Here is a 115,343-nt window from a genome sequence, read left to right as displayed (position 1 = left end):
TGGTAGGAGAAACCGGTACCGGTAAAACCCTCCTCGCCAAATCCATCGCCAAACTGCTCAACGTTCCTTTCACCATCGTAGATGCAACTGTTTTCACAGAAGCAGGTTACGTAGGCGAAGACGTGGAAAGTATCCTCAGCCGCCTGCTCCAGGTTTGTAACTACGACGTAGAAGCAGCTGAACGCGGTATCGTATACATCGACGAAATCGATAAAATTGCTCGTAAAAATGATAACCCTTCCATCACTCGTGATGTAAGCGGCGAAGGCGTACAACAAGGCCTCCTCAAACTGCTGGAAGGTACGGAAGTACTGGTTCCCCCTCAGGGCGGCCGTAAACACCCGGAGCAAAAATTAATCAAACTCAATACCCAAAATATTCTCTTTATCTGCGGCGGCGCTTTCGATGGCGTGGAAAGAATTATCAGCAAAAGAGTACAAACACACTCTATCGGCTTTAACGTTAACAAAGAAAGAGAAGAAGAAAGCAGAAAACAGATCCTTCGCTACATCAACTCCCAGGACCTCAAATCATTCGGGCTTATCCCTGAATTACTGGGCCGTCTGCCTGTAGTGACATATCTGAATTCACTGGATCGCGATACACTCAAAGCTATCCTTACCACTCCTAAAAATGCCCTCGTTAAACAGTACAAAAAACTGTTTAAAGTGGAAAACATTGACCTCGTAGTGGAAGAAGAAGCAATCGACTATATCGTAGATAAGGCAATGGAATACAAACTCGGCGCACGTGGCCTTCGCTCTATCTGCGAAGTAGTCCTCAGCGATGCCATGTTTGAACTGCCTTCTACCAGCGAAACCACTTTCACCTTAACCAAAGAATACGCAGAAAACAAACTGGAAAAGTCTACCCTGGTAAAACTAAAGGTAGCCTAATCATTCTACGAACCTTAAAACCCATCAATTATGCAGGAACTTATTCAGCAATTACAGGAAAAAGCAGGTCTCACTGCTGAACAGGCAGCTCAGTCGATCGATGTAATCAAAGAATATGTGAAAGGTAAACTGCCTCCGTTTATTGCCGGTACTGTAGACAACTGGTTTGCAGGCATGTCTGGTAAAACGGAAGAAAAAGGCGAAAGTTTAATGGATAAAGCAGGCGACTTCCTGGATAATGCAAAAGATACCGCTGAAGATTGGGCCGAAGCCGCAAAACATAAGGTAACGGACTTCTTCAACAAAGAAAAAGGTAAAGAATAAAACATACAACGTCCCGCAATTGCGGGACGTTTCTTTTTAATATCGTTTCTTCCTCCATATATGCCCGTATTTCTCCCTCAATAAGCCTTCATGACGCTCAGGCATACACGCTTCCCCAAACGCCTTAAATGAGCTTATTTTCCGTTTACAATACACGCGTCTCTCCCATACCCTACCTATAGGCACAAAAAAAAAGAAACACTTGGTGATGCAAATGTTTCTTTTCTTAATAATGCTACTTAATCCAGATAATTCGGTAACGTGGAAATTACAGGTCTTAATGTCTTATTCAATACTTTCTAGCTTTGAATTAGCTTCCAAAAAAAGCACCCTGTTAAAGGGTGCTTTTGATAGAGTAAAAGTGTTTCAAATCTAAGTTTGATTTTGTGTTAAGGTTGATAAACGGTAAAGAGTGATGAATTAACCCAAATTTAACGTTCCTTTTGCAATAAACTATAACACAAAAGGGTTAATATTTCATTTAATTGTCAAAAAAGATGAACGGTTTGCAGTTAAGATTTTTTTACATTAAAAAATTTTCGCACTCTTAAATCCAATCAAAACCAGCATCGTCCTCTCATATACTTATCGTAATGCTTCTCTGGCAATGACGATTTTTTGTATCTCAGAAGTACCCTCTCCGATGGTGCATAATTTTGCATCACGATAAAATTTTTCCACCGGGAAGTCTTTCGTATAGCCATAACCGCCAAAAATCTGGACTGCGTCATTGGCTACTTTCACCGCCACTTCGGAGGCATAATACTTAGCCATGGCCGCCTGTTGCGTCATTTTCACCTTTCTGTTCTTCATATCTGCTGCCTGAAGCGTTAATAACTCTGCAGCTTCTATTTCAGTAGCCATATCTGCCAGTTTGAAGGATACTCCCTGGAAACTGGATATAGGCTGATCGAATTGATATCTTTCCTTAGAATATTTAATGGCCGCATCACGGGCTCCTTTAGCAATTCCCAGGGATAATGCGGCAATAGAGATACGACCGCCATCCAGTACTTTCATCGACTGAATAAAGCCATCTCCTACTTCTCCCAGTACGTTTGCAGCCGGTATCCGACAATTGGTGAATATCATTTCTGCCGTTTCAGAGGCACGCATACCCAGTTTGTTCTCTTTCTTACCACCGCTGAAGCCTGGCGTTCCTTTTTCCACAACGAATGCCGTCATACCATGACTGTCTCTCACATCTCCGGTGCGGGCTATCACCACGGCTACATCGCAGCTCTTACCATGTGTAATCCAGCATTTGGCGCCATCAATGATCCAGTCGTCTCCATCTTTTCTGGCAACGCATTTCATATTCATGGCATCGGAACCGGTGTTGGGTTCTGTAAGTCCCCATGCGCCGATCCATTCTGCGGAGGCCAACTTTGGCAGCCAGCGTTGTTTCTGTTCTTCATTTCCGAATTGGAGGATATGACCGGTGCACAAGGAATTATGGGCAGCTACGCTCAATCCGATAGCGCCGCAAAAACGTGCAATTTCACTGACAACAGTAACATATTCCAGGTATCCAAGTCCGCTGCCGCCATATTGTTCTGGTACTAATACTCCCATCAGGCCCAGTTTTCCCAGCTCTTTGAATAATGATACGGGAAATTCCTGGCTTTCATCCCATTCCATAACATGGGGAAGAATCGCCTTTTTACCAAAATCCCGGATAGTTTGTGCGATCTGTTGTTGTTCTTCAGTGGGCTCAAAATTCATAACGGGTGTGTGTTTAAGGATATATCTTAATGAATGTGATTCACAATTTGATGTAATGTTCAATTTTACGATAAATAATCTCATCCACCAACGGCAGGTTATGTAATTCGCCCACCTCTTTAAAACCCGCATGGGCACTGCGATACGCCACAATCATACGTGCCAGTTTATAACGTATATATGGATGGGATGCCAAAGTTTTTTCATCTGTGAGATTTAGGTCAATAATTTTTAGAGAACTATCACCGATCTTCAGAAATGCTTTGATTTTATTGAATACTGTGTCTGGAAGTCCATATGTTTCGGCCACTTGTTCTACACTGTAAAAACCGCCCAACTTCTCCCGAAAGCCACAAATCCGCCTGGCATAACCCGGACCTATACCCGGAAGCCCCTGCCATTGCAATGTATCAGCGGTATTTATGTCCAATTCATGTAGTTGCTTTGTGGCATGACGTATATTCGTATGCGTTAGTTTAATTTTATCCGGAATCCTCACAAAAGGAACCAACTTCTCCAGTAATGCCGGCGGTACGGCATATATCTTCCTGATATCCTCCGGAGAACGGAACTTCCCTCCTTTCTCTACATATTTCATCACGCCAGCTGCTGCCTTCACCGATAGACCCAACTGCTGCCATTTTTCCGCAGTCATCCGGTTGGGATCAAAGTAAAAGCATTCCGACGGTAGTACTGTTGCAGCCGTTGCTGGCCGCCCACTGCTTATTTCCTCCCGGAAAGAGGCCTCAAACGCCAGCACCGCCCGCCGAAAGGCCGCAGTATCTACCATATCGCCGTGGTAGAACTGCAAAGCCAAACGGGGACTTAGTGAATATAGCAATGATAAACCTAGGAGAACTGTAATACCAATACGCTCTTTTCTCGAGAACTCGGCAAACTGCCGGATCAGGAACTTCCACATGGGTCAACAAATTTTTGGAAGACCGAAATTAGTCACCCAAACTCAGGCATTCCTTTAGCGGATGTTAACAAACAAAAAAACCGGCAATAGCCGGTTTCTAAATTTCAAGAGTGAGTCCATCGTAGGCAAGGGCCATACCATCTGGTAATTCCCGCGAGACCTCCGCATGTAACCCAAGCTGATGGCTAATATGCGTAAAGTAAACCTGTGGAATATTCAGCTCATGTCCCAAGGCAATGGCCTCTTCCAGGGTGAAATGAGAGATATGTTTTTCCTTGCGAAGCGCATTCACCACTAATATTTTTGACCCCCTGATTTTATCCTTTTCTTCAGGAGCAATGAAATTCGCGTCTGTGATATAAGTAAAATCATGTATCCGGAAACCTGTTACCGGCATTTTATAGTGCATCACCTGTATAGGCGTAATCGTTAGTCCATTAACTGTAAAAGGCGTATCATCAATGGTTTTCAGATTAATTTCCGGAATGCCGGGATATTTATAATCGGCAAAAGCATAGGCGAATTCACGCATAATCACATTCTGACTGAAATCGGTCGCATAAATATCGATCGGACTTTGCTGGAAGTAATTAAAGGCGCGTATATCGTCCATTCCGGCGATATGATCTTTATGAGAATGCGTAATCAGCACAGCTTCCAGGTGTTTCACCTTTTCCCTTAACATCTGGTAGCGGAAATCCGGGGTGGTATCCACCACAATATTACCTGCCGGAGATGAAATCAGGATGCTGCTGCGCAGACGCGTGTCTTTCGGATCTGCAGAAGTACACACTTCGCAACCGCAGGCAATTACAGGCACTCCTTGAGATGTTCCGGTTCCGAGAAAAGTTACTTTCATGCCTTTATTAATTTATCTGTTGCTATTCTGCTTCTTCCGTTCCTGTTGAAATCTCACCTTCTTCGGCATTCGGTACGGGTTTGCTGTTGATGATCTGTTTATAAAGTTTGTGGGATTCTGCTGTGAGCAGGTCTTCATCCAAAGGAAGGGTGGTCAGGATATCCACCAGGGTATTGATTCTACCTTCCAGGTTCAGAAACTTGTTGATAACCACCACCTTTTTATGTTCCAGTATACAGTAACCAGAGGTAAAGCTTCCTTTTTCGAAGCGCAAGACATATTTAGCGTCATCGAAAATTTTTTCCAGCTTGTTCAGGTTGTTAGGCGTGACTTTAATATTCATGCTGCAAAAATAATTAAAACCTGTTAGCAACCCGCCTATTTCGTGACCATACGCACGATAGGCACAATCATTTCCTCCAGGGAAATACCGCCGTGCTGGAAGGTATTCCGGTAATAGTTCACAAAGTAGTTGTAATTATTCGGGTAGCAGAGATAGCCGTCTTCCTTAGCAAAAATATACGAGGAATTTACATTCGGCCGGGGCAGTCCAGCCTCCTTAGGATCTCGGAATGCCAGTACTTCCTTGGGATCATAATTCAGATTACGGCCGTGTTTATAGCGCAGATTTGTGGTAGTTTGTTTATCCCCGATTACTTTCACAGGATTTTTCACCCTTACGCTTCCGTGGTCAGTAGCAATAATCAGGTTGATTTTCTTATCGCTCAGGCGTTTCAGGGCCTGATGCAATGGCGAATGCTCAAACCAGCTGGCCGTGATAGAACGATAAGAGGTTTCATCTCCAGCCAGTTCTTTCAGCACTTCCATTTCGGTGCGGGCATGACTAAGCATATCCACAAAGTTGTACACAATAATACTCAGCGGATAATCCAGGATATTGTGAATATTGCTCAGCATTTGCTGGGCATCTGCATGGTTGACAACTTTCGTATAGGAAAAGCGGGGCTCCATGCGCAGGCGCTGCAATTGAGCGGCAAAGAATTTTTCTTCAAAGAGATTTTTTCCCCCTTCCTCATCATCGTTTTTCCACTCTTCCGGAAACTTATGCTCAATATCGATAGGCAGCATACCCGCAAAGATGGCGTTTCGGCTGTATTGCGTGCTGGTAGGCAGAATACTGAAGAAAGTATCTTCTTCAAGAAGGCGGAATGATTCCTGGAAAGTGGGCAAAATAGCCTTCCATTGGTCATATCGCAGATTATCTATCAGGAGGAAGACGTTAGGGAGACTCGGGTCCAACATTGGAACAATCTTATCTTTGAAAAGCGTGTGGGACATGATGGGGGCATCGGAGGCCTTCGGATGCAGCCAGCTACTGTAATTCCGGCTGATGTACTTGGAGAATTCCGTATTGGCTTCCGCTTTCTGGGTATTAAAAACTTCCAGCATTTCAGGGCTGTCGGTTTTCGACATTTCCATTTCCCAGTAAACAAGTTTTTTATAGATCTCCATCCATTCATTATGATCCGGATTGGAGTTCAGCGCCATAAACAGGCTACGAAACTCCTGCTGATAGGCACTTGTCGTCTTTTCTGCAACAAGACGCTTATTATCAATTATTTTTTTGAGAGATAACAATACCTGGTTCGGGTTGACCGGCTTGATAAGATAGTCTGTGATCTGTGAACCAATAGCATCATCCATCACATTTTCCGCTTCATTCTTGGTAATCATGACCACCGGAATCTGCTGGTCGATTTCCTTGATCTTTCCCAGGGTTTCCAGACCAGTAATACCGGGCATGGATTCATCGAGTAATACCACGTCTACCACCTGTTCTTTGAGGAATTCCAGGGCATCGTAGCCGTTGGTTAGTGCGGAAACCTTATAACCTTTGCTTTCAAGAAAGATTATCTGGGATTTCAGCGAATCAATTTCATCATCTACCCAAAGTATATTTATCTGGTTCATAGTTAGTATTAAAGCGTCATAAAAACAGAAAATTAACCCATTTTTTCCTCAAAAATCATTCCCTCTAAGGCCTTCTTTTGAAATTATATGTTAAAAACTTAACGGAAAGTTTAAATGAATTGGCTAAAAATAGGGGCGGTGCATAAAGTTATTTACCTTCGCGGATACAATTTTAATAGGGGTATTTCCCCATAAAAGCGTCATAATAAGTAAAAAAATTACATATAATTAATTCCTGGTGTAGTTTTGTAATGACCAAGGATATATGGGTGTGGCAACATCGTTTGGATTGAATATGAATAAATAACTGCAATGACCGAAAGCAAGCGAAAAATTGTTAATGATCCGGTGTATGGCTTTATTACCATAGATCACCCGTTGATTTTCAGCCTCATCTCCCATCCATACTATCAGCGACTGCGCAGGATTCATCAGATGGCGCTGGCGCATTTGGTTTATCCCGGAGCTGTGCATACGCGATTTCATCATTCCCTGGGAGCCTATCATTTGATGAGTGGCGCCTTACAGGAACTGAAAAGCAAAGGGATTGAAATTACCCCGGAAGAGGAAGTGGCCTCAAAAATGGCTATCCTGCTGCACGATATTGGACATGGTCCTTATTCCCATGCCCTTGAAAACGGCATCATTGAAGGCGTATCCCATGAAGCAATTTCCCAATGGCTGATGGAAGCCCTTAATAAGGAAATGAACGGTCAGCTCTCTCTAACCCTGGATATTTTCAATGGCAGATATCATAAAAAGTTTCTTCACCAGCTGGTTTCCAGCCAGTTGGATGTAGATAGAATGGATTACCTGAACAGGGACAGCTTCTTTACGGGCGTTTCTGAAGGCGTAATTGGTTATGATCGGATTATCAAGATGTTAACCGTTCATAAAGGGGAGTTGATGGTGGAGGAAAAGGGAATCTATTCAATAGAGAAGTTCATTATAGCACGCCGACTGATGTACTGGCAGGTGTACCTGCATAAAACAGTGCTCAGTGCGGAAAATATGCTGGTAAAGATATTGACACGCGCAAAACGCCTGGCACAGGCCGGAGAACAGTTGTTCTGCAGCCCAGCCCTGGAGTATTTCCTGTATAATTCCATTACCAAAGACAATTTTGAACAAGATCCGGAGTGCCTCAAACGTTTTTGCATGCTGGATGATTATGATATCCTGGGCGCTATAAAAGTTTGGAGTACGCATAAAGACCCGATACTGTCATTATTATGTGGATGGTTGACTAACCGTCAGCTATTCAAGGTGGTACTCAGTCATGAACCATTCGATGAAAGTGCGCTGGATCTGCTCCGCAAGCAGGTAACTGCCAAATGGAATATTTCTGGCCCTGATCTTGATTACTTTGTATTCTCAGACGCTGCCACGCTGCGGGCATATAATATTAACGACGAAAATATCAATATCCTGTTTAAAGACGGAACTGTAAAAGACATTTCCTCGATCGACAATGCACTGATTAGCCATACACTGGCTACTCCGGTAAAAAAATTCTACATTTGTCATCCAAAAATTCAGGCTAACGGGGTCATATAAGGCACTAAAAACATACAACAAACTGTTTATATAAGCTAGTGTGGCCTGAAAAACTTTACAATTTTAAACTATGCAGTTTAGCGCATTACAATTAGCTACCATGTTGGATGGGAAGCTGGAGGGGAATCCGGATGTGAAAGTGAGCAACATCGCCAAAATAGAAGAAGCTGGCGATGGCATGCTTAGCTTCATAGCGAACCCTAAGTATGAAGAATTCCTCTATACTACCCAAGCCTCTATTATACTGGTAAATGAAAACCTGGTGATAGAGCGCCCGGTGAAACCGACCCTGATCCGGGTAAAGGATGCTTACAGTAGCATGGCGCTGCTGCTGGAAAAATACCGCTATATGACCGGTAATAAAACCGGCATTCAGCAACCGTCCCATATACCAACCTCCGTTAAGCTTGGTCAAAATGTGTATGTAGGCGCTTTTGCCTACCTGGGTGAGAACGTGGTACTGGGTAATAATGTGAAAATCTACCCTGGCGTTTACCTGGGCGATAATGTTATTGTGAATGATGATTCTGTCCTCTATCCGGGCGTAAAAGTATATGACAACTGTGTCGTGGGTAGCAGAGTAATGCTTCACGCCGGTTGCGTTATCGGTGGAGACGGCTTTGGCTTCGCTCCTCAACCGGACGGCGCTTATAAAAAAGTACCTCAGATCGGTAACGTAGTCATCCATGACGATGTGGAAATTGGTGCAAATACCACCATCGACCGCGCTACCATGGGTTCTACCGTTATTCAGAAAGGTGTTAAACTGGACAACCTGATCCAGATTGCACACAACGTGGATATCGGAAGAAATACCGTAATCGCTGCACAAACAGGCGTTTCCGGAAGTACTAAAATCGGACAAAACTGCATTATCGGCGGACAAGTAGGTATCGTTGGGCATATTCATCTCGCCGATGGCACCAAAATCAACGCCCAGAGCGGATTATCCAAATCTATCACCACCCCTAACAGTTCTCTGACCGGTTCTCCAGCTTATGACTATAAAAGTTCGCTGAAAAGTCAGGCAATTTTTAGAAATTTGCCGGACCTTGAAAAAAGAGTGAAAGAATTGGAGGAAATGGTAAAACAATTGCTGCAAGAAAAAGCAAGCGTTTAGTTTAATTCTGAATTGACGGAGAAACAGTTATACATTAGATAATTATGATGGAAAATCAACAGTTGGAGAACCAGCACACACTGAAAGGCGAGATCAGCATTTCTGGTGTTGGTTTGCACACTGGAGCCAGTGTGAATATCACCCTTAAGCCAGCATCCCCAGGCTTTGGGATCAAATTTCAACGTGTAGACCTGCCCAACCAGCCAGTTGTGAAAGCAGATGTGGACTATGTTGTCGACACTGCAAGAGGCACAACCCTGGAACATAACGGCGCACGCGTTAGTACGGTAGAACACCTCCTGGCTGCCCTTGTTGGTACCGGTGTGGACAACGTACTGATTGAACTGGATGGACCAGAAATTCCTATTATGGATGGAAGTTCCATGCCATTTATTGAAGCCATCGAAAAAACTGGTATTCAGGACCAGGATGCTAAGAAAATCTACTATTCTATCGACACCAACATCACTTATTATGATGAGCAGAAGAAAGTAGAAATGGTAGCCCTCCCAGCTATCAACTACAGCATTACTTGTCTGATCGATTTCAATAGTCCGGTACTGGGTACCCAGCACGCTAAAATGAAAGGTCTGGATCAGTTCCGGGACGATATCGCATCTTCCCGTACTTTCTGCTTCCTGCATGAGCTGGAATACCTCCTCAACAACAACCTGATTAAAGGTGGCGATATCAATAACGCGATCGTAGTGGTAGACCGTGCGGTAAATGAAGACGACATGGCCCGTCTGGCTAAAGCCTTCAACCGTGAAACCATGTCTGTTCAGCGTGAAGGTATCCTCAATAATATTGAGCTGCGTTTCCCGAACGAACCAGCCCGTCACAAACTCCTCGACGTAGTCGGCGACCTGGCCCTGATTGGTTATCCTATTAAGGCGCATATCATCGCTAACCGTCCAGGACACGCTTCCAACGTGGAATTTGCACGTAAGATCAAAGCGTATATCAAAAAGAACAAGCATAATCAGGGCGTTCCTGTTTATGACCCAATGCAGCCGCCTATCTTTGATACGCTTCGCATCGAAAGAACACTGCCACACAGATATCCTTTCCTGCTGGTAGATAAAATCATTGAACTGGCTGAAGAACAAGTAGTAGGTATTAAGAACGTTACCTTCAACGAACACTTCTTCCAGGGCCACTTCCCAGGCAACCCTGTAATGCCAGGCGTTCTCCAGCTGGAAGCCCTTGCACAAGTTGGTGGTATCCTTGCACTCAACCGCGTTCCGGACCCAGAAAACTACGATACTTACTTCCTGAAAATTGATAACTGTAAGTTCAAACAGAAAGTAGTTCCCGGAGATACCATGATCCTGAAAATGGAATTGCTGAGTCCCATCAGAAGAGGTTTAGTCGAAATGCGCGGAACAGTATTCATCGGCAATAAGGTTGCTACCGAAGCTGATATGATAGCACAAATTATTAAAACAAGAGAGAGCAAATAACAGCAATGATCCACCCGCTTACATACATACATCCGGATGCTAAAGTAGCTCCTAATGTAAAAATTGATCCGTTTACTGTAATTCACAAAAACGTTGAGATAGGTGAAGGTACCTGGATAGGCTCCAACGTTACTATCATGGAAGGGGCACGTATCGGCAACAACTGCCGCATATTCCCTGGCGCCGTTATTTCTGCCATCCCACAGGATTTAAAATATGCGGGTGAAGAAACTACCGTGGAAATCGGTAACAACACCACCATTCGCGAATTCGTTACTATCAACCGCGGTACCAGAGATAAATGGAAAACCGTTATCGGTAACAACTGCCTGATCATGGCCTACAGCCATATCGCGCACGATTGCGAAGTAGGTAACTATTGCGTCTTCTCCAACAACACCACCCTTGCAGGTCACATCACCGTGGGCGACCACGTGGTACTCGCCGGTATGGTGGCTGTTCAACAGTTCTGTAAAATCGGTGACCACGCATTCGTTACAGGCGGCTCCCTCGTACGTAAGGATGTTCCTCCTTTCGTTAAAGCAGCCCGCGAACCACTGTCATACGTTGGCGTAAACTCCGTAGGACTGAAAAGAAGAGGCTTCTCTCTTGATAAAATCAATCACATCCTGGATATCTACAGGGTTATCTTCGTTAAGGGCTTCAAATTATCTAAAGCCATCAGCATCATTGAAGCAGAATTCCCTGCTACTGATGAAAGAGATGAAATTCTCTCCTTCATCCGTGAGTCTGGCCGTGGTATTATGAGAGGTTATACTTCCCGCTCCAATGACGATATCTCTTAATCAAACCGGAAAGCGCTTTAACTACGACTGGATTTTCCGTCGGGTTGATCTCACCTTTCTGGATGGAGAAAGATATGCCATTCTAGGTCCTAACGGATCTGGTAAATCCACTCTCTTACAGGTTATCAGCGGCGCCATTCAACAAAATGAAGGCACTGTATCATACAGCACACCGGAAGGGTCCATCGCCAGCGATGAATTCTTCCGGTACTGTGCTATCGCAGCCCCATACCTGGAACTGATCGAAGAACTCACCCTCGCAGAAACGATGGAGTTTCATCTTCAGTTCAAAAACTTCCTTCCAGGTATTACCCCCCAAAAAGCCATGGAACTGGTAGGATTGGAAAAGTCGGCCAACAAACAAATACGCCACTTCTCCTCCGGTATGAAACAACGTACCAAACTAGCCCTGGCCATCTTCTCTGATGTTCCTGTGCTCTTCCTCGATGAGCCCTGCACCAACCTGGATGCAGCCGGAACGGCCCTTTATCAGCAAATGATCAGCGATTTCGGCGGAAGTCGCCTCATCATCGTTAGCTCCAATGATGAAAGGGAATACTTCATGTGTCGCCATCATATCCGTATCAGCGATTACAAATAACACTTTCGGGCACTGCACGCTTTCAGCATTTATTATATCTTCGTTTCTTACAAAAGCTGAACACTAGCATGCAAACTGCCAATAAGAAAGTGATCAACGGCTGGGCAATGTACGACTGGGCCAACTCTGTGTACAACCTTGTTATCACTACTACCTTCTTCCCTATTTACTTTCTACAGGTGACAAAAGAAAAGGTTTCCTTCCTGGGAATGCATTTTGTCAATTCTGCACTCTACAACTATACTATGGCGGTAGCTTTCCTGCTGGTAGCCATCGCGTCTCCCATCTTATCTTCTATAGCAGATACCAGAGGGAACAAAAAGAATTTCCTGGTATTCTTTACACTGCTGGGCTCCATCTCCTGCAGCGCTTTGTATTTCTTCAACGATACCAATCTCGCCTGGGGCGTCTTCTTCTTTATGCTAGCCACTATGGGCTATTGCGGGGGACTCGTATTCTATAACTCTTATCTGCCGGAAATTGCAGCGCCAGAAGACCAGGACAGCGTTAGTGCCAAAGGCTATGCCATGGGTTATATCGGTAGCGTTATCCTCCAATTGCTGGGATTTGCCCTGGTAATGATAAAACCATTCGGTATTAACAGCGGCCAGGCAGTACAGATTACCTTCCTCCTGGTAGGTATCTGGTGGCTTGGATTCGCACAGATCACCTTCCGTTCACTGCCAACTTCAAAAGGTGCTGCCAAACGTACGGGCAACGCCTTAACAGAAGGTTTTACTGAATTGAAAAAGGTATATGCCCAGGTAAAGCTCATGCCGGTCCTGAAACGCTTCCTGAGAGGATTTTTCTTCTATAGCATGGGTGTACAAACCGTGATGCTGGCGGCGACGATCTTCGGCAGCAAAATATTGAAGTTGCCCGATGAAAACCTGATTGCTACTGTAGTGATCATCCAGGTGGTAGCTATCGTCGGTGCTTGGGGTATGGCCAAACTATCAGGCATATACGGAAATCTTCGTGTAATCATTTCCGTTATAGTACTGTGGATTCTGATCTGTGTGGCGGGATACAAGATGCAAACAGCGATGCACTTCTATTTACTGGCCACCGGCGTAGGTCTGGTAATGGGTGGTATACAATCGCTCAGCCGATCCACTTATGCCAAACTCATGCCTGAAACGAAAGATACAGCCTCGTTTTTCAGCTATTACGACGTAACAGAAAAAATCTCTATCGTAATCGGGATGTTTTCGTTTGCTTATATAGACGACGTTACCAATAACATCCGTAATTCCGTACTGGCACTGGTGGTATTCTTTGTGATCGGACTGGTTTGGGTGGTGTCTGCTTTACTGAAACAGAAGCAATTAGAACAGGAAACAGTAACTTCGGTAAAAGCTTAGCGATGAAATTATACACCATTGAAACAGGTTTTTTTAAACTGGATGGCGGCGCCATGTTTGGCGTAGTACCGAAAACTATTTGGAATAAACTCAACCCGGCAGATGAAAATAATCTCTGCTCCTGGGCCATGAGATGCCTGCTGATAGAAGATGGTAAACGCCTTATCCTGGTAGATAACGGTATCGGCGATAAACAAGATCCTAAATTCTTCAGTCACTATTACCTGCACGGTACAGATACACTCGATAAATCCCTTGCTGCTCACGGCTTTCACCGAGACGATATCACCGATGTATTCCTCACTCATCTTCATTTCGATCACTGCGGCGGTAGTATTATAAGGGAGGGCGACAAACTGGTACCTGCCTTTAAAAATGCTACTTACTGGAGCAATGAAGACCACTGGAAATGGGCTACAGTTCCTAATGACAGAGAGAAAGCCTCTTTCCTGAAAGAGAATATCCTCCCTATCCAGGAAAGCGGCCAGCTGAAGTTTGTATCACATCAGGAAGGAGTTGACTTTACAGACTATATGAAAATACGCTTTGTAAATGGCCATACCGATGCGATGATGTTACCACAGCTGCAATATAAAGGCCATACCCTGGTGTATATGGCTGATTTGCTGCCCTCTCTGGGCCATATCCCACTACCTTATGTAATGGCCTATGATATGTTCCCATTGACCACATTAAACGAGAAAAAGAGCTTTTTACAGGAGGCAATCGACCATCAGTACATCCTCTTCTTCGAGCATGATCCGGTCACCGAATGCTGTACTCTACAACAAACAGACAAGGGAATCCGTCCGGGAGAAACCTTCCGGCTTAGCGGTATTTGATAGCTTTGGGCAGGCCTTCGGCCTGCTTTTTTTTTGCTCGCAGAGCAGCGTAAGCAGCAAAGCAGCAAAAGATTGTGTTTTGCTGGTTTCACGCAAAGGCGCAAAGGGATAAAAGATTATGTGTTGTTGTTTGTTTAAGACCGCAAAGGTCATTTAGGGTACTTTTACTTAATACAAATGATGATTAGAAATATAGTGAGATAGAAGTTAAATTCTTTGCGAACTACTACATCAAAACATAATCAAACAACAATACAAAATCCTTTGCTGCTTCGCCTCATTGCGCCTTTGCGTGAAACCGACAAAACACAATCAAACAACAATACAAAACCCTTTGCTGCTTTGCTGCTCTGCTGCTCTGCGAGCAAAAACTACCCCATTTGAAAGCCCGTTTTTTTGTTATCTTTAAGAAAATCCAACACCATGTCCAATAAAGATGCATTTCTCGATAGCATTCAGAAAGGATATACCTTCAAAGGTGAGCATTTCAAACTAGGCTGTGCAATGCTGGATGGTGAAGTAGTTACTGGAGCTGATGTATTCCTTCCTTTAAAAACCATGAACCGCCATGGGTTGATTGCCGGCGCCACGGGTACCGGTAAAACCAAAACCTTGCAGGTCATAGCCGAAGGGCTCAGCGATGCCAGCGTACCAGTACTGCTGATGGATATAAAAGGCGATCTCAGTGGAATAGCCGCTGCCGGAACAGATAATCCGAAAATACAGGAGAGATACCAGAAAATAGGTGGAACCTGGAGCCCTGCCGCTTACCCCGCAGAACTGCTCTCTCTCAGCCAGGAAAAAGGGGTGCGTCTCCGCGCCACTACCAGTGAGTTTGGCCCAATCCTGCTGTCTAAAATACTGGAACTGAACGATACGCAAGCAGGCGTTGTAGCCATGCTGTTCAAATATTGTGATGATAATAAACTGCCATTACTGGATCTGAAAGACTTCAAGAAAGTGCTGCAATACGCCAGCGATGAAGGAAAAGCAGACCTGGAAAAAGAATATGGGAAGATATCCACCACTTCCACCGGCACCATTCTCCGCAAAGTCATTGAACTGGAACAACAAGGAGCAGATCTCTTTTTCGGAGAGAAATCCTTTGAAGTGGATGACCTCATGCGCATCAGCGATGATGGTCGCGGTATGATATCCATCCTGCGGGTCAGCGATATCCAGGACAGACCTAAACTCTTCTCCACCTTCATGCTCAGCCTGCTGGCAGAATTGTATGCCACCATGCCGGAAGAAGGCGATATGGACAAACCCAAACTGGTAATGTTCATTGATGAAGCGCATCTCATCTTCAATGAGGCCAGTGACGCACTCCTGAAGCAGATCGATACAATTATTAAACTGATACGTTCAAAAGGAATAGGTATTTTCTTTTGTACCCAAAACCCAATGGATGTTCCTGCTTCTGTGCTGGGCCAACTGGGACTGAAAGTACAACACGCACTGCGCGCATTCACTGCGAATGATCGCAAAACCATCAAACAAACCGCGGAAAACTACCCTATCTCCCAGTTCTATAAAACGGATGAACTGCTGACCCAAATCGGAATCGGAGAAGCGCTGATCACCTGCCTCGATGAGAAAGGTATTCCTACTCCCCTTGCAGCCACCATGCTGGTAACGCCACGTTCCCGCATGGATGTACTTACAACAGCCGAAATTGATGCACTGGTCAGCAATTCCAAACTGGTGAAGAAGTATGCCGAAACAATTGACAATGAAAGTGCATACGAAATCCTGACAGCTAAACTGCAGGAAGCCGCCGATAAAACCGCAGCATCACAATCCTCCTCTGCTGACGCCAACAAACCTAAAGAGGAGAAATCAGTACTGGACCAGGTATTAGGAAGCCCCGTTGCCAAACAGGCCGTTCGCACGGCTACCAACACTGCCACTAACATCATCACCAGAAGCATTCTGGGAATCCTTGGTCTCGGTGGCAAAAGCAATAAGAAAAGCTGGTTCTGATAATCAGAAAGCTATTGACATAAACAGTTATATCGAACTATGAGCAAAGTTATTAAGACAGGTATTTGTTCCTTTGGGATGTCCGGACAGATTTTTCACGCACCGTTCATTCATGTAAATCCAAACTTCGAATTCACTGCGGTGGTGGAAAGAAGCAAACACCTCGCAGCAGAGAAATACCCTGGAGTAAAAGTATACGCCAGTGTAGACGATATGGTACTCGATCCATCCCTGGATCTGATTGTTGTAAATACGCCCAATTATACCCACTACGATTACGCTAAAACGGCACTGGAGGCAGGCAAACATGTGATTGTGGAAAAACCATTCACGGTGCATAACCAGGAAGCCCAGGAACTGATTGAACTGGCAGCCTCCAAAGGTTTACTGTTGAGCGTTTACCATAACCGTCGTTTTGATAGCGATTATAAAGTGGTGAAAAAGGTCGTAGAATCTGGCGTATTAGGAGATGTACTCGAATTTGAAGTGCATTACGACCGCTTTAAAGAAGAACTCAGCTATAAAAAACATAAAGAATCCAGCCTGCCAGGAACCGGCGCACTGTACGACCTGGGCTCCCATCTGATTGATCAGGCCCTGACTATTTTTGGTATGCCAAGAAAGCTATGGGCAGACATACGTATTATCCGCAAGGACTCTCTTGTAGATGATTATTTTGAACTGGTGCTATATTACGATTTCCTGCGGGTACGGTTGAAGTCCAGCTACCTGGTAAGAGAAGCCCTGCCTGCCTATCAGGCGCATGGCAGAATAGGCTCCTTTATCAAATCGAAATCCGATATCCAGGAAGCTCAGTTGCAACGGGGCCTGATGCCCGACAGTCCAGACTGGGGCGCAGAAGCGCCGCATGAATGGGGCCTGCTCCACACTACCATCGATGGTAAAACAGTGAAGGAATTTGTGCCTGGTGGCAGTGGTAATTATATGGATTACTACAACGGTATCTATGAAGCGATCGCGAATGGCGCCCCTAACCCGGTTACGCCACAGGACGGCGCTAACGTTGTAAAAATTATTGAGGCAGCATTTGAAAGTAGTAACTCCGGTAAAGTAGTTCCGGTAATATAACTAACTAAAAACGTCGGCGTTTATGCCGACGTTTTTCTTTTATGATTTTATAAGTCGCCCCGACTCATCCCGCTTTATCAATCCTTCGCTTTCGAGGAACTTCAGCACTTCCATGATATGTTGTCTGTTTACATCTCCTAACTGTGTTTCCACAGTAGCTACTGTTACAGGTTGCGACAACAACGATATAACGTGATCGGATATACGTTTGAAAGCCGCATTATCCAAAGCAGCTGATTTCTTCTTCAGGCAGGTATCGCAAACGCCGCATGGGGGCGTATCTGACTCACCAAAGTAGGCTGTCAGTTGTTGTGTGCGACAGGTATCACTGTTATGCACATATGAAAATACGGCCTCGAGGCGGTCAGTATACACTTTACGTCTTACTTCTACACGAGCCATGTTGATGCGTAGATTTCCAGCAGATACGCGCTCTTGCAAAAAGCAGAGCTGTGGCTCATCTCTGCGGGGAACGTATTTGATAATACCGAATTGATGCAACTGCTGCAACATCGCCTGGATCTCGTCTTCCTCAATCAACATCATCCTACTCATCTGCCTTTCATATACCGGCACAGGCGTATCAAAAATTCCTTCGTATGTCCGTAGCATGGTTTGAATCAGCTCTGCCAGTGCGGGATACGCATCTTCAAACTCATACAGCGTTTCTTTATTCGTCACAAACTCAGCCCTGGATGGCAATAACACACTCTCGCTCACCTGCAAAATACCTTCCTGCTCCATCAGTCGGATAGCGCTATAGGCAATGGTGAGGTTCAGTTGGAATACACGGGCGAAGTCGTTGATATCAAAATCGAAGTACAAGCCTTCCGCAGCGCCTACAGGCACTTGCAGGTAATTAACAATGCACTGGTATACTTCTCTGATTTGTTCCAGCGTAGGGAATTGCAGCGCAATACGCGCCCTCATATCCACCAGTTCATCCTCATTATACAGGAGCACAGCGTAGGCTTTTTCCTCATCCCGGCCTGCTCTTCCCGCCTCCTGGTAGTAGGCTTCCAGACTATCCGGCAGATCATAATGCACCACGATGCGTACATCCGGTTTATCGATCCCCATACCGAAAGCATTGGTACAGACCATGACCCGTGTTTCATTGTTGATCCACGCTTCCTGGCGGAGTCCGCGTTCGGCCTGAGGCAGTCCGGCATGATAGTAACTGGCTGGTATTCCCTGGGCTTGCAGCAGGGTAGCTATTTCCCTGGTACGTTTACGGTTGCGGCAATAGACAATACCACAGCCAGGAACCCGTTCCAGGATATGTTTTACTTTATCAATTTTAGTGGTTTCTTCCAATACGCTATAGGAAAGATTTGCACGGGCAAAGCTTTTGCGGAATATACGGGGCTCCTTCATCAGGAGTTTATCGCAGATGTCCGTTTGTACTTTGGGCGTAGCAGAAGCGGTGAGTGCGAGCACGGGCGCATCCGGGAAATAGCTGCGTATATCAGCAATTTGCAGGTATGCAGGTCGGAAATCGTATCCCCATTGAGAGATACAATGGGCTTCATCTACTGCAATCAGATTGACATGCAGGCCATCGCAATAAGTTTGAAATAGTTTGCTTTGGAGTCTTTCTGGGGATACGTACAGGAACTTGCATCCTCCGCGACGAGCCGCTTCCATGGCTCGTTCTACATCTTTGTAATGCATGCCGGAGTAGATGCAGTAGGCACTGATTCCCCGACGTGTCAGATTGGCCACCTGGTCTTTCATCAGCGCAATCAGCGGCGTGATCACGAGGCAGATTCCGGGCATCAGCATCGCCGGAACCTGGAAACAGATAGATTTACCGCCGCCAGTAGGCAGCAATGCCAACGTATCACTCTTTGACAGCACCGCCTTTACAATATCTTCTTGTAATGGTCGGAACTGATCATATCCCCAATATTGCTTAAGTATCTCTACAGGCTCCAAAATAATCCGATGTTAACCACCGCAATTTACCATTAATTGGTGACTCTTTTGTAGCGCAACCTTACGGAATTGACAGCTAGTACTACATCTGAAAGGCCCATTATACCTGCGCCTACAATAGGATTCAGGAATCCCAGGGCTGCCACAGGTATAGCTACAACGTTGTAAATAAAGGCCCAGAAAAGGTTTTGTTTGATCGTCAGATAAGTATGTTTCCCCAGGCCCAACGCCATTGGCAGCGCGCCCAGGTGATTATTCAGCAGTACTACATTGGCACTTTGCATCGCCACCTGTGTTGCATCACTAAGAGAAATACCGATAGTAGCCTTAGACAAAGCCGGTGCATCATTGATACCATCTCCAACCATTGCTGTAGGAGCGGTAGACATGAGGTCTGCTATCTTCCGTAACTTCTGTTCAGGACTTTGCTCTGCATATATCTCCGTAATACCCACCTGGGCGGCCAGTTCCTCACATTTCCGTTGCGTATCGCCGCTGAGAAGGATAGGTTTGATACCCATTTTCACCAGTGCCTCCATTACAGCAGGAGCTTCCGGACGAAGTTCATCTACCAAATCGATCCATCCAACCAGTTGCCCGTTTTTCAGGAGATAAAGATGATGGCTATCATCTGTTGCCGCTTCGCCCGCCATGCGGAAAGAACCCAGCTGCCATTCGTTGCCGGCTTTATCGGCGGCGCGCATGCCTAAGCCTTTATGCTCGCGCACCTGCGTCAGGGTGATTTCTCCGGCTGATTTCCAGGCCGTGGCGATAGATCGTGCAATAGGATGAGAAGAATATTTTTCCAGGCTGTATACAATCTGCTGGAATTCCTGTTCCGTCATCGTTTCGAAATGAAACTTGCCAATGCTGAGTTTACCTGTAGTAAGCGTGCCCGTTTTATCGAAAACAATCTGGCGGATATTTTTGAACAGTTCCAGGGTATGACCACCTTTAATGAGAATACCATTCTTGGCGGCACGGCCTAGTCCTACCATTACTGCAGCTGGAGTAGCCAGTCCCATAGCACAAGGACAGGAAATCACCATTACTGCGATACTGCGCATCATAGCAGTAGCGAGTGTAGTATGACCAATAAAATACCATCCAAGGAATGTAAGTATGGCAATAGCTAAAACTGTTGGAACGAAGATGGCGCTGATACGATCTGCCAGTCGCTGCATAGGCGGCTTGTCGTTCTGCGCCTGCTTTACAAGGTCGATTATGTAAGACAGCACTGTATCTTTCCCAGTGGCGGTAATAAATATTTTGATACTGCCTTCTTCCAGGATGGTGCCTCCAATTACTTTATCCTTGCCGTTTTTGGCTACTGGCGCGCTTTCGCCGGTGATCATAGATTCATTTACGTGACCGGAGCCCCAGTAAACAGTACCATCCATGGGGATTTTATCGCCTGTATTAACGAGGACGAGGTCGCCCGTTTTTAAGGTACGGTTATCCACTTCATGGACGTGTTCATGGCCATTTTCAAGGTGTATGAGTCGCGCCGTAGTGATCTGCATCTTAGCCAGGTCTGCAATGGCAGAAGTGGTTTGCTTCACTGATTTTTCTTCCATGAGATTTCCCAGGAAGACGAGGGTCAAAATGGCTGCTGTGGTTTCATAAAACAAGTAGTTATGATCGCCATAGATGATAGTACCCACAAAGCTGTAAACAAAAGCGGCAGTGGAACCGAGTACTACCAACACGTCCATATTCGCCACTCCGTTGAGCAGAGAGCGGAAAGCACTTCTTCCGAAATGCCACATCCCTACCAGGTATACGGGCAATGTAAGGCCAAACTGCACCCATGGATGCTGCAGCCATGGCCAACTTACCCACATATGTAATAACAGTGGGAGGGTAAATATGAGGCAGAAAAAGAATTTGAAAGTAAGGGTATTGTATAGGGATACCGGGGCGGGTGCTTCATCGGGTAATACTACCCGAAAGCCCATCTGGTTAATACCTTCCAGTACGTCAGCAGAATTTGCGCCGGCAGGCAGGTGAAAGCTCACTTCTTCTGTGGCAAAGCTGACATTTACTTCCTGCATTCCTTTTTTCTCGAGGTATTTGGAAACGCTCAATGCACAATTGGTGCAGTGCATTCCTTCTACCTTGCAACTGATTGGTGTCATCGTATTTCGAATTAATACAAAGGTACCTTCCGAACTTTTACAAGTGAGAATTATTAATGCAACTCCGCGTCAAAACAAATTCATCTACATAAATATCAAATATTTAAATATTCATATTTTATATATTCAATACACTTGAGAGAATCGTATCAAATCCCTGAAAATGCGATAAATTTGTTGATGCAATGGACATTTTCACTGGAAGAATTACCGGAAATAGCGAAGGATTTCTGGAAGCAGTATGGCAACAGAAAGGTATTTACCCTGGAAGGCCCTATGGGAGCAGGAAAAACGACACTTGTAAAAGCGTTGTGCGCTGCTGCCGGCGTAGAAGACACGACAGCAAGTCCTACATTTTCCATTATTAATGAATATAATTACCGGGATCAGGAAGGGAAAATACGCCGGATATATCATCTGGACCTATACCGGTTACGTGATGAGGATGAGGCGATTACAGCAGGTGTGGAAGATACCATATACCAGGATGCAGTTAGTTTTGTGGAATGGCCACAGGTAATAGCTGCCATACTCCCTGCCGATACTATCCACCTGGAATTATCCGTTTTGCCTGACCAAAAAAGGAAATTGGCCGAGGCGGGCACACGAAACAAATAATGTATCTTTGATAGTTACCTTTAAACACAGAATAATACTGACCGTATGGAGCAAAGGCAAAAACCTGTAGTGAGTGCTGGCTTTACCTATTCACCACTGGAAGAAACGCTGGATATACCTACAAAAAATTCCCGTTTATACATCGGTATCCCAAAAGAATCTTCTTTCCAGGAGAACCGTATTGCCCTCACTCCTGACGCAGTAAGCATTCTCGCGGCCCACGGACATCATATAGTAGTAGAACACAAAGCAGGAGACGCTTCTCATTACTACGATACCGATTACTCCGAGGCTGGCGCCGAAATCGTATACGACCGTAAGGAAGTATTCAAGGCAGAAATTATTTTGAAATCAGCTCCCCTTACCGATGAGGAAATAGAGCTGCTGCACCCTCACCAGATCATCATCTCCCCTATTCATCTGGCCGCCCTCAAAGCATACCAGGTGCAAAAGATGATGGACAAACGTATCACCCTGCTCTCTTTTGAAAATCTCAAAGACGACGCAGGTACTTATCCGATTGTTCGTGCGATGAGTGAAATTGCCGGTGGCGCTGTAATGCTGATTGCCGCACAATACCTCAGCAACGACAACAAAGGAAAAGGCATCCTGTTGGGTGGTATTACCGGTATCCCTCCTACCAAAGTTGTGATAATTGGCGCTGGTATTGTGGGAGAATTTGCTGCCAGAACTGCACTGGCACTGGGTGCATCCGTAAAAGTATTTGATAACAATATCTATAAACTGAAACGCCTCCAGAATAACATTGGTGTGCGTGTATTCACTTCCGTTATCCAGCCTAAAGTACTGGCAGAACAATTGCGCAACGCGGATGTAGCCGTGGGCGCACTTTCCAGTCAAAGTGGCCGTACGCCTATTGTGGTGACAGAATCCATGGTAAGTAATATGAAAGCCGGTTCTGTTATCGTAGACGTTAGCATTGACCGCGGTGGATGCTTTGAAACTTCAGAGATCACTACGCACGAAAACCCGGTATTCAAAAAGTACGATGTGGTGCACTACTGTGTGCCTAATATTCCTTCCGGGTTTGCACGTACAGCCTCAGAAGCTATTTCTAATGTACTGATGCCCCTCCTTGTGGAAGCGGCCGATGATGGCGGTTTTGAAAACCTGGTATGGATAAAGCGCGGCGTGCGAAATGGTATTTACCTCTATAAAGGCGCATTAACCAACTACCATCTGAGCGAGAAATTCAAGCTGAAATATACAGACCTGGAACTGCTGCTGGCAGTAAAAGGTTAAGGATATACCATAAAAAAGGAAGCGTCTCCACTGAGTAGAGACGCTTCCTTTTTTTATAACGTTATACTATAACTCTAATTTATATCCCATCAGCAAGGCAATAATGATCGCCAATCCCACTACTATTCTGTAATAGCCCCAGATCTTAAAGCCGTGTTTCTTCAGGGAATCGATGAAGAACTTAATGGCCAGCATAGCTACCACAAATGCCACAATATTGCCCACCAGCAGAAGTTTCAGGTTTTCCGGATGCGCCATCAGCAGTTCTCTTCCTTTCAACAGTTTATAACCAGTAGCTGCCGCCATAGTAGGCACTGCCAGGAAGAAAGAGAATTCAGCCGCCACATTTCTGGTCAGCTTTTGTTGCATACCTCCGATAATAGAAGCGGCACTGCGACTCACACCAGGAATCAGCGCAATACATTGGAAGAAGCCAATACGCAGCGCGGCGAATATGTTTATTTTCTCGTCTGTATCAATGGTAGGTTGCTGGAACCAGTTATCCACAAACAAAAGGATTATCCCACCCACAAAGAGGGAAACACCTACTGTCATAGGACTTTCCAGCAGCGTATCAATTTTATCCCCAAACAGGTAACCAAGAATCAATGCCGGTATTACTGCCACAATAAGTTTCAGGTAAAAATTCATTCGGTTCTTATCGAATACAAAGAATTTTTTCCAATACAGCACTACTACTGCGAGGATGGCGCCCAACTGGATCACTACCTCAAAGAGTTTGGTAAATTCATCCTTGCTGATACCCAACAGAGAACTTACGATAATCATATGACCGGTGGAAGAAACAGGCAGAAATTCCGTCAAGCCTTCAACAATCGCGATAATGATCGCTTGAAAAAAAGTCATGTAGAAATTATATGGTTAAAAGTGAAAAAAATAGCGATGAGTATTGGTCATCGCTATAGAGAATAAAATAATGTATGGGAATCTTACGCCTGTTGTTTAGGACGGCGCATGATGGCATATACTTCAATCAGCAGACCACCCACGATCACAATAGGAGCAAGGGTGATACGGCGCCAGCTGTATACATCGTTTGCATTGAAGGTATTAGGATCAGTGCTTTTACCACCCAGCATCAGGAGGAAACCAACAATTATCACGATAATACCTATCAGCATGATGCGATAGTTCTCTTTAGGGAATATGTCCAACATTTTCACCTGTTCTTCAGGTTGAGCCGTTTTGGACGCTGTAGGTTTTACGATTGGTTTAGCCATTGTATGAATGAATTAATATCTGAATTTAAGATTAATAAAGATCATCCAGTTTGAGACGCAGGTACTTCATTACTGAACGGTGCGTACTAAACAGGGAAATAGCGATACCTATAACAATCATTCCCAGGAACAGGAGCCCGATCATCAGGTTATCTCTCATGCCATTCAGCTCTGGCAGTACTTTATCTGCAAAAGACATCATGGCAAACAGACCAGCAATGGCTATCAACGCACTGAGGGCGCCATTGATGATACTGCGAAAGTCGAATGGCTTGGCAATAAACCACCGGGTGGCTCCCACCATCTGCATGGTTTTAATGAGGAACCTGTTACTGAACATCGCCAGACGAATGGTATTATCGATCAGGAAAACAACTGCCAGACAGAGCACACCACTGATAATCAGCACAATCATACCGATACGCTGTACGTTCTCATTCAGTTTGTTTACCAGAATACGCTGATAGGAAATCTCCCTGACAATACTTTGCTGGGTGAGATTATTCTCAATTACCTTCAAACTGTCTGCATTCACATAGTTAGCGTTGGCTTTAATGTTAATGCTGGCGTATAACGGATTATATTCAAGCAGGTTGATGAAATCCTCCCCAAACTCTTTTTTGAATCTTTCAGCAGCCATCTCCTTTGAAACGTATTCAATGGACTTAACATATGGCTTTACTGCAATGGAATCGCGCAGGGCAATAGCCTGGTTCTCCTTCACATTATCTCTCAAAATAACCTGAACCTCAATACTTTCTTTGAAGTATTTACTCAGTTTATTCGCATGTATCACCACCAATCCGAGGGTTCCCAGCAGGAATAGTACCAGGGCCACTCCGACAATGGAGTACAGGTAAGATGGTTTCGACTTCTTTGCTGATGATCTTCCTGGTTGCGCCATTAATCTGTAGTTTATCGGCGAAAATAATAAAAATTAGTAGTTATGTGTTTAATTTTGCCAGCCAAAACATTCCGGCATTTTCGAACGGCAATATAAAAAGTTGTATGGGTTCATCATTGTTGTATTAATGAATTTAACATTATTTTGCTAAACCGGCTCTTCTGCTGGCATAACATATTATATTATTTTGATAACGTGGTTAGGGCAGGATGTATTGTATATCCGCTTGCTAACCACTCAGCTGCAACCATATATGGAGTACAATTTCAGGGCGATTGAAAAAAAATGGCAGGAACAATGGGTGAACTCCCATGCCTACCGCGTAAAAAACGACAGCACTAAGCCCAAATGTTATGTGCTGGACATGTTCCCCTATCCTTCCGGTGCGGGCCTACACGTAGGTCACCCGCTGGGATACATCTCTACGGATATATATGCACGTTATAAAAGACTAAAAGGCTATAACGTTCTTCATACCATGGGATACGATGCTTTTGGCCTGCCAGCAGAACAATATGCCCTGGAAACAGGTCAGCACCCTGCTGTGACCACCGCCCATAACATCAAAACATTCCGTGAGCAACTGGATAATATCGGCTTCTGCTACGACTGGTCCAGGGAAATCAACACCAGCGACCCATCCTATTACAAATGGACGCAGTGGATTTTCCTCCAGTTATTTGAAAGCTGGTATAACCGCAGCACCGAAAAAGCGGAGCCTGTCAGCGAACTGGTGAAAATCTTCCAGAAAGAAGGTAATATCCACCATACCTGCCCAGGCGACCGACAGATCCAGTTCACTGCAGCACAATGGAACAGCTATTCTGAAACAGAACAGCGCGATATCCTCATGCAATACCGCCTGGCTTTCCTGGCCTATGCAGAGGTAAACTGGTGTGCAGCCCTCGGTACCGTTCTCGCTAACGATGAAGTCATCAACGGCGTTAGCGAACGCGGCGGATACCCCGTTGTGAAAAAGAAAATGCGCCAATGGTTCCTCCGTATCACTGAATACGCCAACCGCCTCCTGGAAGGACTGGAAACGGTGGAATTCAGCGATGCTATGAAGGAAATGCAACGTAACTGGATCGGGAAGAGCCAGGGCGCTGAGATCAAATTCAATGTTAAGAACTCCGACGATAAAATCGAGGTATACACCACCCGCCCGGATACCATTTTCGGCGTGGACTTCATGGTAATCGCCCCTGAACATGAGCTGGTAAAGAAAATCACCACTCCTGAGCAGCAGGCTGCCATTGACGCCTACCTGGAATATGTTCAGAGCCGCTCTGAAAGAGAGCGTATGTCGGACGTAAAACAAATCACCGGCTGCTTTACCGGCGCTTATGCGGTTAATCCACTGGATGGTCGCGAAGTACCTGTATGGATTGCGGAATATGTACTGGCTGGCTATGGCACCGGCGCTATCATGGCGGTTCCTTGCGGCGATCAGCGCGATTTCAACTTCGCCCGCCACTTTAACCTGGCTATCACCAACATCATCGGCGACGCTTTCACCGGAGAAGAAGCAAATCCTACCAAAGATGCGATCCTCCAGAACAGCAACTTCCTGGATGGCGTAGATATGCGCAAAGGAGCCGACATGGTGATCAGCAAACTGGAAGAAATGGGCATCGGCCGCCGTCAGATCAACTATAAAATGCGCGATGCAGGGTTTAGCCGTCAACGTTACTGGGGCGAACCATTCCCCATCATCTATAAAGATGGCGTTCCTTATGCAGTAGAAGAAAAAGACCTGCCGGTGGAACTCCCGCATATTGAAAACTATAAACCAGGCCCAGAAGGGGAAGGTCCACTGGCCAATATTACCGACTGGGTAAATATTGCTCCGGGCGTAAAACGTGAAACCAATACAATGCCTGGCTATGCAGGTAGTAGCTGGTACTTCCTCCGCTATATGGACCCTCACAATACCCATACCTTCGCGGATCGTCCAATCACGGATTACTGGAACCAGGTGGATGTATATGTAGGCGGTACCGAACATGCGGTAGGACACCTGTTGTACTCCCGTATGTGGACAAAAGTCCTCTACGATCTGGGATATATCGGTTTTCATGAGCCTTTCAGAAAACTGATTAACCAAGGTATGATACAGGGTTCTTCCCGTTTTGTATACCGTGTACGTGGCACCAATGAATTTGTTTCCTATGGCCTGAAAGACCAATATGATACAGATGCGCTGCACGTGGATGTTAACATCGTGGATGGCGTAGTATTAGATGTGGAGAAATTCAAAGCATGGCGGAATGAGTATGCTGATGCTACCTTCATCCTGGAAAATGACCAGTATATCTGTGGCCAGGAAGTAGAAAAAATGAGTAAGCGACTGTTCAATACAGTAAATCCGAACGATCTCGTTAACAGATACGGCGCTGATACCTTCCGCATGTATGAAATGTTCCTCGGTCCTGTAGAACAATCTAAACCATGGGATACCAAGGGCATTGAAGGCGTACACCGCTTCTTGAAGAAACTCTGGCGTCTGTTTGTAGACGAGCAAAAAGGACTGATCGTCACCAACGATAATCCTACTCCGGAGGAACTGAAAGTATTGCATACTGCTATCAACAAGATTGACAACGCTACCAACAGCTTCTCTTTCAACACGGCCGTAAGTGCTTTCATGATCTGTGTGAACGACTTGACTACCCTGAATTGCCATAAACGCAATATCCTGGAATCGGTGCTGATCCTGCTGACGCCTTATGCGCCACATATTGCAGAGGAACTGTGGCAGTTGGTTGGTTTCAATGAAAGCATCCTGAATGCGCCTTATCCGGTGTACAAGGAAGAATATACCAAAGAAAGCGACTTTACTTACCCAATCGCCATCAATGGTAAAACTAAAACCGAGATGAGTCTCCCATTGGATATGGACGAAGCTGGCCTCCAGGCTGCCGTTCTGGCCAATGAACAGGTACAGAAATACATCGATGGTAAACCACTGCGTAAAATCATTATCGTTAAAGGAAGAATGATTAACCTGGTCGTTTAACCACCAGATAATAAAATATATAGGGAAGGGATGGTGAGACGCCATCCCTTTTTCTTTTGCATACAATAAAAGCAGTATATTTAATAACCCATTTCCGGGGCCCCTCAACTATGCTGCAGGATATCTTACGCAAACACCAGGACTCCTTTCAACCCGTGATCCAGCTCCTGGACCCCGCAGAATCGCTGTTGTCCATGGATTTCACCAGAAACAATGCGACCCTCACTCCTGCCATTCTCCAGGATATAGACCAGTTTTGCCGATATATAGATCATACCCTGGCGGATAATGGGTACCGACTGGGAATAGGCGGTTATGGGGAACACCGTACCATCTATGCGGTTAGTCCGCATTTTGATGCCGGTGAGGAGCCTCGGCGCCTCCATCTTGGCATTGATGTATGGGGACTCTCAGGCACCCCTGTTTTTGCGCCCCTGAATGGTCATATCCATAGCTTCCGTTTCAACGACCACTTTGGCGATTACGGCGCTACCATCATCCTGCAACACCAACTGGATGGATACACTTTCCACACCTTGTACGGTCATCTCAGCATCTCTAACCTAAAGGGACTGTACGAAAATATGCCCGTCACCGCTGGCCAGCAATTAGCCTGGTTCGGATTGCCGCCCGAAAATGGCGGATGGCCGCCACACCTGCACTTCCAGATTATTGAAGATATGCAGGCCTTTAGGGGCGACTACCCCGGCGTATGCCGCTTCAGTGAACGGGAAAAATACCTTCGCAATTGTCCGGACCCCGATCTGATCATGCAGCTAAATAGGCATATACGTTAAGTAGTTGTGAAGTCTTACACCAACGGTTCTTCCTTACCATTACTATTTATTATTTTGGGGCAGCTAAATCGATTAAGTAATGAAAAAAGCTGTTTCCCTCGTGCTGTTGTTACTGGCAGGCGTGATGGTATTTGCGCAGGCGCCTTTACATGTAATGACCTTTAACATCAGGATGAATACGCCTAATGACAGTCTGAATGCATGGCCACACAGAAAAGACAAACTGGCCTCCACTGTTCAATTCTACAATATCAGCACCCTTGGCGTGCAGGAAGCCCTGGACGATCAGATGCAAGATCTGCATCGATTATTACCGGGATATAAATCCATTGGCGTAGGCCGTGATGATGGAAAAACAAAAGGAGAATATTCTGCAATTTTCTATGATGTAAACAGACTACAGCTACTGGATCAGCAAACGTTCTGGTTGTCTGAAAGTCCAACTGTGCCTGGCAGCAAAGGCTGGGATGCAGCGATTACCCGCATTGTGACCTGGGGAAAATTCAAGGATAAACAAACGGGTAAAGTGTTTTATCATTTCAATACCCATTTCGATCATATGGGTAAAATTGCAAGAAGAGAAAGCGCCAAGTTACTGTTACAGAAGGTGCATGATATTGCAGGTAAAACGCCTGTTATCATTACCGGAGATTTCAATGCGACTCCAGACGACGAACCTATTCGTGTAGTCACTGACGTTAATAATGCCTTACATTTTACAGACAGCAAGGCTGTCAGCAAAACGCCGCACTATGGTCCTGTAGGCACTTTCAATGGCTGGCAAGCAGGAGAAATGGAGCCCGCTCCTATTGACTACATCTTCCTGAAAGGTAATTTTGAAGTACTGAAACACGCTACCATTTCAGAAACATGGGGAGGCAGATATGCATCAGATCATTTTTCTGTATTCACTGTAATTAACATCAAATAAAATACAGGAGGTTGTTTCATCGTGCATTCATCTTTCAGTGAAATGCGCCACAGGCGCACCAATGAAACAACCTCCTTATATTTTGAGAATTAGTCGTGCGTATGTTCTACAGACATACTATTTTCAACAGCTCCGGCAAGCTTGTCGTGCAGGTTGGAATTCATATCTATATTGATCACAAGTTTTCCGGAATCGAAAGATCCGGTAAAATCTCCGATCTGCAGTTTGCTTAAAGCCAGGTCCATATTCACCTGTAGCTTTCCTTTCCATACAACGCTGCTATCAGATACTACTACATCTTTACCCTGGGCTTTCAATTCAATGGTACCAGATAACTGGATATCCATTGGAATAGTTTTACCATCCCATGTAAGGCGGCCTTTTAAAATAACCGCAGGCTCTTTTTTATCTCCTTTCACCTGCGCATATACTTTTACTTGTTGGTAAGTACCTACTGGCACTTTGATAGCGCCTAGTGCGCCAGGCACTTTCAGCAGATCGATGTATCTGTCTGTAGTCAGTTTAAAGGAAACTTCATCTTTTCCTCTTTTCGCTTCAAAACGAATTTCTTTCAGTCTTGCTGCAGCGGTATCCCAGGTAATATCGAACCGGCCTGAGCTGGCTTTAGCCATGGAAGCGTCGCCGGTAACAGCGGCCAGTCGGCCAGTTGCGTCGGCAGAAAGAGAGGCAGTACTAGTAACATTTTCAAATTCGTAATTAACACTCGCCGCATTTTTTTCATCCAGTTTTGGTTGATCAGGCTGTGTCATGTCTGAGCTGCAGGCGGCAAACATCGTTGCGAATAGCCCTGCTACAGCGAGCATGTAGAGGTTTTTGGTTTTCATTTGATATGGTTTTGATAAAATCTTAAAAGGTTAACTGCGGTAAAAATAAAGAAGAAATTCGGAAAAAAAATAGCAACACAATTAATTTAAAAAGAAATATCCGATAACGTTATACGCTATCGGATATTCATATGAAACATAGACTACTCTTGAGTTTGCTTAATTCGTGTAGGCGTATCCGTGCCATTTACAATACTTACTGAACTGGTCGCGATCGCTTGAATAATAGCAGTGATATTTGACATATCCAATGTACTTACTTCATCTCCTACGGTGTGATAATACTGATCTTTATCAATCTGCGTAGTAGAAATAGTATGAGCAGGAACACCGAAACGAGCCAGGGTAGCGTTATCTGAGCGATAGAATAAATTCTGTTCCGGATATGGATCAGGATAAAATTTAAACGTAGATCCGTTCAGGTTATTCTGCAAAATTTTTCCGAAATCAGATTTTTCATATCCTGTAATGAATGCGCTGTTCTTTCCGAATTTGGATTCCTTACCAATCATTTCAATGTTAAACATCGCTACAACCTTGTTGGGATCTAGCTTGCGAGAGAAATATTGAGAACCGTGTCCGCCGGTTTCTTCACCAGTGAATGCAACAAAGATGATGGAACGAACCGGTTTCTTACCGCTGAAATAATTAGCTAATTCAATGACTGCAGTTGTTCCGGAAGCATCATCATCAGCGCCGTTTGCGATAGAGTCTTTACCAGCGTTAGGTATAATACCCAGGTGGTCATAGTGGGCGCTGAATACTACATATTCCTCTGGCTTAGTAGTACCGCGAATCATACCCACAATGTTTGTAAAGGGAGTTTCCACGATATTACGTTGGGCTTTTATCTCCCAGTTATCATTCTCTCCTGCTGTTGTTCCGTTTTCCAGTACTACTACCAGATTGTATGGCGTTTCATTTGGTTCAATATTATCAATATCCGCAGGGTCGTTGTAGTATTTTTCAGATACGCCCATTTTTATGTATGACTGGTACTTCGCCAGAGAGGAATCTACCCACAGTACGGTATTCTCTTTCAGTTTACCTGCTTTCCGCATCATACCGAATAACAGAGATGGAGAATTAACATGTACCTCCTTAATCTTGGCTGTATCTTTTTTCCAGTCAATACTTCTGGCTTTACCCACTACTACTATATCCAGATTTTTAGCATTACCGTTAATGGTAATGGAAGAACTGTTCTGGATAAGTTGATATTTCTTGAATTCCTGTCGGTACCTCGTATTACCTTCCAGTGGCAGGAGTTTGGCCTTGGCAAACTCGTCTTCAATAAACTTTGCGGCTTTAAATGCGCCTGGGGTCCCGGGTTGACGACCCATCATATCATCATCGGCAAGGGTGGAAACAATGCGTTTCACTTCTTTTTCTTTGATAACCTGCGCATAGGTACTATAACCGGAAATAGCACAGGTAAGCAGGAGTAAGATTGATTTTTTCATGCGTAGAGCGTGTTTTCTTTGTTGGCTGAGCTTTTGCAGCAAAGTGAAATTACCACTTTCCAGTTGATTCCAGCAACGCATATTTTTCCAAGCGCTTTTCAGTACTTTTGGGTTCATTGAAGATATGTCAGATCAATATTTAAGACCAGATGAGAACAGGCTCAGCGCAGCTGAGAAAGAGTTCGAAAATAGTATTCGTCCGCGGGAGATCATTGATTTCTCGGGGCAGGATCAGATTATTGAGAACCTGAAGGTCTTCATCAAAGCTGCAAAAATGCGTGGTGAAGCGCTGGACCATGTACTGTTTCATGGTCCTCCCGGCCTTGGTAAAACGACCCTTTCCCGCATCGTTGCGAATGAAATGGGCGTAAACATCAAGGAAACTTCAGGTCCTGTGATAGAAAAACCAGGCGACCTAGCAGGATTGCTCACCAACCTGGAAGAGCGCGACGTGCTTTTTATTGATGAGATTCACCGACTCAGTACCGTCGTGGAAGAATACCTGTATTCTGCCATGGAGGACTATCGTATTGATATCATGATCGATTCGGGCCCAAGTGCCAGGTCTATACAGCTGAACCTGATGCCGTTTACACTGATCGGCGCCACTACCCGTTCTGGTCTGTTAACTGCTCCTTTATTATCCCGTTTTGGTATTAAATCCAGGCTGGAATACTATACAGCAGGCACTTTGCAGAAAATCATCTGGAGAGCTGCAGGATTGCTGAATACAAAGATAACTTCTGATGCTGCCGGGGAGATCGCCAGGCGCTCCAGAGGAACGCCTCGTATTGCAAATGGGTTGTTGCGCAGGGTAAGGGATTTTGCACAAGTAATGGGCAATGGTACCATCGATCTGGAAATTGCACAGTTCAGTCTGAAAGCGCTGAATGTGGATGAATATGGACTGGATGAAATGGATAACCGCATTTTGCAGGTGATCATTGAGAACTTCAAAGGAGGTCCGGTAGGTATTACTACTATTGCTACTGCTGTCGGAGAAGAAGCGGGAACCCTTGAAGAGGTATATGAGCCATTCCTGATACAGGAGGGCTTTATCAAACGTACGCCAAGAGGTCGTGAGGTAACGGAGAAAGCCTATACGCACTTAGGGAAGACGCCATTCCGCACGGGTGGCAATTTACTTTTCTAAGGATAACATAACATCTTGACGCTATCAATAAAAGACTGGATAAAACAAAAGAAGTGACGTCTGCGACGTCACTTCTTTTGTTTTATTATTTTAGGCAGGAGTATTTGTCCTGCTGAATCATATACAGCGTAGTACTACTCTTTCACTACCAGGCGGAAGCCGTTGCCGTGAATATTGACAATTTCAATATTAGAATCGTCTTTCAGGTATTTACGCAGTTTGGCGATATATACGTCCATACTACGACCGTTGAAGTAGGTATCGCTGCCCCAGATTTTTTTCAGTGCCAGCTCTCTTGGGAGTAGGTCGTTCTTATGTTCACAGAGCATGTGTAACAGTTCATTCTCTTTCGGCGACAAGGTATGTGAATCTCCGTTGCGGGTCAAAGTACGCAGGCGGGAGTTGAATTCATAAGAACCGATTTTGAATTCGTGTTGTTCTTCTTCCTTGCTATGCAGTTCCTGGTTGCGTTTGAGGATGGCTTTGATCTTCAGCAGCAACAATTCGCTATCGAAAGGTTTGGAGATATAGTCGTCAGCACCCAGTTTATAACCCTGGATGATATCTTCCTTCATGGTTTTAGCGGAGAGGAAGAACAGGGGGATATCCGGATCTACATCACGGATTTCTTCGGCCAGTTTGAAACCGTCCATGTTGGGCATCATGATGTCCAGCAGGCAGATATCAAATTTTTCACGACGGAAGGCCGCCAGCGCCAGGATGCCGTCCCTGCAGAGCTCCACATCGTAGTCGTTCAGCTCCAGGTAGTTTTTCAATACCATACCGAGGTTGGTATCATCCTCTGCCAGTAATATTTTCGGTTTACGTTCTTCCATAATCATAAAGGGTTGATTATAACAAATATAAAGTTTTTTCTGCGGCCTGAAAGGTCGTAAAATTCCGGACGCGGAGTCCGAAAAAAATTGTTAAAACTGCGCTCAGCGCGCTGTTATAACGCAGATATATACACGAAGGTTCTGTATTAGCGCTCTTTAATGAGGGAAGTCAGCGGATGACGGAGATTACCGTAGTTTATCATGTCTACCACTACGCTACCAACGGAGATAGGGCTTTCTATACGTAAGGGAATCTTATTACCATCATCGCTTACCCATACGGTCATTTTCTCTCCGCCTTCAAACACGGTGCCTTTGATCAGCAGGGGTTTGAATTTAATGGCCCGGAAAGTGCCGAATTTGGTTTTTACGTTTTCTTTGCCAAGGTATCTTACATAGATATTATACACCTGATCATCGAGGAACATGGCAAAGGGAATTTTGTCGCCTTCGTTGTACTTGGAGAAATCGATGTTTCTGGCATAATAGATGGAGCTGATAACATCCTGTACGCATGGAGGAACCGTATAGGTACCGGTAGTACTGATCGCCTGATGTGCGGCCTGATTGAAAACTACGTTATTGTAGATTTTGTATCCGCCTTCATTTACATTGCGAACGAACTTCAGTGGTTGCAGTGTAGCCGTGTCTAAATAAGTTTCATAACGATCCCGCACTTTAAAGAACCAGTCATAGGCCTTATAGGTTTTACCATCTCCTACGATGTGGAATACATCGCGACCGGCAAACTTCTCCAGGCTGCAATTAAAGGTAGCTTCGCCGGCGCCAATGAACATTTTTCCGAGGGCATAGAATACTTTCAGGGTGATGGTTTCACCGGCATTGAAACTGCTGTTGCGGATAGAGCAGAAGTCGGTCTGCGCTTGAGCGGGGCGTATACAGGTTAAGCTGATGATGATGAGTAACAAATACCGCATTGCTAGAGTCTATTTTTCCTTTATTATTTTAACTCCCAGCAGGAGCACTGTTCCAGCGATAGCAGGGAGGAAGAGGTTAATCAACCAGATTCCACCTGTGGCTGCAAGGATAGCTACTTCGTTGGAACTGAGCAAACCGAGGAAGAAGATACTTACTTTTCCGCGAACTCCAAGTTCAGCAATGGCAATAGTGGGAACAACAGCCATTACAAGGTAAATTACACTGTTGAGCAGGAAGGCCTGCCACCACAAAAACTCCACTCCCAATGCGTCCAGCAAAATCAAATACTGTGCCGAGAAGACCAGGTAACGGAGGGCTGAAAGCAGCAACAGATAACGCAATTGAGCGGGAGAATATCTCACAATTATCTGAACAAAAACGCTGAGTTTGCGCAGCCATCTTACTTTCTCAAATACAGCCAGAATTAACCTTAACCGAAAATATAACAATATCGTCAGGGCACAAATAATTACCAGCACTCCCAGGACCAAATTTCCCCAGAAGTCGGGGTTCAAATACCTGGAACCATCTCTGGGCGCGAGGTTATGTATATAATAGATCAAACCAATTAACCCAAAAATAACAGTTACGATCAGCTGGCTGAAACTCCCTACAATGGTGGCAGCAATGGCTTTTAACTTGTTATGGTTCTGGAGATAAAGTACGCGACCACCGTACTCGCCTATACGATTAGGGGTATTAATAGAAATGGAAACCCCTGAAAGGATAGCGCTGAAGGCCTTGATAAAAGAGATTTTCTCCAGGGGGCGTACCAGCATCTGCCACTTACGGGCTTCAAATCCCCAGTTAAAAAACATCAGTACTACTACCAGGAAAATACCTGTCCATCCTTTCTGATGCAGGGATTCGCGCATCTGACGGAACGACTCATCCAGGTTATCCCTGTGGGTCACCTGCGTATAAATAGAATAACCTAACCAGACGAAAAGGATAATGCCTAATGCGTAATTGAGAATTATTTTGGTACTTTTGTTCAGATTAATAAGTTTTGGCAAAAATAACCTGTGGTTGGCAAACAAATCGAAAATAATTCTGGGCATTGACCCTGGAACCCTTGTAATGGGCTATGGCCTTATTTTGGCTGAAGGGAAAAAAGTCAGTCTTATTGAGATGGACGTGCTAAAATTGTCAAAGCAAAAAGATCACTATGAGCGCCTGCAATTGATACATAGTAGTGTTGGAGATCTTATCAAAACCCATAAACCAGATTGTTTTGCGATTGAAGCTCCGTTTTTCGGGAAGAATGTTCAGAGTATGCTAAAACTGGGTCGGGCCCAGGGAGTAGCCATTGCTACTGCTATGCATGCAGGATTACCCGTTACAGAGTATTCCCCAAAAAAAGTTAAACAGTCTGTCACCGGTAATGGTAATGCAGATAAAGAACAGGTATGGCTGATGTTACAACGTATCCTGAAACTCACCAGCCGTCCTGATTACTTTGATGCTACAGATGCTTTGGCGGTAGCAGTATGTCACTTCTACCAGGAAAGCAATCCGCTGGCAGGCCTCACAAAGTCAAAAGGTTGGGAACAATTTCTACAGCAACACCCCGAAAGAATCGTTCGATAGGAAAAGCATATTTCATAAATTCCAAAATTGTAGTTACTTTGTTGCAAATCGGTCATTGCTAAATCCATCGCCACTTAGCATTGATCCCAGCCTTATCAGGTTGACTATGAAAAAAAACTATCAGCTGTTACGCCTCGGCAGCGCAGCGTCAATTGTTATTACAATCAGCATCAAGGAGATATGAAAGCGAGAATCTTATTAGTGGAAGACGATCAGTACATCGGCGCAGCAACTAAGAAAAGATTGGAGGAATCGGGTTATGATGTTGTGCACAGTATTGACGGCCAAGCCGCCTGGGAACAATTCCAGACACGCACATTTGATATCTGTTTGCTGGATGTTGTAATGCCTAAAAAAGATGGGCTAGCACTTGCTGAACAAATTAGAAGAGTAAACGACCATGTTCCTATTTTGTTTCTGACCTCCAAAAACGAGAAAGAAGACAGAATTAAAGGTCTCCGTACAGGTGCAGATGATTATATCAGCAAGCCATTCAGCATGCAGGAACTCATCCTGCGTATCGAAGTATTCCTGAAAAGAACCAGGAATCAGACTGTAGAGAAATCAAATACTTTCCACATCGGCAAACTGACGTTTGATTACGAAGACCTCAGATTGTACACCGCGGAAGGTGACATTTCTATTGCCCTTACACAAAAAGAAGCGGAACTACTCCTCTATCTCTGTAATAATCCCAATAAGACTTTAAAGAGAGAGGATATTCTCGCCAATGTATGGGGTAAGGACGACTATTTCCTGGGTCGTAGCATGGACGTATTCATCACAAAACTCAGGAAACATTTTAAGTCCGATCCGCACATCAGGCTCGAAACCCTGCATGGTGTAGGCTTCCGCTTCAATGTACCCACGTCTAAATAAATCCTAAAGACGTGCAGCAATCGCCTGCTGTATCTCTTCAAATTCCGCCGGAGAAAGCTTCAGTTTACTCCTGGAAAAATTCATATCATCCGCAGAATTGATAGGGATCAAGTGCATATGCGCATGCGGCACTTCCAATCCTACCACACTCACCCCAATACGGTTACAAGGAATCACCGCCTCAATGGCATGCGCAATCGGTTTGGCAAATAACAGCCACTCCTTCAGCAAGTCATCCGATACATCAAAAAATTTGTCCGTCTCCACTTTCGGAATCACCAACGTATGCCCCTTTACCAACGGAAAAATATCCAGAAAAGCATAAAAATGGTCGTTCTCTGCAATCTTATAACTAGGTATCTCACCACGAATGATTTTGGAAAAAATGGTCATATGGTTTCGTTATTATTATGCCAATAAAAAAGGGCCTCGCTACCGCAAGGCCCCGTAAATATCGTTAAAAACCGCCATGGTTACGCGGAGATATCTTCAATTTTGAATTTAATTTGCCCATTAGGCGCTATCACCTCTGCAATATCACCCACCTGTTTGCCCAGCAGACCTTTCCCTATCGGGGAAGTAACGGAAATTTTTCCGGCCTTCAGGTCTGCTTCAGTCTCTGAAACCAGTTGATATGTTACGGTTTTTTTGTTAGCTACATTTGTGATAGTCACCTTACACAAAATTGAGACTCTGGAAGTGTCAATCGAATCAGCCTCTACAATGCGCGCTGTCGCAATCGCATTCTCCAGCGTAGCAATCTTGGCTTCATGCAACCCTTGTGCTTCTTTGGCGGCATCATATTCGGCATTCTCCTTCAAGTCACCCTTCTCCCTTGCTTCCGCAATGGCCTTCGCGATCTCTGAACGTCCTTTGGTTTTAAGTACGTTCAGTTCACTTCTCATCTGTTCAAGAGTTTCTTTAGTAACGTAGTTTACGCCAGACATAACCTGCTGTATTTTATTGGTTATAAGAAAAAAAAATCAACGCCCCCACTTGCATGGAAGCGTTGTTTTTCTGGTTTACAGCAAATATACTGAAAATTCTTAAAGAAAAGAAATTTACCTTTTCGATATAAATATATTGAAAATCAACTATTTATATCGAATTACCACAACCGTTGCAGTTGCTTACAAAATATTCAGCTTCTCCAATACAACCCTCGGCATACGAATACTCGCTTCATGCGAATAACCCGCAATATGAGGTGTCACCACCACATTCGGTGCAGCCAGAAAAAATGCCAGCTGTGCCTTCTCCTCCTCCGTATATGTATTCAGCTTTTCATTCTCCAAAACATCCAGACAAGCGCCCTGTACCCGACCATCCTCTAAAGCTGCAATCAGATCAGGATTGTTCACCAGTTTCCCACGCGCCGTATTCATAAACCAAATCGGACGGGCAAAAGACCGGAAAAACGCACTGTTGGCAATATGTCGGGTTTCATCCGTCAACGGCAAATGCAAACTCACGATATCCGCATCACGGAAAACCTCTTCTAAACTCACCTCTTTCACGGTTGCATTCCCAAAACCCTTACGGTATTTGTCATATGCAATAATATTCACACCAAAGCCACTCAACTTATGCGCAAAAGTACTCCCGGTATGACCATAACCAATAATAGCTACAGTCTTACCTCCCAGCTCCCAGGCACGGTTGCCGTCCCGCTCCCAGATACCTTTACGCAATTCCAGGTTACTTTTCAATATGTTATGCATCAACGCCAGTAACATACCTACCGCCTGCTCTCCTACCGGGTCCTGGTTGCCCTCCGGACTACTCACACAATGAATCCCCTTACTTTCTGCATAGGCCACATCAATCAGTTCCATACCGGAACCTAATCTACCTATCCATTGCAAATTGCGGGCATGATCAATGATTTGTTTGTCGACACGGATACGCGTGGTTACAATCAGTCCTACACATTCAGGAATCTCTGTATAGACTTCTTCATACGTAATAGCCGGCAGATAAACAGGTTCGAATCCTTTTGTCTCCAGCTGATCTATCAGGTAGGGATGAACTTTTGCGGTAATTAGTACTTTCCTGCTCATATCATCTTATGCGATAAGGCTGCAAAATCCGCTACAGTAAGCTCTTCTGCGCGCTTACTAAATATAGGGTCCTGCAGTGTTTCTTTGGTAAATAACGGTTTAAGCGGATTTCTCAACTGTTTCCGACGCTGTCCAAATGCAGTTTTCACCAACACTTTGAACTTGCGTTCTGAAGCTACATCCGCCGGTTGTTCCAGACGGGTCAGACGGATAACAGCCGATTTCACCTTAGGCGGCGGATTGAAACAGTTTTCATGCACTTCAAACAGGTATTCAATCTTATAGTACGCCTGCAGCAGTACACTCAGAATGCCATAATCCTTGTTCCCATGAGGAGCTGCCAGACGCTGGGCCACCTCTTTCTGGAACATACCCACAATAACATCCACCTGCTGGCGCCAGTCCAGCACTTTGAACATAATCTGAGTAGAAATATTATATGGGAAATTGCCTATCAGGCGGAAAGAACCTTCAAATGGCAGTTCTGCATCCAGGATGCTCACATTAATCAACTTTCCCTGGATGGCAGGGTAAGTCTTCTCCAAATACTGCACCTTCTCGGTATCCAGCTCAATGGCCTTAAAATGTATGTCGGGAATCTGGAGCAGATATTTGGTAATGGCTCCCCCACCGGGGCCCACTTCCAGCACCTGCTGGCCTTCTGTTACAGGTAAGGATTCAACTATTTTCCTGCAGATGTTCTCGTCAGTCAGGAAATGCTGACCCAATGATTTCTTTAGTGTATACATGACTGAGCCGCAAAGATACTAAAAGCTGGCCATCTGCTGCGAGAAAACCTGATGCGTGAAAGCTTACGGGTTTCTCTTATCTTTGCCCATTATTGACGCTTAACAGCATGAGTACTCCCAATATGAACAAACCGGTAATTGGCATCACCGTAGGTGATATTAACAGTATAGGCGCAGAGATCATTATCAAAACCTTTCTGGACAACAGAATGATGGAATTCTGTACGCCAGTTATCTTCGCGTCCAATAAAACCATCAACTTCTACAGAAAGCTGATGAATGAAAACAACTTCAATTACCAGTCCATTAAAGACTTTACCCGCCTGAATCATAAACAGGTAAACGTCTATAACTGCTGGGAAGAAGAAGTGCAGATTACTCCGGGCGTACTGAATGAAGCTGGCGGCAAATACGCTGCCCGTGCGCTGGAAGTAGCCATCCAATGCCTGAAAGATGGTTATATCTCCGGTCTGGTAACGGCTCCTATCCATAAAAACAATATCCAGAGCGAGAAATTCAACTATACCGGCCATACGCCTTACCTCCGCGATGCCTTCGGCGCAAAGGACGTACTGATGCTAATGACCGCCGATAATATGCGGGTAGGCCTGCTATCTGAACATGTACCCCTCGCAGAGGTATCCAAATATGTGACGAAAGAAAACATCATGGCTAAGCTTCATATGATGAAAGACAGCCTGATTAAGGATTTCGGTATCGATAAACCAAGAATCGCCGTACTGGGACTGAACCCGCATGCCGGCGATGATGGTCTGATCGGCACAGAAGAAATCGATGTGATCACCCCTACTATCAAACAAGCTAATAATAGCGGCATCCTGGCTTTCGGCCCTTACAGTGCCGACGCCTTCTTTGCCCGTCAAATGTATAACCAGTTTGATGGCGTTCTGGCCATGTACCACGATCAAGGCCTGATCCCATTCAAATCCCTCGGCAACGGCGAAGGAACCAACTTTACGGCTGGTCTTTCCATCGTTAGAACCTCTCCGGATCATGGCACCGCCTTCGATATCGCCGGAAAGAACATCGCAGACCCAGGCTCTTTCAGACAGGCCATCTTTACCTGCCTGGACATCCTCGAACAACGCGAACGCTACGCCGATAATACGAGAAACCCACTGAAGAAAACAGAACTCGCGTCTGAATAAATTATTTCTCTACAACAACAAATCCCGTCCAACATACGCTGGACGGGATTTTTTTTATTATCAACCTTAAACCAATTTACTATTTTCCTTCTGTCGCCGACTTCAACAATCCACGGGTATAACCTTCTCCCCAGGTAGGATCCAGCTTGTATGCCGGTTTAAATGCTGCAAACTTCTGCAATGCCAGTTCAAATAAGGTCTTAGCTTTCTCTTTGCTACCGCCAAACTGCTCTGGCGTAAAGTACAGCGATTGTCCTATCAGCATATAAACACGTGGGTTCTCCGGATTCTGCGTCTTTGCGTCTTCCAATGCCGATGCAGCTATAGGTCCATATTGCTGGCCACGGTTCATTGGATCTATTTTCAATCTTGCAGTCGCAATCAATGATTTAATACAAGAGATTTCAGAGTTCTTTGGACTCATCTGTTCTGCTTTGGTAATATCTGCTTCTGCCTGATCTGCCAGACCATCTACTTTGTTTCTGTCTGTAGTAACCAGCGCATTCATCACATTGCAATAAGCGGCATAATAATATGGTTGCCATTGTGTTTTCTCTGCATCTCCAATGCGCTCGAACAGGGCGGCTTTCTCTGTCAGACCGGCAGGCGTAAAGGTGGAAGGGCTTTCCAGTTCTGTGATATTTTTGCTCATTACTTGCTCATACTGTGCACTTTGAGCCATAGTAGCGGAGTATACTCCGGCAATCATCAAAAAAGATAAAAAGAAGCGTTTCATATTAAATTGATTTAAAGGAGAGAATTAAAGGTTATTGATTACATCCTGACGTCTGTCTGTACCGAAGTTCATAAACATACCCAGGTAAATAAAGCGCGGCGTATTAGGCGTTATTTCTGACCTGCGCGTACCATCGCTGCTATAACGATATCCGAATACCTGTTTACTATTCAACACATTAGTCACCTGGAATACAATTACTGTAAATGCTTTACGGATAGAGGTCAGATAACTGATGCTGGCGCCTACTGAGTTATAGGTAATTGTTCTGTCAGTCATGAACTTATCCAACGGTTGATTAGGATTGTAATAAGGTCTTCCGCTGGCAAAGCTGTAAGTCAATCCCACATTAGTACTCAGCTTGGTGATCATGTATTTTGTAACTAAGCTCGCCGTATGATTGGCTGCAAAGTCCGGCTGCACCTGGTAAGGGTAATTCAGATAGTTACGTTTGGTATCAAGGTAAGAATAAGATACCCAGTAGTCAAGGCCCTTAATGGATCTGCGATCCCTCCAGAATAACTCAAAACCCTGCGCATATCCGTCCCCGTTATTGCTGTAATCTGGTACCGTTTTTACCAGATTTTTATATTTCTTGTAATACAACTCTGTACGGAAAGTGTAATCATTACTCATTACCTGGTACGTAGCAATGTAGTGGGTGGCCTTCATATAATCCATGGATCTGTCGTAGCGGATATACTGTGGTTCTGGCTTCTGATAGTAATCGCCATAAGCAACAGACACCTGGCTATGAACGCCTGTTCTGTATCCCAGATAAGCCCTCGGCGCAAAGTTCATTTTACCCAATACAGAAGAATATTCTGCACGACCGCCAAACCGACCTACCAGACTATGGGTAAAGAAGACATCTGTTTCTGCAAAAGCAGCAGTGTAATTGTCGGCATAATTCAGGTTGTACTGGTTGAAGGAAGACCTCTCTGCCGCATACTGATACTCGCCACCAAAGCGCAGTGCAGAGAACAGTCCCAATCCTTTTGTCAACATCACTTTCATTTGAGTCAGATCTGAACCTATGCCGATATTGGATTCCAGCGGAAACTTAGGTAGCGTGTCTGTCTTTATCCTGTCTTTATTAGTACTGAAAGATGCGCCTGCAAAGAGTTTCCAGTCGTTACCCAGACTTTCCTTATAAGTAAGGTTTGTATAGATATTGTTGTTGCGTACCTGGTAAGATTCTGTATTTCCAGGATATTCCAGGCTGTTATAAGAGAAGCCCATATTACTCCAGTTGGCATATCCATAGAATTTCAGCATACCTGTTTTGGAGGTTTTATGACGGAAATTCGCAGAGGTACCAATGATTTCAGGGCCGAGGTTAACTGTCTGTTTAGGTTTAAAAACATTGAAGTAAGGAGCCAGATTGGTATAATCGGCTTCCACGCCATAAGAAGTCTTTTTATCCTTTGCCAGCGTTTCCAGACCGCCACTGACGCCTATTACAGAAACGCCTACAGAAGAGGAAGAACGGGTAGGTAAATCATTGGACTCCAGGATCAGTGCAGAGGAAAGGCCCTGGCCATATTGAGCGGAATAGCCACCACTGCTGAAAGTAGTTCCTTTAAAAAGGAAGGGAGAGAATCGTCCGCGACCAGGCATATCCGGTAAACCGCTGTAGAATGGGTTTCTCACCAGCATTCCATCGATAACAGTTTGTGTTTCGTAGCCAGTACCACCTCTTACAAAGAGGCCTTCGCGGTCGTTGGTTTGTTGCGTTCCTGGTAATGTTTTAATGGCATTTACGATATCTGCGCCTGCACCAGCAGTTGTCACTATATCTAATGGCTTCAATACTGTATTTTTCTTATCATCACTGGCTTCAAAGCTACCGGCAGCAATAGTAACCACTTTCAGTGAGTTAGCAGCGCTTTTCATTACAATATTCAGCGGTTCATTTGTAGCAGTATTGATTTTCATTTCCAGCGACTGATAACCATTCAGTATAGCGAAGAGTGTCAGTTCGCCAGTAGTTGAGGGAGAGAAGGAGAATGATCCATCCGCTTGCGTAACAGCTCCGTCATAGGAATCTTTGATCGCAATGTTTACGCCTGCCAGCGGACGCTTTTTTGTATCGGTGACTTTACCGGTAATTCGCACCTGTGCGGACAGCCATGCCGGGAAGAATATAGTTAAGATTAGAAGTCGGTTGAATAATAACATATCTATAGGGGATGATTTATGACCAAAATTAGAGCGGTTTTCCACTACTGCAAAAGAACGCCTGGTATATTCGGTCAATTTGACCGAGTATACCAGGCGTTTTACCGATAACCCTTGTACCACCAAGCATTTACGAGCGAATGTCATCTCCCGGTAACATGATAATACCGGCAAAAAAGCAATACCGATACCGGCGAAAATTCCATTTATCGGAGTAATACTATCCAGCCTTTATAAGTTCGCTACTGCACATTTAACGGTAACCCTTAGTAATGTGGGCCACTCAGATATAAAAAATAGGCTGGTAACATAAATCATTGAGGCTGGCAATGTGAGAATAGGTACGGAATGGAATGGGTTGATAAACAAAAAGGCCCTCCGCTAAGCGGAGGGCCTTTTAAAATATTACTGAGTAAGATTATACAAATCTAGCTTTCAGTTCATTTGCCAGAGCAACCATTTTCTTCAGACCGTCTTCAGGCAGATTACCTTTTTTGAATTCGGCGAGAACATCTGGCAGGCGAACTTCCATTTCGTTATGGAAAGCTTCTTCGAATGCTTTCACTTGTTTAACAGGAACTTCACGCAGCAGACCGTTGGTACCCAGGTAGATGATAGCTACTTGTTTTTCCACTGACAGTGGAGAGAACTGAGGCTGTTTCAGGATTTCCACGTTACGCTGACCTTTGTCGATAACGGCTTTGGTAGCAGCATCGAGGTCACCACCGAATTTGGAGAAGGCTTCCATCTCACGATATTGTGCCTGGTCCAGTTTCAGGGTACCGGATACTTTCTTCATGGATTTGATCTGAGCGTTACCACCCACACGGCTTACAGAGATACCTACGTTGATCGCAGGACGGATACCGGCGTTGAACAGGTTACCTTCCAGGAAGATCTGACCATCGGTGATGGAGATTACGTTGGTAGGGATGTAAGCAGATACGTCAGAAGCTTGTGTTTCGATGATAGGCAATGCTGTCAGGGAACCGCCACCTTTAACCAGGTGTTTGATAGATTCTGGCAGATCGTTCATCTGGCGAGCGATCTCATCTTTGTTGATGATTTTCGCAGCACGCTCGAGCAAACGGCTATGCAGGTAGAATACGTCACCTGGGTAAGCTTCACGACCTGGAGGGCGTTTCAGCAGCAGGGACACCTCACGGTAAGCAACAGCCTGTTTAGACAGATCATCATAAACGATCAGTGCAGGACGACCGCTATCACGGAAGAACTCACCAATAGCAGCACCAGCAAATGGAGCGTAGAACTGCAGTGGAGCAGGATCAGAAGCGTTTGCAGCTACGATAATGGTGTAAGCCATTGCGCCTGCTTCTTGTAAAGTTTTCATTACGCCAGCAACGGTAGAAGCTTTCTGACCGATAGCTACGTAAATGCAATATACTGGCTTACCAGCTTCGTAGAATTCTTTCTGATTGATGATGGTATCGATACAGATAGCAGTTTTACCTGTCTGACGGTCACCGATAACCAACTCACGTTGACCACGACCTACAGGGATCATAGCGTCGATCGCTTTAACACCTGTTTGCAGTGGTTCTTTTACTGGCTCACGGAACAGAACGCCCGGTGCTTTACGCTCCAGTGGCATTTCGTACAGTTCACCAGTGATTGGGCCTTTACCATCGATTGGTTCACCCAGTGTATTTACAACACGACCAACCATACCTTCACCTACGTTGATAGATGCGATTTGTTTAGTACGGCGTACTTTATCACCTTCTTTAATGCCTGCTGATTCACCCATCAATACCACACCTACGTTATCTTCTTCCAGGTTCAGTGCAATTGCTCTAACGCCATTGCTGAACTCAACCAGTTCACCGTAACCAACGTTACCCAAACCGTAAATGCGGGCGATACCATCACCCACCTGCAATACTGTACCTACCTCTTCCAGGCTGGCGTCAGCATTGAAGTTGCTTAACTGCTGGCGTAATATCGCCGAAATTTCATCAGGTTTAATACCAACCATAATTATGATTTTTAAAAAGAGTCGTTAGAGTAAATTAAAGTAACGACAACAGCTTTGCGTGTACGCAGCGGCTGCTGTATTTTTAACGTATCTCAGATACGTAGATATTCTTATTGAATTGTTGTTTCAGATTTTTCAGTTCATTCTGAACGGAAGCATCGTACAACTGATCCCCAGTTTCCAGTACAAATCCACCGATCAGCTCAGGATTTACCTTTGCTTCCAGTTTCACTTGCTGGTTACCTACCGCCACTTTCTGTTGGATCATGTCCAGAGTAGCTTGTTCCATAGGAACTGCGGTAGTAAGGTTAACAGTTCTAATGTTTTTGATCACATTATACTGTTTGCCAAATTCCACGGCAATCTCAGGCAGGAAACTTTCACGGCCTTTGCTTACCAGTAATTTGATGAACAGCTGTGTAGTGGAATTAACACGGCCATTCAGAACGGCGTCGAGGATCTTCTGCTTAGCATCAGCCTTGATGATCGGGCTTTTGAGCAGCAGTACCACGTCGCGGTTTGATTTCATCACCTGTTGTAAAAACAGCATATCGGTATGCACTTCTTCCAGTTGGTTCTTTTCGAGAACCAGGTCTATCAATGATTTTGCATATCGGGATGCTAAACGGGGATTCTGCATATTGCTTATCGCTTTAGCTTTTCACCAACTTGTTACAGCCGGTGTAGAGTCAGATTAATTCAGTTTGATTTCCTGTGCCAGTTGTTTTACATAACCTTCCTGTGCTGATTTATCAGACAGTTCTTTTCTCAGTACCTTCTCAGCTACTTCGATAACGAGGTTACCTACCTGGTTTTTTACATCCGTTAACGCAGCCATTTTCTGGTTTTCGATAGCGGTGTAAGCTTCAGAGATGATCTTTTTAGCTTCTGCCTGCGCTTGCGCTTTAGCTTCGCCGATGATCTGATCTTTTGCGTCTTTAGCTTCTTTCAGGATTTTGCTTCTTTCAGCTTTTGCTTCAGCCAGCACATGTTCGTGCTCTGCTTTCATCTGCGCCATTTCATCTTTTACTCTTTCAGCAGAAGCGATAGAGTCAGCGATGGAAGTTTCTCTTTCCTTCAGAACAGACAGGATCGGAGTCCATGCAAATTTCTTCAGGATAACGAATACAATCAGGAAGATGACTAAAGAGATAATAAATAAGCCAGCTGCTGGTATCAACAGATCCATATTACGAGGATTTAATTAGTTTTTGATTGGAAAGATTACTGCATCCTTTGCCCTGTGCTCCAGATGCAGTAAAGAGTTTGGCTTACATAACTACCGCCAGCAGACCAGCGATTACACCGAAGAGGGCAACACCCTCTACCAGCGCAGCTGCCAGGATCATGTTTGCACGGATGTCGTTTGCAGCTTCTGGCTGACGAGCGATAGATTCCAGAGCGCTCTTACCGATGTTACCAACACCAATACCAGCTGCGATAGCAGCGATACCAGCACCGATTGCACCACCAGCTTTAGCTAAACCAGAAACGTTGTTTGCAGCTTCAGCAGCAGCTTGCATTAAAACAGTTGAAAGTGCCATAATGAATATGTATTTGAATTTAAAATGAACAAGTTAATTAGTGATGTGCAGCGTGTGCATCATCGTGATCATGAGCACCTTCCATCGCCTGACCAATAAATACTGCAGTCAGCGTAGCGAAGATGAACGCCTGGATAAAGGCCACCAGTACTTCCAGCATCATCATTACGATGTTGAAAACGATGGTGATTGGCAGGAAGCCATAACCAGCTGCCTTGTTCAGACCGCCGAATATAAATACCAGGGAAATGATACTCAGAATGATAATGTGACCTGCCAGAATGTTGGCGAACAGTCGGATAGCCAGTGACACAGGCTTAGTGAACACACCAATCAGCTCTACCGGCGCCAGGATGATTTTAACGCCACCCGGTACTGGAGGATTGAAGATGTGACCCCAGAAATGCTTGTTGGTGCTGATCAGGATCGCAATGAAGCTAATAATAGCCAATGCGCCAGTTACAGCAATGTTACCAGTTACGTTGGCAGAACCTGGCAACAGTCCCATCAAGTTATTGATGAGGATAAAGAAGAAAATAGTAAGAATAAACGGAGTGTATTTGTCAGCAGCTTTACCAGGAATGTTTGGTTTCACTACTTCGTCTCTCATAAAGATAATCACCGGCTCCATCAAACTCTGGAAACCTTTAGGCGCTTGCTTGCTACCACGCGTTTTGTAAGCTTTCGCTACACTCAGCATCATGATAACCAACAGCACAGACGCAATGAACATGTAAGTGATGTTCTTCGTGATAGAAAGATCGTAAATCTTCTCGCCTGTAGGATTCTGCTGGCCATCTACCGCAATGATAGTTCCAGTAGGATATTTAGCCTGAGCCAGACCTTTCTCTTCACGGTAATGCTCCGTTACGATCATATAGCCATCCTTTACAGCATGACCATGCTCGAAAGCAGAAGACATAAACGCAGATGTTCCACGCGCAGGATTATAAATAATCACAGGCAGTGGAATACTTATCGGATGCTCACCCCAATCCATAATGTGCCAGTCATGGGCATCCTTTACGTGTCCAAGAATTACTTCTTTTGCATCGAAGCCCTTTTTAGCCTCTTTATGCGCTTCGGTAGCATGAGCCGCAGCCTCGCCGCCCTCGTTGTTTACCGCTGCATAAGCAGAATTACCAAAACTGTGAAGGACTAAGGCCATCACAAGTGCTACCATACTATGTTTGAACCGACTGAATGAAATCACCGTTTTCTGAAATTTTGCGCAAAGATAAACGTTTTTATCTCAAAAATTCAGCGATAATGAAAAAAAAGGAGGGTATATTATAATGTAGTTGACGCTCAGAGGATTATAACTTAAATCCTATTGCATTTTTTAGAGCGATTACCACCGTTTTTGGAGCATCTTATTCGTAAAAAGTTATATTTATTTTTTCACCATGTATTAACCCGCCGCCGAGGCGTTAAATTGCATACTATGCAGCTTGTAATAAAAGCCTTCCAACTTCAACAATTCTTCATGACTACCCATCTCCTTAATCTCTCCCTTATCCAACACAATAATCTTATCCGCCTTGCTAATCGTAGACAACCTGTGGGCAATAATGATAGACGTTCTGTCCGCTATCAACTTATCAATAGCATGCTGAATCAGCATCTCCGACTCCGTATCCACAGAAGAGGTCGCTTCATCCAAAATCAGAATGGCCGGATTATACAACAACGCCCGCACAAATGAAATCAACTGACGCTGCCCTAACGACAAAGTACTTCCCCTTTCCATTACCTGGTAATCATAATTCCCAGGCAACTGCATAATAAAATCATGAATACCAATGAGTTTTGAGGCAGATATCACCTCCTCCCTACTAATCGCGCTGTTATGCAAGGTGATATTATCGTAAATCGATCCGGCAAACAGGAACACATCCTGCAGCACCACCCCTATCCTACTCCTCAACGCATGCAATGAGTAATCCGGTAATGCCACTCCATCTATCTTGATACTGCCCTGCTGAATCTCATATAATCGATTTAAAATGCTGATAATCGTAGTTTTACCAGAGCCCGTATGCCCCACAATTGCTACTGTATCGCCGGGTTTTGCATCGAAAGTGATATCCTTCAGCACATAGCGATCATCCACATAGGCAAACGAAACATGATCAAATGAGATAGCCCCCTTCATATCTTTCCCGGTTTCCTTACCATGGTCAGGGATATAATCCTCATTATCAAGGATTTTGAACACACGTTCACTGGCTACCATCCCCATTTGCAGGGTATTGAACTTATCCGCCAGCATACGCAACGGACGGAATAACATGTTGAGGTACATGATAAAAGCAATCATCACCCCCTGGGTTACTTCATAATTCAATACTTTGTTGGCGCCCCACCACACCATCAATCCCAACGATATCGCCAGGATAATTTCCACCACAGGAAAAAACACTGAATAAGCGAAAATGGCATCAATATTCGCATCCCGGTGATCTTTATTGATCTGGCGGAAACGCGCCTGCTCTCTCTTTTCGGCAGTAAATGCCTGCACCACCACCATACCGGTAATATGCTCCTGCACAAACGCATTCAGCGCAGATACGGCATTACGCACCCGGTAAAAAGACTTATTCACACTCTCTTTAAAAATGTAAGTAGCTATAATCAGGATAGGGAAAGGAGATAAACTGACTAACGTAAGACGCCAGTCTTCCATAAACATCACCACCAAAATGGCAATGATCATCAGTAAGTCTGCCACTATACTGATAATCCCTTCAGAGAACACATCATTAATCGCCTCAATATCATTGATGGTACGGGTAGTAAGGGTACCAATCGGGGTTTTATCGAAGAAGGCGAGGTTCAGATGTACGATTTTCTTATAAACCGTTACTCTCAGATCCTTTACTACTGACTGTCCCAGCCAGTTGGTCAGGTAGGAAAAGAAAAACCTTACTACCGTTTCCAACAGTAGTAAGGCTATCTGTATAATTGTTACCGTTACCAGCATGCGTGTTAGCTGGTTAGCGATGTATTTGTCAACTGTTACCTGGATCAGGTAAGGGCGCAGCGGCGAGATGACCGCCAACACCACTGTCAGAAACATAGAAACATAGAAGGACCGCTTATACGGTGCAGCAAATGAGAAGATACGTCTCAATAAACTAAAATCGAATACTTTCTTTACTGCCAGATTTTCCACGATCGTTCTGATGTTTTTGCTATTATTTCTTTTCGTCTTTCATGATCTGCCTGTAAGCTTTAATGAAGATCGCTCCCAGGTTTTTATGAGGAGGTACGTAATCGCTAAATAATTCTTTGTTACGGGCATCTCCTGCAAATTTCTTGGCTAACTGCGCCCACATAATCACCCAGTCTACATTTTTGCCGCTTCTGATCACATCTTCCAGGCTACGGATAATTGGTTCATTCACAAAACGGGTACCTACCTGTTTGGATGAAATGATATGCGCTTCCGGCGCTTTTTCCAACACCACTGCCAGGTTATGATAACCGCCGCAGGAACCCAGGATCACAATTTTTGCAGAACTCTGCAGGTTCTCCAGGGTAGTGTTCACATGGTAACTGTGTCCACGGTGTATAAAGATACTAGGATGTATGTCATTTTCATCCAGATAATCGGACAATTTTGCGATGGCTTCTTTATCAGCCGGTTCATCCACCGGCAGATTTGCAAATATAGTGGTCGGTTTACCTTTCAGTGAACTGATTTGTGCCCAATATTTATTTTTCTGCACTTTCCATTCTCCTGCAGGGAAGTTGGTCATGAAGCTGGCGAAAGATTCCTGTCCGTCTTTGTCGCCATAGAAGAATACCTGTTGGTAGACACGGCCGCTATCGCTTTCGAGGCTATTATAAGCTACGTAGTTAATCGGAGGTAACGAGAATTTGGCAGCCATATCAGTGGCTTTGGAAGAATCGTTCTCGTTGACAGATTCTGTTTCAAACAGACTGCTTAACAGCTGGTAGATAACAGTTCCTCTGCGGTCGTCATGTTTTTTAACATAAGCCAGATTCTTACGCACCTCTGCACGGAGGAAGTCCAGCAGTTTAGGATCGCGGATACTACCAAAAGAGTTGGCCACATCTACTGCGTCTTCCAGGTCTTCGGTTTTCTCCAGGTTCTGTACATATTTCTGCATCAGATAGTTGGAGTTCTCTGGCGCCATAGACTTGAGGAAGTTGTCCAGCGTATTGAAACCTGCTGCCATTGCGATGAACTTCTTGAAACGGTCGAAATTCACCATCATGAGTAAACTATCCCCACGCGGAGGCTTCATACGGGCCATCATCTGGTCGTATAAACCGGCGTTGTTATGGTTGGTATAACTGGAAGTATAGAGTTCTTCCTGACCATTTACGATCAGATAGTACAGTTCTTCCGGCGTAAAGTCATTTACAATCTTGAAGCGTACCGGTGCCGGTTCTTCATGCAGATCATTCACTTCGCGGATATATAGCAGCGATTTGGCCTGCATATTCTCCATCATGGCTTTCAGACCTATAGGCGTTTTACCTTCCGCTCTCATTTTCTGCATCGCAATCATGGATTTCACCATCTGGCGATAATAGGAACGATCGGTTTCTGTTACTTTCTCCAGTTTCTCTAAAGTAGTAGTGCCATTCAGAATTTCATCAATGAAAGGTAAAATACGGGTGCTCTGGTTCGAACGGCCAATCTGTACAATGGTTTGTACAATTGGGTCCGGATTCCTGCGAATAGCGCTGGCCATCGGCGTATAAGAAGTGGCATAAGTCAATACCTGGTTAGGGTATTTACGAGCCACTGCTGCCACAATAGAATCGGTACCAGGATAATCCAGGTACTGACTTAGTTTAGGCATAATATCTTCGAGGTGATTGAAAGCATATTTACCAAATACGATCCCTCTTGCATCATCATAACCAGGATTGTCTTTGAAGACTTCAATGAGCTTTAAAGTGCCTTCATATGACAGACCCTGAATATAAGGAGCAACGCTCTTGCCTTTAATATCAGCCCGCATCATGTTGTGATATGCATGAATAATGGATGGGGCTTCTTCTGGTTCCAGGAGATGATGACTTCTTTTAAAATTATAGTCCTTCAACACCACATACAGGCCAGTCAGGTACTTTACCTTCAGGCGATGATCCAGGGAACTGTCTCTTTCAATTTCTACCTGCATATCATCCACCTCTTTAATCAAGGCATTCGTTACCTGGAGGTTAATTGTCTGGTCATCGGAGACATGTACCAGTCCGTCGGCTTTACCGTCGAACTTGGCCGCCATAGCCTGTTCCTTATCGATATTATCATGAAATCCCTGTCTGGAGATAGGGATCTGCAAATGACTGCTCTGTGCGTGCACCCAGCTGCTTGAACAAACAGCCAGCAAGAACATGATTAAAACTTTCCTCATTATTTTTTCCTTTTCAGCCTTCCTATCAGCAAATTTACAACCAATTTAAATCTTAGCGTGATTGTTGCTGTTAACGATTAGCTTTTAACCACAAATAAATATGATTTTCCTATATCTTTATAATCTAACCCAGGAAAATCATACTTTAACCATAACAACGGAATGCCATTAAGTGTTAAATAACAATTGATTATGGAGACATTCAAAAGTGACGTTTCTGGAAATCTTTTCCCCGCAAACGAAAAAGTAAGCGCTAAACTCGTTCGACCATCCATTATGAAGATGATTAAGAGCGAGCATCCTGAATTTAACCACAGATGTCATCTCTCTATGTCGGAGCTTTCTAAGTACCGGCATCTGTTCTACGACCGACTGTTCTCAGAGGAGATGGGCGAATTGAGCATCGTAGAAAGACAGGTATTGGAAACCCTGAAAAACGACCAGACTTTATCCGATAAACTGGAAGATGATGCAGAACAGGTTCCTCTGACACTGGGACAACGATTGGCGGATAAAATAGCAGATTTTGGCGGCAGCTGGACCTTCATCATCATTTTCATTGCATTCATCCTGGTATGGATGGCTATGAACGCGTGGTTCCTCTTCAACAAAGGCTTTGACCCCTATCCATTCATTTTGCTCAACCTGATACTCTCCTGCCTGGCAGCCCTCCAGGCTCCGGTGATTATGATGAGTCAGAACCGACAGGAAGATAAGGATCGCCAACGAGCCAAGAATGACTATATGATCAACCTGAAGTCAGAGCTGGAAGTACGCATCCTTCATGAAAAAATTGACCATCTGATTATCACTCAGCAACAGGATATGCTGGAATTACAACAAGCCCAACTGGATATGATGGAGAAAATCATGGGAACCTTACGTAAAAATGGCACTAATCATAAGAATGGAGAAGCCCAATAGGTATGACAACTTCGTGTCTCCATAATTACTAATTATAATTATATTAATTAATTATACTTTACATATTATATTCATTTATTCATAATAAAGGCTGCCTCCGTTTTTTTACAGTAAATTTGCAGGATAAGATGAAAATGGCCACCCATGCTGAATTAACAATTTCATAATGTTATTTTTCCATTAATCACAGGGCGCAGTTTATAATTTTGTGCCGTCTTTATTAAAGCTAAATTTATGATAGACCAAGCCGTAGCTGGAAAAATCCTGGTAGTAGATGATGAACTGGATATTCTTGAGATCATCAGTTATAATCTGAAGTCTGCCGGTTATGATACTGTAACTGCAAAAGACGGCAATGAGGCTATCCAGAAAGCGAAGATATTCCGTCCTGATCTGATTATGTTGGACATCATGATGCCCAATAAGAATGGCATCGACACTTGCCGTGAAATCCGCAAATTCCCAGAATTTAAAGATACAATGGTACTGTTTTTAACTGCCCTCAACGATGAGAAGTCTGAAATCGATGGACTGAACATGGGTGCAGATGATTACATTGCCAAACCCATCAAACCTAAATTGCTGGTAAGCCGTATTAATGCGTTGTTCCGTCGTTTGCACAAACCGGAAGAGCAACAGCTGCAACTCGGCGATCTGATCATCGACAGGGAGAAGTTTACTGTGACTTATAAGGGTCAGGAAATCATTCTTGCCAAAAAAGAATTCGAACTGTTGCAGTTACTGGCTTCTAAACCAGGCCGCGTATTCCTTCGCAATGAAATCCTGAACCAGGTATGGGGTACTGAAGTGATTGTGGGCGACCGTACCATCGATGTACACATTCGAAAAATCCGCCAGAAAATAGGTATCGATCTGATTACTACCGTAAAAGGCGTAGGTTACAAGTTCGAAATGTAATCTTTCCTGAGCATCAAAACATTCTAACAAAACCATGCGGGCTGTAGCTGAAAAGCTCACAGCCACTGCTTTTTTATGGCAAGAAGAAAATTTAATGTAATTTCCCATTATTACAATAATTACTCACTTTGGAGTATGTTCAAGACTAAAAACCTTTCCCCGCAAAAACTCGCGGGTTTCACTGCACTGGTTGTTTCGATAGTAATAGCTTTAGGCAGCCTACTTGTAGATGGCGACTGGAAAGTAGTTGCAGGCGCATTCGTGCTCACTTTCCTCGTGTCTTATTACCTGTATCTTTATACCCTGCAGAACTTCATCTACAGGAAAATAAAACTCATTTACAAATTCATTTACCAAACCAAGGCCTCTAAAAGAGAAGAGTTCTTCAACAAGAATATTCTTCCTTTAAAGACCATTGAAGAAGTAAGTGAAGATGTGGAAAAATGGGCTAGTCAGAAGAAAGAAGAACTGGAAAATCTCCGCAGAAATGAGGAGTTCCGTAAAGAGTTTCTGTTGAATCTTTCCCATGAGTTGAAAACGCCCATCTTCGCGGTTCAAGGTTATATTCACACCTTGCTGGATGGGGCTTTGGAAGATCCGAGTGTGAATAAATTATTCCTGAAAAACGCTACCAAAAATATTGATCGTCTTTGTCGTTTGCTGGATGATCTGGACGAAATATCGAAGTTGGAAAGTGGGGAGATGACAGTCAATGTAGAGGATTTTGTTATTCAGGATCTACTGAAGGACGTATTTGACACGCTGTCTCTCAAAGCCAACACCAAAGGCATCAAATTCAGTATCAAGAAAGGCTGCGAAACGCCGATTCACGTACTGGCTGATAAAGAGAAAATCCGTCAGGTGTTGATTAACCTTGTGGATAACTCTATCAAGTATGGTAAACCAGATGGTCATACCATTGCCAGCATTTACAATATGGACGGCAAACGCGTACTGATCGAAATCTCCGACGATGGTATCGGTATGGCGGAAGAACATCTGCCACGCGTGTTCGAACGTTTTTACCGTACTGACCGCGCCAGAAGCAGAGATATTGGCGGTACCGGACTTGGTCTTGCTATCGTAAAACATATCGTGGAAGCCCATGACCAATCTATTACGGTTAGAAGTAAACCGGAGATTGGCAGTACTTTCGGCTTCACGCTGGAATCCGGAAGAGGCGAATTCTAAAAACGGTACTGGACCCGGCAGGTCAGCACGTTATCATTGATATCAGATGTATAACCTGGCAGCTGGGTCGATTCGTTTTTTACCATGTCGTAATAGACGGTGAACTTCAGATGTTCATTTGCATAATACAGGTACCCGAATCCAAGGGTATTAAAACGTATATCCGCAGGGGTAGTTCCTGAACCAGGCGCCCCTATTTGTTTTCCTTTGACATCCGTATTGGGATCGTACCAATCATACTTCACTACCACCTGGTGCTTTACACTGCCTAAGTTCTGGATAAAATACAGGTAAGCCCCATCAAAATTCCTGATATATAACGGCGCATATTTCCCGGCAGGGTCCAGCGGAATAATCCCCGGCGTTTCAGTCGTGTTGGCGGTAGCTGTTTGTTTTCCTCTGATATATTCTGCTCTGAACTGTGTCCAGCCTTTACCCGGACCATTCGGAATTTTCAACTGCATATCTGCGCCGTAATAATGTCTGGGCGCTATTTTACCCGCATTTTCCACAGAAGAATCTACTTTAAAAGATCCCTTATCCATCGTGTAGATATGATCGGTGAATTGCTGCATGCCGCCATAGAGGATAGATACGCCTCCGGAAAGCAGCCATTTATCTTTATTAATTATCTGTGGTTTTACAGCAATACGGCCTATAAAATCTTTATGGCTATCGAAGTCGCTTGGGCCGGTAAGTCCTTGCCCATTGAATAAACCGGCATCTATTTTCAGGAATCGCAGGGGATGATCTTTGCGGCGGGGTTCGAAGGAGATCATACCGCCCAGATCACGTTCTGTTTTCATCAATGTTTGAGACATGCGTCCGCGTTCCGGCGTTTCCCTGTCTGCGGAAGAGAGATTGACCTCATAACCGAAAGGGCGCGCAAACATACCGGCGGCCATGGAAAAGAGGTTGAATTTTGTTTCAAAGAAACGGCCGTAGAAGTCTCTGATGGCGACGCCTCTCTCCGTACCGTCGAACTGGAAGGCAAATTGCACGATGGGCATATCATTATCATTATACCGTTCGTAGTCGACGCGAATACGGCCCCTGCGAAGCATCCAGCGGTTATCTGACTGGGGATTGAAGTCGCCGCCTGCAAAAGAAGGGGCTCCTCGTTTGGAGGCCATCTGGAATTGGGGTTGGATGTAGCCGCTGAAGCGCAGTGCATCGTATTTATGGTACATGGAGATCATTCCTTTTCCCAGCTCTGTGGTGGTATCAATCATATCCATGAGGAACTGGGCTTTGACAGTCAGGGAGGTGCCTGTCAGCAAAAGTGCTACCAGTAGAATCTTAGCAAAACGCATCCGCGGGTGAAATTTGCCCGCAAAATTAATATTTCGTTATTGATTTTTTATGTGATTGTTAACCAATCAATTTCATGTTAATCGTTCGTTAATCACTCAACTTAACAGTATTGGTAAACAAAAAAACAGCTGCATTACCCGAACTTCTTCCTATAAATATTTCGCCATGCGAAACAATACCAGGGCCCACTGGCAACAGCTGGTAGACAGGGCCATCGCCATTACCGACAATAATTTATCCCTGGATTTGTCCATTACAGCGGTAGCAGATCAGTTATGTGTAGATGCCCAAACGCTTAGCAGGAGGTTCGAGGATTTAAAAGAGGAATCGTTCAAACAGTTTACGAAAAGGAGAAAGCTGGAAAATGCAGGCGGGTTGCTGCGGCATTCGCCCTTTAGCATCAGCCAGATAGCGGAACGTTGCGGTTATAATAATATCCATTCCTTTAGCAAGGCCTTCGCAGAGGAACATGAGTTATCGCCAACCGCCTACCGAGACAGGCTCTATCTCCCTAACGAACTAGCCACACTCAATAAAACACAAAGCATTACGGCTTCACCAGAAACCCAGGACGACATCTTTTGCATGGATCATCTGGAGGAAATCCAGGAAAATGCGTCCACCCTGTACTATACGATATTACCCAGTCAACATGATCCTATCCGAAATATGGTGGCGCATATGCTGCATTATATACAGCAATTCCATATCATCCGTTCCACATTGATGATTCCGGATGCCCGGATCATCACGGGAACACTGGATGCCGTTCCGGTAGTGGCCTATGAGAAAATGATGATGTATGTGGGATTACAAGTGCCTAACAACAAGGCTTATGAGGTGATTCACAGACAGATAAAATTCGGGTTTCATACTTGCCATCTGCTGCAAAAAGAGATGGCTGCTTGTAATTACAAGTTCCTAAAAGTAAACATGGGCTTCGCCGATGCCGGCTTGCCCATGTATAATTTTATCAATACGAGTTGTCGTCAGGGATTCTTTAAAATGAACAGCAACCTGTTCTATATGTCGCTCACAGGGTTGTCGGAGTGTGAAATCTTTATCCCCTGGGAAAGACGCTACAGCGCTTAGAACTGGAAGTAGATAGGTATCATTGGCTGGGTACTTTTTACCTGTACCAGCAACCATACAAATGCTACCATTACTGCTACGCTGCCTACCACCGGAATTTTTGCATAAGCGCCTTCCATAGACAGTTCGGCTTTCTTCGGCATAAAATGCAAAACAAAGCCCATCAGCATTACCCAGAACACTGCGGTATAACCAGTATATAATTCTTTCCAGATTTCTGGCTGGAAGTCATATGCAATCTGATGTATCAAGGACCATGCATCATGGAAGGTGGCTGCCTTAAAGAAGATCCAGCAGAAGCACACGAAATGGAAGGTAAACAGGATGCCCAGTACTTTCAGGACTTTACCTTTCCAGCCTTCGAAGGTGATATTTCTTTTCTTCAGATAGTCGATACGTACTTTATCAACCGCCAACATACTTCCGTGCATACCGCCCCAGAAGATGAAGTTCCAGCTTGCCCCGTGCCAGAAGCCACCTATCAACATGGTCAGTCCCAGATTGATATACTGTCTTACTTTTCCTTTACGGTTACCGCCTAATGGGATATACAGGTAATCTCGCAGCCAACTGGACAGCGAAATATGCCAGCGACGCCAGAATTCTGTGATAGAACTACTTTGATAAGGCGAGTCGAAGTTGGGAGGAATTTTGAAACCTGTCCAGCGGGCAATACCAAGCGCCATATCGGAATATCCGGAGAAGTCGCAGTAAATCACCATTGCATAGCCATATACACCGAGCAGACATTCCAATCCTGTATGTTTACTTGGATCATCGAAGATGTACTGTACGAAGTTCTGATATATAAAATCTGATATGACTATCTTCTTAAACAACCCACTGATAATCAAATACATTCCCTTACCAATATCATCAGAATCGATGAAGTAAGGCTTAGAAATTTGCGGGATGAAATCATGCGCACGCACGATAGGTCCCATCATCAGTTTAGGGAAGAACGACAGGAAGAACAGGTAGTCCATGAAGTTATCCACGGGTTCCAGTTCATCCCGGTATACGTCGATGGTATAGCTGAGATTTTCGAAAGTATAGAAGGAAATACCAATAGGTAAAGTCAGTTTCAGCAGCGGAATATTTCCGGCGGCAAAGTCGTTGATGATGCCGATGAAGAAATTGGTATACTTGAAATAGAACAGTAATCCAATGTTCAGGATTATACTTATGACGAGCAGCGTTGTTTTGGTGGATCGTTTCGGGGCTCGGTGAATCCACCTGGAGAGGTTGAAATCCACTATGGCCGAGAGGATCACCAGTCCTACATAGTATCCGCAGGCTTTATAGAAGAAAAACAGGGAGAAGAGGGTATATACCCATACGCGGCCTGCTTTACTGCGATGCACTGCCAGATAGCACATCAGGAATACGGCAAAATAATAAAGAAAGAAAGCGCTGTTAAACAGAACCGGATCATTCGGGTCGTATCGAAGCAGGTTTAACAACTTGTTGATGTCAATCATTGGATGCTAGTAAGTTTTCTTGGTTGCTGCCATGTATTTTCTGTAGGCTCCTTGCAATGCTTCGTTCAGCAGCTGTCCCTGGAGCTGATATCCTTTCACGCTGAAATGTACGTGATCAGGCGCCCAGAGGCCATTGAATCTGGCACGTTGCAGTTTGTTGACTGCATTGAAGTTCCAGCAGGCGACACCGTGTTCACGGGCATAGCCTTCAATTTGCTGGGTAGCCATTGCGATATATGGATTAGGAGTGATGGAGGTTTTGGTAATTTTTCTCCATTTACCCCGGATCTTTTTGCGGGAATGTGTGTAGATCACGCGCATACAATCAGGCGGAGTTGTCAGCAGAATACAAACTGCCGGGTTTAGTTGCCTGATCAGCGATACGGTTTTATCTATTTCATTTCTGAAGGCGAAGGCGTCGAACTTCCCGTAAGCCTCATTGGTACCGAGGGAAATGATGACCAGTTGTGGCTTCATCACAGCCATGTCTGCCAGCAAAATATTACTATTATCATTATAATGCTGGTACATGGCGCCATTGATACCAACGCTGCTGTATATCACGCCAGGATTGCCATTGCGGAGGAAAGCCCCGTAAAAGCGGAAAGGTGTTCTGGCAGTATTTTCAAACCTTGCAGAGAAGATCTGTTGTTGATCTCTGAAGCTCAGCGTGGCCTTTGTCATGGTAGGTGAACCCGTGAAAGGCATTGGTGTGATAATTACATCCGCAGTTCCGGCTACTACTGTTGTAGAATCATTACCCGGATCATAGAAGAGTTCCGCCTCATTGAATGAATTCTCCTGGAAGCTGTCTTGTTTACCAAGGAAGCTGAGTGCCGGCGGCATGTTATTGGTGCTGATTACAATAGCGCCAGGGCCGAGTACGGGAGATTTGTACCGGTCTATCACTCTTTCCATACTCCATTTCACCGGACTAGACCAACGATAATCTTCCGGGCCATTGGTTCCGGCCAGGTTATAGGGGAACACGAAGCCTCTGCCGGCATTACCGAATTGTCCTTGTAATAATGCGCCATTTGTTTGCGGGAAATATCCGGCCTGCACATGGGAATCGCCCAGGTGGAATACAGATACCACGCTGGTATCCGCATGCGTTAGCGCATTGAAAAAACGGTACAACGCAGTGTCTTGGGCAATAGCATTATCTCCGCTAAAACCTTGTGCCATGGCGGAGTTACCGGCCATTAGCATCAGGACGGCGATACTACTGGATATTATTTTTCTGCCTATATTCATCCATAATAGCTTTATAGAGCATGGAAGCAACCTTCGATGCGCCTAATCTGTTAAAGTGTGTATAGTCTTTGTTTGCACTTGGGGTATCACTTTCCACCCATTTCACCATAGATCCTTCCCCACCCATTGCCGCATAGAGGTTCCAGTAGGCAGTTCCATGTTCAGCAGCCAGATCATGTTGTACAGATAACAGCGCTTCCACACCAGGTGCGGTTACGTAGTGATCTCCTTTTTTATAGGATTTATCTGCAGTTCCGATAATCAGGAAAGAGGTAGCAGGAAAATCATTACGGAGAGAATCCATTACCTTTTTCATTGGGCGCTGATACCAGCTATAGTCGGTCAGTTCCGGACGCCATAAAACGTTGGCGCCATAATGCAATACAACCAGGTCGTAGTGGCGTTCCTGCTGCATCCGGCGTACCATATCCGCAGAGAGGTGTCCTAATTCCACTCCGCTGATACCTCTGAAAGAGTAGTTATCCACATATACGCCGTTGTCTGTTTCGAAGCATACGCCATAGAAAGGACTGGCAGTACCATTGGCATATTTGATGGTTACTGTTTGCTGGCCGGTATCCTGACGGAGGTCCATACGGTTTACCTCTTCATTGCCGGAAAGCGTATAGCCTTTATCGTTAACGGTAACTCCTGTACCAACGGTAGGTCCGAAGAGAATGGAGATTTCGTCAAACTTATCCAGTCTGGGTTTTTTCACTGGTGCAAATCTTGCCCAGCTGGCAGATCCCGGGATAAAAGTATGTCCGGAAAGGCCGAGACCTATGCTGGATGGAGGCGAGTTCTTATAGTTATAGTCTTTCCAGTCTTTGGAGAAGGTATGCGTAATAGTAGTTCTGAAGGAGGCTACTACAGAGGTAATGGGAACAAATCCCACCCCCTGGCCACCGAAGAATTGTTGTAGACTATCGCGCAGATCGCCGGTGATCAGGTCTCCTTCAATCATGGAGTCTCCGAAATAGGCGATGCGTACTTTCTTCCTTTTGCCCGCTTTCAATTCAGCGAGGGCGTGGAAGAAGGCATTCATACCTGCGGCGTCTTCTCCATATTGGGCGCTGGCATACTGCATAATACCGGTATACGACATGAAATCATGGTGCGCATCGGGATTAGGCAATACGGTTACTGCGCCGGTACTGTCCTTCACGGTTACAGTGGAGTCGGCAGCAGAAGGCCTGCCATCACCGGTTTTACCGGCAAGGGCAGGCCTGTTAGTATGATCTTCGGGAGATGAGGTCCGCAAATCGGACAACATATCCAGTTTTCTGAATTGAAAATCTTTAAAAGAGAAGCTGATATTCAGCTGTGATAAAGCCACTAGGCAAGCCAGAGATCCTGCTATAATCAGGAATGGGTAGGCTGCCTTATTCTTGCCAGGCATCTTATTCATGGACGGTTATATCGAATTACCGACTGCATCCTGGCAGCAAGTGGCATAGTTTCTTATAAAGATCCGCTTGCGATGTTGCCCACGGCTGCATCCAGCTTGTAAAGTTTGTAACGGTTAATAATATTTGTCACCCTTCTAATCCATTCCTGGCCTGCGGAAGAATAGCCGCTATGGTTCATTTTATGTAACCATACACTAAACTCCATGTTACCTTGCATGGAAGCAAACCATTTTTTTCTGGAAAGCACCTGCGCAAAGTGTTCGTAGGAAGCCACATCTGACAAATACTGCTTGTATCGGGATTTATGCCCGGGGTTAGTCTGTGACAGATTGTTCTTGCCGACAATACCAAAATGATTGTGCAGCAATTTAGCATTTTTACTGGTTCCAGTACCAGATTCCAACATAGCAATTCCTAAAATCACACTTGCCGGAATCCCTGTTTCCTGCATCAACTCCACCGAAACAGGTTTAAATTTCTTCAAATAATCGCTTGTTGATTGTTGCGCAAACCCAACATTGCTGAGCATTAGCAATAAAAACACCGCACAGATCCAAGTTGCTACTTTGCTCGTGGTAGATGTAAAAGTACCCATAAGCTTAGTTTTTGTGGTTGTTACAGGTGAAGATTTCTTGTTTGTTTTCAGCATCATTTCTTACCTCACATATCAACGATGTCAAACATCGCAATATTACTTTAAAAAATTAAATAATACGTCTTTCCTCTTCTCGCTACTCTTCAGTTAAATTCTTGTTAAAAAATATTGTTCCCTATAATTATGCCAATCCCCTTTGATGCAGCCTTAGCCATATCAAAGGGGACGTGTCTATTTTGAAAGTCCGGATAGGTGCAAATACTATGCCGGTTCCTGTTTAACCAAGCTGATGTATAACTCATCTAATTGGTAATCATCAATAGCAGAAGGCGCATCCAGCATCACATCGCGACCAGAATTATTTTTCGGGAAGGCGATGAAATCGCGGATACTTTCGCTGCCACCGAGAAGCGAACACAGGCGGTCGAAGCCGAAGGCGATACCTCCATGAGGCGGTGCACCATACTCAAACGCACCCAGCAGGAAGCCGAATTTATGAGCGGCCTCTTCCTCCGACATACCCAGTGCTGCAAACATTTTCTCCTGCAGATCACGCTGGAAGATACGGATGGAGCCACCGCCAACTTCCGTACCGTTCAGTACGATATCGTAAGCGTTCGCTTTGATATTGCCGTACTGCGACAGATCATCCATCAGGTGAATCTGCTCTGGTTTAGGAGAGGTGAACGGATGGTGACGGGCAACCCAGCGGTTTTCTGCTTCTGCATACTCAAACAGCGGGAAATCGATCACCCAGAGTGGCGCATATACGTTCTTATCGCGCAGACCGAGACGTTCGCCCATTTCCAGGCGGAGTTCGCTCATTGCTTTACGGGTACGCTCTTCTCTACCGGCCAGCACCAGGATCAGATCGCCTGGCTGAGAACCAGTTTTGGCAGCCCACTCTTTCAGTTGCTCTTCATTGAAGAACTTATCTACTGAAGATTTCAGGGAACCATCGGTGTTGTGCTTCACATAGATGAGTCCGGTCATGCCAATTTGAGGGCGTTTTACCCAATCTGTCAGCTCATCGAGCTGCTTACGGGTATATTCCGAACAACCTTTGGCATTGATGGCCACTACCAGTTCAGCGTCATCAAATACTTTAAATCCTTTATTCTTAACGGTTTCGTTCATGGTTACCAGTTTCATTTCGAAACGGATATCCGGTTTATCGTTACCGTAGTATTCCATAGCATCGTCGAAAGTCATACGCGGGAATGGATCTTTCATATCTATTCCTTTGATTTCCCTGAAGATATGCTTCATCATACTTTCGAAGGTATTCAGGATATCTTCCTGCTCCACGAAGCTCATCTCACAGTCGATCTGTGTGAACTCCGGCTGACGGTCTGCACGAAGGTCCTCATCGCGGAAACATTTCACGATCTGATAGTAACGGTCGTATCCGCTAACCATCAGCAGTTGTTTGAATGTTTGAGGCGATTGTGGCAGAGCGTAGAACTCGTTAGGGTTCATACGACTAGGTACCACGAAGTCGCGCGCACCTTCCGGAGTAGATTTAATCAGGAAAGGTGTTTCGATATCCATAAAGCCCTGGGTATGAAGGTAGTTACGCGCTTCACGGCCTACGCGGTAGCGCAGTTCCAGGTTCTGTTTGATTGCATTTCTACGCAGGTCGAGGTAGCGGTATTTCATACGCAGCTCGTCACTGTCGTTGGAATTATCCATAATGGAAATAGGAGGCACTTTAGAGCCATTCAGGATGGTATAATCATCCAGAACGATCTCAATGTCTCCGGTAGCCATTTCCGGGTTCTTATTGGAGCGTTCTCTGACAACTCCTTTTACTTGTATAACGAATTCACGTCCCAGCGGTTGTTCGCTGAATTTTGTCAGGAGCTGATCTCCGATAACGAGCTGAGTGAGGCCGTAACGATCGCGCAGATCCACGAAGCTGAGATTAGCGCTGATTTTTCTGATTACTTGTACCCAGCCGGCCAGCGTAACCTGCTGACCAACATGTTCCATTCTGAGTTCTCCGCAAGTGTGCGTCCTGTACATGCGTAAATAATTGATTTAATGAGTTATATGGTTGAACCCGCGGAAGCAGTTCACTGTTGTCAGGTGCTTCATCCAACGCTTCCGCCATGCCCGCGAGGGGGAGCAAAGATACGTTTTGATCGCTGCATTTTAGCGCCGGGGCTTGTTAAAATATCTGTTTACAGCGATCTCCGCCATTAATGGCTCTTTCTTTTTGATGACCCTGGCAAAATGTGCTGCCATCAATGGCGCCAGCGAACACCCTTTTGTGCCGAGTCCATTAAATATACCGATAGCCGGATATTCGGGATGAAAGCCTGCTATAGGCCGGCGATCATCGCCGGAAGGGCGCACTGCCGCCAAATGGTCCGTCACTTCATAAGGCACCTTCAACAACTGCTGGATTTTCTCTTCCAGATGAACCCGCTGTTCAGACGTAGGCAACTCATCCGGATATTTCCAGGCAAAAGAAGACCCCGCCCAGAAGAGTCCCTCCGGTTGAGGTACTAACGTAATGCTTTTTTTAATAATATCCGAAGTTTCCAGACCAGGTATCCGAATCATCAACACCTCCCCTTTATTCGGCAGGAATTTAATCGCCTGGAAATAAGGGTTAGCAGCCCCAGCCACACCGTCACAGAAAATGATCTGATTGGCAGTATAATCGCCATACTTCACCTCGTCATCACTAATGACCTCTAAAGCAGACAATTCGAAATGCACTGGCAGTAAGGCCTCCTTATTTGTAAGATATTGGCGGTAAGCGGGTAAGAATTCTTTTAAATTAACTGTCGCGCCTTTAATGATAGCAGCCCCTAGTGTTTGTTGCAGATATTCCCCATATTGTAGGTCCTGGGGAATTGTGGTGTATTTTTCGTTACTTCCCTTGCCAGCCTTAGCATTGAAAGCATCCCTCAATTGTTCAGAGGGAAATACCGTCCACAAATTTCGTTCGGTTAATATATTAACATTCAGTAAAGCAGACAATTCGGCATATGTCGATTTGGCAAACGGGTAGATCTCGTCATACATCCATGCGGGCTCAAACCTTCTTCCAGATACAGGATTAATGATACCCGCCGCTACTCTCGATGCACTATTCTTTTTCCCATCATCGATTACCAACACACGGAATCCTTCCTGCATCAGGAACCAGCTCAACATAGTACCGGCAATGCCTTGCCCAACAATTATGCAATCTACTTTTTTCATGTCTGTGCGAAGGTATTGTTTCTCGCAAAGGACGCAAAGAGGCAAAGGACGCAGAGGAAAAGTTTTGCAGATTTATTTGATATAGCTCGCAAAGGACGCAAAGAAGCAAAGGACGCAGAGGAAAAGTTTTGCAGATTTATTTGATATAGTATGCTGAAAAGCAAAAGGGGCAAAGGAATATACTTCCTTTGCCCCTTTGCGTTCTTTGCTTCTTTGCGTTCTTTGCGAGAAAAAATACTATTCCGCGACTTTCACAGTAATACCTTCGCTATGTGCGCTGAACTCAGGCGCATACATACATTGCGCAGTAGCTACGCCATTAGAGAAGGTACCTTCATGCGTTACGAATAACGGATATTCAAATACCCACGTTCCTTTAGGAAGACTACTAAAGAAGAAATCAGTGCTGGCATCTTTTGTACTTTCATAATAGCTAAGACCACCTTGCCATTTCGCAGTACTGAGAGCATTCACTGGCTCGAAAGCCGCGGCACGCATATCTTTCAGATGGATATATTCCATATCTCTGTCGGAACGCAGCACAATACGTACTTTCAACTTATCTCCTACTTTCAGTTGATTACCATCACTCAGTTGTGTTAATACGGGACCCTTATCTGAGTTCTCTTCTTTAAATAACTGTTTCTCTATGGACAATGGCGTTTGTGCAGCGGTAATTTTATCCAACTGCTCAAAGTACTGCCAGTACACAGCTCCCCAGGAAGGTTGCCCTTTACTACCTTTAACCTCCACTGCAATTTTACCCATTTCAGGTTTCACTGTTTTGGCATCGTATTGCTTGCGGAGATAGCCAGTACCTGCTTCTGTTTTCTCTTCTGTAGAGCGAATTTCCGTTGCCCCCAGATCAATCATCACATCCGGATTTGCAGCCAACCAGTTATCACCACCAATCAACATGGCATAACAGCCGTCGGCAGTAGCTTTAGTAGTACTCCAGTTATTTGTTTGCTTGTTCTTCAGCAGCCAGGTTTTCATCTGCCCAACAGCTTTCTTATCATTACCAACAGTGGAAAATACTTCAATCAAAAGCGCTTGCGTTTCCACTACCGCCTGATTCCAGTAATAGCCACCAGTATTGTTTTTCCAATACATGCCCATTTCAGGAGACACGATCGCATTTTCCTTCAGCGATTTCAGTATAGCCGTAGCCGTTACCTTATCATTTAAACGATTAAACAGTAATGCTGTCATCGCCTTTTCATATAAGCTAAAGGTAGTCCAGTTTTTCTTCGCCAGGCCCAGGTAGTAATTCCAAACGCCATTCAATGCGGCAGACTTAGGCTTATCAAAGAAGCTTCTTGCATACATGTATTGTATATCCAGCCCGTTGATACCTAATTTCATGTTTTTCTTCTGACTGCGTTGATATTCATCCAACACGCGACCATCCAAATAATCAATGGCTTTATCAGCAATGGTATTCGCCTGGTTATTCTTGCTATGTACCAATTGATTCAAACGACCAATACCTGCAACAATGTATTGTGTGATGTATCTGTCATCCCACATACCTGTGAACCATGGGAATGCGCCATTTTCATTTTGCTTTCCGGCCAGTTGCTGCATGGCCTTATCTGCGCCAGTAGCCACGGCAGCGGCATCAAACAAAGTAGCTATGCGATGACGCTGTTCGTTTTCATTTTTAGCGTCGAGCACCCATGGCGTTTGCTGTAACAGCACTGATTTGAGATCTTCATTTTTTTCAAGATTACTCATCAGGGCACTGGTATCAGTTGTCTTCCATTTAGCAAAAATCTGTGCAATCGCCGGTTGTTGTTTTACAATCCATGCTGCCAGCGTATTTGCATAGTATCTGTTAAACACTTGCTCTGAACAGTCGTGCGGGAATTCCATCAGGTAAGGCAGCGCCTGCACTGCATACCAAGCCGGATTTGAAGTGTATTCCACTGTCAGTGCATGTTGCTGCAGTGTTTGGGAAGACGCGCTTTCCTCCAGCTTTTTGAAGTCCATTGATTTACGACCATCGCCTTGCATGGCTATGGTCATAGACTCTGTTACGAGCATACGGTTAGTGAGTACAGGTAATGCACTTTCTTCTCCATCACTAAACTTACCTGCCCGTGCTGTAATACGATAAATTAACGTACTGCCATAACCGTTAGGAATCTGGATAGGGAAAGATACTTGTGTACTCTGACCAGCTTTTGCGGTAAAGTGTTGTACCGGGAAAATATTCTGGAACCAACCATCCACTGGCTGCATGGTATTGGCATCGAGGAGTTCGAGTCTCGCCTGGCCTATCAATTGTGAATCAGCCAGGTTACTGATTTTAGCAGTGAAGTTCATCTTATCCCCTTCCCGCATAAACCTTGGAGCAAATGGCTGCACCATTAAGGTTTTCTGTGTAACGATTTCTTCTGTCTTCAAGCCAAATGCCGCCTGCTGTGTATGCGCCAGGCCTTGGAATTTCCATTTGGTCAGCGCTTCCGGCATAGTAAATTCGAAAGACACATTACCATCTTTATCTGTTCTTAAATCAGGATAGAAGAAAGCAGTTTCATTGAAGTTAGTACGCGCCTTTACGGGTACGATTTCTCCAGCTTGTCCTGCTGCTCCTGCGGCCTGATCCGCCCATTGTACATTATTCTTATTGGCTTCAACTCTGATATCATTTGACACATCTCCTTTTGTATAACCCTCTCCATGGGCCTCCTTTCTCATAGCTGCCACCGGAGCTGCACCAGGAACGCCTGCTGGAGCAGGAGCTGCCTGCGACGCCATACCTCTGATTAATATTCTCCTGTTTCTGCCTTCCAATGCCAGATCCCAGCCATACCAGTTGATAGATGGATAAACCTGTTGCACATATTTAGAATCGTGGCTATAGTCGCCATACAATACGCCTTCATCTATACCACTATTGTCTCTCATGGCAAGGCTCTCTTTCACAAAATCACCAATAGCATAACTCGGCAGGCCCCAGCTAAATGGCTGGATAGCATCCAGGGAAGCATCGTACATAGCCGCCAGTAAAGAGGCAGATACTTTATCCGCTTTTTTACCCGAGATATGTACAGACCATTTCTCTTTCTCGCCAGGCAACAATTTATTGCGATGTGCTGCCAGTTCTATTTTCAGTTCTTTATCATCAGCAGGTACACGGAATACCACTTCTTCACTCCAGAATCGATTATCTCTAACCCAGGAATACTTGTAATGTACATTGCTGGCGTCTTTCTGGGTGATCTTATATTGTCTGTTGGTTTCGCCTTTCAGACGGAATGGAGTTACTTCATTGGCTACTTCAGGCCACATTGCCTCTTCCAACACATAGGCATCTTTTGCGGTCTGTAATTTCACAGTGGCTGTCTGGCCAATTTCATATTCTTTATCCGGTGTGTAACTCCAGGAATACTGTGGGTAATCCATAGAGGGATTATTTTCATCTACCACCAGGAAGGTAGCTTTCTGCAGAACGGTCTGGCTATCTCCTGGGGTAGCAGTTACTTCCAGACGGTAATAACCAGGTTTCAGCTTAGGGAATCCAGGCTGTAATACGCCATCCTGTGTGCTCTGCATCTTTTGATCATATATTGCAGGCAGCGTAGGCCAGGCATCCAGCTCGTCTTCATTCTTGTAGACATCCAGCGGGAATAATTTTACAAATTCTTCTTTCGTATAGACAAACTGATCTGGCACATTCCAATAGCGGTTTCGCATCAATCGCTTCTCTGGCTGTATAGGCAGGAGTTTCAGCTGGAGAGACGCGGGTTCGAAATGGCCGTTCAGGTTATTGGTAGCCACTTTAATTTTATTCAATGCAGCAGTTGTAGTAGATTTTGGAATATCTACGGTGGCTACAATGCTTTTATATCCTGCATTGATGGACTGTACGCCGCTACGGGTTTCTCCATTAATATCTGTAATGTCTACAGATACTTCATAGGTGAAATAAGGCATTACAGCGGTATCCACTGATCTGTCTGGAATGGCAGGGAACTGAATGGTGAACTTTCCGTTAGCATCGGTGGTAGTCTTACCATTACTGATTTCCCGTGAAGAGATGTTAAATGGCTTCCAGCTTCTGATCCATGGATAAGGGAAATGTGTTCTGCGCACTACGCGGTAAGAGACTGTAGCATTATCAATGTTATTGCCTGCAAAAGCAATTGCTTTACCATTTGCAGTAACGGTATCGCCTACACGATAAACTTGTTTTACATCTTCGAAGGTCACTTCAAATTTCGGCCGTTTGTACTCTTCTACCTGGAAATAGGACTGTCCTTCATTATTCGTAGTTTTCAAAGAATAGGTACCTGTCAGGCGTCCCATTGGTATAGTGAACTTACCGGAAAACGCACCGAAATCATTTGCGCCCACTTCCAAAGAATCCACTAACTCTCCGTTTGCATCATGTAATTCTACCGCTGTTTTGAAGTTCGGTAGAATATGGCCACTGGCAACATCTTTATCTTTCTGCATGGCAATTCCCTTGAAATAAAGGGTTTGGCCTGGGCGATATAATCCTCGGTCTGTAAAGAAAAAGACATCCGGCGAAGGCGCTTTAACCGATCTTCCATTATCATAAGAATAATCGCTTATCTGGAATGCATAGTTATAATAGTTTGGCATCAACAGTACATCCTGCTTGTAGGTCCACTTCAGCCATTTATCCGCATTATCTTTCACCTTATAGCGGATATTGATCATCCCGTTGTTATCTGTCTTTCCTGTGAAAGCCAGTTTAGACGGCACTTTCGTCTGGGCACTTGGAATAGTCCACAATTCAACTGTTGCACCCGGCAGCGGCTCTCCTGTTGTACGATTCAGTGCATATACCAGGGAGTCCCTGCTCATGAAAGCAATGTTAGATACCGTAAAAAGATGACCGGCAGTAACAGCATCTTCCATGCTAAATTGTTCATTATCGCTAATGAGCAATACGTAGAGACCAGACTGTAGCGCGTCTACCTTTAATTCTACCATGTGCGACATATGGTCATCGCCTGCAGGTAATTCCTGGCTCCAGGTACGAACGGTATTGGAGGTCATCAACTGACGGATCACCTGTTTGGTATTATTCTGATATGGCTGAAATGCGCCATCATTCTTAGTCAGGTTTTCTGGTACTGACAGAATTCTCAGGTATACTTTGCTGAGGTTACGGTATTTAGACAGGATACGCAGTGCTTGTCCTGGCACATTCACTTTCTCTATCGTCAGTCCCAGTTGTTTCTGAAGAATAGATTGTTTCAAATTATAGGCATCAGCAGCGCCGGTGCTTTTAGGAAATACTTTGATGACCTGATCGCAGAGTGTCAGCGCAGCTTGCAGTCTTGCTTTATTTCCGGGAATTGCGGACTGCGTATAGTCGTACATGTTAATATCTGAAATACGGGACTGTACCAGCATTACCGCGGCTTCTCCGGATATTTCATTGCTTTTGTATGTCTCATACATTTGCTGGAGTACCTGCTCATATAGTTGCTTTTTATTGGAGGCAACACTTATCTGGTTTACATATTGCAGGCGGGCCACATCCGCAGCAGCGAGGGCGCTTTTATCGGCATCGTTCAGATGAAAGCGAATCAGCTGCTGATATAATTGAATGGCTTTGAATTGCAGGCTGGCATCATCTGTTGATGTGAAGGTATGTTCAACAAAGGTTGCAGCGGGCGCAAAAGCGGCAGGGTCTTCCAGTTCAAATTGGTTAGCCGGCTTATTGAAGTCATTTGCACCAGATTTGTAGTAATAGATCACGCGATTAGCCAGCAGATCATAGAGTGTGGGTACAAGTTTGGTGGTATTGGTACCCTGATCAACTACGGCTGGCCAGGCGGATATTGGCTGTTGCTGGATAATTTCCGGTTGAGAGAGGGAGGCGGCATATTCCTCCGCAATAGCTGCATTCAGCTTCTCAGGAGACCAGGTGCGGATATCCTGGTTTTTATCCTCCTTTACATCCGTGCGGCCAATCAGAATATATCTGTTCTGGCGTAGGTAAGTCCAGAGGACTTCCGCTTTCATGCTTTGGAGAATGGCTTTGGCTGGGCCGCTGGCAGACGCGATTTCGCTATTCAGTCGGCTCATACCGTAGTCCAGGCTACTATCCTTGAGGCTACTGGCAAAGCGAAGCTGAAACATCAGGGCTTTGATGACCTGTTGTTCATTCTTAGCAGTTTTTGCCTGCTGATAGATCTCATCAGTTTTTTTCAGAGCGGAGGAAGTAAGTCCCTTTGCTACCAGTTGGTCTACTTCTTTCCAGGAATTACTAAAATCGGATTGGGCCATAAGAGTTTGTACACTAAAGGTTAATACAATGCATAAGGCTGCAAGGACTCGCATATTGGGTTACATTTATGTTAACAAAAGGGAAAAGGTGGAAAGCACAGGGAAACATCCCGTTACTCTCCACCTTTCCAAGTATAATTGACAGCGAATGGATTAAGCCATTGCTGCTTTTTTGCTCAGTACTTCTGCCATTGTTTTACCAATGTTAGCAGGGCTTTCTACTACGTGAATACCACATTCTTCCATGATTTTCATTTTAGCAGCAGCAGTATCTTCAGCACCACCGATGATAGCGCCAGCGTGACCCATACGACGGCCTGGAGGAGCAGTCTGGCCAGCGATGAAACCTACAACTGGTTTGGTACCGAATTCTTTGATCCAACGAGCAGCGTCAGCTTCCATGCTACCGCCGATTTCACCGATCATGATGATACCTTCAGTTTCCGGATCGTTCATCAGGAGTTCAACAGCTTCTTTGGTTGGAGTACCGATGATTGGATCTCCACCGATACCGATAGCGGTAGAAACACCCAGACCAGCTTTAACAACCTGGTCAGCAGCTTCGTATGTCAAAGTACCGGATTTAGAAACGATACCGATTTTACCTTTTTTGAAGATGAAGCCAGGCATGATACCTACTTTCGCTTCTTCCGCAGTGATAACGCCAGGGCAGTTAGGTCCGATGAGGCGAGTATTAGTACCTACCAGGAAGTTTTTAGCTTTCACCATATCCTGAACAGGAATACCTTCTGTGATACATACCACCAGGGCAACACCTGCTTCAGCAGCTTCCATGATCGCATCAGCAGCAAATGCTGGCGGCACAAAAATGATAGATACGTTGGCGCCGGTTGCTTTTACAGCATCCGCTACGGTATTGAATACCGGGCGCTCCAGGTGAGAAGTACCACCTTTACCTGGCGTAACACCACCTACTACATTGGTTCCGTAATCGATCATCTGTGTGGCGTGGAAAGTACCTTCAGTACCGGTAAATCCCTGCACAATCACCTTACTATCCTTATTAACTAAAACACTCATCGCGCTTGTTTTATTGGTTTATTATTTTAATATGTTTACTTCTGCGGTCCGGCAAAAATAAGCTGATTTGAACAATTCTGCAATTTAGCACCTTTCAGGATAAAAGCCGGATACTAAACATTGTTTATCTGCTTATTTTTTCTGTTCCCCTCCATTGCCAGGAGCCTCTCTTTTAGTCTCCTCCTTCCATTTTCCGCTACTATACAGCTCTGTTTGTCTCATTTCTTTGGCTTCACGGAGGAATTCAGATGCGAAGATAAAGTCATTCAGCAGTTGGTCATTGCTGAAAACGATATCCTTATTGGTGCCTTCCCACTGTTTCTGACCTTGATACATATAAACGATATGGTCCCCGCTTTCCATTACGGTGTTCATATCGTGGGTATTGATCACAGTGGTAATATTGTATTCCAGCGTCAACTCCTTGATCAGCTGATCTATCAGCAGGGAAGTCTGCGGGTCAAGACCGGAGTTCGGCTCGTCACAGAACAGGTATTTGGGGTTTAGTACGATCGCACGGGCAATCCCTACCCTTTTTTTCATCCCTCCGGAGATCTCTGCAGGGAATTTCTTGGCGGCGTCTTTCAAGTTCACACGTTCCAGACATTCTGCCACCCGCTTTTTCTTGTCGCGGTAGCTGCCTGTACCAAACATATCCAGGGGAAACATCACATTTTGCTCAACAGTCATACTGTCGAACAGGGCAGATCCCTGGAAAAGCATACCGATTTTCTGACGGATTTCTTTACGCTGTTGGTTATCCATCCCCGAAAAGTTCTGTCCGTCATATTTTATGATGCCTGCATCCACTTCAATCAAGCCTACCATGCATTTCATCATCACCGTTTTTCCGCTACCACTGGAACCGATGATAAGATTTACCTTACCGGATTCCATTACAGCAGATACGCCTTTTAATATCTCCTTATCGCCAAAGCCTTTTTTTATGTCTTGCAGTTCGATCATGATACATTGTAATTACTTACAGCAAAATGGCTGTCAGGGCATAGTCCATAAATAGAATAAGTACGCAGCTCACCACTACTGCGGTGGTACTGGCCTTACCAATTTCCAGCGCGCCTCCTCTTACGTTATAGCCGTAATAGGCAGATACGCTGGTAATAATCAAGCCGAAGAAGAATGATTTGGACAAAGCAAAGAATACATTATAAGCACGGAATTCCTGTCTCAAACCCATCAGGAACTGATCTGCGGAAATAATGCCAGACAATACGCCTGCTTCCTTACCGCCCCATACGCCCAGAAACCCGGAAATACATACCAGTACTGGAACCATTAATATGCCAGCCAGGATTTTAGGCAGGATCAGATAACCTTTGGTATTAATACCCATGATTTCCAGGGCATCAATTTGTTCGGAGACTCTCATATTACCCAGCTCAGAGGCTATTTTAGACCCAACGACACCCGCCAATACAATACTGGTAAGGGTTGGGGCGAATTCCAGGATAATGGTATCCCGTACTACCTGGGCAATTGTACTCTTGGGTATAACCGGGCTTACTAACTGGTAGGCCGTTTGCAGGGTGGTAACGCCTCCCATGAACAACGAAATAATAAACACTATCCCAAACGACCCTACGCCAATATCCACACATTGCTGCATGAACTGTTTCCAGTACATCTTCATGTTCTCCGGACGGGAAAACATGCCTTTCAGCATCAGTAAATAGTTTCCGAAATGATAGAAGAATTTAAACTCCATAACCGGCCAAAGATATGACAGATTTTTTCAATCGTACCCGAATTTCAGATTAAATCAACAACCTATTTCAAACTACTCACCAGCAAGCGTTTGAGGCTACGCTCGACAATTTCGCCCATGGATTTACATCTGGCAAATACCGGATCATGGTAATACTGCGCCAGCTCTTCACCCAACTGGTGAATCTTCTCGGGGAAGGATACACGATCTGTCATGATTACATCCCGCAAGTCCTTGATCCTATGGCGCTGAACTTTCAGCCTCCGTGCCATGAGGGCGCGTTCCTCCTGCTGGTATTGTTTTACCACTTCCGCATTCAGATGCTTGATAGCCAGATCCACAAATACCCGGTTCTCCTTAAAGTATTGTGGCATATACAGCGTACGCTTACCTTCATAGAATTGCTGATCGAAATCGATAGCGCGTATGCGAAACTGCACATCGTCGAAGTCGGGCGTAATATCGAATACAAAGTTATAGCTACGCATATCCCCCAGCAGCCGCACAAAGCAGCGTTCATTGAATTTCACAAACTCCTTGGCAATACGCTTAGGGTTAAACTCAGGACGGTCCAGGTAATGCAGGATAAACTGATCTCCTGGAACCCCGGCAATATGCTCCTCCACAAGGGTATTCCGATCTATGAGGAAATTCATCCAGTAAGGAGACAGGATATGCTCCAGTTCAAGGCCGTAGATGCGAGATGCATCAGCTATCTTGATATAGAAATAATCGTATACTTCGTTGTAATTATTGACAATCTTAATGCGAAAAGGATGGCTGTTGCCGAATGTGCAGTAATCAATCCGTTCAATATGCAGGTGTTCTTCCGCCGTCTGATCCCCACCGGCTTTAAGAATGGAATATATCCGCTTCAATCCTGCATGAATGGGAGCCATCATGCTTTGCGGATAGAAAACCGTTTCCCAGAGGGTATCTTTCCCTTCCTTATCATACACCGGAATGGAAGATTCGTAATACCGAAGCTCCTGGTAATCCACAGGCAGTTTCATCTCCCGTTCATACAGTTTGAGGTAATTACGGAAAGCCTGGTTTATCGGAAAGAAAATCTTCTTTTTGGAAATCTGCTGCATGTGATAAATATACCAAAAATGCAGACAGGATGAAGCAAAAAAGCCATCAGCGCGAAGATGACGGGGAGACCCGTATCCTCACGCTGATAGCTTTATTAATAATCCGGCTGGACTTATTTCTTCTTTTTACCTTTGGATTTCTCCTCTGCTTTTTTGTCTCTGCAACATTTTTCCTGTGCATCCACCACCGCGATGTTTACCATGTTCACGATCTGGCGTACAGTACTGCCCAATTGCAGGATGTGTACAGGTTTCTTCATACCCAGCAGTACAGGACCGATTGCATCGAATCCAGCAACTTCCTGCAGGAGGTTATAAGCAACGTTACCGGCAGTGAGGTTAGGGAAGATGAGGGTATTCACTTCGCCTTCCAGCAATTCGGTAAACGGATAGTTATCCTGCAGAATTTCCTTGTTAAAGGCCATTGCCGCCTGGATTTCCCCGTCAACAATCAGAGAAGGATTGCGTTGTTTAACGATTTCACGCGCTTTGGCTACCAGTTGTGCCTCAGGGGTTGGACTGGAACCGAAGTTGGAATAAGATAACATCGCAATGCGAGGAGTGATATTGAAGTGTTGTACTTCTTTTGCCACCATCAGTGTAATATCAGCCAGTTCTTCCGCAGTAGGATTGAAGTTAACAGTGGTATCTGCCAGGAACAAAGGACCACGTTTGGTTTGGATGATATACATACCAGCCACTTTGTTCACGCCTTCTTCCATACCGATTACCTGCAATGCCGGACGGATGGTATCAGGATATTTACGGGTCAGACCGGAGATCAGTGCATCTGCTTCGCCGGTTTCCACCATCATACAACCGAAGTAGTTACGCTCACGCATTACTTTCTTCGCTTCGTACATGTTAAATCCTTTACGCTTGCGTTTTTCGAAGAACAGCTCACCAAACTGATGACGTTTGTCCTGCATTTCATCGCTCTTAGGATCGATGATAACAGCATCTTCAATTTCGATAGAATGTTCGTGCATGAGGCCACGGATACGGGCTTCATTACCCAGGAGGATTGGGTATGCAATACCTTCATCGTTTACTACCTGAGCAGCTTTCAGGATCTTGATATTATCCGCTTCCGCGAATACAACTTTCCTTGGATCACGGCGCGCTTTGGTACCGATTACGCGGAACAGTTGATTATCCAGACCCAGACGGCCATTCAATTCCTGTCTGTAAGCATCCCAGTCGGTGATTGGATGATGCGCTACACCGCTGTCCATAGCCGCTTTAGCTACTGCAGGAGCTACAGTGCTAAGCAAACGCGGGTCCAGTGGTTTTGGAATGATATATTTAGGACCGAAAGTGATATTCTTCTCATTGTAAGCGAGGTTCACGATATCCGGAACCGGAGATTTCGCCAGTTCAGCGAGGGCTCTTACAGCAGCGAGTTTCATTTCCTCGTTGATTTCAGTAGCTCTTACGTCGAGGGCGCCACGGAAGATGTAAGGGAAGCCCAATACGTTGTTCACCTGGTTAGGATAATCAGAGCGACCTGTCGCCATGATTACATCCGGACGTGCCGCCACAGCTGTATCGTAAGCGATTTCCGGATCAGGGTTAGCCATTGCCATTACGATAGGGTTTTTACCCATGCTCTTAATCATCTCAGGCGTAACCACATTACCCACAGAAAGACCCAGGAATACATCTGCATCCTTCATGGCTTCTGCCAGGGTTTTCACTTTAGATTTGGTAGCAAACTGCATGTGCATCGGACCCAGATCTTTACGTTCTGTGTTCAGCACACCGTCTTTATCAAATAAGATGAAGTTTTCCAGCTTCGCGCCCAATGCTAAATAGAGGCGAACGCAGGCCATAGCAGCGGCGCCAGCACCGTTTACTACGATCTTAACCTTTTCAATTTTCTTTTTTACGAGTTCCAGCCCATTGAGCAATGCAGCACTTGAAATGATCGCCGTACCATGCTGGTCGTCGTGCATTATTGGTATCTTCAGCTCTTTACGCAGCCTTTCTTCGATCTCAAAGCATTCAGGACTCTTAATATCCTCCAGATTAATACCTCCGAAGGTAGGTTCCAGCGCTTTTACGGCAGCCACAAAGCTATCCGGATCTTTCGCATTTAATTCAATATCAAAAACATCAATGTCAGCAAAGATTTTGAATAACACACCTTTACCTTCCATCACCGGCTTACTGGCTTCCGGACCAATATCACCCAATCCGAGTACAGCGGTACCATTACTGATAACGCCCACCAGATTACCTTTTGCGGTGTATTTATAGACATTTTCTACATCGTTGAAAATCTCTTTACATGGTTCAGCTACTCCTGGAGAGTATGCGAGGGAGAGATCCCATTGAGATTTTGTATTTTTCGTAGGTACTACTTCAATTTTACCCGGCCTGCCTTTTGCATGATAGTCTAATGCATCCTGCTTGTTCAGTTTCTTTGCCATATCAAGTTTAGATTGTTGTAATTGGGCGTGCAATATACGAACTATTGCAGTAAGACCGCCAGTAAATACTGGCAGGCTATCTCACACTACTCACAAATAACAGTTAAATTTCCTTACTTTTACGGCGTTAAACATTCGCAAATATCATGATACAACGCATCCAGAGTCTTTACCTGCTGTTAGCTGCCGGAGCAGGCGTAGGGGTACTATGCAGCAACCTGTGGAAAGCCACACTGTCCGCAGCAGAACAACCTATTTTCGTCAGTGCTACCAACAACTATCTGATGTATGTGCTTTATATCATCATCATTCTGATCGCCTTTGCGTCCATCTTCCTTTATAAGAAACGCCAATTACAATTCAGACTGACAGTCATCGATATCCTGCTCACCCTGGGTGGTATTGCCTACCAATATTACCTGGTATCAAAAGAAGCTAATGCATTGGTTTCCAGTGGGAAAACTATTCAGAGCGCTTCGTATCTCCCTGCATCCTTCCTCCCCATTGTGATGGTGGTACTGCTTTTCCTCGCAGCCAAAGGAATACGCAAAGATGAAAAACTCATCAAATCCCTGGATCGCCTGAGATAAACATATTTCATAAAAAACAAGAGGCCGACTCATCCTATTGAGTCGGCCTCTTGTTTTAAGTAAGGTTGATATCTGCTATTCCTTCACTTTTTTAAATATAACCCTGGCTTCAGCAGTAGAATCATTTCCATCGTTCAACTCCATCCGCAGCTTCATTTCTTTCCTGGTAATATTATCAATCCGGTATTGCACACCGTCGTTATCTGTCGTACTTCTTAATACCAATACCAGCACTTCCACTTCATTCACAATGCGTCTGCCATTTTCATAATGCGCTTCCCTGATTTTTTTCTTTACCACTTTCCAGGTATACGTCTCTATTTCAGATTGACAACCCGGAACTGTTGAACCAGCCATTGTTTTGGCATCCTTATTTGCGCCGAAATAAAAACGCTGATCCTTTCTGCAGCTATCGTATTCCTTGATGGCATCATCCGACTTCAAGCCATCCTTATTGATATCTACGGGCCCTCCAAATTTTACAGAAGACAATACCCAAACGCCAGGAATTTTATCATCAAAAACATCCGTCACCTGTGCGGATACCATTTTGCCGGAGAAGATCAAGAGGCAGACTAATAACGAAAACAATTTCATAGGATATAGGTTTTTTTATACAGAATCAATATGTAAGATATAATAAAATATTCACCTTTAATTGGATAGTATTCGCAATCAGTCGCTGGTCACTTCCACATAGATACTTGATGGCAGATAACCAAATACATATTCCGTCACCTCGCAAAGCCACATTTCCTGATTCACCGATTCTCCTCTGAAGGTGGCCATCAGATAATTACCTCCTCCAATGGAACCTTGCAGATTCTCAATCAGCCGGGCTTCCTCTGCACCTTCAAATGGGGCATCACTCAGTTTCAGAAAACATTCATTGGTATTGCCACTGGCTACATCCAGCATTGTATCTGCACCCAGTACCATTTGCAGCTCTTCTATATCCTTGGTCCATTCGGGAATATCAATAAACCATTTCTGTTCGGGGGTTTTGTAAAAACGATATTTACCTGTCATACATAGGTTGTTTAAGGGTTAGTGAGATATAAATGCCTTCATTAGCAGACATTTACTTACAAAGTAAAGGCTGGTCCACAGTGGACCAGCCTTGATATTTATTTTTAGAAAGATGATTTACAGATACTGTCCTGTATAACTTTCTTTTACTTTCTTCAAGCCATCCGGCACACCCGCATACAGCAGATTACCGCCACCAGCGCCACCTTCAGGGCCGAGATCAATTACCCAGTCAGCACTCTTGATCACATCCAGGTTATGCTCAATGACCAATACGCTATGCCCCTGTTCTATCAGGGCGTTAAAGGAATTCAACAGCTTCTGGATATCATGGAAGTGCAGGCCCGTGGTAGGTTCGTCAAAAATAAAGAGGATATGTCCCTGTGCTTTACCCTTACCCAGGAAAGACGCCAGCTTTACACGTTGCGCCTCGCCGCCAGACAAGGTATCACTACTCTGCCCCAGTTTCACATAACCCAAACCTACATCGCTCAATGGACGGATTTTATTACATACATCCTTTTCATCTTTGAAGAATTCTAAAGCTTCATCCACGCCCATTTCCAGCACATCGTAGATGTTTTTGCCTTTATAGGTGACTTCCAGCACTTCATCTTTAAAGCGCTTGCCGTTACAGCTTTCGCAGGTCAGATGCACATCTGCCAGGAACTGCATCTCCACTACCACTTCTCCTTCTCCTTTACAAGCGTCACAACGACCTCCATCTACGTTGAAAGAGAAATGTTTAGGCTGAAATCCTCTCATCTTACTCAATGGCTGTTTGGAATACAGATCACGGATTTCATCGTATGCTTTGATATAAGTAACCGGGTTGGAACGGGAAGATTTACCGATTGGATTCTGATCCACCATTTCAATCTGTGTAATATCATCCATGGCGCCTTTCAGTCCGCGGAAATTACCTACCCTTTCTGCAAATTCTCCTTTCAGCTTCATCAGTGCAGGGTACAGAATTTGCTTCACCAGCGTGGTTTTACCAGAACCGCTCACACCACTCACCACGGTGAGGATATTCAGCGGAAAATCAACCGTAATATTTTTCAGATTGTGTTGGCGGGCTCCTTCTACAGTAATGGCTTTCTTCCATTTCCTGACTTTCGCCGGAGGGTCAATACTTAAGGTACCGTTGAGATAGCGGCCAGTTAGACTCTTAGGATCTTCCAGTATCTCCGGATAGGTGCCTGCGAAAATCACTTCCCCTCCCAGATGACTTGCCAGCGGCCCCATATCAATGATATAGTCGGCTTCTTCCATCATCTGTTCATCGTGTTCTACCACGATCACTGTATTTCCCAGATCACGTAACTCCTTCAACACCTGAATGAGTCGGTGCGTATCCCTGGCATGCAGCCCTATGCTTGGTTCATCCAGGATATACATGGAGTTGGTCAGGTTACTGCCCAGGGAACGAGTCAGTTGAATACGCTGACTTTCCCCACCAGAGAGGGTATTCGCTACGCGATTGAGGGTGAGATACCCCAAACCTACGTCCAGTAATGTTTTTAACCGATGATGAATTTCTACGAGGATACGTTTCCCTACTTGCTGATCAAACTCACTCAGATTCAACTCATTAAACCATACCCCGAGATCAGCGACTGGCATATCCACCAGTTGTGCAATATTTTTGCCGCCTACTTTAATGTAGAGCGCTTCTTTTCTTAATCTGCCTCCTCCGCAATCAGGACAGATGGTACGTCCGCGGTAGCGTGCCTGTAATACACGGTATTGTACCTTATACAGGTTTTGTTCCACCATTTTGAAGAACTCATTGATACCGTAGAAATGTTCATTTCCGGTCCACAATAACTGGTATTGTTCATCGGTGAGGTCTGCGATTGGTTTATGAACAGGGAAACCTGATTTACGGGAAGCCTTGATGAGCGCTTCTTTATACTCGCCCATCTTCTCTCCTCTCCATGGAGCAACGGCGCCTTCAAATACGCTTAAGCGCTTGTCCGGGATTACCAGATCGGCATCGATCCCCAGCACTTGTCCGAAACCTTCACAGGTAGGACATGCGCCATATGGATTATTAAAAGAAAACAGGTTGGGAACCGGTTCTTCAAACTGCATTTCATCCAGCTCAAAGCGGTTGGAGAAATGTTTCATCTCCTTACTATCTGTTTCCAGGTAGCAATCGCCTTCGCTTTCATAGAAAGCCGTTTGCACGCTATCAGCTATACGATGTTTGTCGTCCTCATCAAAATCTTTAGCCACAATACGATCAATCAACACCCATGCATCTTTAGGCACTGCCGGTTTCTTAGCTTCCAGCAGCTCTTCGATGCGGAGTAAACCATTTCCTTCTGCACCTGGCACGTACAAACGAGAGAAGCCTTTCTGCAAGAGGATATTCAGCTCTTCTGCCACATCTCTTTTTGCATGCCGGCGGAAAGGCACTAACAACAATACTTTCGTACCTGCTTTCAGTTTAGTGATATAATCCACCACGTCACTGACTTCATTCTTTTTCACCTCCTGCCCGGAGATAGGAGAATAAGTTTTCCCTACTCTACCGAATAGAAGACGCAGATAGTCATAGATTTCTGTCATGGAACCCACTGTGGAGCGGGGCGTGCGGGTGATTACTTTCTGTTCAATCGCGATGGCCGGACAAATCCCTTTGATATAGTCAACATCCGGCTTATTCATACGCATGAGAAACTGCCTGGCGTAAGCGCTTAAGCTTTCCGCGTAGCGACGTTGCCCTTCCGCATAGAGCGTATCCATTGTCAGGGAGGATTTCCCTGAACCAGAGACCCCAGTTACAACCACCAGTTTACTGCGGGGAATCGACACACTCACATTCTTGAGATTGTGTACCCTGGCGCCTTTTATAAAAATGCTGTCCTGAGGGGCAACTACCTGAGGAGCAACAATTGTTTCCTGTTTTTTTACTTTTGTACCCATGACAGAACAAATTTAAGGGAAAAGATGTTACTAAAGTAATTAGCATTTTGCTAATCCCCTGTGAGCAAAACCAACGGCTGATTCTGTAGCTCGGAAACGGCTGAAGACTGCTATTTTACTGGAATTGAGCGGTTTTTTTTATTATTTGTTTTATTGAAGTATTCTTTTATATTTGCATAGGACTTGATATATTCTGTGGGTCTGGCTACCAAAATTCTAATTTTCACCTAAACTTCACACTATCGCATAAACTCTACTTAACATTTTAAACAACCAAGAGGCTGTAAAGTCCGTATAATCATTTTACTAACCCGTCTAGTTGTAGAAGTTTATGCAAATAATGTACAAGTTGTGCGACGAGCAATTGATTACCCTTTTTAAGAAAGGCCACTCTTCTGCATTGGAAGAACTGGTTTCCCGTCATAAGGATAAAGTATATACTTCTATCCTCTTGCTGGTCAAAGATCCCTACCTGGCTGAAGACATCTTCCAGGATACCTTTATCAAGATTATTGATACTATCCGCGCCGAACGTTATACCGAGAAAGGAAAATTCCTTCCCTGGGCCATGCGTATTGCACACAATCTCTGCGTAGACCACTTCCGAAAAGTTAAGCGTACGCCGATGATTAAAACGGGCGATGATAAAGACATTTTCGATGTATTAGGATTCAGTGATGCTTGCGCTGAAGAAAAAATCATCGTAAGACAAAGCCATGATCGCGTAAGACGCATGCTGGACATGCTTCCTGAAGAACAAAGGGAAGTGATTATCCTGCGTCATTATGCAGAACTGAGCTTCAAAGAAATTGCAGACCTTACACAGGTCAGTATCAATACCGCTTTAGGTCGTATGCGGTATGGACTCATCAATCTCCGCAAAATGATGACGGAGAAACAAATTTGTCTTTAACGACCCTTTTTTTGCTTGCCATCAGCGGGCGGCCGGATGTAATGTCCGACCGCTCGTTTTTATTTACAGACGTTCAAAAATAATAGCTGCTCCCTGTCCCACGCCAATACACATCGTCGCTAGTCCGTACTTCACCTGAGCCCTGCGCTGCATTTCGTATAATAAAGTCGTACTGATTCTAGCTCCGCTACCTCCCAATGGATGCCCAATGGCAATAGCGCCGCCATTCACGTTCACCAGTTCATCACTCAGGCCAAGATCATGCATACATGCCAGTGTTTGTGAAGCGAAAGCCTCATTTAATTCTGCCAGTCCCAGATCTGCCACCGTGAGACCTGCGCGCTGTAAGGCCTTTCGTGTAGCAGGTACAGGCCCAACGCCCATGATGGAAGGGTCTACGCCCGCCACTCCCATAGACACCACACGAGCAATAGGTTTCAGCCCAAAATCACGTATAGCCTTTTCTGATACCACCAATAGTGCAGCTGCACCATCGTTGATACCGGAAGAGTTACCTGCCGTTACCGTACCATCCTTAGCGAAAGCAGGTTTTAATGCGAAAAGCTTTTCCAACGTGGTTTCCCGGGGATGCTCATCCTTAGACACCAAGGTACTGCCCTCTTTTCCTGCTATCTCTACCGGGATAATTTCCTCTGTCCATTTCCCGGCATCTAATGCGGCTTTGTATCTGCGCTGACTACCTAAGGCAAAAACATCCTGGTCTTCACGACTAATCTTCCACTGACGAGCTACATTTTCTGCTGTTTCACCCATGGAAAATGGATAATACATATCTGCCAGGGTTTTATTGGTAAAACGCCATCCCAGCGTAGTATCAAATATTTCAGGCTTACGGCCCCAGGCACTGTCGGATTTAGGCATCACAAACGGCGCACGGGTCATACTTTCCACGCCACCGGCAATGTAAATATCCCCGTCGCCACACATGATGCCTCGCGCAGCATCCATGATGGCTTGTAAACTGCTGGCACAGAGTCTGTTAACAGTATTTCCGGCCACCGTTACCGGCAATCCGGCCAGGAGGGCAGACATACGCGCCACGTTCCGGTTATCTTCCCCGGCCTGGTTGGCCGCACCGGCAATTACATCTTCAATAGCAGCCGGATCAATGGAAGCATTTCTTTTCATTAACGCTTTGATCAGGTGGGCAAACATATCATCCGGACGGACAGTGGCCAATGCGCCGCCATAACGCCCTATGGGAGTTCTGACCGCATCAACGATATAGGCAGATTGCATGTTGAGTAAACTGTTTGTTTTGGTGAGTAAAACGGTAAATGCAATTAAAGTATTTCATCTAAAATCGCCAATAAAATCCTTAAAAACCAGCTCAACCTGAACGAATTTCATCTCCCAATAATAATTTTACATGTATAAATTATTGTTAGTGAGACACGTATCTCTCTGTCATTTCTGGCCCATTTGCAGTTGGTTAACGATAACTGTCGATGATTTTCAGTACCTTTGCAGTTACTTTTCGACTGCCGTAAGGGCAGCCAATTGCTTATTTAAAGGTCAATAATGAAGTCTGACAAGAAGAACATCCGGCATTTGAGTTTGCCACAATTACAGGAATATTTCGGATCCATTGGGGAGAAAGCTTTTCGTGCTAAGCAGGTATACGAATGGCTGTGGCTGCGTCATGCAACCTCCTTCGATGACATGACCAACCTGTCTAAGGATTTACGTCATAAACTGGAAGAGCATTTCGTACTGCCTGCAGTACAAGTAGATGCTACCCAGCACAGTAACGACGGTACTATTAAGAGTCGTTTCAAACTGCACGATACTCACCTGGTAGAAGGGGTATTAATTCCTACAGATACTCGTCAGACGGCCTGCGTATCCTCCCAGGTAGGTTGCAGCCTTAGCTGTAAATTCTGCGCTACCGGCTATATGGCCCGTAAACGCAATCTGGATTTCGATGAAATCTATGATGAAGTGGCCCTGATCAACAAACAGGCCATGGAAGCATACGGTAAAAAGCTCACTAATATCGTATTTATGGGTATGGGCGAGCCTTTACTGAACTATCGCAATGTACTCCAGGCGATCGAACGTATCACGGCTCCAGATGGTTTAGGCATGTCTCCTAAACGTATCACCGTATCTACGGCAGGAGTTGCAAAAATGATCCGCCAACTCGGAGACGATAAGGTAAGATTCAACCTCGCCTTATCACTGCACGCTGCAAACGATAAGAAACGCAGCGAAATCATGCCTATCAATGATACCAATAGTTTAAAAGAACTGATAGACGCACTCAATTACTTCTATAAGGCTACCGGCAACGAAATATCATTTGAATATATCCTCTTCGATAACTTCAACGATAGCAAACAGGACGCGGACGAACTCATCAAAATTTACCGTCAGGTACCTGCAGATCTAGTAAATATTATCGAATACAACCCGATCGACAATGCTCAGTTCCGTAAACCAGATGCACTGAAAGCAGAACAGTTCATGGAATATCTCGCGAAAAACCGTGTGAATGCAAGACTACGTCGTAGCCGCGGTAAAGATATCGATGCCGCCTGTGGTCAACTGGCCAATAAAGGTTAAGCCAAGAGAATAAAACTAACATTACGCCGGCCATGTATCCATGGCCTTCAATCAATAATAATTTATGAAGAAAAAAATACCTGCTAGTAAAGGTTTTTCTCCTTTCAAAGAAAATAAATCCGGCAAACAAGATAAGCCGGCAGCAGGCAACCGCAACCGCCCTTCCTTCGATGGCGAAAGGCCCGGAAGAGCATCTGCAAAAGATGACAATCGCGACGACAAGTCGCCACGCAAACGCTCATTCGGTTCTTCCGAAGAAAGCAATGCTCCTCTTCGCAAACGCACTTTTGGCGGCGATAAAGCTGGCGACAAACCAACTTTCCGTAAACGCTCCGAAGACAAAGCTGACGATAAACCAGCATTTCGTAAACGTTCTTTCGACGGCGACAAAGCCGACGAAAAACCTGCATTCCGCAAACGTTCTTTCGACGGCGACAAAGCCGACGAAAAACCTGCATTCCGCAAACGTTCTTTCAACAGCGATAAAGCTGATGAGAAACCTGCGTTCCGCAAACGTTCCTTCGACAACGATAAATCTGATGAAAAGCCTGCGTTCCGCAAGCGTTCTTTCAACAACGATAAAGCTGACGAAAAACCTGCATTCCGCAAACGTTCTTTCGACAGCGATAAATCTGACGAAAAACCTGCATTCCGCAAACGTTCTTTCGACAACGATAAATCTGACGAAAAACCTGCATTCCGCAAGCGTTCTTTCGACAACGATAAATCTGACGAAAAACCTGCATTCCGCAAACGTTCTTTCGACAACGATAAATCTGACGAAAAACCTGCATTCCGCAAGCGTTCTTTCGACAGCGATAAACCAACACATCGTAAAAAGGATAACTATTCTTCTGAGAATGAAAGCTCCTTCCACGGTGATCTAAATGATAAATCAGGCAAAGGCGCCAAAGAAACGCCTAGTGGCTTTAACCGCAAGAAATTCTTTGATCGGGTAAATGACCGTTTTGCAGACAAACACGAAAGACGCCGTAAACCAATAAAATCCAAAGATTCTTCTGAAGAGTCTTCTTTCAGAAAAGAAGCGAAACCTGCGAAAGAATCTAAGGCCACCGCTTTCGGTCCTGGTGAAATGCCCCTGAATAAATTTATTGCCCATTGTGGCCTCTGCTCCCGCAGAAAAGCAGTGGACTATATCCGCGAAGGAAAAGTTACTGTAAATGGTACCGTAGTAATGGAACCAGCTACCAAAGTGACTGCAAAAGATAACGTGGCGCTGCTGGAGAAAAAAATCACACTGCAGAAAAACCTGGTGTACATCCTGCTCAACAAACCGAAAGGTTATATCACTACCACTGATGATCCGGAAGGTCGCAAAACGGTGATGGAACTCATCGAAGATGCAGTAGAAGATGAACGCGTTTATCCTGTAGGTCGACTGGACCGCAATACTTCCGGATTGCTCTTGCTCACCAATGATGGTGAACTGGCACAGAAACTGGCGCATCCTAAGCATAACATCAAAAAGATCTATCAGGTGGAGTTGGACAAACCACTCACCAAAAATGATTTTGAGAGAATCCTGGCAGGCGTTACGCTGGAAGATGGCGTAGCTCTGGTGGATGCATTGGGTTATGTAGATCCAAAAGATAAAAAGCAGGTTGGTATTGAGATTCACAGTGGCAAGAACCGTATCGTTCGTCGTATTTTCGAGCACTTGGAATACAATGTAGAAAAGCTGGACCGCGTAATGTATGCCGGTCTGACCAAGAAGACCTTGAATCGTGGTCAATGGCGTTTCCTCACAGAGAAAGAGGTTATCCTGCTGAAACATTTCAAAAAATAATCAACAGAACGGTATTTGATGCGCATAGAAGAGCATATAATCGCAGAAACACCAGATTATATTATTGTGAATAAACCGTCAGGGGTACTAACCTTACCGGACCGTCACGATAATGAACTGGCTTCTCTCATCAGTATGATGAAGAAGGCTTATGGTGAGATATATACTGTGCACAGGCTGGATCGTGATACCAGTGGTATTATCCTGTTTGCCCGCAATGAAACTGCCCATAAGTATTACTCACAGCTGTTTGAGAGCAGAGATGTGAAGAAATTCTACCTGGGTATTGTCAACGGGCAGCTTTTTCCAACGAAAGGCAGTGTGGATGAGCCAATTATGGAGCATCCGGTGCAGAAGGGGAAAATGGTAGCAAATCGGAAAGGGAAACCATCTCTTACGGATTATGAAGTGCTGGAAGATTTCGGACTGTTTAGTCTTGTGAGAATGCAGATTCATACAGGTCGTACCCACCAGATCAGGGTTCACATGAAGCACTTGGGGCATCCGATTGCCGTAGATGAATTCTATGGTAATGGAGAGCCGGTGAAACTATCTACGATCAAGAAGAAGTTCAAGCTGGGCAAGTATGTAGAGGAAGAAAGACCGTTATTGAGTCGTCTGGCTTTACATGCAGCGATGCTGGAGTTTAAAGATCAGGCTGGTCAGGTGATTGCAGTAGAAGCGCCATTGCCAAAGGATATGGCGGCGTTATTGAATCAACTGCGTAAGCATAAACGATAAGCGGAGTTTTTGCTCGCAGAGCAGCAAAGCAGCAAAGCAGCAAAGATATCTGTCTGATATCATTATACAGTATTTATTAAAAATGCCAGAAGTTGTTCAGCTTCTGGCATTTTTATTTGATTACTTCACTTGAGTCTTTTACAAATGGTTATCAATCAATATTTTATTCTTCGCTGCTCTGCTGCTTTGCTGCTCTGCGAGTAATTAATCTAATCGCTTCGGGCATAAAAAAAACGGGGAAAAATCCCCGTTTCGTAAAAATCAAAAACCAACCATTAAAAAATCTTTATCGGATAAAACCTTCACCTGGTGGTGGAGTGAGGGTTCCGGTATAATTATTTATTAGGTTGTGGTGTTGTTCTCAGATAAGGCTTAATGATTTTGTGGCCTTTCGGAAAACGTTCTGGGATGTCTGCGGTAGGCACTGCTGCCGTAACGATAACATCTTCACCGTCTTTCCAGTCAGCTGGTGTAGCAACGCTATACTGAGCTGTGAGCTGGAGGGAATCAATTACTCTGAGTACTTCGTGGAAGTTTCTTCCGGTAGAAGCAGGGTAAGTGATGGTCAGTTTCACTTTTTTGTCTGGCCCAATGATAAACAAGGATCTGACAGTAAAAGTTTCAGAGGCATTAGGATGAATCATGCCATACAGGTTCGCCACTGTTTTGTCTTCATCAGCGATGATAGGGAAATTCACGTCACAATTTTGTGTTTCGTTGATATCGCCTATCCAGCTTTTGTGTTTATCCAGTGGATCAACGCTGAGGGCCAGCACTTTCACGTTGCGTTTTGCGAACTCACCGTTTAAGAGTGCTGTTTTACCAAGCTCGGTAGTACAAACTGGCGTAAAATCCGCAGGATGAGAGAATAATACACCCCAGCTGTCCCCAAGGTAATCGTAAAAATTTATTTCTCCTAATGTCGTTTTAGCAGTAAAATTGGGAGCTGTGTCTCCAAGTCTTAAACTCATAGTTGTATAATTTACGAATTACGTGTCCAAAAATAGGACTTTCCTACAAATGTTATAGACTTAAAAGGAACTTTTTATTTTTTTTAAAACGAAATGTGATGAACGGAAGTTTGGGGGTTAACAAACAAAAGGGTACAAACAAGGACAAATAAGGGTTAATTCATCTGGATAAAACTAATGAGAGCCAGGCCGTTACTGGGTTAACAAACTTCCGGGACCTGTACAAGCCAGCAGTTTAGCTTGCAGTAGGCCCTTAAAATAACAGGCCGGGCTTTTAATGATTTTTTAATACAAATTAAGCCGAGTGATGCAGCTGCCAGGCATAATAGGCCAGGCTGAACTTCATATCATCCGCCAGATCTGATTCCTGTCGGGCAGCAGCATCATCCAGCTCGAGCTCGAGGTATCCAAGGTATAGGTCGTAATTTGATTCCAGGTTTCTGACACACTGCCTGATCTTCTTATTGATCGCTTTCCTGGCTGCAGGCGGAAGCCCAGGTTGCTCGGGCCCTGCTGGTGAAACCGGTAATGCGATAATTTTTCCCTTCTCTTCTGCAATCTCTTCTTTCTCCAGCCAGGTTACCTGCTGCAGAATGGCGCCTATATGAAGAGGCTGCCGAGTGCTGGTAGTGATTCGTGCTGTGGTCATTGCCTTAGGATTTAATTACAATACAAATCTACCAGGCCGTTACGCAGAGGATATGCGTAGTGAAAAAGTTTTCTGTATTTTTAAACCAAATTTTTTGTTTGTGCCAAAAAATAAAGACGCTGTATCGCGATATCGATGGATAGACGAACGATTACGGAATAAACGATTGCCTAAACCTACCCTGGAAAGCCTGATAGAGTACGTTTCCGAAAAAATGGATGCCGTTATTTCCACCCGTACCATACAGAAAGATATACAGGACATGCGCCAGGACCCGGAGCTCAATTATATGGCGCCTATCGTGTATGACCGTAGCAGCAAAACCTATCGTTATACCGATGAGAACTACTCCATCGGACAGATGCCTATTGAAGAAGCAGACCTGCAAGGCCTGGAGATAGCTATTGGCATTCTGGAGCAGTTCCGCAGCCTGCCGGTTATTCAGCAGTTTGAAGATTCTATCCTGAAAATTGCCGCCAGCCTGAAAATGAACCGGGATGAGCTACAACACCAGGGCCTTATCCGCTTTACCAGAACGGCTCAATATAAAGGCGCCGAACATATTCGGGAAATCGTAGAAGCCATCAAAAACCTGGAGATAATCCGTATTGCCTATCAAAGCTTCGACAGAGATGAGCCCAAAGAACACTGGGTAGAACCTTATCACCTGCGGGAATACCAACACCGCTTTTATCTCATTGGGAAAAGTCAGCAAACCCGCGGTGGCGCTGTATTGACCTTTGCCCTGGATAGAATCGTGAAACTCTGGCCAACCATGAAACACTTCGATGAAAAGAATTTCGATGATGCCAGCTATTTCCAGCATGCCATCGGGATTACGGTGCACGATGGGGAACCGGAAGAAGTGCTGCTCTCCTTCACACCGCGACAAGGAAAATACCTGAAAACACAGCCTATTCACGCCTCCCAGAAAATCATTAAGGATACGGAAACAGACTGTCATATATCCCTTCATGTGGTTATCAACCCGGAACTGATGATGACGTTGCTGAGCTATGGCCCTAATGTAAAAGTGCTGCAACCTGCTTCCCTGGTGAATCGTATGAAAGCAGAAACCCAACAAATGGTGAAACTATACCAGTAAGCGAAAAATATTTAACCTAATACAAAAAGGGCTGACCATATGGTGATGGTCAGCCCTTTTTGTACATAATTTATTACCGCCAGTTACTTGGCTGGCTTGATGAAGAGGCTGTCTGCCATCGGCTGATTGACCTCCATTTTATTTATGACCATTGTCATCATCCCTCCCTGAGAACTCTTGCCCGGATATACATACCCTTCCGGATTCTTTTGATATTCAGAGAAGTCAGATACCAGCTCCTGCTCTTTACCACCTATGGTCAGGCTGTTTTTAGCCCGTACAATGTAGTAAGTGCCTGCATCCAGAAATACATAACCTACATTTCCTTCTTTGGTGGTTACTTTCAGCTTATATGCAGGCTTACCATTTACGGTATCTTTCCCAATATAAGTCACCATTTTACCTTTGGAAGCATAATCATATAATTCGCTGCCAGATACGTCCAATAAGCCTTTCATTGCTGAGAAGGTCGCTGAATCCATATCTTCAGGACTCAATTGTCCCATAATAGGCATATAGATCCAACCAGATTTCTGATTTACCACCTGCACATTGCTGGTGCCCATTACATCAAATTCAAGGCGCATCGATTTATTGTTCACCCCCCATCTTTTAAAGGGAATTTCCTGGCCCTGGGCCATGGTTACGCCTTCTACATATTGAGACTTAATACCGGAAATTTTAGCAATACCACCCATGGCGGCATAATGCTTATTCAGAATATCGGTCAGGGTCTGTCCAAAGGATGCAGTCGCTGATGCGAAGAGCATCACGACCATTACACTGAAGTATTTGAATGCTTGCATAAGAGAAATTTAATCAACTAAAGATAATGTAATTTCATATCCATCACTTTCCTATTAGCTGCTTTCTGTCAAACTCCGTGCTAATCCTTAGATTTACATCATGAATAGCTTTGAAATTACCGCTAACCTGGTAGATATACTCCAGGGAGAAATATACCCGGCAGAGATACAGGTGCAGAACGGCCGCATCCATAAAATCACGCGACTGGAGCAGCCTTGCGATACGTATATTATGCCTGGATTCACGGATGCCCACGTACATGTGGAAAGCTCCATGCTGATCCCTTCTGAATTTGCGCGACTGGCAGTAGTACACGGTACAGTGGCTACCATCAGCGACCCACATGAAATTGCCAATGTAATGGGCGTTCCAGGTGTGGAATATATGCTCAATAACGGGAAACAGGTCCCCTTTAAATTCAATTTCGGCGCACCCTCCTGCGTACCTGCCACCACTTTTGAAACTGCCGGAGCAACCGTTACAGCGGCAGATGTAGCACAATTACTGAAAAGAGACGATATCAAATACCTGACGGAAATGATGAATTTCCCCGGCGTATTACATCACGATCCGGAAGTAATAGCCAAAATAGCCGCCGCCAAGGCCCTGAACAAGCCTGTGGATGGTCATGCACCTGGGCTCAGAGGAGAAGATGCCCGTAAATATATTAATGCCGGTATTAGCACAGATCATGAGTGTTTTACGGAAGAAGAAGCAGCAGAAAAGCTTTCCTATGGAATGCATATCCTCATTCGGGAAGGTAGCGCCGCCAAAAACTTTGAAGCGCTCATTCCCCTCCTGCCCGAACATTATGAAAAAATGATGTTCTGCAGCGATGATAAGCATCCAGACAACCTGGAAGAAGGCCATATCAACCAACTTGTAAAACGCGCACTGGCAAAGGGTATAGACCTGTTTAAAGTGCTGAGAGTGGCTTGTGTAAACCCAGTACTGCATTATCAACTGGACAATGGCCTGCTGCGGGAAGGAGATGCAGCCGATTTCATTACAGTGGACAACCTCCAGGATTTTAATATTCTCGGTACCTGGATCAATGGTAACAAAGTAGCGGAAAATGGGAAAACATTAATTCCTTCTATTGCAGCAGAAGCAGTGAATAATTTCTCCTGCAATCCTAAGTCGGTAGCCGATTTCCGGATTGAATGTAAGGACCAGGAAAAAAACGTGCAGGTAATTGGCGCTATTGAAGGAGAACTCATTACCAATAAACTGGAAGCTACGCTACGTTCTGTTGACAACAACCTGGTAAGCGATACGCATCAGGATGTACTGAAACTCACGGTAGTAAACCGTTACAGAGAATCGGCGCCTGCCCTGGGATTCATAAAAGGTTTTGGGTTGAAAGCTGGCGCGATAGCCTCTTCAGTAGCCCACGACAGTCACAATATCATTGCGGTGGGAACCGATGATGAAAGCATCTGCGCTGCCGTAAATGCTGTAATAGCAGCCAAAGGCGGCGTGAGCATTGTCAGCAATGGCGTTACAGACATTCTGCCTTTACCTGTGGCGGGATTAATGAGTAACCTGGACGGCTATACGATTGCTGCCAAATACAGCGCCCTCGATAAAGCAGCGAAAGCAGCAGGTTCTACACTGGCCTCTCCTTTCATGACGCTTTCCTTTATGGCCTTATTGGTGATACCACATCTTAAGCTCAGTGATCTGGGTTTATTCGATGGCGATACCTTTACATTTACTGCCATATAAAAAGTAAAAAATATACGGGCGCAAGCCCGGGACGAAGAAAGGGATGCCTACGGCATCCCTTTCAATTAGCCCACTGGGCAGCAATAACTTAGAAATATAGAGAGTTAGTTAATCCACAAAGCACCACCAATGCTGTCGCGGCTGGCGCCAGTAACAGAAGACAGCACATTCTCCTCTTGTCTCCAGCGTAAAGCGCCTATCAATGCCATTACCAGGGCTTCTTTAAAACCGATGGTCAGTTCATCAGGCACTTCCACTTCAATATTAAGAGGTTCTAATTGTTCGCGGATACAATTCACCAGAAAGGTATTGAATGCGCCACCACCAGTGATAAGCATTTTTGCAGGAGCTTCCGGATCAGCCATTTTAGCTTTCAGCGCAGCAGCGGATTTAGCTACCTGCTCTGCGATATGTGCTACATAAGTAGCCAGTTTTCCTTGTACAGAAATGCGCAATCCTTCGATCATCGGCAGAATAGTATCTGTGCCGAAGTCATTCGCCAACGATTTAGGCCATGGCGCTGCATAGTAAGGAAGATCATTGAGTTTTGCCAGAAGCGCATCATCTTGTACGCCGCCTGCAGCCAGTTGACCACCTTCATCGTAAGGACGGTTGAGCGCTGCTGCAAGACCGTTCAGAACGCGATTGGCAGGGCAGATATCGAATGCTACATAGCCATCTTGCACATTAGCAGAGATATTCGCAATACCGCCGATATTCAACAGGTACTGATATGCCGGGAACAGATATTTTTCACCAATAGGTACAATAGGCGCTCCTTGTCCGCCAAGGGCAATATCCATGGCACGAAGATCACTGATAACCGGGAGACCCGTTACCGCGGTAATGGCAGCGCCATCACCCAGTTGGGCGGTCATCTTCCCATCCGGCATATGAAATGTGGTATGCCCGTGGGAAGCAATAAAATGTATTTTATGATCCAGGTGATTTTTCTCGATAAATTGTTTGATACGATGACCATTGTAATGACCGTATTCACTATGCAACAGTAAATATTCACGAGCTGGCAGATGAATGGCATTGGCCAGTTTTTCTACCCATTCCGGCTCGTAGGGAAGACTTTCAGAAGCCTTTATCGCGTATGTCCATTGTCCACGTACTTCTGTCAGTTCCGCAAATACAATATCCAGCCCATCCAGAGAACTGCCCGACATAGTGCCGATTACATTATATACCATCTGAAAAAAAATTTCAGCAAAGGTAATTGCTTCTGTGGAAAGTTTTTTTTGAGCTGTTTATGGAATCAGGGATATGAACAGCATCCTGCAAACAGAAAAACTTACCGTCATGAAAAGATATATTGCGCTTTTTACCGCCATTTTCCTGGTACAACTCAGTGCCATGGCTCAATCAAGAATGGTTACCGGCGTTGTTCGGGATAGCCTCACCCAAGCCGCTATTGCTAATGCGGTGGTACGGGAAAAAGGAACCGATAATATGACCTCTACCAATAAACAAGGGCATTGGCAGCTGAAAATCGGAACCGTGTCTACCCAAATCGAAATTATTGCCTCCGGTTATCCGCGATTGGAAATTACGATGAAGCCTGGTAGCAATCAGATAAATATCAATCTGGTGGCTCGTCCGGCAAAGCGGGTACTGCACCAAAAGGAGAAGGAAGTAATATGTGCGGAACCTATGATGGCGCCTGCTAAAATGGTCCCCAATAACCAGATGTTAATCCGTAGGAATGTATCGGCGGATATGTCAGCGAATGTATCCGGAAACGTCTTTTACGCCCCTCCGGTGGTTAATACTGAGTCTTATTCCGCGATCAATGAAAATATCTTTCATGGCGTAAAAGATCAGCCACTCAGCACATTCAGTGCGGATGTAGACAGAGCCTCCTACAGTAATGTCAGAAGGTATATTAACCAGGGCGACCTCCCTCCTGCTGATGCAGTACGAGTAGAAGAAATGATTAATTATTTCGATTATCATTATCCACAGCCTAAAGGGAAAGATCCCGTAGCCATAGTAGCAGATATGAGCGTATGCCCATGGAATACCCAACATCAGCTGGTACGTATTGGGATTCAGGGAAAAACGGTGGAAGCTAAAAATCTCCCTCCCAGCAACCTCGTATTCCTGATTGATGTATCCGGCTCTATGGATGAATACAACAAATTACCCCTGGTGAAGAAAGCATTCAGCGCACTGGTAGAGCAATTGCGTCCACAGGATAAGGTATCAATTGTCGTTTATGCAGGCGCTGCCGGCGTGGTATTGCCCTCTACCTCCGGCGACAAAAAAGGGAAAATAAAAGAGGCCCTGGAAAACCTCTCTGCTGGCGGTTCTACTGCCGGTGGCGAAGGTATTCAGCTGGCATACAAAATTGCCCAACAAAACTTCCAGCCAAAAGGTAATAACCGGGTTATCCTGGCCACGGATGGCGATTTCAACGTGGGCGTTTCCAATACAGGCGAGTTAGAGCGACTGATAGAGAAAGAAAAGAAAAGTGGCATTTTCCTTTCTGTACTGGGCTTTGGCATGGGTAACTTAAAAGACGACAACCTGGAAACCCTTGCCGATAAAGGGAATGGCAACTATGCGTATATAGATAATTTCGAAGAAGCCAGAAGAATATTTGTAACAGAATTTGGCGGAACCCTCTTCACCATTGCTAAAGACGTAAAGCTACAGGTAGAATTCAACCCTAATTTCGTGCAGGCGTACAGGTTAGTAGGATATGAGAACAGAATCTTGCAGGCAGAGGATTTCAACAATGATCAGAAAGATGCCGGCGACATGGGGGCTGGACATACGGTGACTGCGCTGTATGAAATCATTCCTGGCGGACAGAGCGGATCAACAGTTAATTGGGTAGATCCCCTGAAATATCAGCAAAATCAGGTATTGGGCAACAGATCAGAGGTGTTGACAGTCAAAATGAGGTATAAACAGCCAGATTCCAATACCAGCAGCCTGGTACAAGAGGTTTTGACCTATCAGCCGAGAAGTTTTGAACAGATGAGTGGCGACTTCCGTCTGGCCGCCTCTGTGGCTGCATTCGGCCAAATTTTACGGGAATCTGCCTTCCAGGGCGACGCTACCTGTGACAAGGTGCTGAAATGGGCCGCCAATACGCGTGGAGAAGATCCGGAAGGCTACAGAAGCGAGTACCTCCAGCTGGTCAAAAAAGCAATGCTGCTGAAGAAGTAAGCAATCAACATTTTTCGGTAATTTGCGGCCTCAAAGGATAAGCAAATGATAATTAATTTAAGTGAAACTAATTCGCTGGTAGGTGAATGGCTCAGTGAGATCCGAAACGTAGATGTTCAGCACGACCGTATGCGTTTCAGACGTAATATGGAGCGCCTGGGTGAAGTGGCTGCTTATGAAATCAGCAAACAACTGGAATATGTAGAGAAGGATATCACTACCCCTATGGGTATTGCTAACTGCCGCGTACTGAAACAACAGCCGGTACTGGCTACTATTCTTCGTGCAGGACTTGCGCTGCATCAGGGTTTACTGCATTATTTCGATAAAGCAGACCATGCATTCGTATCCGCTTACCGTAAGCATAACCACGACGGTTCTTTCGATATCAGCCTGGAGTATGTAAGCAGTCCTTCTATTGAGGGCAATGTACTTATCCTTTCAGATCCCATGCTGGCTACAGGCGCTTCTCTGGTGAAAACCATCGAGCACCTGCAGGAAATCGGAAAACCTTCTCATATTCACCTGGTAGTGGCTATCGCCTGCACCGTTGGTATTGAATATGTGATGAGAAACACCAAAGGCAATATCACTATCTGGGCCGGAGATATCGACGATGAGCTGACCGCTAAAGGTTACATCGTTCCAGGTCTGGGAGATGCTGGCGATCTCGCTTTCGGAAATAAAATACAACAATAAGTACCGTTTTACGTTTAACGGATATACGGAGTTGATTATGGTCAATTTCGTATATCCGTTTTTTTATGCGCTTGAATCTTTTTATACATGGATTTAATTTGAAATATGACTTAATTGGCGTACCTTCACCATTATTGCATAAACCCTATGCTACAAGCTTATCCTTATGAAAAGAGCTTTACTATTCCTGACCATATTCTTCAGCTTAAACATCTTGCGGGCGCAAGATCCGCACTTCTCTCAATTTTTTGCATCGCCACTGACACTTAACCCGGCGTTTACCGGTTTATTCTCAGGGGATTATCGCTTATCCGGTAACTACAGATCGCAATGGAGAAGTATTGCAAAACCTTTCGTGACAGGTACCATGGCAGCGGATTTTCAAATATTGAAAAACACCATTTCCTACACGGATATTTGGGGGGTTGGCTTTATGGCCATGTACGACCAAACAGGAGGAGGTGCACTTACGTCTTCCTATATCAGTATGAGTACCGCCTACCATAAAGGGTTGGACCCCGAAGGAAATCATACCCTCGCTATTGGTTTACAGGGAACCCTGGTACAGAAAAGATTGGATAATGATAAATTAATGTTTGAAGACCAGATAGATAACAACGGCTATAACCCCTCTATTCCCAGTGGAGAAACCTTAGTCAACAGAAAGATTTCCTATTTCGATCCAAACATTGGTATTCTTTATAATGGTCTGATTGGACAATCGTCCAATATCTACATGGGAGCATCTTACTATCATATTACTCAGCCTACAGAGTCTTTCATGAATGAGGGCAATAACAGATTAAGTTATCGCTGGACTATCCATGGAGGGGGCTCTGCTCCTGTCAATGGCAACAACCGTTTACATGGTAGTATCCTGTATATGAAACAAAATACTGCTACAGAGTTTACCTTCGGCGGCGCCTATGGCTTTACGCTCTCTGATATGGACGATAACCCTACAGTGTTTTACATAGGTAGCTGGTATCGTTGGAAAGACGCGGTTATTCCTTACGTTGGGATGGAAATTAAAGGGTTCCAGGTGGGTCTGAGCTACGATACAAACGTCTCCACACTGAAACCTGCCTCCAATTATCGCGGAGGTCTTGAACTTTCCGTGATATTTATACGCACTAAGAATCAGATGAATAAGTATAAAACGCTCTGTCCTCGTTTCTAAAGACATTTATTTATTTTAATAATAATGAACCCGGCCAGCTGGCCGGGTTCATTATTTTGGAGGATTTTTAATAGTTTCGTTCATCCTTAGCTTTAGAGGGGAATAACTCATTCTGTTTTACACTAAAACTGTTCATAACTTGTTTTCATTCAGAGAGGTACTGTCGGCATTCCAGGCCTACGGTAAAGCACACCAGTTTATCCTGCAACATAAATTATGGAAGTGGATATTGATTCCCGGTATTATTTACTGTCTGCTGTTCTTAGGAGGAATCTATTTTGTATGGGGATATTCCGGCGATTTCGTGGAGTATCTGACCCGACTTTTCCATATCACAGAATGGGTACAGGATCTGGCGAGCAGTTGGGTGAGTTTCCTCTTTATACTGGTGGCGTTTAGTGTCCGTATCATCTTCACTTTTCTATATCTGGCCTATTTCAAATATCTGTTCCTTATACTCGGATCGCCTGTTTTCTCTTATCTCTCGGAAAAAACAGAAGCTATCCTGGAAAACAGGGATTTCCCTTTCAGCTGGAAACAGCTGCTGGCCGATATTTGGCGCGGTGTGAAAATGTCCTGCCGCAATATGGTGTATCAGACTGCCGCCATCCTCATTTTATTGCTGGTATCATTCATTCCCGTTGTAGGCTGGATTACGCCTATGATTGGCTTCTTCATAGAGTGTTATTTCTATGGTTTCTCCATGATGGATTACAGCTGCGAACGTCATAAAATGAACATGTCGCAGAGTATTTCGTTTATACGTCAGCATAGAGGTATGGCACTGGGGAACGGAATCGTATTTTACCTGTTCTTTATTGTGCCGGTGATTGGCTGGATGCTGGCCCCTTCTTATGCAGTGATTGCTGCTACTATTGATTTACAAAACAAAAAACTGAGCTAATGAATATCGGCAAAGTGTATCTGATTCCTACCGTGCTGAGTGCTGATGCCCTATACAGTATACCGCCTTATGTAACAGAAACAGCCAGGAAACTGACTGTATTTTATGTAGAGAATGAACGTACTGCCCGTCGTTACTTGAAAGCCCTGGACAGAAGCATTAATATCGATGCTTTACAGTTGCTCCCAATGAACGAAAATCAATTGCCAGATACTACGCTGGCGAAAAAATTCCTGAAAGAAGGTAAGGATATTGGCGTGATCAGTGAAGCCGGTTGCCCGGCAGTAGCAGATCCTGGCCATCTGATTGTACAGGCTGCCCACAGTATAGACGCTCCTGTTATTCCGATGATCGGTCCCAATTCCATGTTACTGGCGCTGATGGCGTCTGGAATGAATGGCCAGAATTTTCAGTTCGTTGGCTATCTCCCGATAAAACCACATGAACGTATAAAAGCCATTAAAGACCTGGAACTCCAGTCTCAAAAGAAAAAACAAACACAACTGTTTATAGAAACGCCATACAGGAATAACCAGTTGATGAAAGATATCCTGGATAACTGTAAGGAATATACGAAAGTATGTGTGGCCGCCGATATCACCGGTCCTGATGAATTCATCAAAACAAAAACAGTGAAGGATTGGAAAAAAGCATTGCCGGAACTGCATAAGAAACCAGCTATTTTCCTGCTGGATGCAGAATAATCCGTACTCCTCTTACAACTATATTAAAAAGGGAATGACGCCTGTGACGTCATTCCCTTTTTTTTGTTTTGCCTTATAATTATGTCCAATCAGGGCACCAGCCGTTTGCCGGTATTCTGATCTGTTATAGAAATAATACTGTCTACTATGAATGGGCTGAATCCTCTCCAGGGAAGAGCGCCCAGGTATTCTTTATAGCTCAGCTCCACCCATTTGCCGCTTGCTGTCATCAGTTGCTGCGCTACTCTTTCGTTGGCAACAGAAAACTGGAATTCATTGGATTGAATTGTGCCTGCTACCTGTCCTTTATAGCCCGACTGAATCAGCTTACCTTCATAGGTCTTGAAAATATAACCTTTTTGTACGAAGTAATTCAGTTCTCCCGCCTTCACGCCTTTCCCAAATACAAAATAGAACTTATAAAAGAAGACACCGCCCAGGATGAGTACAATAACTGAAACGACGATAAATACAAATCGGCCCATGTGTTTGGTTTATAGATTAATAGTCTGTAATCAGAAGGATTTATCCACCATGTAGAGCAGTGCAGCCATAGCAAACGCTCCCAGCTCCAGCTCTCTTTTATTCACATTTTCAAACACATCATTCGGGGCATGGTGAATATCAAAATAACGTTGCGAGTCTGGTGAAAGTTCGGCCATTGGCGTACCCAGTGCAGCATTCAGCTGGCCTACGTCCACGCCTCCACCTTCTTCCTCAAAATCGTATATGCCATATGGGGCAAACAGCGGCTTCCAGGAAAATACTTTCGCTTTGAGTTCAGGGGCCATACTCATGATAAAGCCACGAGGCGTAAACCCACCTGCATCGCTTTCCAATGCAAAGATGTGTTTTTCATTGCGTTGCTTTGCCAGTTCAGCATATTTCTTACCGCCACGGGTACCATTTTCCTCGTTGGCAAACAATACTACGCGGAGGGTACGTTCTGGCTGAAGCCCCATTGCCTTAAATGTACGTAATACTTCGATGGATTGAACGCAGCCAGTTCCATCATCATGTGCGCCTTCTGCTACGTCCCAGGAATCCAGGTGACCGCCAACAGTCAGGTATTGATCCGGATGTTTGCTGCCTCTCAGTTCCCCAATCACGTTATGACCGATGGTATCTGCCAGCATCATACAGTTGGTTTTCAGAAATACCTGTGCAGTGGGATCATCCTTCATGCGTTGGCTGAGTCTGTCTGCATCCTGTAAACCTATAGCCACGGCAGGAATCTTGGTATAATTGGGATCATACTGCATTGCGCCGGTATGTGGCTCATTATTGGCAGCATGACTCATAGAGCGAACTATTACCGCAACAGCGCCATATTTGGCCGCTCTGCTGGCTCCGCTGCCACGATATTTAACCGCGTCTCCATAGGAATAAAATGTTTTAATAAATTTCGGATTGAACGCATAGTTATAGAATACGATCTTTCCTTTTACCTGGTCCTTTTTGGCTTCCAGGTCGTCAAAAGAGGAGACTTCCAGCACGGGAGCGCTTACGCCATCTTCGCCGGTACCTACAGAATTTCCGAGGGCCAGTATGTTCAATGGCGGTGTATAATCTCTTCTTTTGGATATAATGCGGGCTTCTTCGCGGGCGCCACGTACCCAATGCGGTACCATGCACTCTTGTAAGTAAACGGTATCAGCGCCGGCAGCTTTTAGGGCTTCAAAACCCCATTTTTCTGCCTTTACCATACCAGGAGAACCTGCCAGCCTGCCTCCTACTTCTTTGGTTAATACTCTCAGGTTGTCGTATGCAGTACTGTGAGTAAGTACTTCGTCGGCCATTTTCCGAATGGTTACTGAGTCCTGAGATTGCGCTGAAACCATTGCAGGGACAGCACATCCCAGTAAAATTGGCAAAAGGTAATTTCTCATAAAAAGCGGTCAGTTTACGGATAAAACTACTCATTTGTGCCGGTACCTACAAATAACAATAAAATGGTCTGCGTCCCTCCCGGATTTAATTTTTCAGCGTTACCTTTGTTGATGCATGGTTTGGAAAACAGCTGATAAGGGCACGTATTACTGTTTTTCATACTATGGGCTTTTCGTATTGGCTATAAAAAATAAATCATGCGTATTGGAATAGTATGTTATCCTACATACGGTGGTAGTGGCGTATTGGCCACGGAGCTGGGTAAAGCTCTGGCGGATAAAGGCCATATGGTCCACTTTATCACATATCAGCAGCCGGTGAGGCTCAACGCGTTTCACGCGAATATCTATTACCACGAAGTACAGGTTCCCACATACCCGCTTTTTGACTTCCCTCCTTATGAGTCTGCGCTCAGCAGCACCATGGTGGATGTTATTCTAAATCAGAAGCTGGATCTGCTCCATGTACACTATGCGATTCCTCATGCCTCTACTGCCTACATGGCAAAACAGATTGTGGCTAAACAGGGTCGCGTGGTACCATTTATTACTACTTTGCACGGTACTGATATTACCCTTGTGGGTAAAGACAAGACCTATGCGCCGGTGGTAACTTTCTCTATCAATGAATCAGACGCTATTACGGCCGTTTCTGAGAACCTGCGGGATGAGACCTATAAATCCTTCCAGATTGAAAAGGAAATCTCTGTGATCTACAATTTCGTGGACACCCAGCGTTTCAGTCGCCGTAACCTGCCTCATTTCCGCCAGGCGATTGCGCCCAACGGAGAGAAAGTGCTGTTGCATGTTTCCAACTTCCGTAAGGTGAAACGTGTACCGGATGTAGTGAAAATATTTAAACAAGTGAGAGATGCCATGCCGGCCAAACTGCTGTTGGTAGGCGATGGACCGGACAGGCCTACCATTGAGTGCTTATGCCGCGAGCTGGGAATCTGTGAAGATGTTCGGTTTGTTGGTAAACAGGAGCAACTGGAAGATGTGATGTCTATCAGCGATCTGTTTATTCTCCCATCCGAGTATGAAAGTTTTGGTCTGGCTGCCCTGGAGGCAATGGCTTCTCAGGTGCCGGTTATTTCTTCTAATGCCGGCGGCTTGCCAGAAATCAATATCCCTGGCGTAACCGGTTATATGGGGGATGTGGGAGACACGGATACCATGGCCAAACACGCTATTCATTTACTACAGGATGAAGCCCTGCTGGCACGTGTACGTCATGGCGCATGGGAACAGGCACAACGCTTCCATATCGATAATATCATTCCTCAATATGAGGCTTTATATGAGCAGGTTTTACAGAATCAACGTAAAGCGCAGTTGCTTTAACGGCCGCGAATCCACTTTTCAGGATTCTGTTTGACTACGTTCTTATAAATTTGTAATTCTATCTGGCCGTTGCTGCTTCCCGCCGGGGTGGCAGCAACGCCTAAAACATGACCCTTCGTTACTTTAGCCCCTTTCTGCACTCTTACATTCAACAGGTGAACATAGTTGGTAAAGTATTTACCATGGCGTAAAGTAACCATAGTACCAGAGCCCGGAATACTAAAGATCATAATAACTTCTCCTTCGAAGATCGCTTTCACCGCCGCTCCTGCAGCTGTAGAGAATACGACTCCGCTATATTCCTTTTCCACCTTACCGATCATGCCCATACCGAAATGACCGGCAATCCGGCCAGCATCCACCGGCCATGGCAGTCGCCCACGGTTTGCTTCGAAATTGCGGGAGAGAGATAATTGTCCGGGTGCTGCATCCAGTACATCTTCGTTGGAAGCGACTTCCGGTTCATCTTCTTCCGGCTCCTCTTTCACTTTAGGTGCTGGTGGCGGTTTTACTCCTTTTTTGGCAGCTGCTTTTCTTGCTGCCAGCGCTTTTCGGGCAGCTTCCTCTTTCTGTTTCTTCCGTTTGGCGGCAGCAATACGTTTGCGTTCTGCCGCTTCAGCAGCCGCTTTTCGGCGGGCAGCTTCTATTTCCCTGCGGATAGCTGCCTGGATAGCATTATCGATCTGTTTTGTTTCCGCTTTGCTTTTGGCAATGCTTTGTTGCAGGTCTTTTTCTTTATCCTGGAGATCTTTAATATTTTGTTCCGTTTCTTTTTGATCCGCTACCAGTTTGATTTTCTGACGTTGTTCCACCTGGAGGGCGCCGGTTTTTTCCTGCCGTTGCTGTTGCAGTTGTACCAGTTTTTCGCCCAGTATTTTACGGGTAGACAACAAGCTTTCCGCCTGTCGCCTTTTACTTTCCCGATACTCGCGCAGGTATTGATACCGGCGTACGGCGTCGTTAAACCCGTTGGCGGAGAAGAGGAAATTCAATACATCAAAGGTGGTGCGGGATTTATAACTGTACACAATCAATTGGGCGTAGCGGGCCTTGAGGGAGTCCACTTCTTTTTCCAGCGTTTGTACGTTACTGTTAGTATTGCTGATATCTCCGTCTATTTGACTGATCTCTACGTTGATGGCGCCGATCTGTTCATTGCGGGATGCAATTTTAGCCTGCAGGGATTTCTGCAGGGATTGATTCTGACGGGTAGATTTCTTCGTTTCCTGGAGGGCGCGAGTTGCTTCCGCAATCTCTTTCAACAGTTGCTCTTTCCTTTGCTCCAGGGCGGCGCGTGACTGCTTGTTACGCTGGGCTATGAGTACAGCAGGTAACAGGCATAACGCCATAATGAAAGGGATCAACTTTCTCAAACAAAAATGCATTAGGTTAGTAAGTAGAGGCAGGGGCGGTTACACCCCTTGGCCTATCTGCGACGTATCCACTGCTCTGGATTCTGCTTGGTAATACCTTTCCAGATCTGCAGTTCTACCTCGCCGGTATTTTCAATTTCGTTTACGCTAGCGGTACCGATTACCTGTCCGGTTTTCACCATATCGCCTTTCTTCACGCGTGTGGTTTGCAAACGTACATACGTTGTGAAATATTGTCCGTGACGGATAATGATCATATAACCCATACCTGGCATTACTACTACAGATTTCACTTCTCCTTCAAAGATGGATTTAACCGGACCGCCTTTGGTAGTAGCAATAACGATACCATCTGTAGGGACTGTAATATGTTCCATTACTGCGTGCTGGTGAATACCAAAGTGTTCGATGATATTACCGGCATCCACAGGCCATGGCAGTTTACCTCTGTTGGCTTCGAAGCTTTCAGATAATGCCAGCGCTTCCGGTGTCGCTTCCAGTACGTTCTCACTACGCGTTGGTGCAGGCGCAGGAGTTGCAGGTTTCTCCACTGGCTTTTCCACTGGTTTTTCAACAGGTTTCTCTGCTGGTTTTTCTACTGGAGCAGGGGTTGGCGTATTGTTAGTAGTGTTATTAGCATTATTGGCTTTTTCAGCAGCGGCGGCTCTGGCTTTCTCTGCTGCTGCAGCGGCGGCGGCTTTGCGTGCCTCCTCATCTCTCCGTTTCTTCTCTTCAGCAGCTTTTTTACGGGCCGCTTCTTCTTCCATCGCCTTACGACGCGCCTCTTCAATCTCACGACGGATTACATTCCTGATCGCGATCTGTACTTTCTGGGCATCTTTCTTACGCTGGTTGATATCCTGTACCAGCTCTTTCTCACGTCCTTTCAGCTTATTCAGTACCTCATCTTTCTCTTTCTTATCGGCTTCCAACGTTGCGCGCTGGTCTTCTTCTGTTTTCAGCGCATCTCCACGTTTTACACGCTGGGATTCCAGGTGTTGGATTTTCTTATTCAGTAATGCCTGGGTGGACACGATATTATCCGCCTGACGACGACGATATTCCCGATATTGTTTGAGGTATTGGAATCTCTTTACAGCATCATTAAAACTGGAAGCGGAAAACACGAAGTTCATCATGTCGTAGGCAGACCTGTTCTTGTATGCATACACTACCAGTTGTGCGTACTGTGCTTTCAGGGTATCCAGGTCTTTTCTGAGGGTGTTTACATCCCGGTTCGCGGTATTGATGTCTCCATTGATGAAATTAATTTCATCATTGATACTGTTGATCAATTTTGAACGGAGGGTAATTTTATCCCGCAGTGCGCGCAGTTGGCCAAGACTCTCTTTGGTAGATTTCTTGGTTTCCTGTAATTGCGCATTCGCTTCATCTATTTCATGTTGTAGTTCTTTCTTTCTTCTTTCCAGGTCCTCCCGTGATTGGGCAGGCTGTTGCTGTCCAGCATTCTGCTGGGCTACCACCAGGGCAGGCATCAACCATATTACCAACACAAACGGAATAATCTTCTTCAAATACAACATGACTATATTTAGTAACTACGAAATTAATGTCTGATATATAAACGATAAATATACAACGTTTCTGATTTTAATGCAGCGGAACATTTGCAGATCCGCCATTACATGCGTTTATATCCGGATGGCATACTAAATGGAAACGAAACCGGCACATCAAAATCATATCTGGTGAAGTCGAGCGCTACCTTGGTCGTACTTTTTTCTTCCACGTAAATACGTCTGGTAGTAGGGAATTTGCGTGCACCTATTTTAGTATAATCGCCATACGTCAACTCGCATGATCGCTTAACATCGTTTTCTCCTTTATCCATTACTTTGCTTTGTTGCAATCCAAAATCATCTGCATATACATTGAAAAGGCTGATAAATCTGGGATTATCACAACTAAAAGAAATGATGGAAGGCGTTTTGATTACCTGATAAACTGAGTCTGTCAGATAAACAGGATTGCCAATCAGCAGGTCCTGTAAGGTTTTAAAATCGAACGGGACATTGAGTAAATCGCCTGCGTCTGCGAGGTTACGCAGCACCAGCTGTTTCTTCAGTCTGTTATACATTTTCAGGCTATCCTGTGTGATAACAGCGCGTACTACTTCGTCGATAACAGGTGCAGAGATAGAAATCCAGATGATGCTATCTTTCTGCATTCTGATATTAACAGACAGGCCATTTTTGCTATCCTGTTCGGTTTCGAAAGCAAACTTGGCTCTACCGGAAAAAGAATTAAAGTCGATATGATTGCTGTGGATACCTGTTAGCATGGAATCTATGAACCTGTTCATTCCCTCGCTGGACGTACTATCTTTTACCACTACTCGTTTGCTGGTATCAGCAGCAGGGAAAGTGGTACGGGCCAGTTCTTTAGGGCGTCGACAGGAAACAGAAACAATAGCAATTAAACCCACAAATAACAATAATCTCATACTGGCTTTTGACTTTTGGTGTGCTGTGGTACAGCATTACCGGCTTATTGAATATATCTTTTTTCAGCAATTTTTCTGGTGAGGTCCACGGAAGAAGCTCCTTTTTCCTTGGCCATCTGCCAGTATTCCACTGCTTTATTTACATCTTTCAGGTTATAGAGGATATCCCCGTAGTGTTCCAACATATTGGCGTTCTGCAGGGTTTCAGGATGCTGAAATGCTTTGTCCATCCACTCTTTGGCCTCCTCATACTTTTCCTGACGGAAGAGAATCCAGGCGTAGGTATCCATGAAAGTAGGACTGTCTGGCTCTATTTCCAGCGATCTTCTGGACATTTCAGCTGCCTTTTCCAGGTTTTCACCACGAAGGGAAAGGTAGTAGCTGTAATTGTTTAATACAGATGCATCCTTTGGTCTGATTTGGAGCGCACGCTCATAGCTGCTGTCGGACAGTGCGTGTTGACCTGTCGCGTGGTAGCTATCGCCCAACAGAGAATAGGCGTCTGCGGCAAACCGTTTTTCGGCATTGCCCAGCTCCAGTCCTTTGTTGAGAGCGTTGATGGCGGCAGGATATTGTTGCAGCAGGTAATTCGCGAGGCCATTGAAATAGAAGCCCATGAATTCCTTTGGAAACAGGCCTGTTACCGTATCGCTCAGGGCTTTCAGGGCTTGGGGATCATCTTTTCGGGAATAGATCCACATTTGTTGGTACCATACCGAGAAACGGGTGGAATCCAGGTGTAAAGCCTTTTGGTAACTGAGCTGTGCGCTATCCAGCATATCTGCCTGGGAGAACATATCTCCCTGCAAAGCATATGCCTTGGCTTCCTTGGGATGGGTTTGGATGATGAGTCGAGCTAATTTCAGGCCTTCATCCAATTTGGTGGAATCTGTTTCCAGCATTTGGAGGTAAGGGTAAACGAAGGCGACTTTCTCATCGATACCATAGTTTTTACTGGCGAATGCCTTTGTCAGGTAATTCCAGTAGGCGGTGGTATCATTATCTTTTTTGGAATAATTCGCCAGTGCGATAAGTGCTCTGGGATTTTCCGGATCTTTTGAGAGGATATCGTTGTAGACTACTTTAGCGTCCTTCAGCTGATCGTTGGCATCATAGACTTCTGCCAACAGGTAATAGTAGCGGATTTCGGAAGGATTGGTGGCAATCAGTTTCTTAATTTCATTCGCTGCTTCTTCTGCCCTGTTCAGCTTCAGGAGTAGTCGTTGTTTCTGGTAAGTGATTTCTTCCACCACTCCTGTTTTCTTCTCCAGTCTGTTGAATACCTCCAGTGCAGCAGCAGATTGGTTTGCTTTTGACAGGAGAATACCTTGATTGTAGAGGTAATCATCATTTGTGGGATAGCGGTTACTGAGTGTTTGGTAGACGTTTGCGGCGCTATCAAATTTTTCAGATACTGCGTAGGTATCTGCCAGTAATTGCAATATCCATCTGTTGGAAGAGTCTAATGCAGCGGCTTTACGAGCATAGTTCAGCGCGTAAGGGCCGCTGCGATTGTCCATCAGGAGACGGGCAATCTCATAATATACGACAGGATTGGATTTATCCAGCTTCAGATAATCGGAATACTGTGTGATCGCTGTACGATAGTCGCCCTTCATTTTAGAGCGCTGGGCAGCAAAGAAAAGGCTGTCCGACCGCTGCTTCAGCAGTTCTGGATTTTTGATGGGCACGCCTGCTGTGTGCTTATTAGTGGAGCAGGCGCCTATCATCAAGGCCAGGGTAACACCTATCACTGTGACGTATACACGCATTTATCACGATTTACCGGTATGACCGAATCCGCCTTCCCCGCGTACCGTATCACTCAGTATTTCTACTGGCTGGAGAGAAGCCTGAACAAATGGCGCTACCACCATTTGTGCCACGCGGTCCCCAGGTTGAATGGTTTGTGGTTCGTTGGACAGATTGATCATGATTAGTTTAATCTCGCCTCTGTAATCCGCATCGATGGTACCGGGCGTATTGAGAAGAGTAAGTCCCTGTTTGATGGCCAGGCCACTTCTGGGACGGATTTGTGCTTCATAGCCAGTCGGCAGTTCAATAAACAATCCGGTAGGAACGAGGGTACGCTCCATTGGTTGTAAGATGATAGCAGCCTCCAGACTAGCACGGAGATCCATTCCTGCAGCTTCTGCAGTAGCATAAGAGGGCAATTCGTTCGCCGACTTATTAATTATTTTCACAATTACTTCAGCCATTCAGCAAAGATATTTTTTTATAGCAGAGTTTAGTCCTAATTATTATACTTTTCCAGCAAAACGGTAGCATATGCCATCACGCCTTCTTCACGGCCTACAAAGCCCATTTTTTCAGTAGTGGTGGCCTTTACAGACACATCGTCAATACTGATACGTAAGCGTTCTGCGATGACTGCCTGCATCTGCGGTACGTATGGTTTAATTTTGGGCGCTTCCAGGCAAAGCGTACTGTCTACATTCACCACCTGGTATCCTTTTTCGCCAATCAGTTGTGCACAGCGGGACAACAGGATTTTACTATCAATATTTTTGTAAGTATTGTCTGTATCTGGGAAATGTACGCCAATATCGCCGAGTGCGAGGGCTCCCAGCATAGCGTCACAGATAGCATGCAGTAATACGTCCGCATCACTATGCCCTAGGGCCCCTTTGTGATGTGGCACCAATACGCCACCAAGCCAAAATTCACGGCCTTCCACCAGCTGATGAAAATCTACACCCAATCCGATACGTATATTGCTCATAAGATTTGAATTTAGTCATTTTGCCAATCCGCAAAGTACGGTATAAAAAGCAAATCCCTCCGGTCAGGAGGGATTTGTTTATGATTTTAACTGATTTTTTAGATTGTTGGTTACCAGCCTGTCCGGCTTTCTTCTCTCGTACCCAGATCGAAAGTTAGGGTGAATCGGAGGGTATTGGAAAGCGGATTACGCTGTATACCGGAACCTGAAGGTACCAGATAAGAGAAGTTCAACCCGAAGATATCATATTTGATACCCACACCTGCGGTGAAATACTTACGGTTGCCCTTGTTTTTATTTTCATTGAAATAACCGGCTCTTACCGCAAATTGTTTGTTGTACCAGTATTCAGCGCCTAAGGAATACATCAGCTCCTGCATTTCTTCCTTGAAACCTCCCGGAGCATCTCCGAAGGAAGAGAACATTCCTTCCAGCACTGATTTATTTTTATATCTGCCGGCGGTATCCGGTGTTGGCACCATCAGTTTATTCACATCCAATGCCAGGGTAATGGTATTCATTTCATCCATGGCAACGGTATAGGCCGCTCCCAACCCGAAGTTGGTAGGGATGAAATCTTTGTTCTGCGCAGAACTGGTATAGGAGATCTTAGTACCAATATTGGTAATCGCTAAACCTATACTCAATTTGTTCACTGTTCCATTATCTTTTTCAAAGTCTTTGGTATAGAAGCCGGATACATCGGCAGCAAATGCTTTACCTGGACGGATAGTCTGGTCATTCACTGTTTGGCCACCAGCCAGATTCGAGTAGATAAATCTACCGGTAAGGCCTACCCCAAAATGTTCAGATAATTTACGGGCATAACCTGCATCCAATGCAAATTCTCTTGGATGAAAATTACCTTGGTCAGTATTGGTAATGTCTCTGAAATTGATGGTACCAAGGGAGAAGTAACGCAGCGATCCTGATACTGCCTGGTTATCATCAATTTTCGTGTAACCGCTAACCGTAGCCAGAAAAACATCGTTGACGAGTTCTTTCAGCCATGGAGTGTAGGTTACAGCAACACTTGATTTCACGTCGGCAAAGGGAATCTTAGACAGATTGAAATACATCGAAGATGCATCAGGAGAAATGGCAAGACCAACGTCTCCCATTGCGCCACTGCGGGCATCAGGCGTAATTCGTAGGAAAGGAACAGCTGTATTAATAGTATTGGTACGACCATCTAACTGACCAGTAGAGTCTATAGTCTGGGCTGAGGTTCTTAAACTAGTGAAAGTACTATATATGAACACCAGGCTCAAAGTTAACTTTCGGATCATGCAATGTTCGTATTTTGATAGGATGTAAAAATAATCTAATTTATAATATGTTAATCAGATAAGGGGTTGATAAGGGAAGACGGCTTTCAGACACTTCATACTGCATAGGCATAATCATAATAAAATTACCTTTCCGCCCTTGACCTTTTTCTTACCGTTACTGCTGATAGTTAGTCGATAAAGATACATACCTGGGGATAATCTCGCTCCCGACTCCCCGGTACCATCCCAGGGCATGCCATCAAAACGGTTGCTTCCCGGAATTATTGTGTTTCTCAATGTTTTCATTAGTCTACCCTCCATATTAAATATCTGAAGTGTAACCTCGGCCTGCATTCCCAGTAGATTATGGGAGAACACAAACCTTGTTTGATAATGAAACGGATTTGGATAGTTAGTTAGGCCCTCAACGGCGATAACCCCTGATTCAGTTATTTCAAATTCCACAGTACCAACAACCCTGTTATTGCTATTATCCCAGGCCCGAATAGTGATCCGGTGCTTACCAGGCGATAATCCCTTTAACGGATATACTACAGTCCCTTTCTTATAGTTATCCAAAGATGCGCTAAAATAATCATTTAATACAATATATTCTGCACTGTCTAATAATGCAAGCAGATTATGTTCCGGGTCAAGGCCTGCAATATTGATTCCATTGCTGGCAGAGAGTTCTACCAATAAAACAGGATTGGGCCCCACCAGATCTCCACTTTTAAACAACCTGTTATTTAGCCAAATCTGTAATGCTGGCAACGTTCCGTCTCCTCCATGTACAGGAGCTGTTACCTGTAATCCGTTAAAAACACCTGCTCCATCTGTCGGATTACCAGTAGAATAATAACTGATTTTCCCCTTCCCGCCGGAAAGAACGCCATCCAATGGCAAAGTATTCGTGCTCACAAACCGACCATTATTCACTGCCGCCGTTCCCCTGAACAGTACAGATTCCTGCTTTTCAAAATTAGTCGGCAAACTCGCTGCAGTATTACCTTTCGTCGTATTAACAACAGGCGAAGAATATATTGTCGTGTATAGATTGCCGTTATAAGTACTGGCCATCTGCCCATTTTCATCTTCCAGATGCCCTACAATACGCATTTCAGCTAAAGCGGGTATTGCCACATTATTATTATCAAGTGCCCGACCATTAATGCTATCTGTTACTACTCTATATCCCGGAAAGGCTAACGTCAGTGCCGGATCACCAAGTAACTGGAATTTTCTGTTATTGATAATATCTATACTTCCTGCATAAGTTATATTTTTTGCGTCTTTTGCAGCAGTACCCAGACTTTTCCAACTACCATCCGGATTCCTGGTTAACGCGGCCCGGATATAATTTTGGTTCATTTCCCGGTTAGATGCGGCAAATACGGCTCTCGTGGTAGTCATTAATGCAATCGCACCAGTTTGCTGTTGCAATAGTATCTTCTGTCCCAGCGATAATATTGCAGGGTTATCAAAAGGTGCAAAATCACAGGTAGCTGTCAGTAATAAAGGTAGAAAATCCTGGTTCTGCCACTGCAAAATGGTAGTACCATCCACAATATTTTCTTCTGCCAGTCGGGTATTACTACCATGACCGGAATAATTCACTATTAAAGCACCCTGATTGATGCGTTCATTCAGCGCTTTCACCGCATCCGGATAGGTTGGCCCCGTATTGCCTGGCTGTCGCTGATAAGCATCCAGGTAGATTTTGCTGATATTAAATGCAGGAAAATCAGTGGAAATCAATTGGGTCAGCAGTTCCGCATCATTAAAATGGAGGTTATTATCCTCATCATCGGCAATGAACACCAGTTGATTACGCCAGTTGCCCTGCAAGGATTTCTCCCGGTAATGAATAATTTTATCCACTGCCGTCGCGGCCT

At 44.8% G+C, this 115,343-nt stretch carries 96 protein-coding genes (2 of these 96 only partly in view); 37 read left to right on the top strand and 59 right to left on the bottom strand.

What is annotated here, in order from left to right:
- Both clpX and CLV59_RS08690 read left to right on the top strand, forming a co-directional pair.
- Positions 1-896: the 3' portion of an ATP-dependent Clp protease ATP-binding subunit ClpX gene (clpX, locus tag CLV59_RS08695; protein ID WP_111591611.1), read on the top strand. Its footprint begins 349 nt before the window's first position; the window shows 896 of its 1,245 coding nt (coding positions 350-1,245); its start codon lies off the left edge, out of view; it ends in the stop codon at positions 894-896.
- 30 nt (positions 897-926) lie between these two features.
- On the top strand, positions 927-1,220 hold the full coding sequence (locus CLV59_RS08690; protein ID WP_111591610.1) for a hypothetical protein: 294 nt from the start codon (positions 927-929) through the stop codon (positions 1,218-1,220).
- Positions 1,221-1,805: 585 nt separating this feature from the next.
- Here CLV59_RS08690 and CLV59_RS08685 read toward each other — a convergent pair.
- From CLV59_RS08685 to porX, 5 genes are all read right to left on the bottom strand, one after another.
- Positions 1,806-2,945: an acyl-CoA dehydrogenase family protein gene (locus CLV59_RS08685; RefSeq protein WP_111591609.1), complete on the bottom strand. Its 1,140-nt coding sequence runs from the start codon at positions 2,943-2,945 to the stop codon at positions 1,806-1,808.
- 40 nt (positions 2,946-2,985) lie between these two features.
- A complete protein-coding gene (locus CLV59_RS08680; protein WP_111591608.1) occupies positions 2,986-3,867 on the bottom strand; it encodes a ComEA family DNA-binding protein in 882 nt (293 codons plus the stop codon).
- Between the two features lie 97 nt (positions 3,868-3,964).
- A complete protein-coding gene (locus CLV59_RS08675; protein ID WP_111591607.1) occupies positions 3,965-4,726 on the bottom strand; it encodes an MBL fold metallo-hydrolase in 762 nt (253 codons plus the stop codon).
- Between the two features lie 22 nt (positions 4,727-4,748).
- Positions 4,749-5,069: a hypothetical protein gene (locus tag CLV59_RS08670; protein WP_111591606.1), complete on the bottom strand. Its 321-nt coding sequence runs from the start codon at positions 5,067-5,069 to the stop codon at positions 4,749-4,751.
- Between the two features lie 35 nt (positions 5,070-5,104).
- On the bottom strand, positions 5,105-6,658 hold the full coding sequence (gene porX, locus CLV59_RS08665; protein WP_111591605.1) for a T9SS response regulator signal transducer PorX: 1,554 nt from the start codon (positions 6,656-6,658) through the stop codon (positions 5,105-5,107).
- A 312-nt stretch (positions 6,659-6,970) separates the two neighbouring features.
- Here porX and CLV59_RS08660 point away from each other — a divergent pair, with 312 nt between their 5' ends.
- From CLV59_RS08660 to CLV59_RS08620, 9 genes are all read left to right on the top strand, one after another.
- Complete coding sequence (locus CLV59_RS08660) at positions 6,971-8,215, top strand: HD domain-containing protein (RefSeq protein WP_111591604.1); 1,245 nt, start codon at positions 6,971-6,973, stop codon at positions 8,213-8,215.
- Between the two features lie 70 nt (positions 8,216-8,285).
- The gene (lpxD, locus tag CLV59_RS08655) at positions 8,286-9,335 is read left to right on the top strand and encodes a UDP-3-O-(3-hydroxymyristoyl)glucosamine N-acyltransferase (RefSeq protein WP_111591603.1); all 1,050 of its coding nucleotides are present in this window, start codon (positions 8,286-8,288) and stop codon (positions 9,333-9,335) included.
- Between the two features lie 44 nt (positions 9,336-9,379).
- Positions 9,380-10,798: a bifunctional UDP-3-O-[3-hydroxymyristoyl] N-acetylglucosamine deacetylase/3-hydroxyacyl-ACP dehydratase gene (locus CLV59_RS08650; RefSeq protein WP_245950836.1), complete on the top strand. Its 1,419-nt coding sequence runs from the start codon at positions 9,380-9,382 to the stop codon at positions 10,796-10,798.
- A 5-nt stretch (positions 10,799-10,803) separates the two neighbouring features.
- Complete coding sequence (gene lpxA, locus CLV59_RS08645; RefSeq protein WP_111591602.1) at positions 10,804-11,604, top strand: acyl-ACP--UDP-N-acetylglucosamine O-acyltransferase; 801 nt, start codon at positions 10,804-10,806, stop codon at positions 11,602-11,604.
- The gene (locus tag CLV59_RS08640) at positions 11,588-12,205 is read left to right on the top strand and encodes an ABC transporter ATP-binding protein (protein WP_111591601.1); all 618 of its coding nucleotides are present in this window, start codon (positions 11,588-11,590) and stop codon (positions 12,203-12,205) included. Before lpxA ends, CLV59_RS08640 begins: the two co-directional genes overlap by 17 nt.
- Positions 12,206-12,273: 68 nt before the next feature.
- Complete coding sequence (locus CLV59_RS08635) at positions 12,274-13,569, top strand: MFS transporter (RefSeq protein ID WP_111591600.1); 1,296 nt, start codon at positions 12,274-12,276, stop codon at positions 13,567-13,569.
- Positions 13,570-13,571: 2 nt separating this feature from the next.
- Entirely contained in the window at positions 13,572-14,411 is an 840-nt protein-coding gene (locus CLV59_RS08630; protein WP_111591599.1) for an MBL fold metallo-hydrolase, read from the top strand.
- Positions 14,412-14,834: 423 nt separating this feature from the next.
- Positions 14,835-16,397, top strand: a complete 1,563-nt coding sequence (locus CLV59_RS08625) for a helicase HerA-like domain-containing protein (RefSeq protein WP_111591598.1) — start codon at positions 14,835-14,837, stop codon at positions 16,395-16,397.
- 39 nt (positions 16,398-16,436) lie between these two features.
- Positions 16,437-17,486 carry a Gfo/Idh/MocA family oxidoreductase gene (locus CLV59_RS08620; protein WP_111591597.1) on the top strand — a complete coding sequence of 350 codons (1,050 nt, stop codon included), beginning with the start codon at positions 16,437-16,439 and terminating at the stop codon, positions 17,484-17,486.
- Positions 17,487-17,525: 39 nt separating this feature from the next.
- On the opposite strand, the gene CLV59_RS08615 is transcribed toward CLV59_RS08620, so the two are convergent.
- Together CLV59_RS08615 and CLV59_RS08610 are read right to left on the bottom strand one after the other, a co-directional pair.
- On the bottom strand, positions 17,526-19,424 hold the full coding sequence (locus CLV59_RS08615) for a RecQ family ATP-dependent DNA helicase (RefSeq protein WP_245950835.1): 1,899 nt from the start codon (positions 19,422-19,424) through the stop codon (positions 17,526-17,528).
- Between the two features lie 32 nt (positions 19,425-19,456).
- On the bottom strand, positions 19,457-21,562 hold the full coding sequence (locus CLV59_RS08610) for a heavy metal translocating P-type ATPase (protein WP_111591595.1): 2,106 nt from the start codon (positions 21,560-21,562) through the stop codon (positions 19,457-19,459).
- Between the two features lie 180 nt (positions 21,563-21,742).
- On the opposite strand from CLV59_RS08610, the gene tsaE reads away from it, so the two are divergent.
- Together tsaE and CLV59_RS08600 are read left to right on the top strand one after the other, a co-directional pair.
- Entirely contained in the window at positions 21,743-22,180 is a 438-nt protein-coding gene (gene tsaE / locus CLV59_RS08605) for a tRNA (adenosine(37)-N6)-threonylcarbamoyltransferase complex ATPase subunit type 1 TsaE (RefSeq protein ID WP_111591594.1), read from the top strand.
- Between the two features lie 45 nt (positions 22,181-22,225).
- Positions 22,226-23,443 carry an alanine dehydrogenase gene (locus CLV59_RS08600; protein WP_111591593.1) on the top strand — a complete coding sequence of 406 codons (1,218 nt, stop codon included), beginning with the start codon at positions 22,226-22,228 and terminating at the stop codon, positions 23,441-23,443.
- A 66-nt stretch (positions 23,444-23,509) separates the two neighbouring features.
- On the opposite strand, the gene CLV59_RS08595 is transcribed toward CLV59_RS08600, so the two are convergent.
- The 3 genes from CLV59_RS08595 to CLV59_RS08585 form a co-directional block, all read right to left on the bottom strand.
- Entirely contained in the window at positions 23,510-24,310 is an 801-nt protein-coding gene (locus tag CLV59_RS08595) for an undecaprenyl-diphosphate phosphatase (RefSeq protein WP_111591592.1), read from the bottom strand.
- A gap of 83 nt (positions 24,311-24,393) precedes the next feature.
- Complete coding sequence (locus CLV59_RS08590) at positions 24,394-24,684, bottom strand: DUF3098 domain-containing protein (RefSeq protein ID WP_111591591.1); 291 nt, start codon at positions 24,682-24,684, stop codon at positions 24,394-24,396.
- A gap of 31 nt (positions 24,685-24,715) precedes the next feature.
- Complete coding sequence (locus CLV59_RS08585; protein WP_111591590.1) at positions 24,716-25,588, bottom strand: cell division protein FtsX; 873 nt, start codon at positions 25,586-25,588, stop codon at positions 24,716-24,718.
- A gap of 187 nt (positions 25,589-25,775) precedes the next feature.
- Between CLV59_RS08585 and leuS the strand changes: the two genes are divergently transcribed.
- From leuS to CLV59_RS08570, 3 genes are all read left to right on the top strand, one after another.
- Positions 25,776-28,607, top strand: coding sequence for a leucine--tRNA ligase (gene leuS / locus CLV59_RS08580; protein WP_449384897.1), 2,832 nt, complete (start codon positions 25,776-25,778; stop codon positions 28,605-28,607).
- A 110-nt stretch (positions 28,608-28,717) separates the two neighbouring features.
- On the top strand, positions 28,718-29,404 hold the full coding sequence (locus tag CLV59_RS08575; RefSeq protein ID WP_111591588.1) for a peptidoglycan DD-metalloendopeptidase family protein: 687 nt from the start codon (positions 28,718-28,720) through the stop codon (positions 29,402-29,404).
- A 79-nt stretch (positions 29,405-29,483) separates the two neighbouring features.
- Entirely contained in the window at positions 29,484-30,335 is an 852-nt protein-coding gene (locus tag CLV59_RS08570) for an endonuclease/exonuclease/phosphatase family protein (RefSeq protein WP_111591587.1), read from the top strand.
- Between the two features lie 89 nt (positions 30,336-30,424).
- On the opposite strand, the gene CLV59_RS08565 is transcribed toward CLV59_RS08570, so the two are convergent.
- A complete protein-coding gene (locus CLV59_RS08565) occupies positions 30,425-31,180 on the bottom strand; it encodes a hypothetical protein (RefSeq protein ID WP_111591586.1) in 756 nt (251 codons plus the stop codon).
- Positions 31,181-31,323: 143 nt separating this feature from the next.
- Entirely contained in the window at positions 31,324-32,643 is a 1,320-nt protein-coding gene (locus CLV59_RS08560; RefSeq protein WP_111591709.1) for a M28 family metallopeptidase, read from the bottom strand.
- A 124-nt stretch (positions 32,644-32,767) separates the two neighbouring features.
- On the opposite strand from CLV59_RS08560, the gene ruvB reads away from it, so the two are divergent.
- Positions 32,768-33,796 carry a Holliday junction branch migration DNA helicase RuvB gene (ruvB, locus tag CLV59_RS08555; protein ID WP_111591585.1) on the top strand — a complete coding sequence of 343 codons (1,029 nt, stop codon included), beginning with the start codon at positions 32,768-32,770 and terminating at the stop codon, positions 33,794-33,796.
- A 134-nt stretch (positions 33,797-33,930) separates the two neighbouring features.
- Here the strand turns inward: ruvB and CLV59_RS08550 are convergent, their stop codons facing one another.
- The 3 genes from CLV59_RS08550 to CLV59_RS08540 all read right to left on the bottom strand — a co-directional run bounded on the left by CLV59_RS08550 (position 33,931) and on the right by CLV59_RS08540 (position 36,587).
- A complete protein-coding gene (locus CLV59_RS08550) occupies positions 33,931-34,632 on the bottom strand; it encodes a response regulator transcription factor (RefSeq protein WP_111591708.1) in 702 nt (233 codons plus the stop codon).
- A 146-nt stretch (positions 34,633-34,778) separates the two neighbouring features.
- Positions 34,779-35,570 (bottom strand): DUF3108 domain-containing protein, encoded by a 792-nt coding sequence (locus tag CLV59_RS08545; protein WP_111591584.1) that lies wholly within the window; start codon positions 35,568-35,570, stop codon positions 34,779-34,781.
- A 9-nt stretch (positions 35,571-35,579) separates the two neighbouring features.
- The gene (locus CLV59_RS08540) at positions 35,580-36,587 is read right to left on the bottom strand and encodes a lysylphosphatidylglycerol synthase domain-containing protein (RefSeq protein WP_170137681.1); all 1,008 of its coding nucleotides are present in this window, start codon (positions 36,585-36,587) and stop codon (positions 35,580-35,582) included.
- 13 nt (positions 36,588-36,600) lie between these two features.
- Here CLV59_RS08540 and ruvC point away from each other — a divergent pair, with 13 nt between their 5' ends.
- Both ruvC and CLV59_RS08530 read left to right on the top strand, forming a co-directional pair.
- A complete protein-coding gene (ruvC, locus tag CLV59_RS08535; RefSeq protein ID WP_170137680.1) occupies positions 36,601-37,161 on the top strand; it encodes a crossover junction endodeoxyribonuclease RuvC in 561 nt (186 codons plus the stop codon).
- A 180-nt stretch (positions 37,162-37,341) separates the two neighbouring features.
- A complete protein-coding gene (locus CLV59_RS08530) occupies positions 37,342-38,040 on the top strand; it encodes a response regulator transcription factor (protein ID WP_111591581.1) in 699 nt (232 codons plus the stop codon).
- A 3-nt stretch (positions 38,041-38,043) separates the two neighbouring features.
- On the opposite strand, the gene CLV59_RS08525 is transcribed toward CLV59_RS08530, so the two are convergent.
- From CLV59_RS08525 to rsmA, 4 genes are all read right to left on the bottom strand, one after another.
- Positions 38,044-38,433 carry an HIT family protein gene (locus CLV59_RS08525; protein ID WP_111591580.1) on the bottom strand — a complete coding sequence of 130 codons (390 nt, stop codon included), beginning with the start codon at positions 38,431-38,433 and terminating at the stop codon, positions 38,044-38,046.
- An 80-nt stretch (positions 38,434-38,513) separates the two neighbouring features.
- Positions 38,514-38,987 carry a transcription elongation factor GreA gene (greA, locus tag CLV59_RS08520; protein WP_111591579.1) on the bottom strand — a complete coding sequence of 158 codons (474 nt, stop codon included), beginning with the start codon at positions 38,985-38,987 and terminating at the stop codon, positions 38,514-38,516.
- A gap of 183 nt (positions 38,988-39,170) precedes the next feature.
- On the bottom strand, positions 39,171-40,100 hold the full coding sequence (locus tag CLV59_RS08515) for an NAD(P)-dependent oxidoreductase (RefSeq protein WP_111591578.1): 930 nt from the start codon (positions 40,098-40,100) through the stop codon (positions 39,171-39,173).
- Entirely contained in the window at positions 40,097-40,849 is a 753-nt protein-coding gene (gene rsmA, locus CLV59_RS08510) for a 16S rRNA (adenine(1518)-N(6)/adenine(1519)-N(6))-dimethyltransferase RsmA (protein WP_111591577.1), read from the bottom strand. The genes CLV59_RS08515 and rsmA overlap by 4 nt, the downstream gene beginning before the upstream one ends.
- A 107-nt stretch (positions 40,850-40,956) precedes the next feature.
- Here rsmA and pdxA point away from each other — a divergent pair, with 107 nt between their 5' ends.
- The gene (gene pdxA, locus CLV59_RS08505) at positions 40,957-42,018 is read left to right on the top strand and encodes a 4-hydroxythreonine-4-phosphate dehydrogenase PdxA (protein WP_111591576.1); all 1,062 of its coding nucleotides are present in this window, start codon (positions 40,957-40,959) and stop codon (positions 42,016-42,018) included.
- 79 nt (positions 42,019-42,097) lie between these two features.
- Here pdxA and CLV59_RS08500 read toward each other — a convergent pair whose 3' ends face one another.
- The 9 genes from CLV59_RS08500 to CLV59_RS08460 form a co-directional block, all read right to left on the bottom strand.
- A complete protein-coding gene (locus CLV59_RS08500) occupies positions 42,098-42,754 on the bottom strand; it encodes a tetratricopeptide repeat protein (protein ID WP_111591575.1) in 657 nt (218 codons plus the stop codon).
- Between the two features lie 24 nt (positions 42,755-42,778).
- Complete coding sequence (locus CLV59_RS08495) at positions 42,779-44,935, bottom strand: TonB-dependent receptor (protein WP_111591707.1); 2,157 nt, start codon at positions 44,933-44,935, stop codon at positions 42,779-42,781.
- Positions 44,936-45,353: 418 nt separating this feature from the next.
- Complete coding sequence (gene atpA / locus CLV59_RS08490; RefSeq protein WP_111591574.1) at positions 45,354-46,931, bottom strand: F0F1 ATP synthase subunit alpha; 1,578 nt, start codon at positions 46,929-46,931, stop codon at positions 45,354-45,356.
- 82 nt (positions 46,932-47,013) lie between these two features.
- Complete coding sequence (gene atpH / locus CLV59_RS08485) at positions 47,014-47,571, bottom strand: ATP synthase F1 subunit delta (protein ID WP_111591573.1); 558 nt, start codon at positions 47,569-47,571, stop codon at positions 47,014-47,016.
- A gap of 54 nt (positions 47,572-47,625) precedes the next feature.
- Positions 47,626-48,120 carry a F0F1 ATP synthase subunit B gene (gene atpF, locus CLV59_RS08480; protein ID WP_111591572.1) on the bottom strand — a complete coding sequence of 165 codons (495 nt, stop codon included), beginning with the start codon at positions 48,118-48,120 and terminating at the stop codon, positions 47,626-47,628.
- A gap of 82 nt (positions 48,121-48,202) precedes the next feature.
- On the bottom strand, positions 48,203-48,475 hold the full coding sequence (atpE, locus tag CLV59_RS08475; RefSeq protein WP_111591571.1) for an ATP synthase F0 subunit C: 273 nt from the start codon (positions 48,473-48,475) through the stop codon (positions 48,203-48,205).
- 37 nt (positions 48,476-48,512) lie between these two features.
- Entirely contained in the window at positions 48,513-49,658 is a 1,146-nt protein-coding gene (atpB, locus tag CLV59_RS08470; protein WP_245950834.1) for a F0F1 ATP synthase subunit A, read from the bottom strand.
- 228 nt (positions 49,659-49,886) lie between these two features.
- Positions 49,887-51,650, bottom strand: a complete 1,764-nt coding sequence (locus CLV59_RS08465) for an ABC transporter ATP-binding protein (protein ID WP_111591569.1) — start codon at positions 51,648-51,650, stop codon at positions 49,887-49,889.
- 22 nt (positions 51,651-51,672) lie between these two features.
- The gene (locus CLV59_RS08460; protein WP_111591568.1) at positions 51,673-53,871 is read right to left on the bottom strand and encodes a hypothetical protein; all 2,199 of its coding nucleotides are present in this window, start codon (positions 53,869-53,871) and stop codon (positions 51,673-51,675) included.
- A 192-nt stretch (positions 53,872-54,063) separates the two neighbouring features.
- Here CLV59_RS08460 and CLV59_RS08455 point away from each other — a divergent pair, with 192 nt between their 5' ends.
- The 3 genes from CLV59_RS08455 to CLV59_RS08445 all read left to right on the top strand — a co-directional run bounded on the left by CLV59_RS08455 (position 54,064) and on the right by CLV59_RS08445 (position 56,904).
- Entirely contained in the window at positions 54,064-54,795 is a 732-nt protein-coding gene (locus CLV59_RS08455) for a DUF1003 domain-containing protein (RefSeq protein ID WP_111591567.1), read from the top strand.
- A 234-nt stretch (positions 54,796-55,029) separates the two neighbouring features.
- Positions 55,030-55,713 carry a response regulator transcription factor gene (locus CLV59_RS08450; protein WP_111591566.1) on the top strand — a complete coding sequence of 228 codons (684 nt, stop codon included), beginning with the start codon at positions 55,030-55,032 and terminating at the stop codon, positions 55,711-55,713.
- Positions 55,714-55,848: 135 nt separating this feature from the next.
- Positions 55,849-56,904 carry a sensor histidine kinase gene (locus CLV59_RS08445; protein WP_245950833.1) on the top strand — a complete coding sequence of 352 codons (1,056 nt, stop codon included), beginning with the start codon at positions 55,849-55,851 and terminating at the stop codon, positions 56,902-56,904.
- Here CLV59_RS08445 and CLV59_RS08440 read toward each other — a convergent pair.
- The gene (locus CLV59_RS08440; RefSeq protein ID WP_211323769.1) at positions 56,901-58,217 is read right to left on the bottom strand and encodes a porin; all 1,317 of its coding nucleotides are present in this window, start codon (positions 58,215-58,217) and stop codon (positions 56,901-56,903) included. The genes CLV59_RS08445 and CLV59_RS08440 overlap by 4 nt on opposite strands.
- Positions 58,218-58,383: 166 nt before the next feature.
- Between CLV59_RS08440 and CLV59_RS08435 the strand changes: the two genes are divergently transcribed.
- Complete coding sequence (locus tag CLV59_RS08435) at positions 58,384-59,310, top strand: helix-turn-helix transcriptional regulator (protein ID WP_111591705.1); 927 nt, start codon at positions 58,384-58,386, stop codon at positions 59,308-59,310.
- Here the strand turns inward: CLV59_RS08435 and CLV59_RS08430 are convergent.
- The 12 genes from CLV59_RS08430 to CLV59_RS29555 form a co-directional block, all read right to left on the bottom strand.
- Positions 59,307-60,791 carry an MBOAT family O-acyltransferase gene (locus CLV59_RS08430; protein WP_111591564.1) on the bottom strand — a complete coding sequence of 495 codons (1,485 nt, stop codon included), beginning with the start codon at positions 60,789-60,791 and terminating at the stop codon, positions 59,307-59,309. The genes CLV59_RS08435 and CLV59_RS08430 overlap by 4 nt on opposite strands.
- A 6-nt stretch (positions 60,792-60,797) precedes the next feature.
- Positions 60,798-62,048, bottom strand: coding sequence for a GDSL-type esterase/lipase family protein (locus tag CLV59_RS08425; RefSeq protein WP_111591563.1), 1,251 nt, complete (start codon positions 62,046-62,048; stop codon positions 60,798-60,800).
- Positions 62,017-63,456, bottom strand: coding sequence for an SGNH/GDSL hydrolase family protein (locus CLV59_RS08420; protein WP_111591562.1), 1,440 nt, complete (start codon positions 63,454-63,456; stop codon positions 62,017-62,019). The genes CLV59_RS08425 and CLV59_RS08420 overlap by 32 nt, the downstream gene beginning before the upstream one ends.
- Positions 63,457-63,509: 53 nt before the next feature.
- Positions 63,510-64,052, bottom strand: a complete 543-nt coding sequence (locus tag CLV59_RS08415) for a glucosaminidase domain-containing protein (protein ID WP_170137679.1) — start codon at positions 64,050-64,052, stop codon at positions 63,510-63,512.
- A gap of 261 nt (positions 64,053-64,313) precedes the next feature.
- Positions 64,314-66,077 carry an aspartate--tRNA ligase gene (gene aspS / locus CLV59_RS08410; protein WP_111591560.1) on the bottom strand — a complete coding sequence of 588 codons (1,764 nt, stop codon included), beginning with the start codon at positions 66,075-66,077 and terminating at the stop codon, positions 64,314-64,316.
- Positions 66,078-66,206: 129 nt separating this feature from the next.
- Positions 66,207-67,268 carry an NAD(P)/FAD-dependent oxidoreductase gene (locus tag CLV59_RS08405; RefSeq protein ID WP_111591559.1) on the bottom strand — a complete coding sequence of 354 codons (1,062 nt, stop codon included), beginning with the start codon at positions 67,266-67,268 and terminating at the stop codon, positions 66,207-66,209.
- Positions 67,269-67,505: 237 nt separating this feature from the next.
- The gene (locus CLV59_RS08400; protein ID WP_170137678.1) at positions 67,506-73,541 is read right to left on the bottom strand and encodes an alpha-2-macroglobulin family protein; all 6,036 of its coding nucleotides are present in this window, start codon (positions 73,539-73,541) and stop codon (positions 67,506-67,508) included.
- A gap of 153 nt (positions 73,542-73,694) precedes the next feature.
- The gene (gene sucD / locus CLV59_RS08395) at positions 73,695-74,582 is read right to left on the bottom strand and encodes a succinate--CoA ligase subunit alpha (protein WP_111591557.1); all 888 of its coding nucleotides are present in this window, start codon (positions 74,580-74,582) and stop codon (positions 73,695-73,697) included.
- Positions 74,583-74,714: 132 nt separating this feature from the next.
- Positions 74,715-75,548, bottom strand: a complete 834-nt coding sequence (locus CLV59_RS08390; protein WP_111591556.1) for an ABC transporter ATP-binding protein — start codon at positions 75,546-75,548, stop codon at positions 74,715-74,717.
- Positions 75,549-75,564: 16 nt separating this feature from the next.
- Positions 75,565-76,308 carry an MlaE family ABC transporter permease gene (locus CLV59_RS08385; protein WP_111591555.1) on the bottom strand — a complete coding sequence of 248 codons (744 nt, stop codon included), beginning with the start codon at positions 76,306-76,308 and terminating at the stop codon, positions 75,565-75,567.
- A 62-nt stretch (positions 76,309-76,370) separates the two neighbouring features.
- Positions 76,371-77,402 (bottom strand): hypothetical protein, encoded by a 1,032-nt coding sequence (locus CLV59_RS08380; RefSeq protein WP_111591554.1) that lies wholly within the window; start codon positions 77,400-77,402, stop codon positions 76,371-76,373.
- Positions 77,403-77,515: 113 nt separating this feature from the next.
- Positions 77,516-79,834, bottom strand: coding sequence for an NADP-dependent malic enzyme (locus CLV59_RS29555; RefSeq protein WP_111591553.1), 2,319 nt, complete (start codon positions 79,832-79,834; stop codon positions 77,516-77,518).
- A gap of 146 nt (positions 79,835-79,980) precedes the next feature.
- Here CLV59_RS29555 and CLV59_RS08370 point away from each other — a divergent pair, with 146 nt between their 5' ends.
- Positions 79,981-80,424, top strand: coding sequence for a DUF4293 domain-containing protein (locus CLV59_RS08370; RefSeq protein WP_111591552.1), 444 nt, complete (start codon positions 79,981-79,983; stop codon positions 80,422-80,424).
- A 75-nt stretch (positions 80,425-80,499) separates the two neighbouring features.
- Here CLV59_RS08370 and CLV59_RS08365 read toward each other — a convergent pair whose 3' ends face one another.
- From CLV59_RS08365 to uvrA, 3 genes are all read right to left on the bottom strand, one after another.
- On the bottom strand, positions 80,500-81,021 hold the full coding sequence (locus CLV59_RS08365) for a hypothetical protein (RefSeq protein WP_146616149.1): 522 nt from the start codon (positions 81,019-81,021) through the stop codon (positions 80,500-80,502).
- Positions 81,022-81,099: 78 nt separating this feature from the next.
- Positions 81,100-81,453, bottom strand: a complete 354-nt coding sequence (locus CLV59_RS08360; protein ID WP_111591550.1) for a DUF6717 family protein — start codon at positions 81,451-81,453, stop codon at positions 81,100-81,102.
- A gap of 117 nt (positions 81,454-81,570) precedes the next feature.
- Entirely contained in the window at positions 81,571-84,387 is a 2,817-nt protein-coding gene (gene uvrA / locus CLV59_RS08355; protein WP_111591549.1) for an excinuclease ABC subunit UvrA, read from the bottom strand.
- 340 nt (positions 84,388-84,727) lie between these two features.
- Between uvrA and CLV59_RS08350 the strand changes: the two genes are divergently transcribed.
- On the top strand, positions 84,728-85,300 hold the full coding sequence (locus tag CLV59_RS08350) for a sigma-70 family RNA polymerase sigma factor (protein WP_111591548.1): 573 nt from the start codon (positions 84,728-84,730) through the stop codon (positions 85,298-85,300).
- A gap of 63 nt (positions 85,301-85,363) precedes the next feature.
- On the opposite strand, the gene CLV59_RS08345 is transcribed toward CLV59_RS08350, so the two are convergent.
- Positions 85,364-86,560 carry a thiolase family protein gene (locus tag CLV59_RS08345; protein ID WP_111591547.1) on the bottom strand — a complete coding sequence of 399 codons (1,197 nt, stop codon included), beginning with the start codon at positions 86,558-86,560 and terminating at the stop codon, positions 85,364-85,366.
- A gap of 282 nt (positions 86,561-86,842) precedes the next feature.
- Between CLV59_RS08345 and rlmN the strand changes: the two genes are divergently transcribed.
- The 3 genes from rlmN to CLV59_RS08330 all read left to right on the top strand — a co-directional run bounded on the left by rlmN (position 86,843) and on the right by CLV59_RS08330 (position 90,434).
- Positions 86,843-87,886, top strand: a complete 1,044-nt coding sequence (rlmN, locus tag CLV59_RS08340) for a 23S rRNA (adenine(2503)-C(2))-methyltransferase RlmN (protein WP_111591546.1) — start codon at positions 86,843-86,845, stop codon at positions 87,884-87,886.
- Between the two features lie 64 nt (positions 87,887-87,950).
- A complete protein-coding gene (locus CLV59_RS29160; RefSeq protein WP_245950832.1) occupies positions 87,951-89,693 on the top strand; it encodes a pseudouridine synthase in 1,743 nt (580 codons plus the stop codon).
- Positions 89,694-89,711: 18 nt separating this feature from the next.
- Positions 89,712-90,434, top strand: coding sequence for an RluA family pseudouridine synthase (locus tag CLV59_RS08330; RefSeq protein ID WP_111591545.1), 723 nt, complete (start codon positions 89,712-89,714; stop codon positions 90,432-90,434).
- 335 nt (positions 90,435-90,769) lie between these two features.
- Here the strand turns inward: CLV59_RS08330 and CLV59_RS08325 are convergent, their stop codons facing one another.
- Positions 90,770-91,405: a peroxiredoxin gene (locus tag CLV59_RS08325; protein WP_111591544.1), complete on the bottom strand. Its 636-nt coding sequence runs from the start codon at positions 91,403-91,405 to the stop codon at positions 90,770-90,772.
- Between the two features lie 295 nt (positions 91,406-91,700).
- Entirely contained in the window at positions 91,701-92,054 is a 354-nt protein-coding gene (locus tag CLV59_RS08320) for a hypothetical protein (RefSeq protein WP_111591543.1), read from the bottom strand.
- Between the two features lie 100 nt (positions 92,055-92,154).
- On the opposite strand from CLV59_RS08320, the gene CLV59_RS08315 reads away from it, so the two are divergent.
- Positions 92,155-93,159, top strand: coding sequence for a helix-turn-helix transcriptional regulator (locus CLV59_RS08315; protein ID WP_170137677.1), 1,005 nt, complete (start codon positions 92,155-92,157; stop codon positions 93,157-93,159).
- A gap of 83 nt (positions 93,160-93,242) precedes the next feature.
- On the opposite strand, the gene CLV59_RS08310 is transcribed toward CLV59_RS08315, so the two are convergent.
- Positions 93,243-93,965, bottom strand: a complete 723-nt coding sequence (locus tag CLV59_RS08310) for an outer membrane lipoprotein-sorting protein (protein WP_111591541.1) — start codon at positions 93,963-93,965, stop codon at positions 93,243-93,245.
- A gap of 100 nt (positions 93,966-94,065) precedes the next feature.
- Between CLV59_RS08310 and ade the strand changes: the two genes are divergently transcribed.
- On the top strand, positions 94,066-95,694 hold the full coding sequence (gene ade, locus CLV59_RS08305) for an adenine deaminase (RefSeq protein ID WP_111591540.1): 1,629 nt from the start codon (positions 94,066-94,068) through the stop codon (positions 95,692-95,694).
- Positions 95,695-95,798: 104 nt separating this feature from the next.
- On the opposite strand, the gene CLV59_RS08300 is transcribed toward ade, so the two are convergent.
- Positions 95,799-96,893, bottom strand: a complete 1,095-nt coding sequence (locus CLV59_RS08300) for an anhydro-N-acetylmuramic acid kinase (RefSeq protein WP_111591539.1) — start codon at positions 96,891-96,893, stop codon at positions 95,799-95,801.
- A gap of 109 nt (positions 96,894-97,002) precedes the next feature.
- On the opposite strand from CLV59_RS08300, the gene CLV59_RS08295 reads away from it, so the two are divergent.
- From CLV59_RS08295 to CLV59_RS08275, 5 genes are all read left to right on the top strand, one after another.
- Positions 97,003-98,877 carry a YfbK domain-containing protein gene (locus CLV59_RS08295; RefSeq protein ID WP_245950830.1) on the top strand — a complete coding sequence of 625 codons (1,875 nt, stop codon included), beginning with the start codon at positions 97,003-97,005 and terminating at the stop codon, positions 98,875-98,877.
- Between the two features lie 45 nt (positions 98,878-98,922).
- Complete coding sequence (gene upp, locus CLV59_RS08290; protein WP_111591538.1) at positions 98,923-99,576, top strand: uracil phosphoribosyltransferase; 654 nt, start codon at positions 98,923-98,925, stop codon at positions 99,574-99,576.
- A 166-nt stretch (positions 99,577-99,742) separates the two neighbouring features.
- Entirely contained in the window at positions 99,743-100,756 is a 1,014-nt protein-coding gene (locus CLV59_RS08285; RefSeq protein WP_111591537.1) for a PorP/SprF family type IX secretion system membrane protein, read from the top strand.
- A gap of 139 nt (positions 100,757-100,895) precedes the next feature.
- Entirely contained in the window at positions 100,896-101,660 is a 765-nt protein-coding gene (locus CLV59_RS08280; protein ID WP_111591536.1) for an EI24 domain-containing protein, read from the top strand.
- Positions 101,660-102,364 (top strand): SAM-dependent methyltransferase, encoded by a 705-nt coding sequence (locus CLV59_RS08275; protein WP_111591535.1) that lies wholly within the window; start codon positions 101,660-101,662, stop codon positions 102,362-102,364. The genes CLV59_RS08280 and CLV59_RS08275 overlap by 1 nt, the downstream gene beginning before the upstream one ends.
- An 89-nt stretch (positions 102,365-102,453) precedes the next feature.
- Here CLV59_RS08275 and CLV59_RS08270 read toward each other — a convergent pair whose 3' ends face one another.
- Together CLV59_RS08270 and CLV59_RS08265 are read right to left on the bottom strand one after the other, a co-directional pair.
- The gene (locus CLV59_RS08270; protein ID WP_111591534.1) at positions 102,454-102,849 is read right to left on the bottom strand and encodes a hypothetical protein; all 396 of its coding nucleotides are present in this window, start codon (positions 102,847-102,849) and stop codon (positions 102,454-102,456) included.
- A 30-nt stretch (positions 102,850-102,879) separates the two neighbouring features.
- On the bottom strand, positions 102,880-104,253 hold the full coding sequence (locus CLV59_RS08265) for a M20/M25/M40 family metallo-hydrolase (protein ID WP_111591533.1): 1,374 nt from the start codon (positions 104,251-104,253) through the stop codon (positions 102,880-102,882).
- Between the two features lie 198 nt (positions 104,254-104,451).
- Between CLV59_RS08265 and bshA the strand changes: the two genes are divergently transcribed.
- Positions 104,452-105,597 carry an N-acetyl-alpha-D-glucosaminyl L-malate synthase BshA gene (gene bshA / locus CLV59_RS08260; RefSeq protein ID WP_111591532.1) on the top strand — a complete coding sequence of 382 codons (1,146 nt, stop codon included), beginning with the start codon at positions 104,452-104,454 and terminating at the stop codon, positions 105,595-105,597.
- Here the strand turns inward: bshA and CLV59_RS08255 are convergent.
- The 8 genes from CLV59_RS08255 to porU all read right to left on the bottom strand — a co-directional run.
- A complete protein-coding gene (locus CLV59_RS08255) occupies positions 105,594-106,970 on the bottom strand; it encodes a murein hydrolase activator EnvC family protein (protein WP_170137676.1) in 1,377 nt (458 codons plus the stop codon). The genes bshA and CLV59_RS08255 overlap by 4 nt on opposite strands.
- Before the next feature lie 53 nt (positions 106,971-107,023).
- Complete coding sequence (locus CLV59_RS08250) at positions 107,024-108,505, bottom strand: murein hydrolase activator EnvC family protein (protein WP_170137675.1); 1,482 nt, start codon at positions 108,503-108,505, stop codon at positions 107,024-107,026.
- Positions 108,506-108,612: 107 nt separating this feature from the next.
- Positions 108,613-109,434 carry a DUF4292 domain-containing protein gene (locus CLV59_RS08245; RefSeq protein ID WP_111591529.1) on the bottom strand — a complete coding sequence of 274 codons (822 nt, stop codon included), beginning with the start codon at positions 109,432-109,434 and terminating at the stop codon, positions 108,613-108,615.
- Positions 109,435-109,478: 44 nt separating this feature from the next.
- Positions 109,479-111,206: a tetratricopeptide repeat protein gene (locus CLV59_RS08240; protein WP_111591528.1), complete on the bottom strand. Its 1,728-nt coding sequence runs from the start codon at positions 111,204-111,206 to the stop codon at positions 109,479-109,481.
- A 3-nt stretch (positions 111,207-111,209) separates the two neighbouring features.
- Positions 111,210-111,653 (bottom strand): dUTP diphosphatase, encoded by a 444-nt coding sequence (dut, locus tag CLV59_RS08235; RefSeq protein ID WP_111591527.1) that lies wholly within the window; start codon positions 111,651-111,653, stop codon positions 111,210-111,212.
- 35 nt (positions 111,654-111,688) lie between these two features.
- Positions 111,689-112,177, bottom strand: a complete 489-nt coding sequence (gene ispF / locus CLV59_RS08230; protein ID WP_111591526.1) for a 2-C-methyl-D-erythritol 2,4-cyclodiphosphate synthase — start codon at positions 112,175-112,177, stop codon at positions 111,689-111,691.
- Positions 112,178-112,287: 110 nt separating this feature from the next.
- Positions 112,288-113,466 (bottom strand): type IX secretion system outer membrane channel protein PorV, encoded by a 1,179-nt coding sequence (gene porV / locus CLV59_RS08225; RefSeq protein WP_111591525.1) that lies wholly within the window; start codon positions 113,464-113,466, stop codon positions 112,288-112,290.
- A gap of 114 nt (positions 113,467-113,580) precedes the next feature.
- Positions 113,581-115,343: the 3' portion of a type IX secretion system sortase PorU gene (porU, locus tag CLV59_RS08220; protein ID WP_111591524.1), read on the bottom strand. The gene runs 1,633 nt beyond the window's last position; only the last 1,763 of its 3,396 coding nucleotides appear in the window; the start codon falls outside the window, past its right edge; its stop codon occupies positions 113,581-113,583.

Origin of the sequence: Chitinophaga dinghuensis, from assembly GCF_003259435.1 — a bacterium.
Lineage (GTDB): Bacteria > Bacteroidota > Bacteroidia > Chitinophagales > Chitinophagaceae > Chitinophaga > Chitinophaga dinghuensis.
This window is presented reverse-complemented; position numbering and strand designations above follow the sequence as displayed.

What these genes read in the sequence shown, in the direction of transcription:
- CLV59_RS08495 (WP_111591707.1), bottom strand. Translation starts at nt 44,935, where the DNA reads ATGTTATTATTCAACCGACTTCTAATCTTAACTATATTCTTCCCGGCA.
- CLV59_RS08380 (WP_111591554.1), bottom strand. Translation starts at nt 77,402, where the DNA reads ATGCAGCAGATTTCCAAAAAGAAGATTTTCTTTCCGATAAACCAGGCT.
- CLV59_RS08600 (WP_111591593.1), top strand. Translation starts at nt 22,226, where the DNA reads ATGGAGCAAAGGCAAAAACCTGTAGTGAGTGCTGGCTTTACCTATTCA.
- CLV59_RS08310 (WP_111591541.1), bottom strand. Translation starts at nt 93,965, where the DNA reads ATGCAAGCATTCAAATACTTCAGTGTAATGGTCGTGATGCTCTTCGCA.
- CLV59_RS08650 (WP_245950836.1), top strand. Translation starts at nt 9,380, where the DNA reads ATGATGGAAAATCAACAGTTGGAGAACCAGCACACACTGAAAGGCGAG.
- atpE (WP_111591571.1), bottom strand. Translation starts at nt 48,475, where the DNA reads ATGGCACTTTCAACTGTTTTAATGCAAGCTGCTGCTGAAGCTGCAAAC.
- CLV59_RS08685 (WP_111591609.1), bottom strand. Translation starts at nt 2,945, where the DNA reads ATGAATTTTGAGCCCACTGAAGAACAACAACAGATCGCACAAACTATC.
- sucD (WP_111591557.1), bottom strand. Translation starts at nt 74,582, where the DNA reads ATGAGTGTTTTAGTTAATAAGGATAGTAAGGTGATTGTGCAGGGATTT.
- CLV59_RS08640 (WP_111591601.1), top strand. Translation starts at nt 11,588, where the DNA reads ATGACGATATCTCTTAATCAAACCGGAAAGCGCTTTAACTACGACTGG.
- dut (WP_111591527.1), bottom strand. Translation starts at nt 111,653, where the DNA reads ATGGCTGAAGTAATTGTGAAAATAATTAATAAGTCGGCGAACGAATTG.
- atpH (WP_111591573.1), bottom strand. Translation starts at nt 47,571, where the DNA reads ATGCAGAATCCCCGTTTAGCATCCCGATATGCAAAATCATTGATAGAC.
- CLV59_RS08625 (WP_111591598.1), top strand. Translation starts at nt 14,835, where the DNA reads ATGTCCAATAAAGATGCATTTCTCGATAGCATTCAGAAAGGATATACC.
- upp (WP_111591538.1), top strand. Translation starts at nt 98,923, where the DNA reads ATGATAATTAATTTAAGTGAAACTAATTCGCTGGTAGGTGAATGGCTC.
- CLV59_RS08445 (WP_245950833.1), top strand. Translation starts at nt 55,849, where the DNA reads ATGTTCAAGACTAAAAACCTTTCCCCGCAAAAACTCGCGGGTTTCACT.
- CLV59_RS08690 (WP_111591610.1), top strand. Translation starts at nt 927, where the DNA reads ATGCAGGAACTTATTCAGCAATTACAGGAAAAAGCAGGTCTCACTGCT.
- CLV59_RS08270 (WP_111591534.1), bottom strand. Translation starts at nt 102,849, where the DNA reads ATGGGCCGATTTGTATTTATCGTCGTTTCAGTTATTGTACTCATCCTG.
- CLV59_RS08565 (WP_111591586.1), bottom strand. Translation starts at nt 31,180, where the DNA reads ATGAAAACCAAAAACCTCTACATGCTCGCTGTAGCAGGGCTATTCGCA.
- CLV59_RS08345 (WP_111591547.1), bottom strand. Translation starts at nt 86,560, where the DNA reads ATGCAATCTGCCTATATCGTTGATGCGGTCAGAACTCCCATAGGGCGT.
- tsaE (WP_111591594.1), top strand. Translation starts at nt 21,743, where the DNA reads ATGCAATGGACATTTTCACTGGAAGAATTACCGGAAATAGCGAAGGAT.
- ruvB (WP_111591585.1), top strand. Translation starts at nt 32,768, where the DNA reads ATGTCAGATCAATATTTAAGACCAGATGAGAACAGGCTCAGCGCAGCT.
- CLV59_RS08430 (WP_111591564.1), bottom strand. Translation starts at nt 60,791, where the DNA reads ATGATTGACATCAACAAGTTGTTAAACCTGCTTCGATACGACCCGAAT.
- CLV59_RS08670 (WP_111591606.1), bottom strand. Translation starts at nt 5,069, where the DNA reads ATGAATATTAAAGTCACGCCTAACAACCTGAACAAGCTGGAAAAAATT.
- CLV59_RS08420 (WP_111591562.1), bottom strand. Translation starts at nt 63,456, where the DNA reads ATGAATAAGATGCCTGGCAAGAATAAGGCAGCCTACCCATTCCTGATT.
- uvrA (WP_111591549.1), bottom strand. Translation starts at nt 84,387, where the DNA reads ATGGGTACAAAAGTAAAAAAACAGGAAACAATTGTTGCTCCTCAGGTA.
- CLV59_RS08320 (WP_111591543.1), bottom strand. Translation starts at nt 92,054, where the DNA reads ATGACCACAGCACGAATCACTACCAGCACTCGGCAGCCTCTTCATATA.
- CLV59_RS08405 (WP_111591559.1), bottom strand. Translation starts at nt 67,268, where the DNA reads ATGAAAAAAGTAGATTGCATAATTGTTGGGCAAGGCATTGCCGGTACT.
- CLV59_RS08635 (WP_111591600.1), top strand. Translation starts at nt 12,274, where the DNA reads ATGCAAACTGCCAATAAGAAAGTGATCAACGGCTGGGCAATGTACGAC.
- CLV59_RS08435 (WP_111591705.1), top strand. Translation starts at nt 58,384, where the DNA reads ATGCGAAACAATACCAGGGCCCACTGGCAACAGCTGGTAGACAGGGCC.
- CLV59_RS08350 (WP_111591548.1), top strand. Translation starts at nt 84,728, where the DNA reads ATGTACAAGTTGTGCGACGAGCAATTGATTACCCTTTTTAAGAAAGGC.
- CLV59_RS08590 (WP_111591591.1), bottom strand. Translation starts at nt 24,684, where the DNA reads ATGGCTAAACCAATCGTAAAACCTACAGCGTCCAAAACGGCTCAACCT.
- CLV59_RS08545 (WP_111591584.1), bottom strand. Translation starts at nt 35,570, where the DNA reads ATGCGGTATTTGTTACTCATCATCATCAGCTTAACCTGTATACGCCCC.
- CLV59_RS08265 (WP_111591533.1), bottom strand. Translation starts at nt 104,253, where the DNA reads ATGAGAAATTACCTTTTGCCAATTTTACTGGGATGTGCTGTCCCTGCA.
- CLV59_RS08550 (WP_111591708.1), bottom strand. Translation starts at nt 34,632, where the DNA reads ATGGAAGAACGTAAACCGAAAATATTACTGGCAGAGGATGATACCAAC.
- CLV59_RS08360 (WP_111591550.1), bottom strand. Translation starts at nt 81,453, where the DNA reads ATGACAGGTAAATATCGTTTTTACAAAACCCCCGAACAGAAATGGTTT.
- CLV59_RS08245 (WP_111591529.1), bottom strand. Translation starts at nt 109,434, where the DNA reads ATGAGATTATTGTTATTTGTGGGTTTAATTGCTATTGTTTCTGTTTCC.
- CLV59_RS08385 (WP_111591555.1), bottom strand. Translation starts at nt 76,308, where the DNA reads ATGGAGTTTAAATTCTTCTATCATTTCGGAAACTATTTACTGATGCTG.
- rsmA (WP_111591577.1), bottom strand. Translation starts at nt 40,849, where the DNA reads ATGTATACACTAAAGAAATCATTGGGTCAGCATTTCCTGACTGACGAG.
- CLV59_RS08585 (WP_111591590.1), bottom strand. Translation starts at nt 25,588, where the DNA reads ATGGCGCAACCAGGAAGATCATCAGCAAAGAAGTCGAAACCATCTTAC.
- atpB (WP_245950834.1), bottom strand. Translation starts at nt 49,658, where the DNA reads ATGGTAGCACTTGTGATGGCCTTAGTCCTTCACAGTTTTGGTAATTCT.
- CLV59_RS08295 (WP_245950830.1), top strand. Translation starts at nt 97,003, where the DNA reads ATGAAAAGATATATTGCGCTTTTTACCGCCATTTTCCTGGTACAACTC.
- CLV59_RS08240 (WP_111591528.1), bottom strand. Translation starts at nt 111,206, where the DNA reads ATGCGTGTATACGTCACAGTGATAGGTGTTACCCTGGCCTTGATGATA.
- CLV59_RS08595 (WP_111591592.1), bottom strand. Translation starts at nt 24,310, where the DNA reads ATGACTTTTTTTCAAGCGATCATTATCGCGATTGTTGAAGGCTTGACG.
- porV (WP_111591525.1), bottom strand. Translation starts at nt 113,466, where the DNA reads ATGATCCGAAAGTTAACTTTGAGCCTGGTGTTCATATATAGTACTTTC.
- aspS (WP_111591560.1), bottom strand. Translation starts at nt 66,077, where the DNA reads ATGTACAGGACGCACACTTGCGGAGAACTCAGAATGGAACATGTTGGT.
- CLV59_RS08570 (WP_111591587.1), top strand. Translation starts at nt 29,484, where the DNA reads ATGAAAAAAGCTGTTTCCCTCGTGCTGTTGTTACTGGCAGGCGTGATG.
- CLV59_RS08370 (WP_111591552.1), top strand. Translation starts at nt 79,981, where the DNA reads ATGATACAACGCATCCAGAGTCTTTACCTGCTGTTAGCTGCCGGAGCA.
- CLV59_RS08440 (WP_211323769.1), bottom strand. Translation starts at nt 58,217, where the DNA reads ATGCGTTTTGCTAAGATTCTACTGGTAGCACTTTTGCTGACAGGCACC.
- rlmN (WP_111591546.1), top strand. Translation starts at nt 86,843, where the DNA reads ATGAAGTCTGACAAGAAGAACATCCGGCATTTGAGTTTGCCACAATTA.
- CLV59_RS08285 (WP_111591537.1), top strand. Translation starts at nt 99,743, where the DNA reads ATGAAAAGAGCTTTACTATTCCTGACCATATTCTTCAGCTTAAACATC.
- CLV59_RS08620 (WP_111591597.1), top strand. Translation starts at nt 16,437, where the DNA reads ATGAGCAAAGTTATTAAGACAGGTATTTGTTCCTTTGGGATGTCCGGA.
- CLV59_RS08630 (WP_111591599.1), top strand. Translation starts at nt 13,572, where the DNA reads ATGAAATTATACACCATTGAAACAGGTTTTTTTAAACTGGATGGCGGC.
- CLV59_RS08365 (WP_146616149.1), bottom strand. Translation starts at nt 81,021, where the DNA reads ATGAAATTGTTTTCGTTATTAGTCTGCCTCTTGATCTTCTCCGGCAAA.
- CLV59_RS08390 (WP_111591556.1), bottom strand. Translation starts at nt 75,548, where the DNA reads ATGATCGAACTGCAAGACATAAAAAAAGGCTTTGGCGATAAGGAGATA.
- lpxA (WP_111591602.1), top strand. Translation starts at nt 10,804, where the DNA reads ATGATCCACCCGCTTACATACATACATCCGGATGCTAAAGTAGCTCCT.
- pdxA (WP_111591576.1), top strand. Translation starts at nt 40,957, where the DNA reads ATGAGTACTCCCAATATGAACAAACCGGTAATTGGCATCACCGTAGGT.
- ade (WP_111591540.1), top strand. Translation starts at nt 94,066, where the DNA reads ATGAATAGCTTTGAAATTACCGCTAACCTGGTAGATATACTCCAGGGA.
- ispF (WP_111591526.1), bottom strand. Translation starts at nt 112,177, where the DNA reads ATGAGCAATATACGTATCGGATTGGGTGTAGATTTTCATCAGCTGGTG.
- CLV59_RS08450 (WP_111591566.1), top strand. Translation starts at nt 55,030, where the DNA reads ATGATAGACCAAGCCGTAGCTGGAAAAATCCTGGTAGTAGATGATGAA.
- CLV59_RS08680 (WP_111591608.1), bottom strand. Translation starts at nt 3,867, where the DNA reads ATGTGGAAGTTCCTGATCCGGCAGTTTGCCGAGTTCTCGAGAAAAGAG.
- atpA (WP_111591574.1), bottom strand. Translation starts at nt 46,931, where the DNA reads ATGGTTGGTATTAAACCTGATGAAATTTCGGCGATATTACGCCAGCAG.
- CLV59_RS08275 (WP_111591535.1), top strand. Translation starts at nt 101,660, where the DNA reads ATGAATATCGGCAAAGTGTATCTGATTCCTACCGTGCTGAGTGCTGAT.
- CLV59_RS08660 (WP_111591604.1), top strand. Translation starts at nt 6,971, where the DNA reads ATGACCGAAAGCAAGCGAAAAATTGTTAATGATCCGGTGTATGGCTTT.
- greA (WP_111591579.1), bottom strand. Translation starts at nt 38,987, where the DNA reads ATGTCTGGCGTAAACTACGTTACTAAAGAAACTCTTGAACAGATGAGA.
- CLV59_RS08330 (WP_111591545.1), top strand. Translation starts at nt 89,712, where the DNA reads ATGCGCATAGAAGAGCATATAATCGCAGAAACACCAGATTATATTATT.
- CLV59_RS08325 (WP_111591544.1), bottom strand. Translation starts at nt 91,405, where the DNA reads ATGAGTTTAAGACTTGGAGACACAGCTCCCAATTTTACTGCTAAAACG.
- CLV59_RS08525 (WP_111591580.1), bottom strand. Translation starts at nt 38,433, where the DNA reads ATGACCATTTTTTCCAAAATCATTCGTGGTGAGATACCTAGTTATAAG.
- CLV59_RS08560 (WP_111591709.1), bottom strand. Translation starts at nt 32,643, where the DNA reads ATGAAAAAATCAATCTTACTCCTGCTTACCTGTGCTATTTCCGGTTAT.
- CLV59_RS08675 (WP_111591607.1), bottom strand. Translation starts at nt 4,726, where the DNA reads ATGAAAGTAACTTTTCTCGGAACCGGAACATCTCAAGGAGTGCCTGTA.
- lpxD (WP_111591603.1), top strand. Translation starts at nt 8,286, where the DNA reads ATGCAGTTTAGCGCATTACAATTAGCTACCATGTTGGATGGGAAGCTG.
- CLV59_RS08415 (WP_170137679.1), bottom strand. Translation starts at nt 64,052, where the DNA reads ATGGGTACTTTTACATCTACCACGAGCAAAGTAGCAACTTGGATCTGT.
- CLV59_RS08575 (WP_111591588.1), top strand. Translation starts at nt 28,718, where the DNA reads ATGCTGCAGGATATCTTACGCAAACACCAGGACTCCTTTCAACCCGTG.
- CLV59_RS08610 (WP_111591595.1), bottom strand. Translation starts at nt 21,562, where the DNA reads ATGACACCAATCAGTTGCAAGGTAGAAGGAATGCACTGCACCAATTGT.
- CLV59_RS08400 (WP_170137678.1), bottom strand. Translation starts at nt 73,541, where the DNA reads ATGGCCCAATCCGATTTTAGTAATTCCTGGAAAGAAGTAGACCAACTG.
- CLV59_RS08425 (WP_111591563.1), bottom strand. Translation starts at nt 62,048, where the DNA reads ATGAATATAGGCAGAAAAATAATATCCAGTAGTATCGCCGTCCTGATG.
- CLV59_RS08300 (WP_111591539.1), bottom strand. Translation starts at nt 96,893, where the DNA reads ATGGTATATAATGTAATCGGCACTATGTCGGGCAGTTCTCTGGATGGG.
- bshA (WP_111591532.1), top strand. Translation starts at nt 104,452, where the DNA reads ATGCGTATTGGAATAGTATGTTATCCTACATACGGTGGTAGTGGCGTA.
- CLV59_RS29160 (WP_245950832.1), top strand. Translation starts at nt 87,951, where the DNA reads ATGAAGAAAAAAATACCTGCTAGTAAAGGTTTTTCTCCTTTCAAAGAA.
- atpF (WP_111591572.1), bottom strand. Translation starts at nt 48,120, where the DNA reads ATGGATCTGTTGATACCAGCAGCTGGCTTATTTATTATCTCTTTAGTC.
- CLV59_RS08455 (WP_111591567.1), top strand. Translation starts at nt 54,064, where the DNA reads ATGGAGACATTCAAAAGTGACGTTTCTGGAAATCTTTTCCCCGCAAAC.
- CLV59_RS08500 (WP_111591575.1), bottom strand. Translation starts at nt 42,754, where the DNA reads ATGAAACGCTTCTTTTTATCTTTTTTGATGATTGCCGGAGTATACTCC.
- CLV59_RS08530 (WP_111591581.1), top strand. Translation starts at nt 37,342, where the DNA reads ATGAAAGCGAGAATCTTATTAGTGGAAGACGATCAGTACATCGGCGCA.
- CLV59_RS08515 (WP_111591578.1), bottom strand. Translation starts at nt 40,100, where the DNA reads ATGAGCAGGAAAGTACTAATTACCGCAAAAGTTCATCCCTACCTGATA.
- porX (WP_111591605.1), bottom strand. Translation starts at nt 6,658, where the DNA reads ATGAACCAGATAAATATACTTTGGGTAGATGATGAAATTGATTCGCTG.
- CLV59_RS29555 (WP_111591553.1), bottom strand. Translation starts at nt 79,834, where the DNA reads ATGGCAAAGAAACTGAACAAGCAGGATGCATTAGACTATCATGCAAAA.
- CLV59_RS08460 (WP_111591568.1), bottom strand. Translation starts at nt 53,871, where the DNA reads ATGAGGAAAGTTTTAATCATGTTCTTGCTGGCTGTTTGTTCAAGCAGC.